Origin of the sequence: Prochlorococcus marinus str. MIT 1214, assembly GCF_027359355.1 — a bacterium.
GTDB classification, from domain to species: domain Bacteria; phylum Cyanobacteriota; class Cyanobacteriia; order PCC-6307; family Cyanobiaceae; genus Prochlorococcus_B; species Prochlorococcus_B marinus_F.
The window spans coordinates 1,765,244-1,877,426 of sequence record NZ_CP114777.1; the positions used below are offsets into that span (position 1 = coordinate 1,765,244).

Annotated in this window: 132 protein-coding genes and 2 tRNA genes (2 of these 134 cut by a window edge); 77 read left to right on the forward strand and 57 right to left on the reverse strand. The window is 36.2% G+C overall.

Going from position 1 to position 112,183, the window contains the following annotated elements; all coding sequences use genetic code 11:
• Together O5639_RS09705 and cobI are read left to right on the forward strand one after the other, a co-directional pair.
• Positions 1-495 carry the 3' portion of a tRNA-(ms[2]io[6]A)-hydroxylase gene (locus tag O5639_RS09705; RefSeq protein ID WP_269624308.1) on the forward strand. Its footprint begins 120 nt before the window's first position, so the window shows 495 of its 615 coding nt (coding positions 121-615); its start codon lies off the left edge, out of view; its stop codon occupies positions 493-495.
• A gap of 36 nt (positions 496-531) precedes the next feature.
• Complete coding sequence (cobI, locus tag O5639_RS09710) at positions 532-1,260, forward strand: precorrin-2 C(20)-methyltransferase (RefSeq protein ID WP_269624309.1); 729 nt, start codon at positions 532-534, stop codon at positions 1,258-1,260.
• 6 nt (positions 1,261-1,266) lie between these two features.
• On the opposite strand, the gene dusB is transcribed toward cobI, so the two are convergent.
• Positions 1,267-2,259 carry a tRNA dihydrouridine synthase DusB gene (gene dusB, locus O5639_RS09715; protein WP_269624310.1) on the reverse strand — a complete coding sequence of 331 codons (993 nt, stop codon included), beginning with the start codon at positions 2,257-2,259 and terminating at the stop codon, positions 1,267-1,269.
• A 325-nt stretch (positions 2,260-2,584) separates the two neighbouring features.
• Between dusB and der the strand changes: the two genes are divergently transcribed.
• The 6 genes from der (at position 2,585) to proC (ending at position 7,412) form a co-directional block, all read left to right on the forward strand.
• Entirely contained in the window at positions 2,585-3,955 is a 1,371-nt protein-coding gene (gene der / locus O5639_RS09720; protein WP_269624311.1) for a ribosome biogenesis GTPase Der, read from the forward strand.
• Between the two features lie 10 nt (positions 3,956-3,965).
• A complete protein-coding gene (locus tag O5639_RS09725) occupies positions 3,966-4,880 on the forward strand; it encodes an energy-coupling factor transporter transmembrane component T family protein (protein WP_269624312.1) in 915 nt (304 codons plus the stop codon).
• A 16-nt stretch (positions 4,881-4,896) separates the two neighbouring features.
• On the forward strand, positions 4,897-5,163 hold the full coding sequence (locus O5639_RS09730; protein ID WP_269624313.1) for a PipX family protein: 267 nt from the start codon (positions 4,897-4,899) through the stop codon (positions 5,161-5,163).
• A 20-nt stretch (positions 5,164-5,183) separates the two neighbouring features.
• Positions 5,184-5,822 (forward strand): YggS family pyridoxal phosphate-dependent enzyme, encoded by a 639-nt coding sequence (locus tag O5639_RS09735; RefSeq protein ID WP_420063676.1) that lies wholly within the window; start codon positions 5,184-5,186, stop codon positions 5,820-5,822.
• Positions 5,823-5,977: 155 nt separating this feature from the next.
• Positions 5,978-6,556 carry a cell division protein SepF gene (locus O5639_RS09740; protein WP_269624314.1) on the forward strand — a complete coding sequence of 193 codons (579 nt, stop codon included), beginning with the start codon at positions 5,978-5,980 and terminating at the stop codon, positions 6,554-6,556.
• Positions 6,557-6,569: 13 nt separating this feature from the next.
• Complete coding sequence (gene proC / locus O5639_RS09745; RefSeq protein WP_269624315.1) at positions 6,570-7,412, forward strand: pyrroline-5-carboxylate reductase; 843 nt, start codon at positions 6,570-6,572, stop codon at positions 7,410-7,412.
• On the opposite strand, the gene O5639_RS09750 is transcribed toward proC, so the two are convergent.
• From O5639_RS09750 to hpf, 4 genes are all read right to left on the reverse strand, one after another.
• Positions 7,303-8,577, reverse strand: a complete 1,275-nt coding sequence (locus tag O5639_RS09750) for a glycosyltransferase family 4 protein (protein WP_269624316.1) — start codon at positions 8,575-8,577, stop codon at positions 7,303-7,305. The two genes, proC and O5639_RS09750, sit on opposite strands and share 110 nt — an antisense overlap.
• A 122-nt stretch (positions 8,578-8,699) precedes the next feature.
• Positions 8,700-9,500, reverse strand: coding sequence for a DNA repair protein RecO (gene recO / locus O5639_RS09755; protein WP_269624317.1), 801 nt, complete (start codon positions 9,498-9,500; stop codon positions 8,700-8,702).
• Positions 9,497-10,183, reverse strand: coding sequence for a 2-deoxyribose-5-phosphate aldolase (locus O5639_RS09760; protein WP_269624318.1), 687 nt, complete (start codon positions 10,181-10,183; stop codon positions 9,497-9,499). The genes recO and O5639_RS09760 overlap by 4 nt, the downstream gene beginning before the upstream one ends.
• A 16-nt stretch (positions 10,184-10,199) precedes the next feature.
• Positions 10,200-10,784: a ribosome hibernation-promoting factor, HPF/YfiA family gene (gene hpf, locus O5639_RS09765; protein ID WP_269624319.1), complete on the reverse strand. Its 585-nt coding sequence runs from the start codon at positions 10,782-10,784 to the stop codon at positions 10,200-10,202.
• Here hpf and lipB point away from each other — a divergent pair.
• The 5 genes from lipB to queA all read left to right on the forward strand — a co-directional run bounded on the left by lipB (position 10,767) and on the right by queA (position 16,717).
• Positions 10,767-11,489, forward strand: a complete 723-nt coding sequence (gene lipB / locus O5639_RS09770; protein ID WP_269624320.1) for a lipoyl(octanoyl) transferase LipB — start codon at positions 10,767-10,769, stop codon at positions 11,487-11,489. The two genes, hpf and lipB, sit on opposite strands and share 18 nt — an antisense overlap.
• 47 nt (positions 11,490-11,536) lie before the next feature.
• The gene (locus tag O5639_RS09775) at positions 11,537-13,489 is read left to right on the forward strand and encodes an AMP-binding protein (protein ID WP_269624321.1); all 1,953 of its coding nucleotides are present in this window, start codon (positions 11,537-11,539) and stop codon (positions 13,487-13,489) included.
• A gap of 80 nt (positions 13,490-13,569) precedes the next feature.
• On the forward strand, positions 13,570-14,004 hold the full coding sequence (locus O5639_RS09780) for a YlqD family protein (RefSeq protein ID WP_420063658.1): 435 nt from the start codon (positions 13,570-13,572) through the stop codon (positions 14,002-14,004).
• A 191-nt stretch (positions 14,005-14,195) separates the two neighbouring features.
• Positions 14,196-15,566, forward strand: a complete 1,371-nt coding sequence (locus O5639_RS09785) for a dihydrolipoamide acetyltransferase family protein (RefSeq protein ID WP_269624322.1) — start codon at positions 14,196-14,198, stop codon at positions 15,564-15,566.
• A gap of 53 nt (positions 15,567-15,619) precedes the next feature.
• Positions 15,620-16,717, forward strand: coding sequence for a tRNA preQ1(34) S-adenosylmethionine ribosyltransferase-isomerase QueA (gene queA / locus O5639_RS09790; RefSeq protein WP_269624323.1), 1,098 nt, complete (start codon positions 15,620-15,622; stop codon positions 16,715-16,717).
• Positions 16,718-16,726: 9 nt separating this feature from the next.
• Here queA and cysK read toward each other — a convergent pair whose 3' ends face one another.
• The 5 genes from cysK to O5639_RS09815 form a co-directional block, all read right to left on the reverse strand.
• Complete coding sequence (gene cysK / locus O5639_RS09795; RefSeq protein ID WP_269624324.1) at positions 16,727-17,713, reverse strand: cysteine synthase A; 987 nt, start codon at positions 17,711-17,713, stop codon at positions 16,727-16,729.
• Between the two features lie 88 nt (positions 17,714-17,801).
• Positions 17,802-19,268 carry a PLP-dependent transferase gene (locus O5639_RS09800; protein WP_269624325.1) on the reverse strand — a complete coding sequence of 489 codons (1,467 nt, stop codon included), beginning with the start codon at positions 19,266-19,268 and terminating at the stop codon, positions 17,802-17,804.
• Positions 19,265-20,434 (reverse strand): trans-sulfuration enzyme family protein, encoded by a 1,170-nt coding sequence (locus O5639_RS09805; protein ID WP_269624326.1) that lies wholly within the window; start codon positions 20,432-20,434, stop codon positions 19,265-19,267. The genes O5639_RS09800 and O5639_RS09805 overlap by 4 nt, the downstream gene beginning before the upstream one ends.
• Positions 20,435-21,633: 1,199 nt before the next feature.
• Entirely contained in the window at positions 21,634-22,164 is a 531-nt protein-coding gene (locus O5639_RS09810; RefSeq protein WP_269624327.1) for a PAP/fibrillin family protein, read from the reverse strand.
• A 20-nt stretch (positions 22,165-22,184) separates the two neighbouring features.
• Entirely contained in the window at positions 22,185-22,382 is a 198-nt protein-coding gene (locus O5639_RS09815) for a hypothetical protein (protein ID WP_269624328.1), read from the reverse strand.
• An 830-nt stretch (positions 22,383-23,212) separates the two neighbouring features.
• Here O5639_RS09815 and O5639_RS09820 point away from each other — a divergent pair.
• From O5639_RS09820 to O5639_RS09835, 4 genes are all read left to right on the forward strand, one after another.
• A complete protein-coding gene (locus tag O5639_RS09820) occupies positions 23,213-23,386 on the forward strand; it encodes a hypothetical protein (RefSeq protein ID WP_269624329.1) in 174 nt (57 codons plus the stop codon).
• Between the two features lies 1 nt (position 23,387).
• Positions 23,388-23,519: a hypothetical protein gene (locus tag O5639_RS09825; protein ID WP_269624330.1), complete on the forward strand. Its 132-nt coding sequence runs from the start codon at positions 23,388-23,390 to the stop codon at positions 23,517-23,519.
• The gene (locus tag O5639_RS09830) at positions 23,512-23,652 is read left to right on the forward strand and encodes a hypothetical protein (protein WP_269604610.1); all 141 of its coding nucleotides are present in this window, start codon (positions 23,512-23,514) and stop codon (positions 23,650-23,652) included. The genes O5639_RS09825 and O5639_RS09830 overlap by 8 nt, the downstream gene beginning before the upstream one ends.
• A 261-nt stretch (positions 23,653-23,913) precedes the next feature.
• A complete protein-coding gene (locus tag O5639_RS09835) occupies positions 23,914-24,078 on the forward strand; it encodes a hypothetical protein (protein ID WP_269624331.1) in 165 nt (54 codons plus the stop codon).
• A 106-nt stretch (positions 24,079-24,184) separates the two neighbouring features.
• Here O5639_RS09835 and O5639_RS09840 read toward each other — a convergent pair whose 3' ends face one another.
• Complete coding sequence (locus O5639_RS09840; RefSeq protein WP_269624332.1) at positions 24,185-24,466, reverse strand: hypothetical protein; 282 nt, start codon at positions 24,464-24,466, stop codon at positions 24,185-24,187.
• Between the two features lie 257 nt (positions 24,467-24,723).
• Here O5639_RS09840 and O5639_RS09845 point away from each other — a divergent pair, with 257 nt between their 5' ends.
• The 9 genes from O5639_RS09845 to O5639_RS09885 all read left to right on the forward strand — a co-directional run bounded on the left by O5639_RS09845 (position 24,724) and on the right by O5639_RS09885 (position 26,638).
• Positions 24,724-24,933 (forward strand): high light inducible protein, encoded by a 210-nt coding sequence (locus tag O5639_RS09845; RefSeq protein WP_158466743.1) that lies wholly within the window; start codon positions 24,724-24,726, stop codon positions 24,931-24,933.
• Entirely contained in the window at positions 24,930-25,094 is a 165-nt protein-coding gene (locus O5639_RS09850; RefSeq protein ID WP_269624333.1) for a hypothetical protein, read from the forward strand. The genes O5639_RS09845 and O5639_RS09850 overlap by 4 nt, the downstream gene beginning before the upstream one ends.
• A gap of 11 nt (positions 25,095-25,105) precedes the next feature.
• The gene (locus O5639_RS09855; protein WP_011294968.1) at positions 25,106-25,225 is read left to right on the forward strand and encodes a high light inducible protein; all 120 of its coding nucleotides are present in this window, start codon (positions 25,106-25,108) and stop codon (positions 25,223-25,225) included.
• The gene (locus tag O5639_RS09860; protein WP_269604620.1) at positions 25,225-25,371 is read left to right on the forward strand and encodes a high light inducible protein; all 147 of its coding nucleotides are present in this window, start codon (positions 25,225-25,227) and stop codon (positions 25,369-25,371) included. Before O5639_RS09855 ends, O5639_RS09860 begins: the two co-directional genes overlap by 1 nt.
• The gene (locus O5639_RS09865; RefSeq protein WP_269624334.1) at positions 25,371-25,517 is read left to right on the forward strand and encodes a high light inducible protein; all 147 of its coding nucleotides are present in this window, start codon (positions 25,371-25,373) and stop codon (positions 25,515-25,517) included. Before O5639_RS09860 ends, O5639_RS09865 begins: the two co-directional genes overlap by 1 nt.
• The gene (locus O5639_RS09870; RefSeq protein WP_269604622.1) at positions 25,517-25,642 is read left to right on the forward strand and encodes a chlorophyll a/b-binding protein; all 126 of its coding nucleotides are present in this window, start codon (positions 25,517-25,519) and stop codon (positions 25,640-25,642) included. Before O5639_RS09865 ends, O5639_RS09870 begins: the two co-directional genes overlap by 1 nt.
• Positions 25,643-25,814: 172 nt before the next feature.
• The gene (locus O5639_RS09875) at positions 25,815-25,949 is read left to right on the forward strand and encodes a Photosystem I reaction center subunit IX (protein WP_269609720.1); all 135 of its coding nucleotides are present in this window, start codon (positions 25,815-25,817) and stop codon (positions 25,947-25,949) included.
• Between the two features lie 56 nt (positions 25,950-26,005).
• Positions 26,006-26,197, forward strand: a complete 192-nt coding sequence (locus O5639_RS09880; protein WP_269624335.1) for a hypothetical protein — start codon at positions 26,006-26,008, stop codon at positions 26,195-26,197.
• A 270-nt stretch (positions 26,198-26,467) separates the two neighbouring features.
• Complete coding sequence (locus tag O5639_RS09885) at positions 26,468-26,638, forward strand: hypothetical protein (protein WP_269624336.1); 171 nt, start codon at positions 26,468-26,470, stop codon at positions 26,636-26,638.
• Between the two features lie 96 nt (positions 26,639-26,734).
• Here the strand turns inward: O5639_RS09885 and O5639_RS09890 are convergent, their stop codons facing one another.
• The gene (locus O5639_RS09890) at positions 26,735-26,842 is read right to left on the reverse strand and encodes a high light inducible protein (RefSeq protein WP_158466094.1); all 108 of its coding nucleotides are present in this window, start codon (positions 26,840-26,842) and stop codon (positions 26,735-26,737) included.
• A gap of 351 nt (positions 26,843-27,193) precedes the next feature.
• Here O5639_RS09890 and O5639_RS09895 point away from each other — a divergent pair, with 351 nt between their 5' ends.
• Both O5639_RS09895 and O5639_RS09900 read left to right on the forward strand, forming a co-directional pair.
• The gene (locus tag O5639_RS09895; protein ID WP_269624337.1) at positions 27,194-27,616 is read left to right on the forward strand and encodes a hypothetical protein; all 423 of its coding nucleotides are present in this window, start codon (positions 27,194-27,196) and stop codon (positions 27,614-27,616) included.
• 632 nt (positions 27,617-28,248) lie between these two features.
• Entirely contained in the window at positions 28,249-28,458 is a 210-nt protein-coding gene (locus tag O5639_RS09900; RefSeq protein WP_269624338.1) for a hypothetical protein, read from the forward strand.
• Positions 28,459-28,496: 38 nt separating this feature from the next.
• On the opposite strand, the gene O5639_RS09905 is transcribed toward O5639_RS09900, so the two are convergent.
• Positions 28,497-29,303 carry a tyrosine-type recombinase/integrase gene (locus O5639_RS09905; RefSeq protein ID WP_269624339.1) on the reverse strand — a complete coding sequence of 269 codons (807 nt, stop codon included), beginning with the start codon at positions 29,301-29,303 and terminating at the stop codon, positions 28,497-28,499.
• Between the two features lie 458 nt (positions 29,304-29,761).
• Between O5639_RS09905 and O5639_RS09910 the strand changes: the two genes are divergently transcribed.
• Entirely contained in the window at positions 29,762-29,971 is a 210-nt protein-coding gene (locus O5639_RS09910; protein ID WP_269624340.1) for a hypothetical protein, read from the forward strand.
• A gap of 40 nt (positions 29,972-30,011) precedes the next feature.
• On the opposite strand, the gene rpsD is transcribed toward O5639_RS09910, so the two are convergent.
• Entirely contained in the window at positions 30,012-30,620 is a 609-nt protein-coding gene (gene rpsD, locus O5639_RS09915) for a 30S ribosomal protein S4 (RefSeq protein WP_269624341.1), read from the reverse strand.
• A 92-nt stretch (positions 30,621-30,712) separates the two neighbouring features.
• On the opposite strand from rpsD, the gene yidD reads away from it, so the two are divergent.
• The 3 genes from yidD (at position 30,713) to O5639_RS09930 (ending at position 32,985) form a co-directional block, all read left to right on the forward strand.
• Positions 30,713-30,952 carry a membrane protein insertion efficiency factor YidD gene (gene yidD, locus O5639_RS09920; protein WP_269624342.1) on the forward strand — a complete coding sequence of 80 codons (240 nt, stop codon included), beginning with the start codon at positions 30,713-30,715 and terminating at the stop codon, positions 30,950-30,952.
• The gene (locus O5639_RS09925; protein WP_269624343.1) at positions 30,949-31,260 is read left to right on the forward strand and encodes a glutaredoxin family protein; all 312 of its coding nucleotides are present in this window, start codon (positions 30,949-30,951) and stop codon (positions 31,258-31,260) included. The genes yidD and O5639_RS09925 overlap by 4 nt, the downstream gene beginning before the upstream one ends.
• 195 nt (positions 31,261-31,455) lie before the next feature.
• The gene (locus O5639_RS09930) at positions 31,456-32,985 is read left to right on the forward strand and encodes a UDP-N-acetylmuramoyl-L-alanyl-D-glutamate--2,6-diaminopimelate ligase (RefSeq protein WP_269624344.1); all 1,530 of its coding nucleotides are present in this window, start codon (positions 31,456-31,458) and stop codon (positions 32,983-32,985) included.
• 1 nt (position 32,986) lies between these two features.
• Here O5639_RS09930 and O5639_RS09935 read toward each other — a convergent pair whose 3' ends face one another.
• Positions 32,987-34,189, reverse strand: a complete 1,203-nt coding sequence (locus tag O5639_RS09935) for an aminotransferase class V-fold PLP-dependent enzyme (protein ID WP_269624345.1) — start codon at positions 34,187-34,189, stop codon at positions 32,987-32,989.
• A gap of 179 nt (positions 34,190-34,368) precedes the next feature.
• Here O5639_RS09935 and O5639_RS09940 point away from each other — a divergent pair, with 179 nt between their 5' ends.
• The 4 genes from O5639_RS09940 to O5639_RS09955 all read left to right on the forward strand — a co-directional run bounded on the left by O5639_RS09940 (position 34,369) and on the right by O5639_RS09955 (position 36,200).
• Positions 34,369-34,503, forward strand: a complete 135-nt coding sequence (locus O5639_RS09940; protein ID WP_269604666.1) for a hypothetical protein — start codon at positions 34,369-34,371, stop codon at positions 34,501-34,503.
• 475 nt (positions 34,504-34,978) lie between these two features.
• Positions 34,979-35,215, forward strand: coding sequence for a photosystem II reaction center protein PsbN (psbN, locus tag O5639_RS09945; protein ID WP_225866589.1), 237 nt, complete (start codon positions 34,979-34,981; stop codon positions 35,213-35,215).
• 166 nt (positions 35,216-35,381) lie between these two features.
• Complete coding sequence (locus O5639_RS09950; protein ID WP_269624346.1) at positions 35,382-36,050, forward strand: hydantoin utilization protein A; 669 nt, start codon at positions 35,382-35,384, stop codon at positions 36,048-36,050.
• A 12-nt stretch (positions 36,051-36,062) separates the two neighbouring features.
• On the forward strand, positions 36,063-36,200 hold the full coding sequence (locus O5639_RS09955) for a hypothetical protein (RefSeq protein WP_269624347.1): 138 nt from the start codon (positions 36,063-36,065) through the stop codon (positions 36,198-36,200).
• A 360-nt stretch (positions 36,201-36,560) separates the two neighbouring features.
• Here O5639_RS09955 and O5639_RS09960 read toward each other — a convergent pair whose 3' ends face one another.
• Positions 36,561-36,806, reverse strand: a complete 246-nt coding sequence (locus tag O5639_RS09960; protein ID WP_011294385.1) for a NifU family protein — start codon at positions 36,804-36,806, stop codon at positions 36,561-36,563.
• 74 nt (positions 36,807-36,880) lie between these two features.
• Between O5639_RS09960 and O5639_RS09965 the strand changes: the two genes are divergently transcribed.
• Positions 36,881-38,371 (forward strand): malate:quinone oxidoreductase, encoded by a 1,491-nt coding sequence (locus O5639_RS09965; RefSeq protein WP_420063677.1) that lies wholly within the window; start codon positions 36,881-36,883, stop codon positions 38,369-38,371.
• A gap of 84 nt (positions 38,372-38,455) precedes the next feature.
• On the forward strand, positions 38,456-40,267 hold the full coding sequence (gene lepA, locus O5639_RS09970) for a translation elongation factor 4 (RefSeq protein ID WP_269624349.1): 1,812 nt from the start codon (positions 38,456-38,458) through the stop codon (positions 40,265-40,267).
• A 16-nt stretch (positions 40,268-40,283) separates the two neighbouring features.
• Here the strand turns inward: lepA and O5639_RS09975 are convergent, their stop codons facing one another.
• Entirely contained in the window at positions 40,284-40,451 is a 168-nt protein-coding gene (locus O5639_RS09975; RefSeq protein ID WP_269624350.1) for a hypothetical protein, read from the reverse strand.
• Between the two features lie 190 nt (positions 40,452-40,641).
• On the opposite strand from O5639_RS09975, the gene O5639_RS09980 reads away from it, so the two are divergent.
• Positions 40,642-41,400 carry an ABC transporter permease gene (locus O5639_RS09980; RefSeq protein WP_269624351.1) on the forward strand — a complete coding sequence of 253 codons (759 nt, stop codon included), beginning with the start codon at positions 40,642-40,644 and terminating at the stop codon, positions 41,398-41,400.
• A gap of 21 nt (positions 41,401-41,421) precedes the next feature.
• Here O5639_RS09980 and trmH read toward each other — a convergent pair whose 3' ends face one another.
• Together trmH and O5639_RS09990 are read right to left on the reverse strand one after the other, a co-directional pair.
• Positions 41,422-42,111, reverse strand: a complete 690-nt coding sequence (trmH, locus tag O5639_RS09985) for a tRNA (guanosine(18)-2'-O)-methyltransferase TrmH (protein ID WP_269624352.1) — start codon at positions 42,109-42,111, stop codon at positions 41,422-41,424.
• Positions 42,112-42,286: 175 nt separating this feature from the next.
• Positions 42,287-43,291, reverse strand: a complete 1,005-nt coding sequence (locus tag O5639_RS09990) for a porin (RefSeq protein ID WP_269624353.1) — start codon at positions 43,289-43,291, stop codon at positions 42,287-42,289.
• 197 nt (positions 43,292-43,488) lie between these two features.
• Here O5639_RS09990 and O5639_RS09995 point away from each other — a divergent pair, with 197 nt between their 5' ends.
• Positions 43,489-44,832: a 16S rRNA (cytosine(967)-C(5))-methyltransferase gene (locus O5639_RS09995; RefSeq protein ID WP_269624354.1), complete on the forward strand. Its 1,344-nt coding sequence runs from the start codon at positions 43,489-43,491 to the stop codon at positions 44,830-44,832.
• A 64-nt stretch (positions 44,833-44,896) separates the two neighbouring features.
• On the opposite strand, the gene chlG is transcribed toward O5639_RS09995, so the two are convergent.
• Both chlG and O5639_RS10005 read right to left on the reverse strand, forming a co-directional pair.
• The gene (gene chlG, locus O5639_RS10000; RefSeq protein WP_269624355.1) at positions 44,897-45,847 is read right to left on the reverse strand and encodes a chlorophyll synthase ChlG; all 951 of its coding nucleotides are present in this window, start codon (positions 45,845-45,847) and stop codon (positions 44,897-44,899) included.
• Positions 45,848-45,862: 15 nt separating this feature from the next.
• Positions 45,863-46,084 carry a DUF2862 domain-containing protein gene (locus tag O5639_RS10005; RefSeq protein ID WP_269624356.1) on the reverse strand — a complete coding sequence of 74 codons (222 nt, stop codon included), beginning with the start codon at positions 46,082-46,084 and terminating at the stop codon, positions 45,863-45,865.
• Between the two features lie 54 nt (positions 46,085-46,138).
• On the opposite strand from O5639_RS10005, the gene hisF reads away from it, so the two are divergent.
• Both hisF and ubiE read left to right on the forward strand, forming a co-directional pair.
• Positions 46,139-46,906: an imidazole glycerol phosphate synthase subunit HisF gene (hisF, locus tag O5639_RS10010; RefSeq protein WP_269624357.1), complete on the forward strand. Its 768-nt coding sequence runs from the start codon at positions 46,139-46,141 to the stop codon at positions 46,904-46,906.
• Between the two features lie 81 nt (positions 46,907-46,987).
• Positions 46,988-47,686, forward strand: coding sequence for a bifunctional demethylmenaquinone methyltransferase/2-methoxy-6-polyprenyl-1,4-benzoquinol methylase UbiE (gene ubiE, locus O5639_RS10015; RefSeq protein WP_269624358.1), 699 nt, complete (start codon positions 46,988-46,990; stop codon positions 47,684-47,686).
• Positions 47,687-47,697: 11 nt separating this feature from the next.
• Here ubiE and O5639_RS10020 read toward each other — a convergent pair whose 3' ends face one another.
• Complete coding sequence (locus tag O5639_RS10020) at positions 47,698-48,180, reverse strand: DUF721 domain-containing protein (RefSeq protein ID WP_269624359.1); 483 nt, start codon at positions 48,178-48,180, stop codon at positions 47,698-47,700.
• Between the two features lie 74 nt (positions 48,181-48,254).
• Here O5639_RS10020 and O5639_RS10025 point away from each other — a divergent pair, with 74 nt between their 5' ends.
• Positions 48,255-49,031 (forward strand): PspA/IM30 family protein, encoded by a 777-nt coding sequence (locus tag O5639_RS10025; RefSeq protein ID WP_269624360.1) that lies wholly within the window; start codon positions 48,255-48,257, stop codon positions 49,029-49,031.
• A 29-nt stretch (positions 49,032-49,060) separates the two neighbouring features.
• Entirely contained in the window at positions 49,061-49,819 is a 759-nt protein-coding gene (locus O5639_RS10030; protein WP_269624361.1) for a biotin--[acetyl-CoA-carboxylase] ligase, read from the forward strand.
• A gap of 15 nt (positions 49,820-49,834) precedes the next feature.
• Here O5639_RS10030 and O5639_RS10035 read toward each other — a convergent pair whose 3' ends face one another.
• Positions 49,835-50,542, reverse strand: coding sequence for an ABC transporter ATP-binding protein (locus O5639_RS10035; RefSeq protein WP_269624362.1), 708 nt, complete (start codon positions 50,540-50,542; stop codon positions 49,835-49,837).
• Entirely contained in the window at positions 50,535-52,097 is a 1,563-nt protein-coding gene (locus O5639_RS10040; RefSeq protein ID WP_269624363.1) for an NAD(P)H-quinone oxidoreductase subunit N, read from the reverse strand. Before O5639_RS10040 ends, O5639_RS10035 begins: the two co-directional genes overlap by 8 nt.
• Positions 52,098-52,227: 130 nt before the next feature.
• Between O5639_RS10040 and topA the strand changes: the two genes are divergently transcribed.
• From topA to O5639_RS10070, 6 genes are all read left to right on the forward strand, one after another.
• Positions 52,228-55,134, forward strand: coding sequence for a type I DNA topoisomerase (topA, locus tag O5639_RS10045; RefSeq protein WP_269624364.1), 2,907 nt, complete (start codon positions 52,228-52,230; stop codon positions 55,132-55,134).
• A gap of 4 nt (positions 55,135-55,138) precedes the next feature.
• Positions 55,139-55,630 (forward strand): hypothetical protein, encoded by a 492-nt coding sequence (locus tag O5639_RS10050; RefSeq protein ID WP_269624365.1) that lies wholly within the window; start codon positions 55,139-55,141, stop codon positions 55,628-55,630.
• A 2-nt stretch (positions 55,631-55,632) separates the two neighbouring features.
• Complete coding sequence (locus O5639_RS10055) at positions 55,633-56,319, forward strand: DUF2232 domain-containing protein (protein WP_269624366.1); 687 nt, start codon at positions 55,633-55,635, stop codon at positions 56,317-56,319.
• 6 nt (positions 56,320-56,325) lie between these two features.
• The gene (locus O5639_RS10060) at positions 56,326-57,522 is read left to right on the forward strand and encodes a nicotinate-nucleotide--dimethylbenzimidazole phosphoribosyltransferase (RefSeq protein WP_269624367.1); all 1,197 of its coding nucleotides are present in this window, start codon (positions 56,326-56,328) and stop codon (positions 57,520-57,522) included.
• A 5-nt stretch (positions 57,523-57,527) separates the two neighbouring features.
• Complete coding sequence (locus tag O5639_RS10065; protein WP_269624368.1) at positions 57,528-58,529, forward strand: hypothetical protein; 1,002 nt, start codon at positions 57,528-57,530, stop codon at positions 58,527-58,529.
• Between the two features lie 84 nt (positions 58,530-58,613).
• Positions 58,614-59,273 carry a riboflavin synthase gene (locus O5639_RS10070; RefSeq protein WP_269624369.1) on the forward strand — a complete coding sequence of 220 codons (660 nt, stop codon included), beginning with the start codon at positions 58,614-58,616 and terminating at the stop codon, positions 59,271-59,273.
• 37 nt (positions 59,274-59,310) lie between these two features.
• On the opposite strand, the gene O5639_RS10075 is transcribed toward O5639_RS10070, so the two are convergent.
• The 4 genes from O5639_RS10075 to O5639_RS10090 form a co-directional block, all read right to left on the reverse strand.
• Positions 59,311-59,667 carry an AbrB family transcriptional regulator gene (locus O5639_RS10075; RefSeq protein ID WP_158466122.1) on the reverse strand — a complete coding sequence of 119 codons (357 nt, stop codon included), beginning with the start codon at positions 59,665-59,667 and terminating at the stop codon, positions 59,311-59,313.
• A gap of 95 nt (positions 59,668-59,762) precedes the next feature.
• Positions 59,763-60,368, reverse strand: coding sequence for a cytochrome c oxidase subunit 3 (locus O5639_RS10080; RefSeq protein WP_269624370.1), 606 nt, complete (start codon positions 60,366-60,368; stop codon positions 59,763-59,765).
• Complete coding sequence (gene ctaD / locus O5639_RS10085) at positions 60,365-62,005, reverse strand: cytochrome c oxidase subunit I (RefSeq protein ID WP_269624371.1); 1,641 nt, start codon at positions 62,003-62,005, stop codon at positions 60,365-60,367. The genes O5639_RS10080 and ctaD overlap by 4 nt, the downstream gene beginning before the upstream one ends.
• 4 nt (positions 62,006-62,009) lie before the next feature.
• The gene (locus tag O5639_RS10090) at positions 62,010-62,822 is read right to left on the reverse strand and encodes a cytochrome c oxidase subunit II (protein WP_269624372.1); all 813 of its coding nucleotides are present in this window, start codon (positions 62,820-62,822) and stop codon (positions 62,010-62,012) included.
• 227 nt (positions 62,823-63,049) lie between these two features.
• Between O5639_RS10090 and O5639_RS10095 the strand changes: the two genes are divergently transcribed.
• From O5639_RS10095 to O5639_RS10115, 5 genes are all read left to right on the forward strand, one after another.
• A complete protein-coding gene (locus tag O5639_RS10095) occupies positions 63,050-63,931 on the forward strand; it encodes a COX15/CtaA family protein (RefSeq protein WP_269624373.1) in 882 nt (293 codons plus the stop codon).
• A complete protein-coding gene (locus O5639_RS10100; protein ID WP_269624374.1) occupies positions 63,924-64,919 on the forward strand; it encodes a heme o synthase in 996 nt (331 codons plus the stop codon). Before O5639_RS10095 ends, O5639_RS10100 begins: the two co-directional genes overlap by 8 nt.
• A gap of 101 nt (positions 64,920-65,020) precedes the next feature.
• Entirely contained in the window at positions 65,021-66,034 is a 1,014-nt protein-coding gene (locus O5639_RS10105; RefSeq protein ID WP_269624375.1) for an ABC transporter ATP-binding protein, read from the forward strand.
• 31 nt (positions 66,035-66,065) lie between these two features.
• Positions 66,066-66,920 (forward strand): ABC transporter permease, encoded by an 855-nt coding sequence (locus tag O5639_RS10110; protein WP_269624376.1) that lies wholly within the window; start codon positions 66,066-66,068, stop codon positions 66,918-66,920.
• Between the two features lie 29 nt (positions 66,921-66,949).
• Positions 66,950-67,441: a hypothetical protein gene (locus O5639_RS10115; RefSeq protein ID WP_269624377.1), complete on the forward strand. Its 492-nt coding sequence runs from the start codon at positions 66,950-66,952 to the stop codon at positions 67,439-67,441.
• 58 nt (positions 67,442-67,499) lie between these two features.
• On the opposite strand, the gene groL is transcribed toward O5639_RS10115, so the two are convergent.
• A complete protein-coding gene (groL, locus tag O5639_RS10120) occupies positions 67,500-69,191 on the reverse strand; it encodes a chaperonin GroEL (protein WP_269624378.1) in 1,692 nt (563 codons plus the stop codon).
• 128 nt (positions 69,192-69,319) lie between these two features.
• Here groL and O5639_RS10125 point away from each other — a divergent pair, with 128 nt between their 5' ends.
• Positions 69,320-69,496 carry a hypothetical protein gene (locus O5639_RS10125; protein ID WP_269624379.1) on the forward strand — a complete coding sequence of 59 codons (177 nt, stop codon included), beginning with the start codon at positions 69,320-69,322 and terminating at the stop codon, positions 69,494-69,496.
• A gap of 7 nt (positions 69,497-69,503) precedes the next feature.
• Here the strand turns inward: O5639_RS10125 and fabG are convergent, their stop codons facing one another.
• Positions 69,504-70,256: a 3-oxoacyl-[acyl-carrier-protein] reductase gene (gene fabG, locus O5639_RS10130; RefSeq protein ID WP_269624380.1), complete on the reverse strand. Its 753-nt coding sequence runs from the start codon at positions 70,254-70,256 to the stop codon at positions 69,504-69,506.
• Positions 70,257-70,415: 159 nt separating this feature from the next.
• On the opposite strand from fabG, the gene ispD reads away from it, so the two are divergent.
• On the forward strand, positions 70,416-71,093 hold the full coding sequence (gene ispD, locus O5639_RS10135; protein ID WP_269624381.1) for a 2-C-methyl-D-erythritol 4-phosphate cytidylyltransferase: 678 nt from the start codon (positions 70,416-70,418) through the stop codon (positions 71,091-71,093).
• Here ispD and O5639_RS10140 read toward each other — a convergent pair.
• Positions 71,077-71,952, reverse strand: coding sequence for a S66 peptidase family protein (locus O5639_RS10140; RefSeq protein WP_269624382.1), 876 nt, complete (start codon positions 71,950-71,952; stop codon positions 71,077-71,079). The genes ispD and O5639_RS10140 overlap by 17 nt on opposite strands.
• A gap of 25 nt (positions 71,953-71,977) precedes the next feature.
• The gene (locus tag O5639_RS10145) at positions 71,978-72,868 is read right to left on the reverse strand and encodes a 4-hydroxybenzoate polyprenyltransferase (protein WP_269624383.1); all 891 of its coding nucleotides are present in this window, start codon (positions 72,866-72,868) and stop codon (positions 71,978-71,980) included.
• An 85-nt stretch (positions 72,869-72,953) separates the two neighbouring features.
• Here O5639_RS10145 and O5639_RS10150 point away from each other — a divergent pair, with 85 nt between their 5' ends.
• Complete coding sequence (locus O5639_RS10150; RefSeq protein ID WP_269624384.1) at positions 72,954-74,588, forward strand: Ppx/GppA phosphatase family protein; 1,635 nt, start codon at positions 72,954-72,956, stop codon at positions 74,586-74,588.
• Here O5639_RS10150 and O5639_RS10155 read toward each other — a convergent pair.
• From O5639_RS10155 to petC, 5 genes are all read right to left on the reverse strand, one after another.
• The gene (locus O5639_RS10155) at positions 74,585-75,082 is read right to left on the reverse strand and encodes a helix-turn-helix domain-containing protein (RefSeq protein WP_269624385.1); all 498 of its coding nucleotides are present in this window, start codon (positions 75,080-75,082) and stop codon (positions 74,585-74,587) included. The genes O5639_RS10150 and O5639_RS10155 overlap by 4 nt on opposite strands.
• 117 nt (positions 75,083-75,199) lie before the next feature.
• The gene (cobM, locus tag O5639_RS10160; protein ID WP_269624386.1) at positions 75,200-75,952 is read right to left on the reverse strand and encodes a precorrin-4 C(11)-methyltransferase; all 753 of its coding nucleotides are present in this window, start codon (positions 75,950-75,952) and stop codon (positions 75,200-75,202) included.
• Positions 75,949-76,860, reverse strand: coding sequence for a prolipoprotein diacylglyceryl transferase (gene lgt, locus O5639_RS10165; RefSeq protein ID WP_269624387.1), 912 nt, complete (start codon positions 76,858-76,860; stop codon positions 75,949-75,951). Before lgt ends, cobM begins: the two co-directional genes overlap by 4 nt.
• Before the next feature lie 13 nt (positions 76,861-76,873).
• Positions 76,874-77,806: a cytochrome f gene (gene petA / locus O5639_RS10170; RefSeq protein WP_420063678.1), complete on the reverse strand. Its 933-nt coding sequence runs from the start codon at positions 77,804-77,806 to the stop codon at positions 76,874-76,876.
• Positions 77,807-77,849: 43 nt separating this feature from the next.
• Complete coding sequence (gene petC, locus O5639_RS10175; protein WP_269624389.1) at positions 77,850-78,386, reverse strand: cytochrome b6-f complex iron-sulfur subunit; 537 nt, start codon at positions 78,384-78,386, stop codon at positions 77,850-77,852.
• An 83-nt stretch (positions 78,387-78,469) separates the two neighbouring features.
• On the opposite strand from petC, the gene O5639_RS10180 reads away from it, so the two are divergent.
• Entirely contained in the window at positions 78,470-78,832 is a 363-nt protein-coding gene (locus tag O5639_RS10180; protein ID WP_269624390.1) for a DUF3067 family protein, read from the forward strand.
• On the opposite strand, the gene tatC is transcribed toward O5639_RS10180, so the two are convergent.
• The 3 genes from tatC to O5639_RS10195 form a co-directional block, all read right to left on the reverse strand.
• Positions 78,798-79,517 carry a twin-arginine translocase subunit TatC gene (gene tatC / locus O5639_RS10185; RefSeq protein ID WP_269624391.1) on the reverse strand — a complete coding sequence of 240 codons (720 nt, stop codon included), beginning with the start codon at positions 79,515-79,517 and terminating at the stop codon, positions 78,798-78,800. The genes O5639_RS10180 and tatC overlap by 35 nt on opposite strands.
• Positions 79,518-79,749: 232 nt before the next feature.
• Positions 79,750-79,998, reverse strand: coding sequence for a hypothetical protein (locus O5639_RS10190; protein WP_269624392.1), 249 nt, complete (start codon positions 79,996-79,998; stop codon positions 79,750-79,752).
• 41 nt (positions 79,999-80,039) lie between these two features.
• Positions 80,040-81,743 (reverse strand): Rqc2 family fibronectin-binding protein, encoded by a 1,704-nt coding sequence (locus O5639_RS10195; RefSeq protein ID WP_269624393.1) that lies wholly within the window; start codon positions 81,741-81,743, stop codon positions 80,040-80,042.
• A 68-nt stretch (positions 81,744-81,811) separates the two neighbouring features.
• Between O5639_RS10195 and gmk the strand changes: the two genes are divergently transcribed.
• Positions 81,812-82,378, forward strand: a complete 567-nt coding sequence (gene gmk / locus O5639_RS10200) for a guanylate kinase (protein WP_269624394.1) — start codon at positions 81,812-81,814, stop codon at positions 82,376-82,378.
• 5 nt (positions 82,379-82,383) lie between these two features.
• Here the strand turns inward: gmk and psaJ are convergent, their stop codons facing one another.
• On the reverse strand, positions 82,384-82,521 hold the full coding sequence (psaJ, locus tag O5639_RS10205) for a photosystem I reaction center subunit IX (protein ID WP_269624395.1): 138 nt from the start codon (positions 82,519-82,521) through the stop codon (positions 82,384-82,386).
• A gap of 43 nt (positions 82,522-82,564) precedes the next feature.
• Positions 82,565-83,122, reverse strand: coding sequence for a Photosystem I reaction center subunit III (locus O5639_RS10210; RefSeq protein WP_269624396.1), 558 nt, complete (start codon positions 83,120-83,122; stop codon positions 82,565-82,567).
• A gap of 73 nt (positions 83,123-83,195) precedes the next feature.
• Here O5639_RS10210 and tsaD point away from each other — a divergent pair, with 73 nt between their 5' ends.
• The 4 genes from tsaD (at position 83,196) to O5639_RS10230 (ending at position 86,459) form a co-directional block, all read left to right on the forward strand.
• On the forward strand, positions 83,196-84,266 hold the full coding sequence (tsaD, locus tag O5639_RS10215) for a tRNA (adenosine(37)-N6)-threonylcarbamoyltransferase complex transferase subunit TsaD (protein WP_269624397.1): 1,071 nt from the start codon (positions 83,196-83,198) through the stop codon (positions 84,264-84,266).
• 27 nt (positions 84,267-84,293) lie between these two features.
• Positions 84,294-84,476, forward strand: coding sequence for a high light inducible protein (locus O5639_RS10220; RefSeq protein WP_269624398.1), 183 nt, complete (start codon positions 84,294-84,296; stop codon positions 84,474-84,476).
• A 45-nt stretch (positions 84,477-84,521) separates the two neighbouring features.
• Positions 84,522-85,043 carry a DUF1643 domain-containing protein gene (locus tag O5639_RS10225; RefSeq protein ID WP_269624399.1) on the forward strand — a complete coding sequence of 174 codons (522 nt, stop codon included), beginning with the start codon at positions 84,522-84,524 and terminating at the stop codon, positions 85,041-85,043.
• A 171-nt stretch (positions 85,044-85,214) separates the two neighbouring features.
• Positions 85,215-86,459 (forward strand): cation:proton antiporter, encoded by a 1,245-nt coding sequence (locus tag O5639_RS10230; RefSeq protein WP_269624400.1) that lies wholly within the window; start codon positions 85,215-85,217, stop codon positions 86,457-86,459.
• Here the strand turns inward: O5639_RS10230 and gltX are convergent.
• From gltX to rplS, 5 genes are all read right to left on the reverse strand, one after another.
• Positions 86,415-87,845, reverse strand: coding sequence for a glutamate--tRNA ligase (gene gltX, locus O5639_RS10235; RefSeq protein ID WP_269624401.1), 1,431 nt, complete (start codon positions 87,843-87,845; stop codon positions 86,415-86,417). The two genes, O5639_RS10230 and gltX, sit on opposite strands and share 45 nt — an antisense overlap.
• Positions 87,846-87,866: 21 nt before the next feature.
• Positions 87,867-87,940, reverse strand: a tRNA-Asp gene (locus O5639_RS10240).
• A 201-nt stretch (positions 87,941-88,141) separates the two neighbouring features.
• Positions 88,142-88,330 carry a hyperconserved protein Hcp gene (locus tag O5639_RS10245; protein WP_006043540.1) on the reverse strand — a complete coding sequence of 63 codons (189 nt, stop codon included), beginning with the start codon at positions 88,328-88,330 and terminating at the stop codon, positions 88,142-88,144.
• 35 nt (positions 88,331-88,365) lie between these two features.
• A tRNA-Trp gene (locus tag O5639_RS10250) sits at positions 88,366-88,438 on the reverse strand.
• A 60-nt stretch (positions 88,439-88,498) separates the two neighbouring features.
• Positions 88,499-88,987: a 50S ribosomal protein L19 gene (gene rplS, locus O5639_RS10255; protein ID WP_269624402.1), complete on the reverse strand. Its 489-nt coding sequence runs from the start codon at positions 88,985-88,987 to the stop codon at positions 88,499-88,501.
• A gap of 302 nt (positions 88,988-89,289) precedes the next feature.
• Between rplS and map the strand changes: the two genes are divergently transcribed.
• A complete protein-coding gene (map, locus tag O5639_RS10260) occupies positions 89,290-90,129 on the forward strand; it encodes a type I methionyl aminopeptidase (protein ID WP_269624403.1) in 840 nt (279 codons plus the stop codon).
• 6 nt (positions 90,130-90,135) lie between these two features.
• Here map and O5639_RS10265 read toward each other — a convergent pair whose 3' ends face one another.
• Positions 90,136-90,894, reverse strand: coding sequence for an SDR family oxidoreductase (locus O5639_RS10265; protein WP_269624404.1), 759 nt, complete (start codon positions 90,892-90,894; stop codon positions 90,136-90,138).
• A 149-nt stretch (positions 90,895-91,043) separates the two neighbouring features.
• On the opposite strand from O5639_RS10265, the gene O5639_RS10270 reads away from it, so the two are divergent.
• The 5 genes from O5639_RS10270 (at position 91,044) to O5639_RS10290 (ending at position 94,491) form a co-directional block, all read left to right on the forward strand.
• Complete coding sequence (locus O5639_RS10270; protein WP_269624405.1) at positions 91,044-92,135, forward strand: phosphotransacetylase family protein; 1,092 nt, start codon at positions 91,044-91,046, stop codon at positions 92,133-92,135.
• Between the two features lie 40 nt (positions 92,136-92,175).
• On the forward strand, positions 92,176-92,694 hold the full coding sequence (locus O5639_RS10275) for a DNA recombination-mediator protein A (RefSeq protein ID WP_269624406.1): 519 nt from the start codon (positions 92,176-92,178) through the stop codon (positions 92,692-92,694).
• 122 nt (positions 92,695-92,816) lie between these two features.
• On the forward strand, positions 92,817-93,314 hold the full coding sequence (locus O5639_RS10280; RefSeq protein WP_269624407.1) for a YajQ family cyclic di-GMP-binding protein: 498 nt from the start codon (positions 92,817-92,819) through the stop codon (positions 93,312-93,314).
• Positions 93,315-93,355: 41 nt separating this feature from the next.
• Positions 93,356-93,550: a hypothetical protein gene (locus O5639_RS10285; protein ID WP_269624408.1), complete on the forward strand. Its 195-nt coding sequence runs from the start codon at positions 93,356-93,358 to the stop codon at positions 93,548-93,550.
• A 137-nt stretch (positions 93,551-93,687) separates the two neighbouring features.
• Positions 93,688-94,491, forward strand: a complete 804-nt coding sequence (locus tag O5639_RS10290) for a prohibitin family protein (RefSeq protein ID WP_269609827.1) — start codon at positions 93,688-93,690, stop codon at positions 94,489-94,491.
• 58 nt (positions 94,492-94,549) lie between these two features.
• Here the strand turns inward: O5639_RS10290 and hemL are convergent, their stop codons facing one another.
• On the reverse strand, positions 94,550-95,848 hold the full coding sequence (hemL, locus tag O5639_RS10295; RefSeq protein WP_269624409.1) for a glutamate-1-semialdehyde 2,1-aminomutase: 1,299 nt from the start codon (positions 95,846-95,848) through the stop codon (positions 94,550-94,552).
• Between the two features lie 269 nt (positions 95,849-96,117).
• Entirely contained in the window at positions 96,118-96,945 is an 828-nt protein-coding gene (gene xth / locus O5639_RS10300; RefSeq protein WP_269624410.1) for an exodeoxyribonuclease III, read from the reverse strand.
• 57 nt (positions 96,946-97,002) lie between these two features.
• On the opposite strand from xth, the gene O5639_RS10305 reads away from it, so the two are divergent.
• From O5639_RS10305 to O5639_RS10320, 4 genes are all read left to right on the forward strand, one after another.
• On the forward strand, positions 97,003-97,338 hold the full coding sequence (locus O5639_RS10305) for a hypothetical protein (RefSeq protein WP_269624411.1): 336 nt from the start codon (positions 97,003-97,005) through the stop codon (positions 97,336-97,338).
• Positions 97,339-97,407: 69 nt separating this feature from the next.
• Complete coding sequence (locus O5639_RS10310; RefSeq protein ID WP_269624412.1) at positions 97,408-98,055, forward strand: hypothetical protein; 648 nt, start codon at positions 97,408-97,410, stop codon at positions 98,053-98,055.
• Between the two features lie 67 nt (positions 98,056-98,122).
• The gene (gene larC / locus O5639_RS10315; RefSeq protein ID WP_269624413.1) at positions 98,123-99,349 is read left to right on the forward strand and encodes a nickel pincer cofactor biosynthesis protein LarC; all 1,227 of its coding nucleotides are present in this window, start codon (positions 98,123-98,125) and stop codon (positions 99,347-99,349) included.
• Positions 99,350-99,411: 62 nt separating this feature from the next.
• A complete protein-coding gene (locus O5639_RS10320) occupies positions 99,412-100,308 on the forward strand; it encodes a lysylphosphatidylglycerol synthase domain-containing protein (RefSeq protein ID WP_269624414.1) in 897 nt (298 codons plus the stop codon).
• Positions 100,309-100,317: 9 nt separating this feature from the next.
• Here the strand turns inward: O5639_RS10320 and O5639_RS10325 are convergent, their stop codons facing one another.
• From O5639_RS10325 to O5639_RS10340, 4 genes are all read right to left on the reverse strand, one after another.
• Positions 100,318-101,835 carry an ABC transporter permease gene (locus O5639_RS10325; RefSeq protein ID WP_420063659.1) on the reverse strand — a complete coding sequence of 506 codons (1,518 nt, stop codon included), beginning with the start codon at positions 101,833-101,835 and terminating at the stop codon, positions 100,318-100,320.
• Positions 101,836-101,931: 96 nt separating this feature from the next.
• A complete protein-coding gene (locus tag O5639_RS10330; RefSeq protein WP_269624416.1) occupies positions 101,932-102,954 on the reverse strand; it encodes a CobW family GTP-binding protein in 1,023 nt (340 codons plus the stop codon).
• Positions 102,955-102,979: 25 nt separating this feature from the next.
• Positions 102,980-103,267: a 4a-hydroxytetrahydrobiopterin dehydratase gene (locus O5639_RS10335; protein ID WP_269624417.1), complete on the reverse strand. Its 288-nt coding sequence runs from the start codon at positions 103,265-103,267 to the stop codon at positions 102,980-102,982.
• A 19-nt stretch (positions 103,268-103,286) separates the two neighbouring features.
• On the reverse strand, positions 103,287-103,748 hold the full coding sequence (locus O5639_RS10340) for a secondary thiamine-phosphate synthase enzyme YjbQ (RefSeq protein WP_269624418.1): 462 nt from the start codon (positions 103,746-103,748) through the stop codon (positions 103,287-103,289).
• 240 nt (positions 103,749-103,988) lie between these two features.
• On the opposite strand from O5639_RS10340, the gene O5639_RS10345 reads away from it, so the two are divergent.
• Positions 103,989-105,518, forward strand: a complete 1,530-nt coding sequence (locus tag O5639_RS10345; RefSeq protein ID WP_269624419.1) for a carboxypeptidase M32 — start codon at positions 103,989-103,991, stop codon at positions 105,516-105,518.
• Between the two features lie 127 nt (positions 105,519-105,645).
• Positions 105,646-106,233: an inorganic diphosphatase gene (locus O5639_RS10350; protein ID WP_269624420.1), complete on the forward strand. Its 588-nt coding sequence runs from the start codon at positions 105,646-105,648 to the stop codon at positions 106,231-106,233.
• A gap of 14 nt (positions 106,234-106,247) precedes the next feature.
• Here the strand turns inward: O5639_RS10350 and hemC are convergent, their stop codons facing one another.
• Positions 106,248-107,195 (reverse strand): hydroxymethylbilane synthase, encoded by a 948-nt coding sequence (hemC, locus tag O5639_RS10355; protein ID WP_269624421.1) that lies wholly within the window; start codon positions 107,193-107,195, stop codon positions 106,248-106,250.
• A gap of 155 nt (positions 107,196-107,350) precedes the next feature.
• Positions 107,351-108,610, reverse strand: coding sequence for an RNA polymerase sigma factor RpoD (gene rpoD, locus O5639_RS10360; protein ID WP_269624422.1), 1,260 nt, complete (start codon positions 108,608-108,610; stop codon positions 107,351-107,353).
• A gap of 411 nt (positions 108,611-109,021) precedes the next feature.
• Between rpoD and priA the strand changes: the two genes are divergently transcribed.
• Positions 109,022-111,265 (forward strand): replication restart helicase PriA, encoded by a 2,244-nt coding sequence (gene priA, locus O5639_RS10365; RefSeq protein ID WP_269624423.1) that lies wholly within the window; start codon positions 109,022-109,024, stop codon positions 111,263-111,265.
• Positions 111,266-111,281: 16 nt separating this feature from the next.
• Here priA and O5639_RS10370 read toward each other — a convergent pair whose 3' ends face one another.
• Positions 111,282-112,183, reverse strand: partial view of a DUF3153 domain-containing protein gene (locus O5639_RS10370; protein WP_269624424.1) — the 3' portion only. The gene runs 190 nt beyond the window's last position; 902 of the gene's 1,092 nt are visible here — the last part of the coding sequence; its start codon lies beyond the right edge, outside the window; the stop codon is at positions 111,282-111,284.

Sequence of the window (112,183 nt, forward strand, 5' to 3'; positions counted from 1 at the left end):
GCCCATTGTGAAAGGAAGGCTGCTGGAGTTGCATTGCAACTTATGTTTCGCTATGTAAGTGAACCTGGTCTTTCAGAGGTTCTAAGCCCATTAGCAAGAGAGGAGCTTGAACATTTTGAGAGGGTTTTGTCTCTTTTAAATGCGCGTGGGAAAAAACTTCAAAAATTAGCCTCACCTCCCTATGGAGCAATTTTGGCAAAAAACATTTGCAAAGAAGAACCATTACGAATGTTGGATAGTTTTCTAGTTGCCGGGCTTATTGAGGCGAGGAGTCATGAAAGAATGAAATTATTGTCGATACATTCTCCTGATATGGCACTTCGTAAGTTGTATGGCGACTTGTTAAAAAGCGAGGCTAGGCATTTCGGAATTTATTGGCAATTGGCAGCTGAACGTTTTGATCGAGATCTTCTTACTTCTAGGCTAGAGGAATTAGCGAAGGTTGAGTCAGATGCTTTATTGGAAATGCATCATCTGCCAAGAATGCATAGTTAATTATCTCTTTTAAGTAGACAAAATTCACCTAATTAAATGAAAGTTTTGACTATTACTGGCGTTGGACCAGGTGATCCCTCTTTATTAACTTTGGCAGCAGTTGATGCTATTAAAGGATCAACAGTTGTTTCTTATCCAGTCTCTACAAGGGGAGGTGACAGCCTTGCTGAAAAAATTGCTTCAAAATGGATAACAAAAGATAAAAAAAAATTGCCTTTGCATTTTCCTATGGTTGACGATCAAAACACTTTAAAAAATGCATGGAGAGTTGCTGGAAATGAATTAATGAAGATGGTTGAGAAAGGTGAAAGAGTCGTTTTCCTTGCTCAAGGAGATATCTCACTTTTTTCGACTGGCTCGTATCTTTCAAAGGAGTTAGAAAAATATCGTTCAGAGTGCCTTGTTAAACTAATTCCAGGTGTTACATCTTTTTCTGCAGCTGCCGCGAAAAGTAAACTACCTCTTGCTTTTCAAGAGGAACAATTATTAATATCACCTGTTCCAGACTCATATGACGAGCTAAAGGTTATGTTGTCTGATGCTGCGTCTAAGAAAAGGGTAGTTGTTTTGCTCAAGCTTGGTAAAAAATGGGAATGGGTCAAACCTTTGCTTGAAGAACTTGATCTTATGAAAAAGTCAATATTTGCAGAAAGAATAGGATTTTCAGATCAAGAAATTCTTAGTGCATCTGATTTGTCCCCAGGTACTAGGCCATATTTTTCTTTACTTTTGATTCGACAAAGCTGGCCTTTGGTAATGCCCTAAGACTTTTTAGTTGAATTTAACAAGTTCAGATTCGAGTAGTTGTATCGCGTCTTTTGGAGTGCTTGCTCTAACTAATTTATGGCGAAGAGTAGACGCGCCTTCAAAACCTCTACAAGTCCAATTCATATGTTTCCTAGCAATCAAAAGCCCATGATTACCTTTTTTTGAAACAAGTAATTTTAGATGCTCTAAACATAAGCTGATTTTCATCTTTGCGTCAGGTGGTTTAAAAGTACTTTGCTTTTTGATTTCGTCATCAATTTGCCCAACCAACCAGGGAGCGCCCATACTTGCCCTTCCTATCATCACCCCATCGGCATTAGTAATCTTTAGGCATTCAATAGCATCTCGAGAGTTTTTAATATCACCATTAGCAATGACAGGTATATCTAATGACTTTTTGATTTTTGAAATAGCTTCCCAGTTTGCATACCCAGAGAATCCTTGCCTTCTCGTTCGCCCATGAACAGTTATGAGTTGTGCCCCAGCCTCCTGTAATCCCAACGCAAAAGATACTGGATCACTTGTGGATTCACACCACCCCAACCTTATTTTTACTGTTACTGGAATTGATATGGCTTTTGAAACCTTTTTGACGATTAATTGAGCAAGTTCTGGTTCTTTTAATAGAGCACTTCCGCCTCCTTTTTTGGCAATTTTTTTTACTGGACAACCCATATTTATATCTAAAAGAAATGCACCACATGATTCAGCTTTAATGGCTGCATCTATCATTGATTTTGGCCTATGGTCAAAAAGTTGAACACCAATTGGTCCACTCTCTTCTGAAAGCTCAATTACCTTCTCATCACCATGACCCAATTCAAGACTCTTTGCATTTACCATTTCGGTAAAAAGTAATGCTTTTGGAGCCCATCTACGAACAAATTTCCTGAATATTTGATCGCTGACGCCTGCAAGTGGGGACTGAAGAACTGGACACTCTAAAGATCTAGAAGTCCCATTGCCTGATAAAAAAATCGGTGATAACTCTTTCATATTTAAAGTAAGCTTGGATTTATATCAGTTTTTACAAAAAACAAAGTTTTATTTGTTTCGCTTGTTTCAGAAAATAAGCAAGAAATACGCAACGATGCATCTAATGAAATTGGTACTTGCAGAACAGCTAGCGAAACCAGAAGGATTGCTATTAAAGATGGCTTAATAGTTAATGAATACCTCTTTTTGGGGTCAATCTTGTTTGGGAAGTTTGATTTCTAACTTTCATTTTGGAATCAAACTCTTTCCTCGTACTAGTAGTATGAAGAATTAAACTTAATTATGACCTATAAAGGGTAAATAATCTTATGAAAGGTAGAGAAATTTGGCGCTACCAATAGTCGCAATAATTGGGCGCCCAAATGTTGGCAAATCTACACTGGTGAATCGCTTATGTCAGAGCAGAGAAGCTATTGTTCATGATGAGCCAGGGGTTACTAGAGATCGAACTTATCAAGATGGATTTTGGAGGGATAGAGATTTTAAAGTTGTAGATACTGGCGGATTGGTTTTTGATGACGATAGTGAGTTTCTTCCTGAAATAAGAGAGCAAGCTAATCTTGCGCTTGAAGAAGCAGTCGTTGCATTAGTAATTGTTGATGGTCAGGAGGGAGTTACGACAGCTGATGAATCGATAGCTGAATTTTTGAGGTCTCATTCTTGTAAAACACTTGTGGTGGTTAATAAATGTGAATCTCCCGAACTAGGGTTAGCAATGGCAGCTGAATTTTGGAAGCTTGGCCTTGGTGAGCCATATGCAATCTCTGCCATACATGGAGTAGGTACTGGCGATTTACTTGATCATGTGGTTACTTTGTTTCCTTCTAAAGATTTAGATGAAGTAAGTGACTCTCCTATTCAATTGGCAATTATTGGAAGGCCTAATGTGGGGAAGTCAAGTCTTCTTAATTCAATTTGTGGAGAGCCAAGAGCAATTGTTAGTTCTATTAGGGGTACGACTCGAGATACGATTGATACTCGAATAACTTATCAGGGCAATCAATGGAAATTAGTTGATACTGCGGGAATACGTAGACGTAGAAGTGTTAATTATGGGCCAGAGTTCTTTGGGATTAATCGTAGTTTTAAGGCAATAGAAAGAAGTGATGTCTGTGTGTTGGTTTTAGATGCTTTGGATGGTGTTACAGAACAAGATCAAAGGCTTGCAGGTAGAATTGAGCAGGAAGGAAGAGCTTGTTTAATTGTCGTTAATAAATGGGATGCTGTCGAAAAAGATAGTCACACAATGGTTGCAATGGAAAAAGATATTCGTTCAAAACTATATTTTCTCGATTGGGCAGAGATGATTTTCACATCTGCGGTCACGGGACAAAGAGTAGAAGGGATTTTTGCTTTAGCTACTTTGGCAGTTGATCAGAATAGAAGAAGGGTTAGTACCTCTGTTGTTAATGAGGTGCTAACTGAGGCATTGAGATGGAGAAGCCCTCCTACGACGAGAGGTGGAAAACAGGGGCGGCTTTATTACGGGACCCAAGTAGCTATTAATCCTCCAAGCTTTACTCTTTTTGTGAATGAACCTAAATTGTTTGGGGATACTTATCGAAGATATATTGAGAGACAAATCCGAGAGGGCTTAGGCTTTGAAGGGACTCCAATAAAATTGTTTTGGAGAGGGAAGCAGCAACGCGATGTTGAAAAAGACTTGGCACGCCAACAGAAGGGGGGCCGAAATTAGTAATTAATTTATGGATTGGCTAAAAAAGATTCCAATTGGTCAATACGTCTCTGGTAAATCAAGCTGGCTACGTGGTATCGATCCTCGAGTTAAACTCTCCTGGATTCTGTTGTTTTTGTTGACTCCCATTTTAGCTAACTCAATCTGGAGAATTTCAACAGCTTTTGTTCTTTTATTAATTACATTTCTTAGTTTTCTACCTCCACGTATTTGGTGGCGATCTCTAGTTTTTTTGTTAATTTTCTCTTTGATGATTGGACTTTTATCGATTGTTTTACCTGCGAGTGAAACATCAAGCGAATTGACTATAAGAGCACCTAATGAAATACCAGGAGCAATTGTTTTGACTCGATCATGGGAAATCTGCAGGTTGGGGCCATTTAACTTCGGGGGTATTTCATTAGGACCATTAATCGTCGATCGTCGCTCTGCAGAATTAGGTATTAAAACTTCAACCCTGATTTTTACTGTTATACACAGTGTGAATTTGATGTTAATTACAACCCCTCCTGAAGACCTTGTGTGGGCAATTAGTTGGTTTTTTGCTCCTCTAACTTTTTTAGGATTTCCTTTGGAAAAATTCTCATTTCAACTGCTTTTGGCTTTACGATTTTTACCTTTAGTTCAAGAGGAACTCCAAAATCTTTTTCGTTCAATTGGTGTTAGGGCAATAAAATATAGGAAATTGGGACTGAAAAGTGCTTTGAATTTGTTTATTTCTCTAGGAGAAAGACTTTTGTTAAACATTTTGCTGAGGGCAGAACAAGGGGCTGATTCTTTAATGTCAAGAGAGGGGCTTTGGCTATCGTCGAAAGAACTACGACCTTGCTTTATTGTTGATTCTAGATATTTATGGATTAACTTAAGTTCGATTTTTTTGCTTTTGATGGCGATCCTGTTGCGTTGTATGTATGGTACATCTTAAGTGAAAAAATTAAGATTTGAACGCTGAACGTTATCTAAATCATCCAACTTTTGGAATGCTATATCTAGTTTCACCAGCTACTAATGGTAGAGATGTATATGCAACTTTATATGCACAGAAAATGTTTTTTTTAGTTACTTTGCAACCAAGGGGGGCAGCTTTTGAAGTTATTCCATATATGGATGCTAGACATTATTCGGAGATGCATTTGTCAAAATGTAAGAGAGAAAGATCCTCTGATATAGAGCTTTGGCATGAATTGTTTAATCAAACTTTCATGTAACTTTATTTAAATAGATTTTGATTGGCTCTAACGAATTTAAAACAATAAAAGATTCTTTACCTATAGGAGTTAGTTTACTTGCTGTAAGCAAGGGCCATCATCAAGAATCCATACGTAAACTTTCTGGCTATGGTCAATTGGATTTTGGGGAAAGTCGTATACAAGAGGCAATTTCTAAAAAATACGAATTGAATGATTTAAAAGAACTCCGATGGCATTTTGTCGGTACATTGCAGAAAAATAAAGTTAGAAAAGTGATTAAAGAATTTGACTTTATTCATTCTGTTGATTCTTTATCTTTGATGGAAAGAATTTCTAGAATTTCACAAGAAGAACAAAAAATTCCGAATATATTTTTACAAGTAAAGTTTAGAGATGATCCAACAAAGGGTGGATTTTTTAAACAAGATCTTTTGAAAAGTTGGCCCAAGATTCTTTCTTTGAACAATATTAATTTGATTGGACTAATGACAATCCCACCAATAGCGCTTAATTCATATCAAAGAAAAGATTTATTTTGTGAATGTAGAAAATTTGCAAATCATCTGGGATTAAAGCATTGCTCAATGGGCATGAGCAACGACTGGCAAGAAGCTGTTGAGGGTGGTGCCACTTGGATTCGTTTAGGATCTCTATTGTTTGGCAAACGTCAGCTTTAGAGAAATTGTTGAAGATATGAAAAAACTAATAAAAAAGCTTGCCCCTTAAGATAAGGAACGTTATTTAAGTATATGGTTCATTTTCATGTTGTTGAAGATGTATCGATTGTTGGCTTATCCAACTTTTTAACAAATTATCCCGAGAGGATTAACTGGTGTCGCTAATTTCCCGTCTTCGTGCTGTCGTCGCTGGTGATGACTTTTTAGATAGTGATTTTGATGAGCTCGACGATTACGAAAGAAGTGAAGACTTTGAGAATTTCAATAGAGGCAACAAAGGAGGAAGTGGAGAGATGGCAACCATCTCTCAGGCCAATCCTTTTGATGGGAAGAGTAGTTTCACTTCTTCAAATGTTATTGGTATGCCTGGGATTTCAACAAATGATTCTGAAGTTAGTTTGATGGAGCCTCGTAGCTTTGATGAGATGCCGAGAGTGATCCAAGCTTTGCGAGAGCGTAAAACAGTTATTTTAAATCTCACAATGATGGAGCCTGATCAGGCTCAAAGAGCAGTTGATTTTGTCGCAGGCGGAACGTTTGCTATTGATGGACATCAAGAAAGAGTTGGAGAAAGTATTTTCCTTTTTGCACCTTCTTGCGTGACAGTAACTAACTCATTTCAAGAGGAAGCCTCCCCTTCAAGTATGAGTAATAAAGGTAATGATTTGATTTCCAAGGAAGGCTCTCCCGCGCCAGAGCCTGCTTGGGGTGAGACAGTAGCTACAGCTCTTTGAATCATTAAATAGATTGGAGATTTCTATTGGGATAATTGGCCTTGGCAGTATGGCTAAAGCCATTGTTTCACCTCTTTTGGAAAGAGGTGAATACCATCCTCAAAATGTTTTAGGAATTGTTGGTAGTAGCTCAAGTATTGCACCTGCATTAAATGATCTTCCAAAGAAAGTAAAAGTCGTATCTAGTGAAGATTCTTTGTCTGGAGAAGTATGGAAGGCGCCTGTAAAACTATTGGCTGTAAAGCCTCAACAATTTAGCAAAATCAGAGAATCTGTCTCATCAGTCAAATCGAAAGATCAATTATCTAAACCATTATTAATTTCAGTCTTGGCTGGAATAACATTGAAAAGCCTTAAGAAGGCTTTCCCTGGACACACATGTGTAAGAGCAGTGCCAAACACTCCTTCTCTCGTCGGGCAGGGGCTTACTGGTTTAGCTTGGGAAGATGATATTTCACTGGATCAAAAGGAAGTTGTTAGAAAGATTTTCGAACCAATTAGTGAAATTTTTGAGTTGCAGGAACAACAGCTTGATTCTTTTTTGGCTTTAACTTCTTCAGGGCCAGCATATATATCTTTAGTGGTTGAAGCAATGGCTGATGGTGCTGTGGCTGCAGGATTGCCACGACACTTATCCAATCAATTAGCTCACAAAACCCTCTCAGGTACTGCATCATTACTTAGAGAAAAGAGTTTGCATCCTGCTGAACTTAAAGATATGGTTGCTTCTCCTGCAGGTACTACAATCAGTGCTCTTCGACACCTTGAACTTGCGGGCTTGAGATCCGCCTTAATTGAAGCAGTTGTTTTGGCCGCTCAGAAGAGTCGTCAATTGGCTGAAGAGGTTTCGAGTTAGATGATCTAAGAACGTTTGCATATAGAGTTTCAAGTGAGTCAATATTTTGTTGAAGCGTATATTTTTCTTCTACTCTCAAGCGAGCACGTCTACCTAATTCGTGTGTAAGTACTGGTTGATCGCGCAGTACAGGTAAAAGGGTCCTTAATTGAGAAGTAACCCCCTCAGTATTAAGTATGACTCCTGCTCCATTCTCAAGCACTTCTCCATCTGCACCAGCATCTGTCGCGACGCATGCTGTTCCAGTTGCCATAGCTTCGAGCAAGGCTATAGATAATCCCTCTACAAGACTTGGAAGTAAAAAAACCTCAGCGATTTGAAGAAGAGCGACTCTTTTATTTTGATCGGCTTCGTATCCCCACCAAACCACATTATCTTCTTTGTTGAAGATTGAATGATTTTCAAGTGTTGGTCTTAGTGGTCCATCTCCTACTATTACTAGTCGACATCCTTTTGGCTGGACAAACCTCCATGCACGTAGTAATGCTTCAACATTTTTTTCAGAAGCTATTCTACCCATATAGATAAATATTCTCTCAGAACCGAGCCTTTCTCTTATTTCAAGTTGAAGTTTATTTTGTGAATTACTTGGTTTAATGGGGTTCCATTTTTTTATGTCAATCCCATTAGGGATTACTTCGAGTCTGCTCTCTTTTACTCCTAGTTTTGCGAGAACTTCTGCTTGCAAGTCTGAAAAAACAATTACTTTGTCATACTTAGCTAATGATGGTGCATAAAGTTGATAGGTAAGTTGCTGGGTATTGGCAGTAAGATTTCTGAGTTTTGAATCGAAAGCAGGGTGAAAAGTTGCGATTAAGGGTAAATTAAGTTGATGACAAAGCTCAGGTAGTCGAAAATCTAATGGAGAAAGAGTCAGACTTGCGTGGACTAAATCTGGTTTAAGTCTTGAGAGAGATTCTCTCAGCTCTCTTTGAGCATTTAAAGAAGGGATTGTGTAAACCTGTGATTTAATTAAATAAGGAAGACTTACATCAGGATCATTTGCCAGTAGGGAAGTTTTATTATTTCCATCTCTCGTTGGGTTATCAAAGTGAATAAAACTTGTTTGATATCCTCTTTCCTTAAGCTCTTCAGTCGTGCTAAGCCCGTAACAAACGTTCCCGCAAAAAGGTGTTTTTTTGCCTAGCCAGGCGATATGGGTCAAACTCTAAAAAAATCGGTATTTCAAACTAGCAGCTACCCTATATTTCTTTTCAAACTATTGTAATAGTTAAATAATTTATAAATAAAAACTTTTAACTAATAATTTCTCTCAAATATATTTTCCTACTTAGTATTTAGATCATTACTAATTATAACCTCTCTCATCATTTGAAGAGATGTAATTCTTCGTTGTAAATGAGTCTCAATCCAGGTTTCAACAATTTTCAGTAGTTTTAACCAGACTTTTTTAGGACCCAATAATTTTCCGTTACTGTGGAAAGGTACTTTTTCTAGTAAGAGTTTTTGAAGTAAAGCAAGCTCAGATGGATTTAGCTCAGTTCTTGCATTAGGTATTGTTCCAATTGCAAAACCTTCTTCAGGAATAAAGCTACACTTCCAGCTCCATTTCCCAAGAGGGGGTATCAGCTTGGAGCCAGAATGACAACAGTTTTGAAGTGGTAAGCAATATCCGCCTAGAGCTAATAAATGAATGCATGATTGAACACTTATTGCTAAGGCTTCTAATGAATTAAAATCTTTTTTATGTAATTCATTTAGTCTATTTAAATGGATTAAAACTAGTTTAAGTAAATCTTTTTGCGGGTCTTCACTCCCAACCATAATCATAACTAGCTCGGAAATGGCTTGTGCTGCTGAAAGTGTTTCGATGTTTTTTCCAAGGTTCCCATAACTCTTAATAATCTTTATTTGTGTTACTCGTCTAAGATTTTTTTTGCCGATTATGTGTAAATCTAAAAAATTAAAAGGTGACGTTGCCCCCAGTCTACTTTTGGGTTTTCTTGCTCCTGGTATAGCAAGACGAGATATTCCATTTTCTTCACTAAGTATGGTTAAAAGCCTGTCATTCTCACCAAGAGGACCAACTTTTAAAGACAGTCCTTTCATTCTTTGATTCAAACTCATTCTTCCTTTTTCTTCTGTTCTTCGGCAATTTCAAAACCAAAACTTGTACCAATATATGTTGATCCTGCTTCAATGATTTCTATTGCTTGATCAAAAGTTTTAATACCTCCAACAGTTTTAATTGAGCAGCGATTTTTAACAATTTTAGAGATATGATTAGTTTGATTCTTGGTGATAGATGGACCAAACCCATTACCTATTTGAATCCCAATTGCCCCCGCATCAATTAAAGCATCTATTGCTATGGAAAGTTTTGATGAATTTAAGAGTGTATTTGCATCAATGATTACTCTTACTGGAATACCAAGCTCACTTATTTGATTGATTTCCTCAGCAAAAAGTTCGACATTTCCTTCTTTTAATGCAAAATAATTTGGGACAAGATCTAACTCTTCTGCTCCTTTCTCGATAGCATACTCGGCTTCTTTTAGTTTGTTGAAAGTTGGGATAAACCCAAAAGGGAAGGCAATTACTGAGATTAATTTTGTAGTACTTTTGATCCCTAACCTTTCACGTGTAAATGGTAAATGGGAAAGGCTGGTGCATAAACCTGCAAAGCCATTTTGCTTGGATGCATCACAAATTTGAACAAGCATTTCTTTATCGATATGAGGATTTAAGACTGCTTGATAAATCACATTAGAAATATTGGCATGAGCTTCTTCCAACCTGTGTTTACTCATTTGACTTATGTAGTATTTATATTTTTTCTTGGATTACGCCATATCCTCCGTGATTTCTCTTGTATATGACTCGCAAAGCTGATCCTTTTTCCTCTCTAAATAAATAGAAGTCATGATCAATTAGGTCTAATTGTACTCTTGCTTGCTCAATGCTCATAGGATCCATATCAAAATATTTGCGTCTTACTCCTGGGCTAGGTAGATGTGGTTCTTTACCTTCAATTAGTGAATGATCTGAGGAAGAAAAATTTTGAGTTTCTTCGTTTTGGACTGATTTCGTCGACTGATTATTATGAACATTGTGACTGCTATGTCGCTCTTTGTACTTACGTAATTGTCGTGCAAGTTTATTTGCTACCAGGTCGATGCTTGCATAAAGATTTTCACTTCTTTCTTGGGCTCTTATCACTGTTCCGTTTGCAAAAACAGTCACCTCTGCTGTCTGTTGCGGCACGCGAGGATTTCGAGCGACTGAGAGGTGGACATCAGCTTCTTGAACCATTTCTTGAAAATTGTGAGTTGCTTTATCAATTTTTGTTTTGGTGTAATCACGAAGTGATGGAGTTAATTCAAGATTGCGTCCATGAATAAGAAGCTTCATTCTGTTTCGCCTGAATCAGGGCCTAATAGCAACTTAGATCTAACCCCTCAATTTGCACAATTTTCTTCCGCTTTTCTTTTTGAACCTAAAAATATTGTGCCATTTGAGACTGCCTTAGGTTGGCAGAAGAATTTTCAGAAAAGTCTTATTGAGGAACCGTTTTCACCACAAGCAGTATGGTTGCTTGAACATTTTTCTTGCTTCACTATTGGTCGGGGTAGCGACAAAAAACATTTGTTATTCGAAGAAAATAAATCTCCTTTCCCTGTTTTTAGTATTGAGAGAGGAGGTGAAGTCACGCATCACATGCCTGGTCAGATCGTTGGATACCTGGTTTTAAATTTGAGTCTTCATAAAAAAGATCTATCTTGGTATTTGAGAGAATTGGAACAAGTGCTGATTGACGTTCTTGACTTGTTGGGAATAGAGGGGAAGAGGGTAGATGGCTTAACAGGTGTTTGGTGTGAAGATAAAAAGGTTGGTTCAATAGGAATTGGTTGCAAAAGATGGGTGACTCAACATGGATTTTCCCTAAATGTAGATTGCGATCTTATTGGCTTTGAGAAGATAATTCCTTGTGGACTGGATAAAGTGAAATTAGGTAAATTGAGTGATTGGATACCTGGCATCAAAGTCTGTGACGTTAAGCCTCTTTTAAGGGAATCTGTGAAAAGACGTTTTAAATTGCACTGGGAAAACATATAAATTGACCTTTCAGCATTACTAAAAAAATAAAAAATTATTTTTTGGCTATGACAAAAACCAAACTTAAAGATGCTTTAGCTTTTTGGATTCCAAATAGTAAAGAAGAAAAAGCAATTAATAGAAGATCTCATCTTGAGAAGATCACTCAAGTCGATGAGATTTGGGAACTATTAAAAGTTCAGTTGGGCGATGTATTAGCAGTTGATTCACCGCATACTTTTCACCAAGACAGTTTTACATATGAAGAACTTGCTGAAAATATTTCTAAGGCAGCATTTGCCTTTACTCAGATCGGGGTAGGACCTGATGATGTGGTTGCTCTTTTTGCAGAAAATAGTCCAAGATGGCTTATTGCAGACCAAGGTCTTATGCGAATAGGAGCAGCAGACTCTGTAAGAGGTGCTACTGCTCCGCCAAGTGAGCTTAGATATATTCTTGAGGATTCAAATGCGATTGGATTGATCGTTCAAAACTTCGATGTATGGGAGAGACTTTCTCTTAATGATGATCAAATAAATAATTTGAAATTTGTTCTTCAACTTGAGGGTAAAGCTAGTGAAGGCGTTCTTGAATGGGAGAGTTTTTTGAAGAAAGGGTTGAATAAAGAAAATGTAAGTAACCGGGAGAAAATAATTGAGAGGAAACCAACAAGAATAGCTACCATTCTATACACTTCTGGAACGACAGGTAAACCAAAAGGCGTTCCACTAACACACTCTAATTTATTACATCAAATTAGGTCTCTTGCCTGCGTAGCAAACCCTTCTCCTGGGGCCCCAGTCTTAAGTGTTTTACCCATTTGGCATTCATATGAACGTAGTGCGGAATATTATTTTTTTTCTTGTGGTTGTACTCAAAGTTATACATCAATAAGGCATCTAAAGGAAGATTTGCCAAGGGTTAAGCCAATAGTAATGGCAACAGTTCCAAGGCTTTGGGAATCAATAAAGTTAGGTTTTGAGGACGCTGTTGAGAAAATGCCAAGGCTGAGAAAGATTTTGATAAAAGGTGCGATTTCTAATAGTAAGGCATATAAATTGGCAAGAAGAAAATTTTATTCTTTAACTATTAATAGTGTTTCTAATTTAGAACAAACCATCTCTCTTATAGAGATTCTAATACGGTATCCAATTCATAGAATTTCTTCTATTTACTTATGGCCAAAAATCCTTACCAAGATTTGTGGAGGAAGATTGAGATTCCCAATTAGTGGTGGAGGTGCAATTGCTCCGCATATTGATTCTTTCTTTGAAGCTTTAGGTGTTGAATTATTAGTTGGTTATGGTTTGACGGAGACTAGTCCAGTCCTCACTTGTAGAAGACCTTGGAGAAATATACGTGGAGGTGCAGGTCAACCATTACCAGAGACTGAGATAAAGATTGTAGATCCAGAAACTTTCCAAATAAAAAAGCTGCGTCAAAAAGGTTTGGTTCTTGCTCGTGGTCCTCAAATTATGGCTGGTTATTTAGGAAAACGATCAGAATCGAAGAAGGTTTTAGATGCTGGCGGCTGGTTTAATACTGGAGATTTAGGGATGTTGCTTGCTGATGGATCCTTAATCCTGACTGGAAGAGCAAAAGATATGATTGTGCTAAGTAGTGGAGAAAATATTGAGCCTGGTCCTTTGGAGGAATGCTTAATTGCAAGTCCATTGATTGAGCAAGCTTTGCTACTGGGTCAAGATCAAAAACATCTTGCTGCTTTGATTGTTCCAAGAATTGATTACGTCAAAGCATGGCAGGCAGAAAGAGGTGTGAAGGCACAAGTTGTTCTTGGACTATCCCCTGAAAATCATGAATTAAGACAATCTCTAAGATTGGAAATGAATAAAGTTCTTGCAAATCGTTTTGCATCTCGAAGAGAAGAGAGATTATTTGAAATTGCTTTAGTAGAGCCATTTACAATAGAAAATGGCTTGTTAACGCAAACTCTTAAGCAAAAACGTGAAAAAATTATTCAACGTGATTTAAAACTTATAAATGAAATATATGGTTTGTAATTTGTTTGTTTGGCCAATTAAATTGACCAATACTATCTTTTACTGAGAGCCTATGGATCTAATCATAATTTATTGATCAGGTGGACTCAATTTCTATAAAACGTTCAATAACGGTCAGAGCAGTTGTAACACCTTCATGGAAAGAGGAGGCTGAGCGCGAATTAAGTAATGCAATTTCAGCAATAGATCAGCAACTTGGTGAATTAGAAAAAGAAGGACAACAAATTGTTGATGGTATTAGACGTCAGAGCTCTAATCCCCTTGATCCAAGAGTTCAAGAGCAAGTGGCTCAAGTTCAGACTCAAGTTGCTTCTAAGAGATCAGAATTTGAAGAACAAAAAAGAAATCTTCTGTTACAGCAATCTCAAGTTCGTGAGTTAGAGATGGAACAAATCGTTGAGCAAGGACAAATTGACAGTTTTTGCGATTTAAAAGTTGGTGATAACTTAGTCAGAAAAATGGGTGTGAGTATTTTGGTACGAGATGGCGTAGTAGAGGCAATTGATCAAGTTTGAAATCTGGTCGAACTACATTTGATCCAATAAACAATTTTTGATATTAAGAAGAAATCCACATAAAAAAACCTATCGTTGTAAGGACACTCATGTAGAACTAACATTGGTATGTATTGATACTTGCAAAGCTTCTAGATAGAAAATTTTGAAGCCTTGCTACAAACTCTCCATAAAGGAAATAGGAACAAATTATGGCCACTCATGACATTTTTATGCCTGCTTTAAGTTCAACAATGACCGAGGGCAAAATAGTTGAGTGGCTAAAAAAACCTGGAGATAAAGTTGAGAGAGGTGAGTCAGTTTTAGTTGTTGAGTCAGATAAAGCTGATATGGATGTTGAGTCTTTCCAAGATGGCTTTCTTGCATCGATTGTGATGCCTGCTGGTAGCTCTGCACCTGTTGGAGAGACAATTGGATTGATTGTTGAGACAGCAGATGAGATCGCAGCGGCTCAAGCCAACGCACCTTCTCCTTCCCCTCAATCAGCTAGTCAAGAAAAAGAGAATTCATCGACTCAAGTTCAAGAAAAACATGCCTCTGTTGACTCTCCTAAAGCAAAAGTAATTACAGAGGAACCTCCTGCACCTCTTGTCTCAGAATCCACTGTAAATCAGGATCAGTTTTTAAATAATGGTCGCATAGTCGCTTCCCCAAGAGCTAAAAAACTTGCTTCTCAAATGGGAGTAGATTTGGCAACTGTTAGGGGCTCAGGACCTCATGGACGTATACAAGCTGAGGATATTCAAAGTGCAAAAGGGCAACCCATAAGCGTTCCTTGGATTGCTGAAAGTAATGCTCCAGCGAAAATTGTTTCTGACGTGCCTCGGATAGAAAAAAAATCTGTTGACTCTGGTAAGCCACCTGCTCCAGGAAAAAGTTTTGGATCCAGAGGGGAAACAATTGCATTCAACACTCTTCAACAAGCTGTAAATCGGAACATGGAGGAAAGTTTAAATACTCCTTGTTTCAGAGTCGGATACTCAATTCTTACTGATGAATTGGATGATCTTTATAAACAAGTTAAACCTAATGGAGTAACTATGACTGCTTTACTTGCTAAAGCAGTTGGCTTAACCCTCGCTAGGCACCCCCAGGTTAATGCAGCTTTTAGTTCTGAGGGGATTGCCTATCCTTCACAAATAAATGTAGCCGTTGCGGTTGCAATGGAGGATGGAGGCTTGATAACTCCAGTGCTGCAAAATGCTGATACGACCAGTCTTGCTGATTTATCCCTACAGTGGGCTGATCTTGTTAAGCGTGCGAGGAATAAGCAATTAGAACCTCAAGAATATAGCAGTGGTACGTTTACACTCTCGAATCTAGGTATGTTTGGTGTGGATCGTTTTGATGCGATTCTGCCCCCAGGCACTGGAGCAATTTTAGCGGTAGGAGCTTCCTTGTCTAAAGTTGTTGCTTCTAAAGATGGTTCGATTTCAATCAAGAAACAGATGCAAGTAAATCTTACCGCTGATCACAGAGTGATCTATGGAGCTGATGGAGCACTATTTCTGAAGGATTTGGCATACTTAATCGAAAAGAAACCTTATAGCCTCTCGTCTTGAGATTTAATTAGTCGAACCACAAGTGATTTTTTCTTACTTTAATCTGATTTGATGTGTTAGATCAAAAAGATAGTCTTTTAAGCTCATATAACTATGATTTACCAAATGATTTAATTGCACAATCACCTATCAAGAGTAGGCATGATGCTAAATTGATGATTGTTAAAGATGGCCTAGGTGATTCTTTAAACCTTGTGCATGCAAAGGTATGGGACATAAAGGATATCTTGAAGACTGGTGATCTTTTAGTTGTTAATAATACGCGAGTTGTTAAAGCAAGATTGAAAATTCGGTTATCAAGAGGAGGTTTAGGTGAATTATTGCTAATGGAACCGAGGGGTAATGGCCGATGGCTTTGTCTTGCTCGTCCTGCTAGACGTATGAGAGGAGGTGATCAATTATGCTTGGATACGTCACCAGATAATTCTTTAATCTTAAAAGTTATTGATAAGGATGAGAGAACAGGCGGAAGAATTATTCAATTTTCAAATGAGTTTACTAGTTGGATGGAGATGGAAAATTTACTTGATTTATGTGGAGAAGTCCCATTGCCTCCATATATAGATAAGGATAAATCTAGTGGTCATGAGGAAAGCTATCAGACTAGATTTGCTTCGAAACCAGGAGCTATCGCTGCTCCCACAGCGGGATTACATCTAAGTGATGAACTTATAGAAAATTTAAAAATCAGAGGTATTAGAATTGCACAAATTACTTTGCATGTCGGCTTAGGAACTTTTAGACCATTAGAGAAAGAAGATCTATCTCATTTGCATTTACATAGTGAGTGGATAGAGGTTACTGAAGAGGCCATCAAAGCTATAACTAATTGCAAGGAGGATGGGGGGAAAGTCTTTGCTGTTGGTACTACAAGTGTGAGAGCCCTTGAGGCTGCTTACCTCTCAGGAAGAGGAACTTTGAAGCCGTATGAGGGCAAAGTGGATTTAGTAATTAAACCAGGATTTAAATTTTCCGTCATTGATGGATTGCTCACTAATTTCCACTTACCTAAAAGTTCCCTATTACTTTTAGTTAGCGCTCTAATTGGTCGAAAACGTCTGTTGAAACTTTATAAACATGCTATTTCTAACAAATATCGATTTTTCTCTTATGGAGACGCGATGTTGATAACTCCGGAGTCAGTTATATAAACTCAAAAGTCAAGCTAATGATGGATCTTTAATAACGCCTGTAGGAACATTCTCAAACATTACGGATGAGATATATCTTTCGGCAAGGTCAGGTAGAACTACAACGATTGTCTTTCCTGAAAACTCTTCTTTTTCGGCCAGTCTTAAGGCCACAGCTGCAGCGGCACCACATGATATGCCAACTAGTAGACCTTCTTCTTGTGCTAAACGTAATGCCATTGCAATAGACTCATCATTAGAGACTTGCTCAACTTGATCGACTACGGATAAGTCAAGATTCTTAGGAATAAATCCAGCTCCAATGCCTTGAATTTTGTGAGGGCCGGGTTTTACTTCTTCTCCATTGAGAGTTTGTGTTATTACTGGGCTATGAGTGGGCTCTACGGCAACAGATAATAATGAATGATTTTTTTCTTGCTTTATGAAGCGAGAAACACCTGTTATTGTTCCACCAGTCCCGACGCCGGAGACTAAAACATCAATTTGACCATCGGTATCATCCCAAATTTCAGGACCTGTTGTTTTGAAATGTATTTCTGGATTAGCTGGATTATCAAATTGTCCTGGCATGAAGTATTTTTGAGGGTCGCTATCTGCTATTTCCTTAGCTTTCGCAATGGCGCCAGGCATTCCTTTTGCTGCTTCAGTAAGTATTAATTCAGCACCAAGAACGGCCATCATTCTCCGACGTTCAATTGACATGGACTCAGGCATTGTGAGAATTAACTTGTAACCTCGAGCAGCAGCTGTATAAGCAAGGGCTATACCAGTATTTCCAGATGTTGGTTCAATAATGACTTTATCTTTATTGAGTAAACCTTTCTTCTCAGCATCCCAGATCATATTCGCTCCAATTCTACATTTGACGCTGTAGGCAGGGTTACGGCCTTCTATTTTTGCAAGTACTGTTGCTTTTGCTTTTTTTGTAATCGAATTGAGCTTAACTAATGGTGTACGACCAATAGCAAAACTATTGTCTTCATAGATTCTGGACATTTTTTAAATGACTTAATTAACTAATACTCTAAATCTATATAAGAATTTCGGTAATTGGTTATTTAGATAATCTTTATTAGTTTTTTTTTTATATTACTGAATTAAATCTTGACCATAATTCATCTTCATTTTCTAGCCCTACTGACACTCTTAATAAGTGTTCTGAGACGCCACAGCTTTCAGCCCATTTCAATTCTTTAAAGTGAGCCAACTGAACATATGGACAAACCAATGTAAAATTTGTACCTAAACTTGGTCCTTTGTTTACTCTTAATGAATCATAAACTCTTTTTGATTCTTCAATCCCCCCTTTAAGTTCAAAAGATAATAGACATCCAAAACCTCCTCCTTTCTTTAATAATGAATTAAAATTTTTACAATGTTGAGGATGTAAAACCTTTGAAACTTCTTTTTTTGTTTCTAATTTTTCTTTCAGCTTTAAGCAAGAAGTATTTAACCTTTTTAAACGATCCTTTATGTCTCTACTAGTTAACTCCAACTCAATAGCATCTGAATCAGACAGTGTAGATAATGAAACTTTAGGAATTATCTCAGTTAATTCTTTTTTCCATTTAGAGTATGGGCTAATAACAGAGCTGCCAGCAAGAATATCTCCTCTTCCAGCAAAACTTTTTGTAAGAGAACTAAAAATTACATCTGCGTAAGGAGTTAGGTGAACATTTATAGATGATCCGATTGTATCGTCAACAATGACAGGGATATTTTTATCTTTAGCTAATTTTGAAATAGAGATGAGGTCAACACATTGCAATAAAGGGTTGCTTGGTATTTCTATGATTAACGCGGCTGGATTCTTTTTCTCGATCTCCTCTTTTATATGACTTAATTTGGTTTGTACAATGAGATCACTCCCGTGGAAAATAATCTGAGGTAGCTTGAGTACGTCAACATATGGGAAGCCTATTTGAAGTGTCGAAGAAGCTCCTTTGATACAATATATCGCTGAAAGAATAGTCGTTAAGGCAGCCATGCCTGAACGATGTAGTCGTATGAGGCTATTATCGCAATCATATATATTCGCTAAGCGTTTAATAAGTTTGCCTCGAGCGTAATGCCCATCTGAAGCGGAGGGCATTCTCTCTCTCCCAAGGGCAATTGCAGCTTCACGTGATGACAATCCAAGACCAGTGTGTTGCCAGAAGGCTTTTGCTGAAGGAGTACTTCTTTGGTCAACAATTAGGAATGAAATACCAAGAAACTCTTTTATTTTTGAAGAACAATCAGAAAATTTTCGATGACAATATTTTTGAGCACTCAAGGCAGAAGCTCTATTGGGATAGGGCCAACTACTTTGCTGTGATTCACCATGAAATCCAAGTGATTTACGAGCCACCTCCGCAACAAAAGGGTTAAAACCAAATCTAGGATAAATTGCTTTTAATGAATCTATACAGGCTGGAACCTTCTCTTCGTAGGCGATTACATCTTCCCATCTGGGTAAAGCAACAGATACGGCATGTGGCCTATTCGGTAGAGGCTCTCCTAAATCTTTAGCACTCCAGCAAGGATCAGTAAGCAAATTTCTTTCAGTCAAGAGATGTTTCCCAAGGCTTGATTTAAATCAGCACTCAAGTCCTTAATATCTTCACATCCGATGGAAAATCGAATAAGTGAATCAGTAATTCCAATCTTTAATTTGGTTTCTTTGGGAACTGATGCGTGTGTCATTGTTGCTGGGTGGCAAACAAGGCTTTCAATTCCGCCGAGACTTTCTGCCATCTTAAAGTAATGAAGACTTTTGCAAAATGAATAAGTTTGGGCTTGAGTAGCGTTAATAGTGGCAGTAACAATTGCTCCTCCCAGAGTCATTTGCCTTTGTGCTAATTTACACTGTGGATGATCACTCCTGAAGGGATATTGAACTGATTTTATTGCTGGATTGCTGGCTAATTGATTAGCTATTTTAGATGCATTATTTATTTGTTTTTCTAAGCGAAGTGGAAGAGTTTTTATCCCCCTGGTAATAAGCCAGCAATCAAAAGGTGAAGGATTTAAACCAAGAGCTTTTTGGGCGAAATTTAGTTTGTCTCTCCATACGGTACTCTCGGTGCATACCGCACCTCCAAGTGCGTCTGAGTGACCATTGATATACTTGGTCGTGCTAGTTAAAGATAAGGTCGCGCCAAGTTTAAGAGGTCTTTGTAAAAGAGGTGTTGCAAAAGTATTGTCTACAACAACAGGAATTTTCATTTTATTTGAGAAATTACAAATCGCCTCAATATCAAGAATTTTAAGCAGGGGGTTGGTCGGACTTTCGATCCAAATCATCGCAGGTTTGTGATTTGAAATGACTTTTTGAAAATTGGGCTTGGTAAAGTCTATCCATTGAGTTTTTAATCCAAAACGATTGAAAACTTGTTCAAATAATCTCACCGTACATCCATAAAGGTTCTCCTCACAAAGGATTAAGTCTCCAGCTTTAAGAGAGGAAACTATCGCTGTAATTGCTGCTACTCCAGAACTAAATACACTTGCGAACTTACATTCTTCCAGGTCAGATAAGACTGATTCAAGAATTCGAAAATTTGGATTTCCTGAACGAGTGTAGTCAAAGCCACCCTCATTGCCATGAACGAAAGTTGATGTTGGGAAGATTGGAGGCATTATTGATCCAGTCTCTTCAGAAAAATTTTCTTTTGGATGAATGACTCTTGTGTTTACGCCAGTGCTGAACTCCTGTTCTCTTTTTACTGATCCCATATCCTTTGAGTTGTTTGTCTATAGGCTATAGACAAACATGAAAAAACACCTGAAAAAAGGGGCTCAATAAAGAAATTTAATGAGAAAGAATCTATGTGTAGCTCTATACCTTTCTTGAATAAGTCAAGATTTTAGTTGTAGCAACCAATTATAAAGAAAATTAGGTTGGATCTAAGTTTGACTATTTATTCCACAGATCGCACAATAAACACGAAATCGCTCTGATTGGCTATCCGTACAAACTCGTTCTCACGATTATCTTATTCGGGCGCGAGCATTAAAGAAGGAACAAGAAATTGGATTAATTCGCGATGAATTTATTTGAAAATATCTTTCATAATCAAGTCTTGATGACTTTTCTGATTGCATCAATATGGATCGTTCCAGGTTTTGTATTTACCAGAATGACAAATAAAAAATTCAAGCGAAGAGAACTCGCAAGACAAGTTAAGAGAGTCTCAAAACTTTATCCTTCTTCTTAGTTTAGAAAGGTCAAAAATTAATAGTACAGCGTCTTAAAAAAAAGCGTGTTTAATCATTGTATAAAGGGCTCAGGATATTTAGCAAAAGCCCCTTACGAGATTTGTATAACCCAAGTATTAATCTTTCTGACTTATTAAACAAACTAATAGGTAAAAATTACCCGAACTGGTAAGCCCTACATAGACCGCCTACGAGAAAAGAGAACTAACTTCTACATTAATCTCACCCTCACATAAATAATTAGAAATCGATTGGCTATGCATGCAATAACTAAATTTACTGCTGCTAAGCTGTTGGTTCTTTTTAATTTCCCAGCGATCCTTTTGTTGGCTGGGGCTTTCGAAATTGGTTCTTCAGTACATGCATGATCATGGCTTCATTTAATGAAAGATTTAGTGAATCAAAAGTTAAAAAGTATATTCCTCTTTTTGTTGTTGGAAAGTTAGCCATATTGACAGGTTTTCTTCTCTACATGAAGCAGGGGTAAGAAATGACAGTACAAGAAAGAATTAAAGCTGCTGAACTACGAATTAAAGATCTACAAACTCAGATTCAATCTTTGAAGAACGAGAAATGAAATTTACAAAGAAGCTTTTCCAATCACTAAAAAACCTACAACTAGTTTGGAGAGAGTAATATTTAATTAGTCAAAAAACATCTGCATGTTTTTTGATTGAGGCTTATACGACAAATTTTTACGCTTAACACGACAAAGGCTAAGCATTAAAAAACTCAGTAAGTGATAAATCATTTCTTTTTAACAAAGCAAAAGTTGTACCCTTGTAACCTTTGCATATACGTAAGTCGGGAGATAATACAGTTGTATCTAGCCAACCTTTTTGAGTCTTTTTTATTTCTGATAGGAAACTAATCTTTTTATCTAGTAACTTTGGACCTATTATTCCTGCTTTTTTTAAGCTAATGTTTATACGTTTCTGATCAATAATTTCTAAGCTAGCAAGAATGTTAGTAGAAAATAGCTTTCCTGCAAAACCTTTTGGTCTTAATAAATTTAGTCCTCTACTTCTCTTTGGCTCAAGTATCTGTAAGTTATCTAATAGCGGTGAATAACTTAAAAGAGGTGAGTTAGAAGTACTCCATCTAAGTTCCCATACACCTGTGAGCAGATCAATTTGCTTTGTTATGTCTACAGAGGATTCGTTTTCAGCTAGTTTAATGAGCTCTACGATCTGATTTGATTTAGGGGTATGTATAAGAACTTCTATCAATTTTGATATCGCACTCATGATTCTTATTTGTTTAAAATCTACAGCTCTTCAATATTTATCTGGTTGGCATAAAGAACGTGTGGCTGGTCTTTACTACCCTCACTTGCTTGAATCCATTCTTTGTACTCTTCTTTAAGAGCTTTTTGATCAAGCCCATCAAGTTCCATTAGTCTCTTTGAAGCATCATTCATTGTTATTTCAAGAGTCCTTTTTAAGCTGATAGTTGGAATTTTCATACAAAGTTACCAAATAGAGAGTCAGCTAAAAAATTACAAACAACAAAAGCGAGAGTCATCGCTAGTGGTTTTTGAAATAAATCATTAGAAGAGTTCATTGGATTTTATTAGTAGTGACCAATTGAGCTAACGAAGCATGCTAAAGCTCCGCAATAGATAAAAAACAAACTCATTTCTAATGGTCTACGACTAAAGAATGAGAGGTAGAAAGTAGTTGACTTCATGTGGATCGCTAGAACAATTTAAAATGATTGTTTGATTTTTTCTTTGCTGCTTTTTGTATACGGCAAAGTTCAGTCATCTCTGGTTTAGGGATGCTGAAAGGGGTAAACAATTTCATAAAAATCTCCCTTAACTCTTATGTTTTAGGGCATTCGGAGGTTCTTTAGATGTGTAGAACCCCCTAATAGAAAGTAGTACTTGCACTACAACCTTCGATCATCAAATCTGCCTTAGATGGAATTAAGTTAGCCATAATATTTACTCCATATCACGTTATTCTATTCGGGATTTTGATAATAATTAGTTCAGCCTCAATTGTTCAAATGTCTACTGCAGAACCTAGTTAGTCATAATAAGTTTAACTAATATTATACAGATTTATTTTCATTTGCCCTTACTTATCTAGACACGAGTAGGTCAAGAAAACTAAATGCATTTAATCATTTTGTAGTTCCAATTCCGGAAGATGCGAAACAGCTTTCATATGCAGAAAGGGAATCAATGGGTAAAAGAATTCTATAATCGTCTTATGTTTATAGTTAACCGAACGATTCAATCTCACGAAACTCATTTGATTCTCTGATCATATATATATTCGATATAAATCAATGAAAAAATTAATTCCGTTATTATTCCTTTCATCTGCAACTCTTTACTCCACTATTGGTACATTGCCTATTAATGCTATGGGCTGCAGTTCATCTACCAACAAAGTCGAGGTGGTTTGTGCTGAAGGTGATATTGATTGTGAAAAGAAACTAATAGAAGATCGAATCAATTAAAATGTCAATTCACACTCCTGATTTTTACGAATCAATTGTCGAAGCCTGTGAACGTGGTGAGCTCTGGGAGGTTGAATTACCTTCTAATACTCCTACTCAGCTAGAAATTGATTTTAATCTTAATAATGCTTAGCCAATTAATTGTTATTTGTTCAGCTGGTTTGCTTGCCCTGGGTGGTATATGGGTATTGATTTCTGGTTTTGATGATGACGATAATGATGGAGATGGCATGACTTTCCCAGAGTTGCAAGGATTGGGGACTTAGTCACGAAAATAATCTTTTTAAAGGTCTATTTAATGATGCTTTTTCTCATAAAGTGAAAGCAAAGAAAAGTCTCTTATGGCTGATTTTAAATTAAACTCTGATTCAGATGATGTAGGAACCAAATTCAAGATCATTGTAATTTCAGTTACATTGGGTTTAAATGCAATTGTTTTTATTTGGTATTTTTTCTTTTCAGGTCTTACCTAAGCCTTGCCTTTAATAGATTATTTGTTTATAGATATAGAAGGGTGATTTAAAAAATTGGTCAAAGAAATTACTATTTACGAAGCTTTTGATGGCTCAAGATTTGACTCTCTTGACGAAGCCAATGACTACGAAGAATGTTTAAAGAATCAAGCTATAAGAGCGTTATGCAATCATGACTATGACGGATGGGAAGACTATATGTTTACTCGATCTAAGTAAACTAACTAAAAAAGATATTCAATTACATCATCGCTGAAAGTAGTAGGAGTTACTCCAAATATTTGAGAGATCTTTTCCCGACTCAATTAAGATTTTTTTATAGCTTTTAATTCTTGAAATCTACAAATTCGCTGATAAATGCTTTAAAACTAGAAATCCATCTACCTATTCTTGATGAAGAAGTAAGAGATTTAGCTAGTAGATCGATTTGTTCCTTTCTAACTTTGTATTTAAGTTCAAGTTCGCTTTTTGCAATAGCAAGGTTTGCTTGTTGAATAGAGAAATCATTCTTTCCTTCCCAGTCGTCGATATTTGACTTTAATTCTTCAATATCCATAGTTCTGCACTTGCTGATAAACGTCTGTAAATCATCAGGTTCGGAACGCATGAAAAATGTTTTATTTACAAGCAAAATCTAACTTGTAAATAAAATATCAAGGATGGGTAAACCCACTTGTAATTGGGCTATTTATACTTATCAGGATTATCAATATATCTAATCATTGGATGAAAATCTTTCTAATTAGTTGCGGTATTTAGGGTTTGAGGCTTAAAGCGCTTAAGGATTAGAAGAAGCCGTACCGGACCGAATCTTTACTCTAGAAGACTGGTGCTTTACATTTCTTTACATAATTATTTTTGATAATGACTTCTTCTTCTTCTTCTTCTCAGGTAATCACTGAGTACGGCAAGCAAAACATCTTTGGCCGTGAAACACAGCCCCAGCTTGTCGAAGACTACACAAGTTATCCAGAAGAAGCAGAAAAGACAAATGGTCGTTGGGCGATGATTGGCTTTTTTAGTCTTCTCGTTTCTTACTTTACAACTGGTCAAATCATTCCTGGAATCTTTTGACTTCTGAATCACCTTCAGCATCTGGCAACTACATCAACGAAGTTGAGAAGTTCAAACCAGAAGACGCCGAGAAAACAAATGGTCGCTTGGCAATGCTCGGCATGATCGCTCTACTCGGTGCCTACTCAATAACCCACCAAATCATTCCTGGAATCTTCTAAAACAATTAATCATGCAACCATCTAACAAAACAATTCTAGAAAGAAGCATCGGCAGACCAGCCATGATGGCCTTCGTTCTACTAACAGGTATTTACCTAACAACCGGTCAACTTATCCCAGGTGTCGTTTAATGACTACTCAAAATAACAACAACAGAAACATTGATCCTGAAAAGGTAACTGCAGAGAGACTTAACGGCTATGCAGCATTGTTTGGATGCATTGCTCTAGTCGGTGCCTATGCAACAACAGGTCAAATCATCCCAGGTTTCGTGTAATGAAAAATCAAACCACTGAAACGCCAAGAGTAGAAGAAAGCAAAGTGTTTGCTGAACGACTCAATGGTTTAGCTGCCTCTGTTGGATGCTTAGCTCTCATTGGTGCATACTTAACAACAGGTCAAATCATTCCAGGTTTTGTGTAATGAATAAAGAAACGAACTACTGGAAAACAGCAGAGCAAATGAACGGTCGTCTAGCGATGATGGGCTTCTTTGCTGCAGTCATTAACTATGGATTCACAGGTTGGATTGTTCCTGGAATTGTTTAGGAGTCAATTTACAATCTTTCTTTAGCCTCTCCTTTTATTGCAAGGGAGAGGCTTTTTGATTTGCCAAATTAAATATTTATTTTTAAGAGATCGATTAAGACATGATCGTCTACTTAAAACCGAACCTTCGCTTCTATTGTCGATCTCTTAGCATCTAAGAAATATTTGAACAATGTTTAAAATCTTTCGTACAAAGTGGTTTAAGTCCGCGCCAGTAGTCGCGACACTATGGCTTTCTAGTACAGCAGTCATCCTCATTGGAGTTAATTATGTTGCTCCCGACTACCTATTCATGCCAATGAGTTAACTTGTGGTCGAAGGCTTGAAGGGATGTTTATATAGATTGAACTATCTTCGACACTATTGCGTAATTTATTTTTTCTATCGTTAACGGCATTGCTAACTGCATGTACTAATCATGGAGGGGGATATGGATCCTTACCAAAAGCATTTGCGATGGGTCCAGGGGTTCCAGAGGAGCGTACTTGTGAAAACACTTCATTCCATGATAACTATTGTGCTACTGGCGAACACCCCAATCTATGTGATTGTTGAGGTTAGGTCCTACATGACCTAGGTATAAGCATTCAGTTATTGCAACCTTTGTCTAGGTTGGTTTGACCCCTATTCGTCTTGGGTTTGGCAATTCACTAGAGAAAACAATTTCAATTAAATACCCAAGATTTAAATAGGGAAGAATTAAATATTTTCGATTGTATGAGCAGAATATGAAAGGAACAAAAGTTAAATAAAAAAGTAAAACTTTCCAAACGAATCACAGTCAGAACGTTAAGTCGCTAAAACATAATTCCTAACTTTACTGATATGAGTCATTTGATTTTTGGTGGTTTGATATCAACCCCAGCTCCCACTGCTCCAATTGTAGGAATTGCTTTTATTGCTTTGTTTGCAATCGTTGGGCTTATGGTTGGACCTGACTATGACGGAATGAATGCGCCCGCATTAGGAGATTCCAAAGATACTAATCAAGGCTAAATCATTTCTTGATTAGTAACTCAAATATTGGTTGATTAAAAAATCAGTTAGTAGATTTTTAAAGTCTATTCACTGATTTTTTATTTTTAATTATTTCTAGAAAATACCTGGGATGAATTGACCAGTTGTTGCATAAGCGCCTATTCCAGCAACGATGCCTATCATCGCCATCAAACCATTAAAACGTTCAGCACCAGAATTCATGACTTTTTAGAAAAAATTAACTTTAATCATTGTGTTGAGTGTTCGAGAGCGGAATACCGAACGATCATCAATAAGATTGAATATAAAAAAGCTTAATTTCATCAAGCTCAGCTAGTCAGTTTTGACATTGTTGTTTTAGTTTCGTTTGGCTGACTGTTGAATGTAGTTTGACTTCTCTTTCAAAGGTTTGACCCCAGTCATCTTCCAAATAGGTCAAGCTAGCTAAAAGACGCACAGTGATAGGGGTATGTGTATGTTTTTGATTAATGTTTGATAGTGTTTCTATAAGTATTTATTATCTGGTTTTGTATTCACATATACGATAAACAAGCTTAGTAGAAGACATTGAAGATGCCTGTGGCCACGTATCTGAAGGATAAGCAAAAGAAAATTGAATCAAAATATCATCAAGTTGCCAAACAATTTGAATCGAAATATGAGCTAATCCATCGGAAGGTAACCTCAAGGTTTCATAGAGAAGTACCTGAAATAGAACTCGTTCGTTCAAGCCTTAATGATTTGATCGCAAAATCTACAGCATCGGTTGAAAGGAAAATAAAATCAAAAAGTAAAACATCTATCTTCTCTCAAACGTCTACTAAAAAAGGAGCTAACTCTTATCAAGAAAATATTGATTGGACACGAGGTAGATTCTCAGGACAAACAATACAAATCGTTGTAAGGGATGGCAAAATAATGGAGAAGGTTTTCTTAACTCCTAAAGGAAATAAGATTTCTGTTAAGAGAAGCGAGTTAGGACTACTGTTGAGATGAATTCTGATTTACAAAACACGGTCATATTCTTACGTCTCGGTAGGTGAGTTTTTTGGTCATAACTATCAATGTCGCCTGATAAAAGGATCTATCAAGACCCGAAACCAGGTTGTATTCAATGTATTAATTTGAACATTTTCTTTCAAAAAGGTAGTTATAGCTTGATTGTTTATCTGTGGATAGCTAGGTTGAAGCTCTATCGAATCTCTGAAGGGTTGTCTTTCTTTGTTCGTTGGTTTCTCCATATTCATTTAAGAAGCTATAACCACAGTCCTTTCAGGGTTTAAATAAGTTAGATATATGAATATAAGCCAACGTATTACTATTGCATGGGCGGCTCAGAGGGTTTCTTATCTCGATAGCCTTAAGAGGTACGAAGATGGCTACGCTGTTAGCCAAGAATTCTGTGAATGGACTACCTGTTTGAATGTCTATCCAGAAGGACTTAAAGCTGCAACGCTAAACGTTCCAGATTTCAACAAGGAAAACCGTACTAGACAAGCAACGCAATCGTAAAATCACTTAGCCAGAATATTTAAACGTTGGGATCAGCACCAACGAGAGTTAGGAAGACTGTTCTATCGGAAGCCAGTCTTCCTCTTATTGCTAATTAGTTATTGAAATTTAGAACAATGAGTCACCACAACGCTACCCTTAATTTCTCTCATGCACGATATAAGAACAAGGCTTCTTTAAGTGAATTAGATCGAGAAATAGAAATGGGAGAACTAAGACTTAGATATATACAGCTAATGAGAGATGTTCATAAGATTCTTGGAAAGGAAGATGCGATTGAATTGATTAAAGAATCAGAGGGTATCTGGGAAAAACTTACTTCTTGACTGGGTTTTAGTACAAGGAAAACACATTAGTTTATTTTTTAATCCTCTAGATAGCTATCTTTAAAAGTCCTTCTTCGTCCTTTGATTCCATATTCAATTTCTGTTAGCTCCTTCGATTCTCTACCCATATCTAGCTTTGCGTAATACCTTTCGCAGACTGCAATGCTATGACCCGCAAGCTTAGCGACGTCATAAATATCCTTGCCTTGCAAAATCAAATTGCAAATGAAAGTGCTTCTTAAGCTGTATGGGGTGTAGTTCCTATCGCTAAAGACATAGGGTTTCAATTCGTCTCCACATAGTTCGATCATCCTTATCCATATTGTATTTAACATTGAGTATGGAAATTGCTTCATCTCATTAGCTGGGTTGCCAAAGATTAAATCTGTATCTTTAATCTTTTGATCTTGATAGTATCGACTTAAGTACTCTTTTTGTTCTTTCCTCCATTCAAGTAGTTGACTATCCACTCCATTTGTGGGTACGGCTCTTTGTTTCCCAGTCTTAGTATCTTTTATATAAATAATTGCGATCCGTTTATCTTCTGTTTCCCCTTTGGACTTGCTCCATCTTCCTACGTTCTCCCTTTTGACATCACGCCATCTCAACTTATTCAGTTTAATGTTTGGACGTAAGCCACTGTTTTTACAAATTAAACACCATCGATAAAACAACTGATTGAAGTAGACACCTTTACCTTTTACTGAATACTTAGCGGGACCTCTTCCTGTCTTTCTGTTTTTAATCATCTGCTTCAAAGTCTTTACTACTAAATTCCAGTTCCCTTCTTCTATGAGAGGCGGGTTGGCGTCTATTTCGGATTCTTTAGTGACTATCTTTGGCATTAATCTTTTTCATCTAGTGAGTTGATTAATAATCCTCTTGGTTTGCAGTAGCCAATGAAAAAATCGTTAAAGTAAACCAGTTCAATTCTTCTAGTCGACTTTTTTGCTTTTCTCCAAGTTATGTACTCTTGAAAAGTGTTGTTATCTATTTGGTGGGTTTTCTCGATTCCTTTGTAGCTGAGATACTTCTCGAGCTGTTTTTAACCTTGTGCTTTATTTTGTAGAGATTTTTCTTTTAATAGAACAGCATCTACTTTTTTTTCTCTTCATCAAGGAAGTTATTGAGTCACTTTCTAATACTGACTTTCTTTGACCTAACCATATTCTCGGTAATCATTCTTGCGCGTCTTCTTGGACTATTGCTTTCGATTTCATACTGTGCTTTTCTGATCGCTAACTCTTGCGCATGCTCTAAGATTTCACTTCTTAATGCGTTATGTGCATCGAGTGACTTATCAATGGCAGCCTCTAACGTATTGGCTCCATCAATAACTTTTTATCTGTACTTCTTAGTCCCTGGGATTAGTTCACGATACAAGAAAACATCAGGAGCTCTTGTGAAAGACAAGACAACGCCTTTACCTCCGAAAACTTTTGATTTCTCTGCAATATTCGGCATGAAAAAAACTCTTGCCATACTGAAAGCAGCGCAGCAAGAGTTTGACTAAAGTTGGACTGAGGTTAAGAAAAGCCAGTAATAGACTAGTTCTAAACTTTTCTTGAGTAATACTCAACAACTAACAATTCATTGATTTCTATGGCAACCCATTCCCTATCTGTCTTTGCAGATATCTTTGCCGAAAGCTTAGTTTTATCAAGCTCAAGGTGTGGAGGAACATTCGCAAGACCTGGAAACTCTAAGTTTGCTTGAGCCAATTGCTTAGAAGCTTTGCTATCTCGGATTGCGATAACATCTCCAGCTTTGCATTGAAAACTTGCAATGTCAGTGATCCGGCCATTAACGGTGACATGTCCGTGGTTTACTAGTTGCCTTGCCCCTGGGATAGTGGGTCCAAATCCAAGTCTAAAACAAATATTATCAAGCCTATTTTCCAAAAGCTTTAAGAGATTTGTTCCAGTGGAACCCTCTTGAGCACGAGCTTTCTTTACATAGCGAACAAGCTGGCGTTCAGAGATTCCATAATTGAATCGAAGTTTTTGCTTCTCTTCGAGTCTGATCGCGTATTCAGAGCGCTTGCGACGGGCTTGGCCGTGCTGACCTGGTGGATGGGACCTTTTTGCGGCCTTCCGGGTGAGACCAGGAAGGTCTCCCAAGCGACGCGTGATCCTCAGCCGAGGTCCGCGGTATCTAGACATAGGGGTTTAATTTAGGAAATGTTTACTGGTAAAGGGTACTCTGGGCATAAATCCATAGTCCCCCTTTCAGCAGTTCATTATTCTATCTAAAGATGCTTACAAAGATCAATAGAGTTATTGCATTTCTCTTTGTTGGTTTAATTTCCTTTTATCAGAAGTGGATTTCGCCATTGTTTGGACCGAGTTGTAGATTTATCCCTAGTTGTAGTGCTTATGGGATAGAAGCTGTTAATAAGCATGGCCCTTGGAGAGGTGGTTGGCTGACTTTGAAAAGATTAAGCAAATGTCATCCTTTTACTCCTTGTGGGTGTGACCCCGTTCCTGAAAAATGAAATCAGAAGTATTGATCTTATATTCACGAGAAGGATGCTGTTTGTGTCAAACACTTGAAAAGAAATTGTCTAATATATGTCTAAAAAATTTAAAACCTTCTATGGTACTTTCCATTGTCGATATAGATAGCAAAAAAGTGCCTTTAGATATTCAAATGAAGTATACAAATCAAGTTCCAGTAATAGTTCTTGACTCAACTAGATTATTAAAAAAAATTGAATTCCCTCGTGTTTCTCCACGTTTAAAGGAAGACATGCTTTTATCTTGGATACAAAAGAAATTGAATATTTTGTACAAATTATCTTAAAAAAATAATCAATTCCTCTTTCTATTTAATTACTGTATTGATTTCAAAGAGAAAAACATAATTTATGTTTTTTTGACAACTAAAATTCTTTTTAATTTCTGAATTATAAGGAGAGTTATTTTGTGATGAAAATTATGCAGGTCTTTTTATACTTAAAATGATCCTTCATTGATTTTTCATCATCAGAGGTTTGTTTTGTCGCGTTATTTACACTCTTTATTGAAAGCAATTGATCTTCAAGTCCCTCCGGAGTTAGCGAATCCAGAAATAAAAAATCTCTCATGTGATTCTAGAGAAATAAGAAAAGGTGATTTGTTCTTAGGCTTAGAAGGTTCACAAGTTGATGGAGGGGCCTATTGGGCAAAAGCACTTAAAAGAGGTGCCTGTGCGGCCATTATTAGTAAAAATGCTTCTATTTTAAATCCACCAACTAATGAAGACCCCGTAGTTATTATCCCGGATCCTGTATCATTATTTATGGGTAGATTAGCTGCAGATTTTTGGGGTAACCCCTCTAGTGAGATTTGTTTGATAGGTGTCACTGGCACAAATGGTAAAACGACTACATCATTTTTAATTGAATATTTGACTACTTCGCTTGACCGCCCATCCGCCTTGTTTGGAACATTAATTAATCGATGGCCTAAGCATGAGGAAACTTCACAATATACAACTACTTTTGCTGTCCCTCTGCAGGCACAACTTAGTAAGGCCGTTCAGGCAGGAGTTGAATATGCAGCAATGGAAGTCAGTTCTCATGCTTTGTCTCAGAATAGAGTTGCTGGCTGTGAGTTTAGTGGGGCAATATTTACAAATCTTTCAAGAGACCATTTGGATTATCACGATTCGATGGAATCTTATTTTGAGGCTAAAGCTAGTTTATTCCGATCACATCTAATAGAAGATGATGGTCCAAGATCAGTAGTTAATATAGACGATAAATGGGGCGCGATATTAGCAAAAGAGCTAAACAAAAAATGTTGGACATGCTCATTAAAAGAGAACTCTCAAACTAGCGAGAAACCAAATTTATATATTAGTAACCTTCAAGTTTTGCAAGATGGATACAAGGGAAAAGTGCATACGCCCTTCGGGGAGGGAAAATTTTTTTCACCACTAATAGGCGATTTTAATTTAATGAATATGTTGCAAGCAGTAGGAATTCTAGTTCAAAGGGGACTCCCATTAAATGATCTTTTGGCAGCTTTGAGCAAGTTCCCTGGAGTGCCAGGGAGAATGCAATCGATAAATATGGAAGGATTTAAAGTCAAAGACGGCTATCCACTAGTTATAGTAGATTACGCGCATACACCGGATGGTTTGCAAAATGCTTTAATCGCATCGAGATCATTGACCCAAAAAAAATTAATTTGTGTTTTTGGTTGTGGTGGTAATAGAGATAAAGGTAAAAGATCTAAGATGGGAGAAGTTGCTGCTAAGCTTGCAGATTATGTAGTTGTGACATCTGATAATCCTCGGAAAGAAGACCCAAGCGAGATTATTAAAGATATTGAAAAAGGTATAACTTTTGATTCTGAAATTTTTGTTGAGCCAGAGAGATCCATAGCAATTAGACTTGCCATAGAAAAAGCCAAGAAAAACGACGTTGTTTTAATCGCAGGGAAAGGTCATGAGGATTATCAAATTCTAAAAGATCAGATAATTTATTTTGATGATCGTGAACAAGCGAGAAAAGCACTATCCTTGAAAAAATTATTTATATAGACTACTTAGACGAGATAAAATTTTTTAGACCAATAACAAGATTATCGATCTCTTTTAAATCTGTAGTGACATGAACGCAAGCACGAAGCCATTTAGGATCTTCGAGAACTCTTATCCATAAATTCTCTTGACCAAGATAGTTGACAACCTCTTCAGGGGAATCAATTCCTTTAATATTAAAACTTATAATTCCTGAAGGTGGAGGACTGTTTAAAACAAGTTCAATATTTTTGATTTGGTTTAGTTTCTCCCACAGGATAGAGCTGAGGCTTTTAATTTTAGAAAAGCGCTCGGTCTCATGACCTTCATCTTTTAACATTATTAGAGAGCTCCGGAGACCAGCTAAAAGAGGGACACAAGAAGTCGCTATCTCAAAGCGTCTGCCATCAGAATGAAAAGGAGTTTTATTATTGACATATATCCCTTCTTCAGCTTTTAAGCTTTTCCAACCAATTAATGTTGGGCTTGATTCTTTTAGAACTCTTGTTGAAAGAGCAACAGCCCCCAGTCCCTCAGGCCCGTAAGCCCATTTATGGCCTGTAAACGCATAGATGTCCGCATTGTCACAAGCATCTTTAATTGGGATATGACAAAAACTTTGAGCAGCATCAACTAATAAATAAGGTTTACTTGAATGCTCTTTAAGTCTTTTTGAAATATGTTTAATTGGCATGATTTGTCCTGTATTCCAAAGGAGATGTGAGAGAACAACGAGCTTCGTATTTTTTTGTAGATATTTATCTATTAATTTAAGTACTTCTTTATACGTCTCATCTTTCTTGTCGTTACCATTGCATAATTTTGATACGGGTAGGATGGCGATTGTTAGATTTTTTTTTCGAGCCAACTCTTTACATGCTGCGACTATCCCAGGATGTTCACAATCGCTAAGTAATAAATTATCACCATCAGAAAAAGGCAGTCCTAGTAAAGGTAAGATACAACCGGAGGTGACATTTTCAGTAAATGCAATTCTCCTAGGATGAATAGCGCAAATCTCTGCTATAAGATTTTTAGTAGTTATGACTTCTTTTGTAATGTATGGCCAAACATTATTTGTGAATGGACCTAAGTTTTGAATTGTTTGCCAGCTCGAAGTTATTGCATTTAATGATTGAGTTGGGAGTGGGCCCTGACCTCCATAATTAAAATAGTCTTTATTTTGTAGGGCGGGCATATTATCTTTGAAAAATATTGGTGACATATGTTTTATCTTTTAGTTGTAGTAACTAAGAATATCTTTTTTTTGCCAACTTACCAATTTAATTATATCTTCTAGTTATGTGAACCTTAACGTCTACCATTCATAATTATTCTCTGGAGAGATTTTAAATCATAAAGTACGTTATTAAAGTATGATTGCTTTTAATTTTTAATTGGTTTATGAATATCAAAAAAGAACAAAAAATCAAAGCTCAAGAATGGGTGGTTATGTTCGATGGGCAAATAAAAAAAAGTGAGAAAGAGATTGATGCTTATGAGCATCATTTGGAAGTTAACAATCAAAAGAGTGAATAGTGATTAGATTTTGTTCCCATCGGGCAAATTAGTGAAAATCATATTCTGTTGAACTTTTGAATTACTTTCTATTTAAGCTGCTTCACCTTCTGTGGCTTTTTATATTAAGATGCTATTCCTAATTAAGTCTTGCAATGAAAATTGATTTTGGTCCTGTAACTTTTAGCAGGATTGCTAGCATCCTTTTAATATTAGGATTTTTTGGTCTTTTAGCTTATAATTCTACTCTCTAATAATGTGCTAATTAATTCTTTAGTGATAAAACAGTTTAATTATATAAATAGGAATAAAATTACTTTATATAGTTTGTTATCAATTTATTTCTAAAGTATTTATTATTTGAAAAATCAGTTAAATATAAATACTTTTTGATTAACCAAACTAAAGATTATATTGGGCCAATTTAAGTAGTTTCCATTTTTAGCTCTCGTTGCCTTTATTCATACAGTAGAATCAGATGAATTAATTAACGCGAATGGAAACCTCAACTACTGATCCGACCTTATTGATGCTCATAGGAGGAATAGTTGTTTTACTAGCTGGCTCAGTAGCCTATGGTGTTTATTCAACATTCGGTTCAGGCTCAAAGGAGCTCAGAGATACCATTGATGAACACGCAAAAATGCATGAATTAGGTATTGCTCATGGACATGGTGGAAGTTCAGAGGCCTATGAGATGTCTGGAAAGCTTCAAAAGGATCAAATTTCGTAAAAAAAGAATCATTTCCTAAATTTTGATAAAAACTTTATTTATTAAAGAATTTCATTTAAGAAAATTAATCTAGTGGGATGTAATATTGAGTAAATAAGTTGGAAATTAACTCCTTGGATGCAGCAAATATTTGTTTTGTGAAAAAAAAATTATCTGAGCAATTCTCATGTTGATCAGTACATTAACTGGATTTGCTGCTGGGGCAGTACATGTTGTTAGTGGAGCTGATCATATGGTCGCAATGGCCCCTTCATCAATCCGAAAACCACGAGTAGCTTTGATTGATGGATTAGCATGGGGGATTGGACACTCAGCAGGGGTTTTAATACTTTCAATATTTGGGATTTTAGCTAAGGATTTTATTAGAATTGAATTAATTTCTTCTTATGCAGAGTTTCTTGTTGGTATAAGCCTTTTGATTGTGGGGTTCCTAGCTATAAGGACTTCCTTGAAAGTAAATATTCACATGCATCAGCATATGCATGGAGATGAAAAGCCTCACAAACATTTTCATTTCCATTCACCTGGAAATAAACTTAATAAAAGTCATACTCACGCCGCAACGGGATTAGGAGTTTTGCACGGGTTTGCTGGCGCTAGTCATTTGGTTGCAGTTATTCCTGCATTGGCATTACCTTTGCTTGGAGCGTTGGCTTATTTATTTGCATATTTACTTGGATCAGTCTTCGCAATGGGATGCGTTGTTTTAGGTATATCTTTTGCAACGAGTAAAGCGAATAAAATGTTTTATCCTTTCTTGATGCGATCAATAGGAGCACTATCAATAGTGACAGGAATATTTTGGCTTCAAAAGACTTCGATTCTAACTTTTTAAAAGTCTTGCTTCATGAATTACACAGCTAGCCTTCTTGCTTTAGGTGGCTTCTTTTTATGGGTTGTTATTGCGACATTGATTTGGGCAAGAAGAATGAGAAAACTTAAAAAAGAATATTCTCTAAATAAAAAAAATTCAAAAATTAATTGATACATCTTTTTCCATCTTTAGATACATATTTATCAGTGAAATTGATTAAAGATTATGTATGATCGTTCAAATATAAATAAGATTGATGAAAGGTGTTTTGTTTTTCTTAGGTTCCATCTTTAGATGGCCTGTCCAGAAAAGTAAAGAGTTTTTGATTCTGCATGTTTACCTTTTAGGAGTATATGGAGTAACTTTTTTGCTAAGAAACATAGGTTTAGAATTGTCTAACCTTATTTTTACAGTTGGTCTATTAGCTCCAATCAGTTATCTCATTTATAACGGACTCCCTTTAGATTGTCTTAACTATAAATCAGCAATAAAAAGGGAATTAAGTTCTTTAATGGAATAACAAAGGTTAATTTATAAAACTTGTATTACTTCGCTAACCTCTGGAATCATTTCCCTTAGCTTTCTTTCAATACCCATTTTGAGAGTCATTGTGCTACTCGGGCAACTTCCGCAGGCACCTTGAAGTCTAACTTTGACGATTGGCCCATCTATTTCAGCTATCTCTACATTTCCTCCATCAGCCATGAGAAATGGTCTTAATTCATCAAGAACCTTTTCAACGTTTTCTGTGGTCAGTGCAAGAGTTTCGTCGCTCATTTCGGCTTTCTTAATTTAATTTTGCTTAGCTTAGTTAATTGCAGGATAGTCTGTATGTAATCTTGATAAAGATTTTGTTTAATACCAGTGCCTCAGAGTCTGAAAATACTTATGACGCAATATTAGTCGGAGCAGGAATTATGAGCTCAACTCTTGCAGTACTTCTGCATGAGCTTGAACCAGATTTACGATTGCTGCTTGTTGAAAGATTATCTTCTGCTGGTTTGGAAAGTAGTTGCGCCAAGAATAATGCTGGAACAGGACATGCTGCTAACTGTGAGCTTAATTACACTCCAATTCAAGAGGATGGCTCTCTAAGTACCATCAAAGCTTTTGAAATAAATAAATCATTTGAGCAAAGTTTAGAATTTTGGGCATCCTTGGCAGAAAAAGGGAAATTGATACCAAAAATGTTTTTAAATAAGTTGCCACACATCAGCCTTGTTTTTGGAGATAAAGATATTTCTTTGCTTAAAAAAAGGTTTTCTGAACTTAGTTCTCATGCCGCTTTTGCTCAAATGGAATTTACCAAAGATCCTGGAGAATTAAAAGATTGGATTCCATTGATTATGGATGGGAGGAAACAGAGTGAAAAGATTGCTGCGACGAGAATTCAAAGAGGAACTGATATTGATTTTGGGAATTTAACTCGCTCATATATCAATCAACTTGAGGGGGTAAATTCTATTGAGATTAACTTTTCTACTAATGTTGAAAATCTTGAACAAGATAGAGAAGGAGATTGGTATTTATCTTTAAAAGGAGCAAAAAAAAATAGAGTGGTTAGATCAAAGTTTGTTTTCCTTGGGGCAGGAGGAGGAGCTTTATCTCTTTTGCAAAAATCGGGAATTCCAGAAGGCTTGTCATATGCAGGGTTTCCTGTCAGCGGCAAATGGTTGATTTGTGATGAGGAGAAATCAACAAAAACACATAATGCAAAGGTTTATGGAAACGCAGCAGTTGGAGCACCACCAATGTCTGTACCGCATTTAGACACAAGATGGATAGAGGGAAAAAGATCTCTTTTGTTTGGTCCTTTTGCAGGATTTAGTTCGAATTTCTTAAAATATGGATCAAAATTGGATTTGTTTAGATCGATCAAAACAACTAATCTTTTCTCTATGTTGCAAGCAGGATTAGACAATATAGATCTAGGGAAATACTTACTAAATCAATTAATACAAACAAATGAGGATCGAATAGAAACTTTAAAAAGATTTCTTCCTATGGTTTCACCTGATGATTGGAAGCTTTCAATTGCAGGGCAACGGGTTCAAATCATTAAACAAACCTCTAAAGGGGGTGTTTTGAAAATGGGGACAGAAGTTGTTACTTCATCAGATGGATCTTTAGCTGCTCTGCTTGGAGCTTCTCCTGGTGCAAGCACAGCAGTAACAATCATGATTGAAGTTTTAAACCGGTGCTGGCCGGAAAAAATGAAATCAAGTAAATGGAGAAATAAAATCTTAGAGCTTTTTCCCAGTTTTGGGACAGATATTAATTCAAATCAAGAAGCACTTTTGGCAATTCGCAAAAGAAACGATTTCTTACTTAAATTAATTTAAAACTTTAATACTGGTGAGCTATATTTAATCTTTATTCAGAGTCGAAGTGATAAATGAATATCTTGCTCCTTTGATTGCTTTCGTATGACTAATGTGCCCATTTCTCGTCTGAGGAACTTCTGCATAATTGCTCATATTGACCATGGTAAATCAACCTTGGCAGACAGGCTTCTTCAGGACACTGGTACTGTCTCCTCTAGAGACATGCAAGAACAATTCTTAGACAATATGGACCTTGAGAGAGAGAGAGGAATAACTATAAAATTACAGGCTGCGCGAATGAATTATAAAGCGGATGATGGAGAGGAATATGTACTGAATTTGATTGATACTCCTGGTCATGTCGACTTTTCTTATGAGGTGAGTAGATCATTGCAGGCTTGTGAGGGGGCTTTGCTAGTTGTTGATGCTAGTCAAGGAGTTGAAGCTCAAACTTTGGCCAATGTTTATCTTGCCTTGGAAAATGATTTAGAAATTATTCCTGTTCTCAATAAAGTTGATTTACCTGGAGCTGACCCTGAGAAAATCAAAACAGAAATTGAATCAATTATTGGTTTAGATACATCTAAGGCAATTTCCTGTTCTGCTAAAACAGGGGTTGGCATTCCAGAAATACTTCAAGCAGTAGTAGATAGAATACCTTCTCCGAAAGACGATGCTGATCAAGCTACAAAAGCACTTATTTTTGATTCCTATTACGACCCTTACAGGGGGGTTATTGTCTATTTCAGAATCATGAGTGGTGGCATAAGTAAGAAAGACAAGGTATTACTTATGGCTAGTAAAAAAAGTTATGAGTTAGATGAAATAGGCGTTATGGCGCCTGATCAAGTAAAAGTAAATTCTCTTCATGCAGGTGAAGTTGGATATTTAGCTGCATCAATCAAGGCCGTTGCTGATGCAAGAGTTGGGGATACAATTACGTTGCAAGATAGACCAGCTGAAGAAGCTTTACCAGGTTATACCGAAGCCAAACCAATGGTTTTTTGTGGTTTGTTTCCAACTGATGCAGATCAATATCCAGATTTAAGAGAAGCTCTAGATAAATTACAGCTATCCGATGCTGCATTGAAATATGAACCTGAAACAAGTAGTGCAATGGGATTTGGTTTCCGTTGTGGATTTTTAGGTTTATTACATATGGAAATTGTTCAAGAGCGTTTAGAACGCGAATATGATTTGGATTTAATTGTTACGGCACCCTCCGTTATTTATAAAGTGAAAATGACTGATGGAGAAGTTTTGATGATCGATAATCCCGCTACACTTCCAGATCCTCAAAAACGTGAAACCATAGAGGAACCTTACGTTCGAATGGAAATTTATGCTCCTAATGATTACAACGGAACTTTGATGGGACTTTGTCAGGACAGAAGAGGAGACTTTATTGATATGAAGTACATAACGACTGATCGAGTCACTCTCATTTATGAAATACCTTTAGCAGAGGTTGTTACCGACTTCTTTGATCAGATGAAAAGTAGAACTAAGGGATACGCTTCTATGGAATATCACTTGATTGGTTATAGAGAAAATGATTTAGTCAGATTGGACGTTTTAATCAATTCAGAGCGAGCAGATCCTTTAACGACAATCGTTCACAAAAATAATGCTTATGGTGTGGGAAAAGGACTTGTTGAGAAATTAAAAGAACTTATTCCAAAACAGCAATTTAAGATTCCTTTACAGGCTTCAATTGGGAGTCGAATTATTGCAAGTGAAGGTATTAGTGCCTTACGAAAAGATGTTTTGTCCAAATGTTACGGAGGCGATATCTCTAGAAAAAAGAAATTATTGAAGAAACAGGCAAAAGGGAAAAAACGAATGAAGTCTATGGGGAAAGTAGATGTTCCCCAAGAGGCTTTTATGGCGGTATTGAAATTAAATAATGATTAATAAATGTTTTTATGATCTATGTTTGTTTGGTATAGCTGATCTCACTTGAATTGTATATAAACATTGATACTTCCTGATCCCCTTTCTCTTTCGTTAGGTTTGCCCATATAAAACCTATAATTATTAATGCTGCGATTGTTATTGAGAGTTCCCCTACGGTGAGACCATCATTTTTTAAATGCATCTTAAATTGTATGTATTCTTTTATTTAAGCAATTTTTTTTTTAATTTCTACCTTTTACCGCTAAATTTAATTAGGTCTTATTATTTGACTATTGAATCTGAGAGGTTTTTTAACACGCAAGGATTTGTCGACACGGTTATTGTTCGCTGGACTGATAATTCTATCCGTATATATAGGCATCTCTATTTTTATGCCACTATTAATCTCTTTAAAGATTATTCCTAATGGTGAATTTGGATTAGGGAATCCGATTTTTGCAGCTCCGTCTATAGATCACTGGTGTGGAACAGATCGATTAGGAAGGGATGTTTGTGTTAGAACTTTGGCTGCGAGCGGGGTTGCGTTACAGGTCGTTTTTGTTGCCGTATCTCTTGCAGTTTTCGTAGGAATACCTTTGGGACTTTTGAGTGGCTATATTGGTGGGCTTTTAGATAGGATTTTAGTTCTTTTCATGGATACTCTTTATACCATTCCTGTCCTACTCCTTTCTGTGGTGATGGCATTTTTATTGGGGAGAGGCATATTGAATGCATCCATAGCATTGTGTGTCGTTTATATTCCTCAATATTTTCGACTTGTCAGAAACCAGACTTCACAGGTTAAATCAGAACTTTATATAGAGGCAGCAATATCAATGGGAGCTTCCCCTATTTGGGTAATAAGAAAGTACCTTCTTAAAAATGTCCTGACTTCTGTTCCTGTGGTCTTAACACTTAATGCTGCAGATGCTGTATTGGTCCTTGGGGGACTGGGATTTCTTGGATTAGGTCTTCCTGAGAATATTCCAGAGTGGGGAAGTGATTTAAATATGGCATTAGTTGCATTACCTACTGGTATTTGGTGGACAGCGATATATCCTGGCATGGCTATGTTCGTTTTAGTGTTGGGTCTGTCTTTTATTGGAGAAGGCTTAGAGAAATTTATCAGTGAAACTAGTCTGCAGGATTGAATTATCCTTGAGGGTTGGAATTTAATACCTCATTTTTTCTGTTCTTGGGAGATCATCTATAATTTCACCTTTTTCATTAATTTCTGGATATTCTCTACCTTCATTCTTACACCATTCAGCTACCTCTGGGTAAGCCCACTCAAAGATCTTTTCTTTGTATGTTTCGTCGCTCATACCTTCTCCAGATTCAGGAATTATCTTTGCTGCTTGTCGTTGTCTTAGCGCTTCAAATAATAATGCTGATGCGGCAACTGATACATTTAAAGATTCAACCATACCTCTCATTGGAATATGAATATGCTCATCCATTAGAATCGCGGCTTCTTCGCTTATACCCCATTTCTCGGCACCTAGCACAAATGCTGTTGGCCCTTTGAAATCACATTTTCTATAGTCAATTGATTTTGGATTTAAGTTCGTACCATACAACTTAAATCCTTTTTTTTTAAGGACTTTTATTGCCTCAGAGGTTTCTTTGTATTGGTTTATTTGGACCCATTTTTGACTTCCTTGAGCCGTGCTATTAAATGTTAAAAATTTATCTTTGTTGAAGATCGCATATGCCTCAAGAACACCCACTGCATCACAACTACGTATTATTGCTGAGAGGTTATGAGGCTTTTCAACATTTTCAATTAAGATAGTGAGATCTGAAATTCTTTTGTTCAGTACTGATTTTAGACGTTCAAAACGTCTAGGTAGTAGAGGCATCTCTTATGACTTATAGAACAGTTTGAGCTCTTTGATGATAGTGGTATTTATTCCATATATAAAAAATACATAGCAGTGATTTTATAAAATACTTGATAAATCGCCAAATAAAAAGCTCCTGCCCAATGAGCAGGAGCTTTTTATTTGGCTAAATGAATTTAGGTTTCTATTAAATCTAGAAGCTAAATGCAGTTTCAACAACAACGCCTGTGTCGTCATCACCAGTACTTGTATCTTCAACAGTGAAGAAACCAGGAGTAAGTGTAACGTTGTCGTTCAATGAATAAGTGTAAGAAACTTCAAATCCTGTTGAATCTAAAGAATCACTACCATCAACATCAGTTGAATTGTAAGCAGCACTTAATGTTCCTGGACCAACTTCGTAGTCAACACCAACGAACAAGTCAGTTGCATCAGCACCTGTTTCTGGATCTGTTGTGTCATAAGCAACGCTGAATGTTGCATCAATTGACTCTGGGCTGTAGTAGATACCACCACCGAATGTGTCGTATCCAGTTGTTCCGCCTTCACCGTCGTTAGAAGCGATTACAAGACCGCCACCAAAGCCGTCGCCATTATAGCCAAGAGTGAAAGTTGAAACATCATCACCATCATCAGCGCCGATTCCTACTGTAGAAGAAGCACCACCAACAGAAACGAAACTTACAGAAGCAACTACACCATTGTCATTAGAGTAAGCAACACCAACTCCAGGACCAGTTTCGTTACCAGCCAAAGAATAAGGCATGCTGCCTAGTCTGAATGCGTCTGAATAAGCAGAAGTTGTTGCAGCAACAACATCATCCTGATCAACCAGAGGTCCAACAGTTACTGAAAGATCGCCTACAGGGAAGTTATAAAATAGAGACTGAACATCTAGATCACCTGTTTCAGCACTATCCATGCTTGCAAGTGGGCCACTAGCATTACCAGCTACGATACCTGCAGAGAAAAGGTCTTCACCAGTGAAGCTAGAATTTACATCTAGAGTATATGCATACTGCATATAAAGCTCTTCTTCTGTATCAGATGTTCCGCCATCAGCAACTGAACCAGTTGTGAAAACAGCAGAACCACCAAGAGTTGTTGTTGATGAAAATGCAGTATCTGCATTAGCTGCAACAGGAGCCATAAGACCCAAAGCTGCTGGAGCTACTAATAAACGTGAAAAAAGCTTCATAGTGTCCTCACACATTAAAGAAGTTGTATCAAATTTAACGTTTAGAGGATGAGGTTAAAAGTATCTTATGTTACACCTCTTGAGTTGGCCTAGCCCCTTCTATCTTCTTGAAAGTCATTGCAGTAAGACACTTTTTGGGGATTTAGAGCTATGATTATTTAGATAACACTTTTCTGTGAACTGAATTTTTTAAATGATTGCTTTTGAGTAAAAACCTGTCATCCATAAAAGGCTTAGATGCCAGAAAAGCTGCTTGGGAGGTTATCCAAGCAGTGGGTGGAGGAGCATTTGCAGATGTGGCTTTGGAAAGGATCTTTAATCTCTATTCTTTTAAATCCTTAGATAAAGCACTGATAACTGAACTTTCTTATGGAGCAATTCGTCAAAGATATTTCTTAGATTGTTGGATTGATTCTTTAGGGAAAGTGTCGGCGCGCAAACAACCTCCTTTATTGAGATGGTTATTGCATCTTGGGCTTTATCAAATTTTGAAAATGAAGCGGATTCCTCCTGCTGCTGCTATCAACACAACTGTTGAGCTTGCGAAAACCCATCATTTAAAAAAGCTTGCCCCTGTTGTTAATGGGATCTTGCGATCTGCTCTTAGAAGCAAAGAGAAAGGTCTTTTGCTGCCTAAATCAAATAATCCGAGTTTGGAATTGGCAAAAAACGAGTCTCTTCCCATTTGGTTAGCAGAGGAATTGATTGCTTGGAAGGGAGTCGAACAGGCCGAGCAGATTGCTAAAGCATTCAACAGTGTTAGTCCTATTGACATAAGAGTGAATAAATTGCGTGCAGATTTAAAAGATGTAAAAGAACTTTTTGATTCCTGTGGTATTCAACATCAAGTAATTCCAAATTGTCCTTACGGATTGGAAGTACGAGCTGGTGTAGGTGAACCTAGGAAATGGCCTGGTTATGAAGAAGGTAAATGGAGTGTTCAAGATAGATCTTCACAGCTAATTGCCCCATCATTAGGTCCTTTGCCTGGAGAAAAAATCCTTGATGCTTGTGCTGCACCAGGTGGTAAATCAACACATATTGCTGAATTAATGAATAATGAGGGCAAAATTTGGTCGGTTGATCGATCATCCAGAAGATCGAAAAAAATCTTCACTAATTCAGAGAGGTTAGGGACTAACTGTTTGCAACTAATGGTCGCAGATTCCAATGAATTATTAGTTAAACATCCAGAATGGAAAAATTTTTTTGATCGAATATTAATAGATGCACCATGCTCAGGATTGGGTACTCTTGCTCGCCACCCTGATGCAAGATGGAGGATGAATAAGGATCATATCCAGCAGCTTGTTTTACTTCAAAGTCAGCTACTCAATTCGTTAGCCCCTTTATTGAAAAAAGGAGGCACACTGGTCTATTCCACGTGTACAATTCACCCTGATGAAAATACTAATCAGATAAAAAACTTTCTTAAATTAAAAACTGAATTTTTATTAGAATATGAGAAACAGATATGGCCTAGTGAAGAAGGTAATGGAGATGGTTTTTATATTGCTGTTTTAAATAAATTAAAAAAGTAAATTATATAGGGTGTTAATCCTTTTTGAATAGTTATGATTCTATTTTAAGAATTAAGAATTAATTTTATAAACTAATTAATGAGCTATGTCCTATAGCTATAGCAGTTACAAGCATTCCTAAAATTAGAAATGGTTGTGCACTCGCTTGGTATTTAACATCAAATTTTAATGGATCACGTAATAGCCATATGTCTTGAAATGTGATTTGAGGGACTATTAGCAAAACTAGAATGACAGATGCAAAATGTTGTCCTATCGCTATTAAAACTACTACCATTGCGAGCTGAAAGATATCTATCATGCCTGCACTGATACGACTTGCATTTTTAATACCAAAAACAACAGGAAGTGATTCAAGACCAAGGCTTTTATCCCCTTCCACGCTTTTAAAATCATTGATCACAGCAATTCCTAAGCCTGAAAAGCTATACGCAAGAGTAAGCAGAGCAGTTGTCCAGGTTAAATGTCCAAATAGAGCCTGTCCAGCCCACCAGGGAAGAGCTATATAGCTTGCACCAAGTGCATAATTCCCAAGCCAACCATTTTGTTTAAGTTTTAAAGGTGGTGCTGAGTAAATAAAACTTACAAATGAACCTCCCAATGCCAAAAGAAAGACGGAAGGAATTGTGTGATGTGCCCACAAATCTAATAAATAGGCAACTCCAAGACCGGCAATTAATAAAACCCAAATTTGAAATTTTACTTGGAAAAGTGAAATTGCTCCTGAAGGTATTGGTCTATTAGGTTCATTTATTGCATCAATTTCTCTATCAAAGTAATCATTTATTGTTTGGGTATATCCAGTTAAGAGTGGCCCGCTCATAAACATGCAACTTATCGAAGCAATAATGTTGCTTAATTCCCAGTGATAATTACCACTGGCAGCTGCTCCACATATGACTCCCCATAACAAAGGAATCCATGTGATGGGCTTCATTAATTGCAAACGAAGCTTCCAAATGTTTGTTGTTTCAGAACCTCCTTTTATTCCAAGGAGTTGTCTAGCATCGCTCACTTTGTAATCTCAGGGTTAAGAAACTTCATCTTCGAAGAACCAATGTTTGCTTCCATCATTCATTTTAAGTACCACACCAATGCCACCAATACCATCAGTCATCTTGTAATCGATTACAGTGCCTCTTGGATCCTCAGATAGTTGGTTGATCAAATAAGAAGGTATGCGATCTCTTACACGTTCGATATTGATCTTAATTTTTGAACCTATCCTTGCAAGGGAGGTTGGCTTAGCCATGGCATCAAAATGCTTAAGTTTGGGCAACCATAACAGTTCCCCTGTTTAAAAATCATGGTTGCTTTAAGATTGATCCCTTGTCTTGATGTTTCAAATGGACGAGTAGTAAAGGGAGTTAACTTTGTTGGATTGCGTGATGCAGGTGATCCAGTTGAGCTGGGATGTAGATACAGCAAGGCTGGAGCTGATGAATTGGTCTTTCTAGACATAACGGCAACTCACGAGAAAAGATCAACTTTGGTTGATATGGTTAGACGAACATCCGAGTCGGTAACCATTCCTTTCACTGTTGGAGGTGGGGTAAGTTCTATTAATGGAATAAATGAATTGTTACGAGCAGGAGCTGACAAAGTAAGTTTAAATTCCAGTGCTGTTAAAGACCCTTCGTTGATTTCTCAAGGTGCTAATCGTTTTGGATCTCAATGTATTGTGGTCGCAATAGATGCAAAAAAGAACACAAATATTCCTAATAAGTGGGACGTTTATGTGAGTGGTGGACGTAATAATACCGGTTTGGATGCGATTGAATGGGCAGAAAAAGTATTTGAGTTGGGAGCAGGAGAAATCCTATTAACTTCCATGGACGGTGATGGAACTCAAAATGGGTATGACATAGAACTGACTAAATCTATTTCTGAAAAGGTTCCAATTCCTGTAATAGCCTCAGGAGGAGCTGGTTGCTTGAGACATATTAAAGAGGCTTTTACTCTTGGGAAATCTTCAGCTGCTCTCTTGGCATCCCTTTTGCATGATGGACAATTAACTATAAGCGAAATAAAAGAATATCTAATTAAGGAAAATTTACCTATCAGACCAATTTAATGATTAATATTTGCACTTAAAGATGTAAAATAAATCTCTACACATTAAGCTTTTTGGGCGAGTAAAGATTTTTAGATTTATATGAGGCCTGGTAATACTAAAGCTATAGAGGAAATGTTTAATTCAATTTCTTCAAAATATGACTTTTTAAATGATATATTCAGCTTCGGATTGCATAGATTTTGGAAAAGACGATTGTTGGATATTCTTAATCCAATTTCAGGAGAAAAATGGGTAGACGTTTGTTGTGGAACTGGAGATATGTCAATACTTTTAGCTAGATATATGAAAAGTTCTGAAAATATTATCGGGATAGATTCAGCTTCTCAAGCATTATTAGTTGCGAGAGAAAGATCTCAGCAAAACTATTCTTCAATTGAATGGATAAATTGTGATGCTCTGGAGACAAATCTAACATCACATCAATTCGATGGACTTTTAATGGCCTATGGCTTAAGGAATCTTTCAAGCCCTTATGCAGGGCTTAGAGAGGCTTTAAGAATCTTGAAACCAGGAGGAAGAGCTGGGATTTTAGATTTTAGATCTTTTGAGGGACCTTCCATTCAAGGGCTATTTCAAAAAATTTATCTAAGTTTTTATGTTGTTCCAATTGCATCTCTTCTCGGATTGGGAAAAGAATATTCATATATAAAAAAAAGCTTACTTAACTTTCCTTCAGGTGAAAAACAAATTCATTTGGCACTTTCTGCTGGCTTTAAAAAAGCAAAATATCAAACACTAGCAAAGGGACAAATGGGGATTTTATTACTTGAAGCCTAAAGTTAAATCGTTCAATCTATTCTTAATTCTTTTCTTCTACAAAAACTACATTTACCCCATAATTTAACTTCTCCATTAGGAGAAGGAACTTTGCAAAAAGGACAATTGGTCATGCCACTCTTATCAGTTCTACTTGGATGCCTTTCCCATATTTCTTTTTCACTTTCTCTAGTCACTAAATCAATTGGATAATGTTGTCTAATCCTTATCTCTTTTATCTGATATCCATATGATTTTAAAGATTCAATCAACTCCAAACGGTTGTATTGGAGAGCCTGTCGCCATTGCGGATGGCTTGCTCCGATAGTAAGGACTTTATTTTGAATGTTAAGTGGTGTGCAATTCAATGCGAGTTGCTTCCCAGCTATTTCTTCCCAATCTTGAATAAGACCTCCCACATTTCCTTTCCATGAAGACCTGATTTCTTCCAAGCATGTATAAATTGACTGCTCTCTTTTTGCTTTTGCTGTATGTTTTAAGTCTTCTAAAATCAATTTTAATTAGACACTATTGATGAGTTAGTGCTTAAATCTAGCTAATATTTTTTAAGATTGCATAAAAGAGCTTAATGGGATTATTAGATAGGTTAAGTCGCTTGCTAAGGGCAAATCTAAATGCTTTTGTTAGTGATGCAGAAGATCCAATAAAAATACTTGATCAGTCTGTTTCTGATATGCAAGAGGACTTGGTAAAGCTTCGTCAAGCGGTTGCTATGGCTATTGCAAGTCAAAAAAGACTAGAAAATCAAGCAAATCAAGCAAAAGATCAAATAAAAAATTGGTTTTCCAGAGCTGAATTAGCCTTGAAAAAAGGGGAGGATGATCTGGCTAGAGAAGCATTGAGTAGAAAAAAAACTTTTCAAGAAACTTTTGAATCTTTAACGACTCAATTCCAAACACAAAATGGCCAAGTTGAAAAATTAAAGAAAAGCCTTTTGTTATTAGAGAGAAAGATTGCTGAGGCTCGAACTAAAAAAGATATGCTCAAAGCAAGAGCTCAGGCAGCTAAAGCTCAGCAACAAATTCAAAGCGCAGTTGGTGATTTAGGTAGTAAGTCTGCTATGGCTGCTTTTGAAAGAATGGAAGATAAAGTTGAGGCATTGGAAGCTTCTGGGCAAGCATCATTAGAGTTGGCTGGAGAAGCTTTAGAAAGTAAGTTTGCAGCATTAGAAGGAGGTGACGATATAGAGAATGAATTAGAGACATTGAGGACTCAATTAAAATCAGGTGTCGAGTCAATAGCTTTGCCTCCTTCTGATTTAGATGTGAATGAAATAAAGACAGTAGAAATCAAAGAAGTTGAGGTTGAATTAGAGGAGATGAAAAAGTCAATGGATAATTCTTGATTTTTTTAAGACCACACTACTTTTGAAATATGAATAATCAAAAATTTGATAGAGGGGTTGGGTTGATTTATAGATATCACAAATTAAATCATCCCACTTCAAGATCTTGGAGATTAATTCTTAAACCGATTTGTGCTAGTACAGAAATAGAGCTATCAAATTGGATTGCAAAGAAACCAGTAAAGCAAAACCAACCAATAGCTATATTTTCTTCTTGCCAAAGATTTGGTCAAGGTCAAGCTGGTCGAGTTTGGTATGCACCAAAAGGGGGGGTTTGGGTTAGTGCCGCTATTAGGATAGAAGATATATGTGAAAATAATTCTCAGCTTTACGGGTTAGCGGTGGCATTAGCGTTGGTTGAAAGAATTGAACGGATAGGAGTTAATGTCAAAATAAAATGGCCAAATGATCTATTGGTTGATGGCCAAAAATTAGCTGGGATCTTACCTAGATTATCTTTTAGAGGAGGAAAACTTAGATTATTAAGAGTCGGAGTAGGTTTAAATGTTTTCAATAATGTTCCTGAAGAGGGAGTTTCATTAAAACAAATTATTGGAAATAAAAAGATAAATTTGAATTTTTGGTCATCAGAAGTTTTGCTTGCAATAGAAAGATCTCTAGATTTTTTATATAATAAAAACTTTCTCTCTAGTCAGGTTGAACAAAGATTATGGTCAAAAAAATACATTGATAAAGAAACAGGATATAAATGGGATATTAAAGGATTAGATTCATCTGGAAGGTTAATTCTTTTTAAAGATGATAATGAGAAAGTCTTATCTATATAAACACGATTACCTAAATTAATTATGACTAATCTCTATTACTTTGCCATCTTTAAATCTTGCGATTGTTTTTGCTCTTTGAGCAACATTGTCTTCATGAGTAACTAAGACAATTGTGATTCCTTGATTATGAAGTTGGTCAAAAAGATTTAAAACGTCTTCAGTAGTTTTGGAATCAAGCGCACCAGTCGGTTCGTCTGCTAATAGCAGAGATGGTTGATTGATTATTGCTCTTGCTATGGCAACTCGTTGTTGTTGTCCTCCAGATAATTGATTAGGTAGATTGTTCATCCTGTTCCCAAGTCCTACTCGATCAAGAGCCTCTTTAGCGCGTTTCTCCCTTTCTAAAGAGGGGACGCATGCATAAATCATTGGAAGCATGACGTTCTCAAGTGCTGAAACTTCTTGAAGTAGATGAAATTGCTGAAAAACAAAACCAAGTTCTTTATTTCTAATATCTGCTAACAAGTCATCATCAAGTTTTTCTACTGCAGTTCCATTTAATTCATAAGTCCCATTAGTAGGACGATCAAGGCATCCAAGTATATTCATTGCAGTACTTTTACCAGATCCGCTAGCCCCCATAACGGCAAGGTACTCGCCTTGGAAAACCTCAAGGTTTAGTTCGTCAAGCGCTTTCACTTTGACTGAACCTTCTCCATAAAATTTATTTACATTCGTTAGTCGCGCTACAGATTTTTTCAATGATTTTAATTGGTTAGCCAATCGAACTTTTACTTGCAACAGTAATAGCTTCTCTAAGTAATGGTGTTCCGTTTACCGCACTATCCGCAAAGTTAAATAGAGGGTTTGAAATTATCCCACCAATAGCAGTTACGAGCACACAAAAAACCAAAGCCACTTTGAGAGATGACATCCCTGTAATTGACCATTCTATGGATGGATAGGCTTTTACAACTTCTGAAGCTTCTTTCGGTTCAGTTACGACCATCATTTTTATAACTGATATGTAATAGTAAATTGAAATAACAGAAGTAACCAGCCCAACACTGACTAGTAAATATTGCCCGTCTGCCCATCCAGCAAAAAATAAATAAATTTTCCCAAAGAATCCCAACATTGGGGGGATCCCTCCCAATGAAAGAAGGCATAAACTTAATCCCAAGGTAATCAATGGATCTTTTTGGTATAGACCTGCATAATCTGAGATTTGATCACTTCCAGTTCTGATTGAGAAAAGAATTATGCATGCAAATGCACCAAGATTCATAAATAAATAAGCTGCCATATATAAGACCATCGCGGCAAAACCATCTTCAGTTCCGCAAACCAATCCAATCATCACGAAGCCGGCTTGGCCAATTGAGCTATAAGCCAGCATCCTTTTCATTGATTTTTGCGCTAGCGCTACAACATTTCCTAGCGACATACTTAGAACAGCTAAAACAGTAAATAGCAATTTCCATTGTGTGTCAAAAGCGCTAAAACATCCGACTAGAATCCTTATAGCAAGTGCAAATCCTGCTGCTTTAGACCCTACTGATAAAAAAGCCACCACTGGTGTAGGAGAACCTTCGTACACATCAGGCGTCCATTGATGGAATGGAACTGCTGCAATTTTGAAAGCTACTGTAGATAATACAAAAACCAGAGCTAAAGCGGATAAAGGTGTGGGAGCACTTATTAGTGTTATTCCTATCTCTTTTAAATTTGTAGATCCACTTATTCCATAAAGCAGGGATGCTCCATAAAGAAATACAGCGGCTGCAGCCGAACCAACTAACAAATATTTCAAAGCTGCTTCTGAACTTCTTGCGTCCCTTTTGAGATATCCAGAAAGGAGATAGCTAGCAACGGAAAGTGTTTCTAGTGAAACAAAAACACTTACTAAATCAGTTGAGCCACATAGAAGCATTGCTCCAAGAGTGGCAGCTAATAATATTGCTGCAAATTCACCAATAGGACTTCCATTCTGTTCTGCATATCTCCAACTGATTAGCAGAGAAATAAGAGTTGATAGAGCTATAACCCCTCTGAAAGCAATAGCAAGATTGTCTGCGATAAATGCACCCAAGAAAGATTCTTGAATTTCTCCATTCCATTGCATTGTTAGCAAAAGCAAAGCAGTACCAAGACCTGCATAACAAATCGGGGGGGACCAGCGGGCTGAAATCTTTTCCCCAGCCAAATCAACCAAGAGAGTCCCCAACATTGCTATTAAGACTGCAGCCTCTGGAAGCACAGCTTTGGCATTTAAAGAGAGATTTAAAAGCTCTACAGGCTCATTTATGAATATTTGAAAAGACAAAAGTTCTCCCATTTATGTATTGTTTTTAAGCAGTGTCTGATTTTATAACTCTAGCGAAGTTATGAAATATGCCTTTTTTATCATTTTGGACTATGCATTTTACTCTTCTGTACGTTAGATAAGAAGGAGGAAAATTGAGCTGATGCCCACTGACCATACTCTGGTAATTGTTGAAAGTCCCACAAAGGCAAAGACCATAAAAGGTTTTTTGCCTAAGGATTTTCAAGTTCTTGCTTCAATGGGGCATATAAGAGACTTGCCTAACAATGCTTCTGAGATACCTGCGAAACATAAAGGAGAAAAGTGGGCAACGATTGGAGTTAATACAACTGCTGATTTTGATCCTTTGTATGTAGTACCTAAAGACAAGAAAAAAATTGTCAAGGAATTAAAACAATCTTTAAAAGGTGCTAGTGAGTTATTGCTTGCGACTGATGAAGATAGAGAAGGGGAAAGCATAAGTTGGCATTTAATGAATGTACTTGATCCCAAAATCCCTGTGAAGAGGATGGTCTTTCATGAGATAACTAAAGAAGCTATCTCCAAAGCGCTATCGAAAACAAGAGAAATTGATATGGAATTAGTTCATGCCCAAGAGACAAGGAGGATCTTGGACAGATTGGTTGGTTATACGTTGTCTCCACTTTTATGGAAAAAAGTTTCTTGGGGATTATCTGCTGGAAGAGTCCAGTCAGTTGCTGTAAGATTGCTTGTTCTGAGAGAGAGAGCAAGGAGATCTTTCAAAAGTGGAAGTTATTGGGACTTAAAAGCAAAATTAGAAAAAGAAGGTAGTCAATTTGAGGTAAAAATGACCTCGATTGGGGGGCAAAGAATTGCGAGTGGTAGTGATTTTGATGAGTCAACTGGATTATTGAAATCTGGCCGCAATGTCAAATTACTCAAGGAAGATGAATCTAAGAAACTTGCTAAAAAATTAACTACTGATACATGGAAAGTTATTAATGTCGAGGAAAAACCGTCGATTCGTAAACCAGTTCCTCCTTTTACAACAAGCACATTACAACAAGAAGCTAATAGAAAACTTCGTCTATCAGCTAGGGAGACCATGAGATGTGCTCAGGGTTTATATGAAAGAGGTTTTATTACATATATGAGAACAGATTCTGTACATCTTTCCGATCAGGCTATTAATGCCTCACGAAATTGTGTTGAATCAAAATATGGGGCTGAATATTTGAGTAAAAAGCCTCGCCAATTTTCCAATAAGACGAGAAATGCTCAAGAAGCCCATGAAGCAATTCGTCCCTCTGGTGAGAGCTTTAAAACACCCAAAGAGTCCAACTTGCAAGGGAGGGACCTTTCTTTATATGAGCTTATTTGGAAACGAACAGTTGCTAGTCAAATGGCCGATGCAAGGTTGACAATGCTTGGAGTGGAATTACAAGCATCTGATGTATCTTTTCGGGCTAGTGGTAAACGAATAGACTTCCCTGGTTTCTTTAGAGCTTATGTTGAAGGTACGGATGATCCTGATAGTGCACTTGAAGGACAAGAAGTACTCTTACCTGAATTAGTGGTAGGTGATTCTCCAATAGCTATTAATGTAGAGGCGTTGGGGCATCAGACTCAGCCTCCTGCCAGATATAGCGAAGCGTCATTAGTTAAAACACTTGAGAAAGAAGGTATAGGCCGTCCGTCAACATATGCAAGCATTATTGGAACAATTGTAGATCGAGGATATTCAGTTCTAAACAACAATTCTTTGACTCCAAGCTTTACAGCATTTGCTGTTACTGCACTTCTAGAAGAGCATTTTCCTGACCTTGTAGATACCAGTTTTACAGCTCGCATGGAATCTACACTTGATGAAATATCAACAGGGAAAGTGAGCTGGCTCCCATACCTTAAGGGTTTTTATAAAGGTGATACTGGCCTAGAGAATCAAGTTCAACAAAGAGAAGGAGATATAGATGGAGGTGAATTTCGATCTGTTTCCCTAGAAGGACTTTCATCTCTTGTTAGGTTGGGGAAATTTGGAACATATCTGGAATCAAAGCAACTTGGTGAAAATGGTAAGCCCATAACAGCTACTCTTCCACAGGAAATTACTCCTGCAGACTTGGACGAGGATATCGCAGAGATGATTTTAAAACAAAAAGCTGAGGGTCCTGAATCCCTTGGAGTTGATCCTGACAGTGGACAGAACTTATATCTATTGAATGGTAGATATGGTCATTTTGTTCAAAGGGGTTTAGTAGTCGAATTGAAAGACCTTGGAATTCCAAAAGGTAAGAAAAAACTTGGAAATCTTCGCTTGTTTAAAAGTAGTCAATATGGACTCTATCTGAAGCAGGATTCATCAAAGGTTCAGGTTTTGTTGCCAGAGAATATACAAGAGGACGATATAGATGTTGAAACAGCACTGCAATATCTAGATGATAAATCATTAAAAAAAGCTCCGAATCCCAAAAGGACTTCATTACCAAAAAATTTAAAACCAGAAAATTTGACCTTCGAGGAGGCCCTTGGATTAATTCAACTACCACGTCTACTTGGACAACATCCCGAGGGAGGTAGAGTTCAATCAAGCTTGGGTAGATTTGGACCCTATGTAGTTTGGAGTAAAGATGGGGGTGAGAAAGATTATCGTTCAATTAAGGGCGAAGATGACGTTTTGCAAGTTACTCTAGAAAGAGCTCTTGAGCTTTTATCTATCCCCAAACGAGGGAGAGGCGGAAGAACTGCTTTGAAGGAACTTGGTATACCAGAGGGAGAAAAAGAAACTATCCAATTATTTAATGGCCCTTATGGCTTGTATGTTAAACAGGGCAAAGTAAATGCTTCTCTACCAGAGGGCAAAAGCGCAGAAGATATCACTATTGAGGAAGCTATTGAATTATTAGCAGCTAAGAAATCAAGTAAAAAGACAACATCTAAGAAAAAGAGTTCTACACAAAAGGCAACAAAGTCAACAAAGAAAGATTTAAATTCATCATCATCAAAAAAAAGTAGTGATCGAAAAGCCCCTTCTATTACTAAGACAGGACGTCTAAGAGCCAGTAAAGTAAGGGTAATTAAAACAAAATAGAATTTTGAATATTTCAAGATTAGTTGAGAAAATATTTATTAGATCATTTCTAATAGTTACCCTTTTTCCACTTCAATCATGCTCAAATACTCTAATTGGCGAAAAGTTGGAAAATAGTTTTGATACTACTGAAAATTCAACAACCATAGTAAAAGCTAATAATAAGCCACAAAAACTTAATGAAAAAACAAAAATTAAATTAAGAATAAAAGATGATAAGAAAGAAAATCAAAATGATTTTGCTAAAATTACCAAAGATAATTCGATATCTAATAAAGATAGAGTTAGTCAAAAACCAACCACATCATTAAAGAAGACAATTTTTAATCCACAGCCATACAGAATTATTTTAAGATTATCAGGTGCAAACCCCTCTGCACCTGCTGAGACTGTTACTGAAGCCCTGAGAAAAGCAGGTGTTCAATTTGAGGTGGAAAAGATCGAACGTTTTGATGAGAAGAATTTCTCAAATAATACATCTCTGAAAAGAAAATAATTTTGACGTTAGATAACAAAAACTTTTTTAAAGGCCGATCTCTGTATAAAGCTCCTCTTAGTAAGAGAAAAGCCTTGAAAATCGTTGAGGCCTCTTATCTTGCTGCTGCAACAGCTTTGATTTGGATAGCTCTTTATTATTTGCCTATTGGCGGAGCTGTTTTTCGTCTTGCTTTACCATTGCCATTAGCTCTTCTTCAGATTAGGAGAGGTGTTAAAACTGGTATTGAGGGAGTAACAATATGCGTAATGTTATTAACTTCTCTGATGGGTCCGCTTAGAGGACCTTTAGTTCTTTTCCCCTATGGATTTCTTTCCTTATGGCTAGGATATAGTTGGCAAAGGGGTTGGAATTGGTGGTTAAGTTGGAGTGTTGGAGTCTCAATTGGAACGATGGGTTTTCTAGTTAGGGTCTTCGCGTTATCTGTGTTGGTTGGTGAGAATTTATGGGTTATCCTTACTCGTGCTGGAGCATCATTGCTTGAAAAAGGAATAGACATTTTCAATCTTTCTTTTACTCCGGATATGAGACAAGTTCAAATAGTTGCACTATGTTTAATTATTACTCAAGAAATCGTTTACGTTCTTTGTTTACATGCTTTGGCGTATTGGATTTTCCCTAGGCTAAAGTCATCAATACCTGAACCACCCGCTTTGCTAGAAAATTTATTATCTCTAGAATCTAACTAATTAAAAATGGTAGTAGACACCTATATTTTGTTGTCGTCAGGAGTCTTGGCTTTTGGAGAAGGCCACCAAGAGCAAAATGTTGATGAAAGAGTTCAGAGATGGCAAGAAAATATTACGAATATGGCTTTCTTTTTAATTCTTGCTGGATCTCAAACAGCAGAGATTGAGGGGATTTCTGCTGCTGGCGCAACTGCTATTTCTAGACGTTATACAGCTGTCGCAGATGCTGAACTTTTGTTAAGAGGACCTAGTTTACCAAAAAGATGGCCTTTGCCTCCTTTGCCTGCAGGTGTCTCGCCAGCATTGATCAGTTACGTTGCTTCAAGATACTTAAAAATTAAGCCAACAATCATATCTGCAGGCCTGCTACAAACGCCCCCTTTTAGTCACCTTTCTCTAGAGTCACCAGAGATAGGCCCCGCTAGATGCTTGAGTTCAGGGAATGCAATGGAGAGAACCAGGGTTGAACTTTTATTAGAAGGTGGTTTTAAGATAGGTAAGAAATTAAAAAAATCTCTTTTGCTCACGGAGTGTGTCCCAGGAGGTACATCAACAGCATTTGCTGTTCTCTCTGGTTTAGGAATAAATGTTAAAGGTCTTATAAGCGGAAGTCATAGAAATCCACCTTCAGAATTAAAAATAAAATTAGTTGAAAAAGGACTTAAGGCAGCGAAATTAAATAAGAATCCATCTTCTGTTGAGCTAATGGCTGCTGTTGGTGATCCATTTCAGCCAATTGCAGTTGGTCTTTTAATGGGAGCTAAAGAATCAAATCAAGAGATTTTATTAGGAGGAGGTTGTCAAATGTTGGCAGTATTGGCGTTGACGTTAAATGAAATTGAGCCTAAATCACGCTCTGAATTTGTTGGTAAAATTATAATAGGAACCACATCATGGTTAGTTGATGAATCACTTTCTTCTGATGAAAATAGAAATTCTTTTATTCATTTAATGAATCTTGTCGCTAACCATTTTAAAGTAAATATCCTAGGTCTTGCTAGTGGTTATAGATTTAATGACAGTAGCCAAAAAGTTCTTCGCGATTATGAGATTGGCTATGTCAAAGAGGGTGTTGGGGCTGGAGCATTATCGTTACTTGCTCAAATTAAGGGATTGACTCAGAAAGAAATGATTAAAAGGTGTGATATTGAGGTTGGTAATCTATTTAAGTCAAATAATGCAAAAACTTGTCAAGGGATATAAATAATATGAATACTGATACATTTGGAAGGAGAGAGTTCATCAAATATGGATTAATTTCTTCTTTGTTTTTATTATCTGGTTGTTCAACTGCTCAAAAAAAATTAACTTTGAGAGGAGTTCCTAATAGCTTCCCAAGTGAATTTGTTAATAGTTTATCTACAGGTTGGGAATTTCTCCCTATTAAAGATATCGAGTTGAAAAAATTTCCCTATCACTCTTCTCTTCTAGAAAAAACAGATTTAATAGTCTTAGATGACGGTTGGATTTCTGACTTGCCTATTAATTCACTTCAAGAAATCAAAGCGGATAATATTAGAAATAATTTCAGCAAGCAGACTAGTTCTTTTCTCGATGGCTTAGGCGAGGATTATGAAAAAAAGCTTTTACCATTAGCTGTTAGTCCTTGGGTGATAATTTTTAGAAATGAAGATTCTCTGGCTCTAAAAAATAAGAATTCATGGGAAGTTATTTTTTCGAGTTCACTTACTAATCAAATAGTTTTTCCTAATAGTCCTTATCTTCTTATTTCTATAGCACAAAGACTAAATATAGTTAATAATTTCTCAAAATTCAAGAGTCAAGCCAAGACATTTGATGATAGGAATGCTTTAAATTGGGTTGTTTCAGGTAGAGCTAATGCAGCAGTTTTACCATTATCTAGATGTGTTGATAGTCTTATTGAAGATCCTCGCTTGTCGGTTCTTTTACCTCAGGAGGGCAGTCCACTGAATTGGACTGTACTTGCTTCTCCTTCTCTTCCTCCTTCGTCTTTCCCTACTAATTGGTTTGATTCGTTATGGGGCGCTACTTATTTGAGTCGTGTCATAAGTAAAGGCTTTTTGCCACCAACAAACTTATCAGATTTAAGGAGAAAAAATATAAATGTTCCTCTGAAGTATCAAGCTACCTTTCTTCCAGGAGAAAGTGTTTGGAATAAATGTTGGTCATTGCCAAGGCTGAGTTTTGAGAGAAAAAAAGACTTGGCTATAAATTGGAATAATTCATGACCAAACTAAATTTGCAATTCAAAAAACTTTTCAAAGACATTTCTTAATACCATAACTAGCATTCTAAAAGTTGTAGGACCAATAATGTTTACTGGTTTAATTCAGGCTATTGGCACTATCAAGAAAAATAATTTTGGGGTAGTTGTTGATGGATGTAGACCTTTTTCTCCTCTACAACTTGGAGATAGTATTTCTGTGGATGGAGTTTGTCTAACAGTTTCTGAATTAATGAATGATTCTTTTACTGCAAACATAAGTGAAGAGACTCTCAAGAGAACAAATCTTGCAGAAAAAGCTCAGATAAATGGTTATGTGAATCTTGAGCCAGCGTTACGTTTTTCTGACCGATTAGGTGGACATATTGTTAGTGGACACATAGACGGGTTGGGTGAAGTTGTTTCAATAGAAAATTTGAAACATTCTTGGAATTTGAGAGTATCTTGGGATGATTTAAATTTCTGCAGATATATGTGTAATAAGGCGAGTATTAGCCTAAATGGTATCAGTCTTACTATTGCAGAGATATACGTTGATGGGTGTGAATTTTCAGTAGCCGTAATACCTCACACGTGGTCAAATACATGCTTACAATTTTTGAAAATTGGCGAAAAGGTGAATTTGGAAGTTGACTTAATGGCTAAGTACGCAGAAAAACTTCTAAAAGTAAATCATAATAATTCTATTTCCAAGCAAAGCCCAGTAATTAACTCTCAGTGGCTTAGCGAGCAAGGTTGGAATGATTAGCTTTATATCTGTTTATATAATTTCTTTGAGAGATTTATTATTTCTTGAGTGGTAATAAACTAATCGCACCAGACTCTTTTCGTACATCAATACGAAATTCTTGCCCAGGCTCAAGACCTAATTTTTTTGTATAGGCATGTCCTATAAGAAGATTGCCATTGCCATGAACTTTAGTACGAAATTCCGCTTGCCTGCCTCTTGAGGATCTATTTCCTGCTCTCCCTGGACCATTTGAGCGAAGTTTATAACCTTTAGCTTCAACTAGAGCACGGTAAAAACTTTTCCGTAAGACTCTCCCGCTTGGTCCTACGTAACCACATCCTTTAGCTATTTCGTCTTCTGGACGGTTGCTCAAAGATCTTGCTTTGTCTAGGAGTTCTTTTCCAACAAGCATTTCAGACTGTTTTAATTAATTTAATTCTGACTAATAAGTGGAATTGTGGCAACAATTTAATTGAAAGTTTCTTGCTTAGTATCAATATTTACCTCTCAAAGCAGGTAAAGGATGATGAATAAAACGACCCAAATCCCGTCTACAAAGTGCCAATAGAGCTCTACTGCTTCAAATGGGAACTTGTTTTCACTATTCACTCGACCAAAAGGAACACGTGTTTGCCACCAAATAATCATTATCATGATTGATCCAAGTGTTACGTGAAGCCCATGAAAGCCAGTTAATGCGTAAAAAGTACTGGCAAAAAGATTGTCAGTTAATCCAAAAGGCAAAGTAAAGTACTCAAACATTTGGCTGATTAAAAATGCCATTCCCAACAAGCCTGTTATGAGAAGCCATTTTTGACATTGTTTGGATTCATTCTTTTCTAGGAATTTTCCAGCCCGATGAAAAGTAAAGCTACTTACTAAAAGCAAGACAGTATTTAAAGTTGGTAATGGTAGTTCTAATTCGTAAATAGCATCAGGACCAATGGGATTGACTGCTTTGAAAGTTAGATATGCCGCAAAAAAACCTGCGAAGGTCATCCCGTCTGCGATTAAAAAGGCTATTAAGCCAAACAAGCGAAAATCTTCATGTTCTTCAGTTGAGAGGTCTTTCTTGTTTTCTGAGGATTGCTCCTTTGGAACTATTGATGTCATTTCATTTTCTCCTGAATTTTAGTTGTATTTTTTTCTCCATAACCATATGGTTCAAGAACGAGTGGGGCCTCTCCCTCCCAATTCTCAACAGGAGGAGGTGAACTTGTTAACCACTCAGGAGTGAGCGCATTCCATGGATTGTCACCAGCGTCATCCCCATAGAGGATGCTTTGAAGAATATTCCAAAGAAAAGGTAAAGTACTTAAAGCCATTAATAATGCACCTACGCTACTAATCTGATTGATTAATTGAAATTGTGGATCGTATTCAGCAACTCGTCGAGGCATTCCATTTAAACCTAACCAGTGTTGAGGTGCAAAACAAAGATTAAATCCTATAAAAGTAATTATGAAATGGAATCTTCCAAGATTTTCATTGAGCATTTTCCCCGTAAATTTTGGGAACCAGTGATAAATCGAGGAGAAGATAACAAAGACAGAACCTCCATAGACTATGTAATGAAAATGGGCAACAACAAAATAGGTGTCGTGTACATGAACATCAAAAGGGACTTGAGCTAGGGCTACTCCAGTAATCCCACCTAAAACAAAGTTAATAATAAATCCGCAGGAAAATAGCATGGCAGCGTTGAGTGATATTTTCCCCCCCCATAAGGTTGCAACCCAATTAAAAAATTTAATACCGGTGGGAACAGCTATGAACGCAGTAGCGATTGTAAAAAATAAGCGCATCCATGGAGGAGTACCACTTGTAAACATATGATGGGCCCAAACAACTAGCCCCAATACAACTATTCCCATAATGGAGAAGACCATTGTTGTATAGCCAAAAAGTGGTTTTCTACTGTGAATTGGAAGTATTTCACTGACCAAGCCAAAGGCAGGTAAAACCATGATGTAAACAGCAGGATGCGAGTAAAACCAAAAAAGATGTTGATAAACAATTACATTTCCACCAAGACTTGGGTTGAAGAAACCGGTATGAGCAACTATGTCAAAGCTCAAAAGTATTAAAGTACCAGCGAGAACAGGTGTTGATAGAACAACAAGAATACTTGTACCAAGCATTGCCCAGCAATACATAGGTAATTGCATCAATTTCAGACCGGGTCTCCTTAGTTTGAGGATGGTGGCGATGAAATTAATACCACCAAAGATTGAGCTTCCACCCAAAAGCAAAACACTCAATATCCAAATAATTTGACCGGCGGCGGGAGTCGTAATGCTTAAAGGCGGATAAGCTGTCCACCCAGATTGTGCGGCTCCGTTTATGAAATAGCTTGTTATGAGCATTAAACCGGAGGGAGGTATTAGCCAAAAAGCAACTGCATTCAGCCTTGGGAAGGCCATATCCCTAGCGCCAACATAAAAAGGTATTAAATAATTGCCAAAGGCACCATTTACCACAGGCACGATCCATAGGAAAATCATGATTGTGCCATGGAGCGTTAATACTTGGTTGTAAACTTCTCGGGGCATGAAATCTGAAAGGGGACTGATGAGCTCTACCCTTATTGCCCCAGCTAAAGATCCTCCAATTAAATAAAACAAGAAACCACAAACTAAATATTGAAGACCTATGACTTTGTGATCGAGACTAAAACTGAGATATTTGAGCCATCCAGTTGGTTGAAGCTTTTCTGGAGGAGTGTTACTTGGCTTGAGTGAAATAGTCATAGATTTATATTGATTCTTTAGAGTTTTCTTTTAGCCAAATATCGAAGTCTTCTTGTTCATCAACTATTACGTTTGATCTCATTCCACCATGGTAAGGGCCACACAATTCTGCGCAAACAATTGGGAAATTACCTGCTTTTGTAGGAGTAAAATTTAAAATCGTTGGTTGCCCTGGGATGACATCTTGTTTAAGTCTGAATTGAGGTACCCAAAAAGCATGTATTACATCTTTAGATTCCATTTTTAAACTAACTTCCCTTCCAACCGGAACATGAAGTTCGCCAGAAATAATATCTCCTTTTGGATAATGAAAGATAAAAGCAAATTGCATTGCAGTTAACTCAATTGGTAATGAGGATGAATTTTTTTTAGAGGAAGCCTCAATAGGCCCGGAACCTATACCCCCCCAAACTCTCTCGGCCTGATTATCCATTTGTCCACTGTGATCATGCATTAAAGGTTGCATTCCACCCATTCGATCATATATATCGTAGCTATATAGCCCTACAAACAAAACAACAATTGCAGGGACTGCTGTCCAGAATATTTCAAGAGAAATATTACCTTCTAAGTTAATACCATCACCAGTTTCGCCAGGCCTACGACGGAATTGAAAAAGACTATAAATTACTAAAGCAGTCATACCTATAAAAAGTATGGAGCCAATAATGAATAGGACTCGATAGAGTTCATCGTAAACAGGAGCATTCATGCTCGCGCTAACGGGAAGCATATCGACGTTGTATGCAATCCAAACTCCTCCAATGCCAAGTATTAAACTTGATGTGAGAGTTAAGATGGCCGACAGTTTCGGCAAGAAGATCTCCTTTCTACTTATAGGTTATGGGCAAAACTAACTAATGTATCGGCTAATTGTTAATTCAAGATGAATAATTATTTTTAAAGAGAATCTTTATGTTGCAGTCCGTTTATTCGGGTGACGTGTAAGAACTAATCGCTACGTTGAGTTAATAATGATCTTGATGAATTTTTGCATACGTGCAGGTTATTTATCCACCAAAACCACGCCTTACATTGGGGCAAATGGCTGCTCATGTGGTAGTTGCTCTTATCGCTCTTGTAGTGATTGGCGGGGCTACTAGGGTAATGGAGGCTGGTCTCGCTTGCCCAGACTGGCCTCTATGTTACGGATCGTTTTTGCCTGGTAGGCAAATGAATTTACAAGTATTCTTGGAATGGTTTCATCGTTTAGATGCCTTCTTCGTAGGGATTGCTCTAATTACTCAATTTGCCTTTTCTTTGTACTGGGTAAAAACTTTACCTAAATGGCTTCCTTGGACTTATGGCTTTTTAACTCTATTGGTTGCTTTTCAGGGCTTTTTAGGTGCATTGACAGTGCTGCAATTATTGCCATCTTTAGTTGTCATGGCTCATCTTGCAGTTGCATTTACTCTTGTTGCAATCATGAGTGGGGTGACTCAACAATTGCTTAATCCTGGTAAATCAATTTTCCCACTTTGGCTTCGTTGCTTTGGCTTCTTATCACTTTTTTCAGTAATAGCTCAGTCTTTATTAGGTAGTCGAGTGGCGACCTCGTGGGCAGCTCAAAGATGCTTGGATTTTGGAGAATCTTGCAATCTTTTGCTACTGCATCGGACAAGTGCTATCCCAGTGAGCTTTTTGGTGATTTTATTTGTAATAGTTGCATCTTTAAATAGAGATGTTTTTATCAACCAATGGCCCTATCTTTTGACGATTATTTTTTTGATTATCTTACAAATCTTTTTAGGAGTTTTTTCTATTAATATAGGCATGAGTGAACCTAGTCTTATCATTGCTCATCAATTAATCGCTTGCTTGTTAGTGGCACTAATATCAGCTTTGAATTTTAAAGGTAGAGGAATTGATAAATCTTCTCAATCACTTTTTATAACTCAATCAATTTTGGAGACATGTCATGGTTAGCTCTACATCAGATTTAATTTCAAACCCCGTTAATCGCGAGGAAATCGTTCCTTCTAGAAAGCGTATTAAATTACCAGCCTGGTTAGAGGTCGCCAAACCAAGATTAATTCCTCTTTTACTTGCCACTACTGTTGGTGGGATGGCTCTTTCGGAAGAATGGCCATTACCTTCTCCAAAATTGGTGTGCACTCTAGGTGGAGGGGCTCTTGCAGCTGCGGCTGCAGGTGCCCTTAATTGCTTGTGGGAACAAGATCTTGATAAGCGGATGAAACGCACCAGTAATAGAGCATTGCCTTCTGGTCGACTTTCTCAGACTTCTGTTTTTATTGGAGCAATTGCTTGTACTCTTGCTGCTTCAGCCCTTTTATTAAGTGGAGTTAACTGTTTAGCAGCAGGACTTACTCTTTTAGGACTTTGTAGTTATGTGCTTCTTTACACAGCGTTCTTAAAGCCGAGAACATCTCAAAATATAGTTTTTGGTGGAGTCGCTGGCGCAATCCCTCCTCTTGTTGGAGCTTCGGCAGCGGCAGGACACATTGGATTAGGTGGTTGGTGGCTATTCTCTTTGGTTATGGTTTGGACCCCAGCACATTTTTGGGCTTTGGCCATCTTGTTAAAAGAGGACTATCGATCTGTTGGGATACCTATGCTTCCAACAGTTAGTGGCCCTTTCGTTACAGCTAAAGCTATATCTGTGTATGGATATCTAACTGTATTCTTGAGTTTTTTAGGCTGCTTTGTTTTACCTGAAGGAGGTTTGTTATATGGAATGTTACTACTTCCATATAATTCACGACTTCTTCAATTGGTTTCCAGATTAAGAGATAATCCAGAGGATTTAGATCGAGCTAAGGGTTTGTTTAGGTGGTCTATTCTTTATATGTTTGGAGTTTGTTTTTTGATTGTCATTAGTAGATTACAAGTGTCAATTGTTTTTAATGATCAGTTGATAGCTTTGATTAAAGACTTCTTTATAGGGTTTTCGTAAATCTATAAAATAAAAATAAAAACTTTATGACCTTGATCTCAAATATTTATTAGAATTTGCTAGGGGAAATGAGCTTATCTTTTCAGGCGATTTGTTTTTAGATGTTTTTCATCCAACTAAGAGATTTATTTAAGTCGTATGGCTCTGTTAGAGCTCTTAATGGGCTCAACCTTCAAGTGCCAAAGGGTTCTTTGTATGGGTTGTTGGGGCCAAACGGGGCCGGTAAGAGTACTGCACTTAGAATTATCTGCACTCTTCTTTCCCCTGATTCTGGGTCTGTTGAGGTAGGAGGATTTAATGCTTTGCTTGAAGAAAAAGAAACTAGGCGAAGATTGGGTTACGTAGCTCAAGACGTTGCTATCGATAAAATCCTTACAGGTAGAGAGTTGCTACAACTTCAAGGAGATCTTTATCATCTAGATAAAAAACATAAGAAAAAAAGAATAGAAGAATTGATTCAGAGACTTGATATGCATGAATGGATTGATAGAAGATGTGGTTCCTTTTCGGGAGGTATGAAAAGAAGACTTGACCTCGCTTCAGGATTGTTGCATGAACCAGAATTATTGATTCTTGATGAACCTACTGTTGGGTTGGACATCGAAAGCCGATCAGTTATTTGGGGCTTATTGAAGGAACTAAGGAACAATGAAACTACAATTCTTTTAAGTAGTCATTATCTTGAGGAAGTAGATGAACTGGCAGATGAGATGGCTATTATTGATCAAGGAAAAGTTATTGCTAGTGGAAAACCAGATGATTTAAAAAAAGAACTAGGTGGAGACAGAGTGACACTTAGAGTGCGAGAGTTCAGTGATGAAGTAGAAGCTGAATCTGTAAGGAAATTAATTAAAAATATTAATGGTGTATCAAATGTAGTCGTGAATCAAAAGCAAGGTTACTCTTTAAACTTTTTAGTTCAAAGTAATGATGTTATATCAAACTTGTCAGGTCATCTTTCAAAAGAAAATTTTGAAGTCTTTGCACTTTCTCATAGTCGACCAAGTTTAGATGATGTTTATTTGCAGGCGACTGGCAAAACTCTTATGGATGCTGAATTAGAACTTGCCGGTAAAAGAGATATTAAGCTTGAGAATAAGAAATCAATGCGTTAATTGCTCGTATTAATCTTAAATTATTAAACACATGATTACTACAAATCCATCGCTTAATAAGGAAAAGCAATCTGTAAATGATTTGAATGAAATGTTGCAAGAGACTTCTGCCTTAACATGGAGGCTTTTTATTCAATTAATTCGACGACCTTCAACGTTATTTGCTGGAATTCTTCAGCCTTTGATATGGCTTTTGCTTTTTGCAGCGTTATTCTCTAAAGCTCCTATTGATTTTTTGCCTGGCGGTAGTAGTTATGGAGAATTCCTTGGTGCAGGATTAATAGTATTTACTGCTTTTAGTGGTGCGCTTAATGCTGGACTCCCTTTGATGTTTGATCGGGAATTTGGTTTTCTTAATAGACTATTAGTTGCACCATTGAGTAGTAGAAGTTCAATCGTAATTTCTTCAGTAATCTACATAACTTCTATTAGCCTTTTGCAGAGTTTTGCAATAATGGCTACTTCTGCTCTCTTGGGTTATGGATGGCCAAGTCTGGGAGGTTTTCTTCTCATAGCAATAACTCTCTTGTTGTTGGTTTTCGCAATAACTGGTCTAAGTCTTGGATTGGCATTTGTTTTACCAGGACATATAGAACTAATTGCAATTATATTTATCGCTAATCTACCTGTTCTTTTTGCTAGTACAGCTTTGGCCCCCATATCTTTTATGCCTGCATGGCTTGGATGGATAGCATCAATTAATCCATTAACATTTGCGATTGAACCCATACGAATGGCTTACTACAATTCTGTTGATCTGAATGCAGTTTTAATTAATGCTCCCTATGGAGAAGTAAATGGATATTCTTGCCTAGCAATTCTATTAATTCTTACAGTTGGATTGTTTTTTCTTATTAGACCTCTTTTAAATCGCAAACTTGCTTGATAATCTTAATTTAGCGATTTATAAGAACCTTGGAGTCTCGAAAGTATCAGCTACAAAAACAAATTATAGAAGCTCTACAGGCTAATGATAACGATTTATATTCTCTCCTAAAATCTCAATGGGCACACCGTTTTGGAGTAGAAAGTTTGGAAGAATTGAAAAGCATAGATTTAAATGAGTTGAATCAAAAACCAACCAATGTAGATGTTGATGTAGATAATCAAAAAATTGATCAATCTCAAGAAAAATCTTTCGAGGGTGGTAAAGCAATTTCTATAAAAGATGATGATAATCAAGAAAAAGAAATAAAAAATAAAGAAGTAGATTCATTTATAGATCTGGAACATCAAGCCTTTAAAATTAAATCTTATGAAATAGTTGATAAAGAAAAAAATAAAAATAATTATAAAAATTCAGCTCAAGAGAATAAAAATTCCTCTGAGATTAAAGCCTTGATTCCTTTACCTCCCAAACCTAAATATAGTTATCTCAATAAGTGGTTGTTAAAAAGCAAGTTCTAAATTCTTTTTATTAATTTCTATTTTTCTTGCTTTTGAAATTGTAGATCTTTTTATTTCCTTACATCATTCCTGGCATACCCATTCCGCCCATTCCGCCCATTCCGCCCATTCCGCCCATTCCGCCCATTCCGCCCATTCCGCCCATAGGGTCACCTCCTTCGGCTCCTGGTGCTGATGGAGGCTCAGGTTTGTCAGCAATAACAACTTCAGTTGTTATGAGAAGGGAAGCAATTGAAACAGCATCTTGAAGAGCAAGCCTTATTACTTTTGAAGCGTCTAAGATTCCTGCTTCAAGTAAATCCACATACTCTCCAGTTTGTGCATTGAAGCCTTTACCTAACCTTTTAATATCTGAAACAACAACATCTCCATTAAATCCAGCATTTATAGCGATCTGTTTTGTTGGCGCACTCAATGCTCTTTTTATAATTTCAACTCCGGTTCTTTGATCACCTTCTAGCTTATTAGATAAATCTTCAAGACCATCACTTAGTTCTAGAAGAGTAGTTCCTCCACCTGCAACAATACCTTCTTCAATAGCTGCACGAGTTGCGTTGAGAGCATCCTCAATTCTTAGTTTTCTGTTTTTTAACTCGGTTTCAGTTGGCGCACCAACTTTAATTACAGCTACACCGCCTGCAAGTTTAGCTATTCTCTCGTTTAACTTCTCTTGGTCATACTCAGAATCTGTTTCGTCAAGTTCTCTCTTGATTGAGGCAATGCGATTAGATAGTTCAGTGTTTTGAGTCTCGTTCGCGACAATTGTGGTGGTATCTTTTGTAATTGTTACTCTTCTGGCCTGGCCTAGATCAGAAATTTGAACTTTCTCAAGACTCATTGCTTTGTCTTCGCTTATTAATGTGCCGCCAGTTAGTACAGCAATATCTCCAAGAGCAGCTTTTCTTCTCTCGCCAAATGATGGGGCCCTAACAGCTGCTACCTGTAAAACACCACGATTTTTATTTACAACTAATGTGGCTAATGCTTCACCCTCTACTTCTTCGGCAAGAATTATTAATGGTGTTCCATTTTTTTGAACTGTCTCTAGAACAGGTATGAGATCTGCAATTGATGAAATCTTTTTGTCGGTAATTAGTATCGAAGGATTTTCAAATTCACAAATTAATCTATCTTCATCAGTAACAAAATACGGAGAGCTATACCCTCTGTCAAAGGCCATCCCTTCAGTGATATCTAGTTCAGTGGCAAGAGATTTGGATTCCTCAACTGTTATTACTCCATCAAAACTTACCTTGTCTATTGCATCTGCAATCATTGAACCTATTTCTTCGTCTCCACCAGCACTTACTGTCGCAACTTGTTTAATTGCATCGCCACTGACTGAATTACTTTTTTTCTTGAGATCATCAACTATTTGAGCTACAGCCTTTTCCATTCCCCTCCTTAATTCGATTGGGCTTGCTCCAGCTGCTGTATTCCTTAAACCCTCTTGAACCATAAATTGGGCTAAAACTGTTGCAGTAGTTGTTCCATCCCCAGCTTTTTCTTTCGTTTTTGATGCGACTTGTTCAATAAGCTTTGCTCCTATATTTTCAAATGGATCTTCAAGATCTATCTCCTTAGCAATAGTTACTCCATCATTAACAATATCTGGAGCTCCAAATTTTTTTTCAATAACAACATTTCTACCTTTAGGGCCAATTGTCACTTTAAGAGCATTGGCTAAATTGTTTACTCCTTTTTCGAGAGCACCACGAGATTCGTCTGAAAAACTTAGAAGCTTTGCCATATTTGAATTGAATTAAACTTAATCTCCCACAGGAAACACACATTAGGGGAGGCTAAATAAGTGGGGAAAGCCGAATTGTAATTCACAAATAATTCCCAATTTTGGCAGAAGGTAGTTAGTGTCAACGTATGAACGATCCTGGGGCTTTATTTTTTATTCTCATGGCTGGTTTGGCCGGGACTATGACGTTGGTTTATTTCCCTTTGAGGATATTTCTTACGGCTACGGCAAGAAGCAGAAGATTAAAACTATTGCAGCGAATTAGAAGATTGAGAGATGAATTAGGACAGCCTATTCAAAATTGATATCTGCTCAACTCATAACCATCCCACCATCAACTTGAATTGTCTGGCCAGTTATGTAAGCAGCGGAAGGATCTGCTGCTAAGAACCTCACTGCTCCGGCAACATCCTCAGGATTCCCGAATCGTCCAAGAGGGATAGCAGAAAGGATTGATTCACTGTTCAGGTCTTTTGTCATGTCAGTTGAAATGAAACCTGGGGCAACTGCATTCACAGTAATCCCTCTGCTTGCAAATTCTTTTGCAGCGCTTTGTGTAAGGCCTACTACTCCTGCCTTGGCTGCAGAATAATTTGCTTGTCCTGGGTTTCCCATCAATCCAACCACAGAAGTAATATTGATAATTCTTCCTTTTTTTTGCTTCAACATCTGCCTGGATACCGCTCTTGTGCAATAAAAAACACCACTCAAATTAAGGTCTAAAACTTTCTGCCAATCGTCCGTTTTCATTCTCATTAAAAGGCCATCTTTAGTTATCCCTGCGTTATTGACTAGAACATCAATTTTATTATTTTTCTCCAATACTGTTTTTATTAATTCATTTACTGAGTTTTCATTAGAAATATCAGCTTGAAGAGGGTATGCCTTCCCTCCAAAGGAGTTTATTTCTGATACGACTTTATTTGCATTCTCCAAAGATGAAGAATAATTGATGATTACTTCTGCTCCTTCCTTCGCTAGAAAAATTGCAATAGCCTTACCAATTCCCCTGCTTGCGCCAGTTACAATTGCAGTCTGACCTTCAAGTAATTTTGATAATGTCATAATCTTATGATTTTAAAATCGTTAGAATCGGATGATTATTTTATTTAACTTACTATTGAGTTACTTGCTTTTTATAAAGACTTTAAGCTCAGCCAGTAAAAATTATTAATTTTACTGGTCGAATATATTGAATAAATAATCAATGAAGAGGGATCAGTTTTGCATTTGTTAATTGCGGCGGCAGGAAGTGGAAGTCGAATGGGTGCTGATAAAAACAAGCTTCTTTTGAAGGTTGCAGGTAAGACGGTTTTAGAATGGACTTTGAAAGCGGCTTTCGAGGCTAAAACAATCTCTTGGATTGGAATTATTGGACAACCCAAAGATAAAAATCCCATTTGTTCAATTCTTGATAACTCAGTAAAGGCAGTTCAATGGATCAATGGAGGATCAACAAGACAGCAGTCAGTTCAACTGGGATTAGCGGCCCTTCCAAATGATGCTGAGTCTGTGCTGATTCATGATGGAGCAAGATGCTTGGTGAGATCATTCGTTTTTGATGAAATCTCAAAGATTGTTTCCAAGGGACAATCTGTTATTGCTGCTTCACAAGTCACTGACACCATAAAAAAGGTTGATAAAGATGGTGAGATTATTGAGAGCCCTCCTCGCTCAGATTTATGGGCGGCACAGACACCTCAGGGTTTTCCAGTAAATAAACTGAAGCATGCTCATAGTGAAGCAATCTCCAAAGGATGGAATGTAACTGATGATGCATCCTTGTTTGAACGTTTGGGATTGCCAGTGAAAATATATGATGCAGGACCTTCAAATATTAAAGTAACCACTCCATTTGATCTTGTGATTGCAGAGTCTTTATTGTCTACTTTAAAAGACTAAGGCTCCCTTTGTCGCCATTTAAGATGGCTTGACTGCCTAGTGGAAGTGATGCATTCCCACAGCAGTGTCCAATAGGCAGACTTGAAACGATTGGGATTTTAAGGTCTTGTGTTCGATCTTTGAAAATATCAAGAAGCTTAAACGTCTTTGATTTGTCGACGTTCTTCTCATTATCACAACCTGTAAACGAACCAAAACCTAGTCCAGATAGCTGTTGTAGAACTCCAGCCAATCTTAAGTGAGTTAGCATTCTGTCAATTCTGTAGGGAGCTTCTCCAATATCTTCGATGATTAAAATTGATTTTTTGAAACTTGGTAGATGTTCAGTCCCAATTAAGTGAGTCAGGACAGTAAGGTTGCCAACTATCAGACGCCCCTTTGAAATCCCTCCTCCCCACGGTTCCCCATAAATATCTGGTACGCAATTGCCAAACAAAATTGATTTAAGCCTGTCTTTACTCCAATCGGGTTCGGAACCTAAAGTTGTAATTAGTGGACCATGAATGCCTCCTTGAAATCCACTGGCTAGCCGTGCAAGAAGTATTGAAGTCAAATCAGAAAAGCCTATCATCCAACCTTCTTTCCATGGTTGTTTTTTTTCTAGCAATCTTGCTGATCCCCACCCACCTCTTGCAAAAGCTAAGAGAGGGTAATGATAGTTTGGGTGTAATTCATTAAATCTAACTTCATCATTACCTGCTAAATAACCCCATGACCTATCTATTTCATCGAAATGGTTACATATTAATCCCCATCCCTGAAGGACTTTGATCCCAGAGTGAAGATCTTCTTTTTTAGTTATTGGCGAACTTGCCGCTACTATGTGGAAAAGATCTCCTTTTTTTATAGGTTCAGTCATTTGCGAATCTTGGTCAGTACATTAATTAAATAATCTTGCTGAAGATCATGCCAAGAAGTAATAAACTGCCAAGTCTCACTTGATTGCTGAAATGCAAACCTGAAGTCTTAATACCTTTTGATTTTGAATTTAATAAGAAAACCTCTCTTTGCATTCCTAAAGTAGTTATCAACCAAAAAGGCCAATATATTAATCCTAAATTTGCTTTGACAGCAGCAAGAGCTAGAAAAACACAAGTTAAAAAGTAGCAAAAAGAAACTGTTTTTAATGACTTTCCCCCGAGACTGATCGCACTGCTATTTAGACCAATTACTTTGTCTTCACTTTCATCTGCCATTGCATAAACAGTATCAAAACCGAAAGTCCAAAAAATAGTTGCAAGCCAACAAAATATTAATGTTACTCCTCCTGCTAAAGAAGATTCACTTGCTGCCCAAGGGATTAAAACTGAAAAACCCCAGCAAATAGAAAGAATAAGTTGGGGATATTGAAACCATCTTTTTGCTGATGGATATAAAAGAATAAAAGGTAATGATAGGGATGAAAGTAGAAGGCATAAATTTCTACTTTCTTGTGGGATTGAAAGAACTATAAATAGACTAAAAAATAACATTAAAATTAGTAATATCCATGCTGCCTTTAGAGATACTTTTCCATTGGCCAATGGTCTCTCTTTTGTTCTTATTACCTTCTTGTCAAACTTTCTGTCCCAAATATCATTAGCGATACATCCAGCACCGCTTACAAATAATCCACCTAAAATTATTATTCCTAAAACTAGTAGAGAAGGAGGGGCTGCAGGAGTTAACCAAAGAGACCAGCCAGCGGGAATGAGAAGTATCAATCTTCCGCTGGGTTTGTTCCATCTAAGAAGTTGAAAATAATATCCCATTTTTTGGGTAAGAAGATTATTCACGAAAATTCAAATTGATAATGATTTATAAGGTCTTCTCAATGGGGTGCTGAGGGTGTCAGAGTATTGAGGTTAAACCTACTTATTTATGCTAGGTGAGTCAATAAATAATTCCTCTGAAAGGAATTCTATTGAATTAGATCTTGGCGAAAAGCAAGATGCTGAATTATGCCGTGTGGGAACAATTGATATTGGCACCAACTCAACGCATTTATTAATTGCAAAGATTGAGCGAAAATTAAATACTTTTAGTATTGAACTTGCAGAGAAATCGACAACACGACTAGGAGAAAGAGATCCTCAGACAGGAGAACTTACATCCCTTGCTATGAATAGGGCTTTTTCAACATTAAAGAGGTTTAAGGATTTATCAGAAAGTTATAAAGTTGAGAGTCTTATTATTGCCGCTACAAGTGCAGTTAGAGAAGCACCAAATGGAAAAACCTTTATTGCTGAAATTAAAAATAAGTTAGGCTTAGATGTTGAATTGATAAGCGGAGCAGAAGAAGCAAGATTGATTTATCTAGGTGTCCTTTCAGGGATGCAATTTGGAAATAAACCTCATCTGGTCCTAGACATTGGTGGAGGTTCGACAGAATTAATCCTTGCTGATAGCTCTGAGGCTCGAGCTTTAACAAGTACAAAGATTGGAGCAGTAAGATTACAAAGAGAATTTATTAAAAAAGATCCAATATCCTCTCAAAATGAATTGTTTTTAAGGTCATTTATCAGAGGCTCTATGGAGTCTGCAATTGATAAAGTATCTAAGAGGATTGAAGCGGGAGAAATACCAGTTTTAGTAGCAACTAGTGGAACTGCTATGGCTATTGGGTCGTTAATATCTAATAGAGAAAATCATATTCAATCAAAATTACAAGGATATAAAATCACAAAAAATAATTTAGATATAATTGTTAGTCAGTTAATTAAAATGACACCTTCTGAACGGAGTCAATTATCCTCTTTAAGTGAAAGAAGATCTGAGATTATTGTTCCAGGTGCTTTGATTTTGCAAACCATAATGAATATGGTCGATGTTAATGAAATTATTTTAAGTGAAAGAGCTCTTCGAGAAGGATTAGTTGTTGATTGGATGTGTCGAAATAATTATTTAAAAGATCAGCTGAGCTTTCAAGGATCAATTAGAGAAAGAACAGTTATTCATCAAGCGAAAAGATTTGGTGTTAATTCAAAACGATCAAAAAGTGTATCAGAATTTGCACTTACTTTTTATGATCAGACTAAGGGGATTTTGCACAATGATAATGGTGGAGGTAGAGATCTTTTGTGGGCAGCAGCTAAGCTTCACGCATGTGGTAAGCAAATTAATATAAGTGCCTATCACAAGCATTCGTGGTATTTAATCAAAAATGGAGAGCTCTTAGGTTATTCCCAAAGTGAGCATTTAATGGTAGCTGCTATCGCAAGATACCACAGGAAAAGTTTTCCAAAGAAAAGACATGAATCTTGGCAATTATTGGTTGATGAAAGTCAAAGAAGTTTGGTAGGTGATATGTCTTTACTTCTTAGACTTTCATGTTCTTTGGATAAAAGACCAGAACCTTTGGTATCCAAAATAATTATTGAAGCTAATAACAAGAAAGTTGATATAGAGCTAATTCCTAATAACTTAGGCCAAAATCTAGATCTTGAGAAATGGAGCTTAACTAAGGCAATTTCACTTATTAAAAAGATTAGAGATGTTGATATAAATATACTTTAGGAAGGTATCTTTTTGTCTAATAAAAAGATATCACTTCGCTGTGGATTAACAGAATCATTTTGGCCTTTTTGAATATAATTTAATAGCATAATTGAAGTAAATAAACCTAAAGCACCCGATAAAATTACAATGATAAATGGATTAAAACTTTTGTTTTTTTTAGTATTTTTCTTTTTAATCACAGGGCTAGGTTTAGGTTCATTTTTTTTCTTTTCATTAAGTTCTTCAAGAATAAAACTTGTATCTAAGTTTAATTTCTCTGCAATTCTTCGAACCATTGCTCTAATAAAAACTTTTTCAGGAAGAGCACTTTCATCCCCTGACTCAAGTGCAATCAATTGTTCTTTCCCAATTCTGAGTGAGGAAGATAGATCCTCTACTGAAAGATTTCTGCCTTGTCGTGCTTCCCTGAGAAACTCACCAACAGTTCGTAATGAGGATTTTTTATTTGCGACATTAGAACTACCGCTTTTTCTTTCTTCACTTTTTTCCAATTAAAAACCTTTTTGGTATATAAATTATTCTAAAGGCTCTGTAAAGTCGTTTGTCTCTAAAAGATAATTTATCTTTGGCTCTAGTAATTGTTAAAATATTTTCCTTAGTTTCTCTCTTTAACTAGACCTAAATAAATGTGAATGAGAACTATTATAAAGCTTTGATCTGTTTTTACCTATCTTTAATGCTGGACTAATTATATATAATGTTGTTCTGATTAAATTTTGTTCTTGAGATGTTTTTGCCATCTCACTCAAAGGTATAACTTTTATCCATTCATCTGGCCAAGTTACTCTATATGCAATTGCTACAGGAGTATTCGCAGGATAATACTCTATAAGTATCTCTTGCACTTCATCTACATGTCTTGCGCTTAGGTAAAGACATAAAGAAGATTGAATAGATGCTAGCTTTTGAAGACTCTCCTTCTCTGGTTTGCCTGTCCTGCCATCAGCTCTGCTTAGTATTATTGTTTGGGTTAAATCTGGAATTGTTAGTTCGAATCCTAAAGTTGCTGCTGTTGCTTGATAGGCACTTACTCCCGGAATCACCTCTACTTGAATTCCTTTATCGTTTAATCTACATATTTGTTCTGAGATGGCTCCATATAAGCAAGGATCACCATCATGGAGGCGAACGATTTTTTTCCCTTCCTTGTGCTTTTTAATTAAGATCAAAAGTATCTCTTCTAGAGTTAATGAACTTGTCTTGATCTTCTCACAATCATCTTTAACAAGTTTTGTTATTTGTATGGGAATGAGAGAGTCTGTCCAAACAAGAACGTCAGCTGTTTTTAGTCTTTGTTGAGCTCTTATTGTCATTAAGTCTAAAGCGCCTGGACCTGCTCCCACAATTGAAATTGGATTCATTGAGTTCTCCCATTAATTAAAGAAGGATCAGGGAGTGTTTTCTTCGAGATATAAATTCTCCATATTCCTAATAGGCCTGTACTAATTAAAAACAAACTAATTAATTGTGCGATTCTTATACCGCCATCACAAAAAGGTGGAACCCCACCCAAGCATAAAGGATCTGTTCTTAGGGCTTCTATCCATAACCTTCCTAAACTGTAAGTTATTAAATACAAGCAACTTAAGGTGCCAGATGGGAGCTTAAGTTCTCTTTTATTTGACTTTAAAAAAAGAAAAATTAGTATTCCAAAAACAAAAAAATTCCATATTGATTCATAAAGAAAAGTAGGGTGAAAATAATCTTGTTCGGTGAATATTTCTGGCCTGAATTGATAGGGTATAAATAATTTCCAGGGTAATTTTGTAGGGAGACCAAAGGCTTCATTATTAAAAAAATTTCCCCATCTACCTATTGCTTGGCCCAATGCAACTGAGGGGACCAACAAATCGATAACATCCCAAAAAGGTTCTTTTCTTCTTCGGCAAAAAAATATAATGGATAATGTACCCATTATGAGTGCTCCATGAATTGCAATTCCTCCTCCCCAAATTTCGATAGCTCTGGGAATAGGAATATTTAAGTTTAAGAAATTAATAGAACTCCAGAAGTTTTTACCAATATAGTTTCTCCATTCAAATGCAACATAATAAATTCTTGCCCCAATTACAGATGAAAAAACTAAGCCAGGAAGTAAATCGCTAATAAGGCTTTTTTTGAATCCTTTTTTTGAGGCTAATTTACCTGATAAATTTAAACCTACTAAAACTGAAACAGCTATTAGCAATCCATACCACCTTAATGAAAAAGGGCCTAGTTGAAACAACTCAGGCCCAGGTGATCTAAGGGTAAAAAAAATATATTCCATCAACTATTTGAAGTTATATTCCTTCAGCAGCTTGAACTTTTTCAACTTGTTTCTTTTTAAGAACCAGCATTATTTGGGATAAACCAACTCCTATGAAGAAAATTATCATTCCAATAACTCTTGCCTTACTTTGTAAAACGATTTCTTTGTCAAGTTGACCAAAACCTCCAACATTAGGGTCCTCAGTTAATTTTGCACCTGTCTCAATAGTGTCACCTTCTTTTACTAATAATGAAGTCCCTGCAGGAATAGTTTCAGCAAAATTTTCTCCTTCTTCATTATTTAGATTAATAATTTGTGTTCCATCTTCGTTTGTTTGGATTGAGGTTATTGTTCCAGAATTTGCTGCAGTAAACAAATTATTATTGCTCTTTTCACCAGTTGGGTAAACCTGACCTCTACCTCTATTCCCTCCTATATGAATTGAATATTTTCCAAAGTTAATATTTTTATCCTTGGTGGGATCAGGTGAGAGTACAGGGAAAACAATCTCTCTATTTTGATCTCCTGGTAAAGGGCCAACTAAAATAATATTTTCTTGCTCCTCACTGTACTGAGTGAAGTACACACCTTGTGTCTCCTCTTTTATTTCGTCAGTCCATCTTTCTTGAGGAGCTAACTTGAAACCATCTGGAAGCATAACAACTGCTCCAACTTGGAGAGGAACTTTGCTCCCATCTGCACCAATTTCTTGAAGATCCTTTTTATAAGGTATTTCTACGACTGTTTTGAAAACACTATCAGCTGCAACGGACTGAGGGACTTCAGCTCTTGTTGGCATACTTGCAACGTGGCAATTTGCACAAACAATTTTCCCAGTAGCTTCTCTAGGGTTTTCGAATTTTTGTTGAGCCCAAAAAGGGTATGCCCAGGTTGGTTGAGGAATTAGGAATATTGAACATCCAAGAAGCAATGAACAAATACAAAGTTTTAGTGATCGACTCATAATTTTTTTTTGGGTGTGGAAGTTTTTTATGTTCATTTTTTAATCATCCCCACCAAGGAGCGGTGCCAGTTCTGAAATCAGTCTCTGTCCACTGACTTACTAGAACCTGATCGTCTTCTACTGATACGTGAGCAATTGCTAATGATAAGGGAGCAGGACCTCGTACTACTTTCCCTGTTGAGTCATATTGACTTCCATGGCATGGACACATGTACTTATTAGCTCCACTATTCCATGGAACTACACAACCCAGGTGAGTACAAATCGCGTTAATTCCATAACTGGTGATTGCATCATCACCTTCAACTATTAGATAGGTAGGGTCACCTTTAAGACCTTGCACTAAACTTCTGTCACCAACAGGGTGAGTAGATAACCAGGCACTTGCCTTTACTGGATTGCCCAGCTCATCTTTAGCATTTGTTCCGCCGCCACCTCCTCCAGCTCTATAGGGAGTGAAGTATTGAGCTACTGGATATAACGCTCCTAAGGCAACTCCTGTAACGGTTCCAAAGGTTAGCAAGTTCATGAACTGCCTTCTGCCCATTGAGGGCACATCTGCAGCATTCATTTGTGTCATTACAGATGTTCACCTGAATTCAGATTCTAGACCAGAATGGACACCAAAAGGTTATTAATCTCTGCCAAGACTGGACTTTTGACATGAGTTTTAAATCTAATGAGTCAAATCCTGGTAGTTTTTCTTCTTCACTTCCATTGGAAGTAGACGAGGTGGTGGGATGCTTAAGAAGACGATGGGGTGTGACATATGATTTGAAATTGTTAATCAAAAGAGACCGAATATATTTACAAATGATGTGGGGTTTTTTAGAACAACAATCTTTCCCATTAGATGAGGAGACCTATAGAGAAAACTTGAATCGAACTTTAGAGATTATTAACCGTGCAGGTCAATCGGATTTTGTAAGACACTGGTTGGAAAATGTACAAGAAAAACCAAGACTTGGCAGAGCAATAACTTTACCTTTTCCTATAGATCAAAGGATGTCAGAATTTGTTCTTTAAAATTTGTTGTTAGGGCAACTAATCCAACTCCAACAAGAAATAAAAAAGTTATTGATGTAGAGAGAAGAAGCATAGTTATTGGGTCAGTAGATGGAGTTAAAACTGCCCCAGCAATTGCTGAAGCCATTACAACAACTCTCCATGCAGACAACATCTTCTGCCATGAAATAATTTCAAAAAATCCTAGAATTAATTGAAGGATTGGTAATTGAAAAGCTAACCCGGTAGAAAGCATTAGTAGAAGTACGAAATCTAAATACTTTTCGATTGACCAAAGTGGTTCAACCACATCTGCGCCATAACTTATAAGAAAACCCAATGCGGCAGGTATCAAAGCCTTCCATGCAAAGAAAATTCCTAAGAAAAATAAAATTGCTGAACCTGCAACTGATGGCGCTATCAAGAGCTTCTCTTTTTTAGTTAGACCTGGAAGGATGAACTTCAAAAACTGGTAAAGTATGTAAGGAAGCGAAAGAGTAAGCCCCCCATAACCTGCGACTTTGATTGAAGTAAATAAAAATTCACCAGGTGCTACTTGTAAAAATTGAATTTTTCCTGCTGGCATTTCTAATGCTTGTACAAGCTTCCTAACAAATAACAAGCAGAAACTTGATGAGATCAGAATTGCAATAAGACTCTTTAGTACTCTTTGTCGTAGCTCCTCAAGATGATCTAATAAAGGCATCTCCAAGGATTGTGATACCTCAACTGAGTCAGCTCTTTCACTGATCCTTATTGGAGGTGGAGCTTTAAAAGTATTCTCTTTTGGGTTTGGGCTGGCCAGATTAGTTTAAATTAATAATTTTATTTTAGTAGATAATTGAATTTGTAAGCTTGGTTCTATTTTCCAAAAAATGGGCAGGTAGAGTTAAATATAAATTATTTTTTCTTCTCAATATTGATAATTAGATTTTTAATTATTTTTTTGTTGGGTCAGGCAAAATGAAAGGAGGACAATCATTTAGTGAAGATTCTCCATAATTAGCATATTCTTTGTAACCTCCCATTTTTCCATTGGTTTTCATTAAAGCACTTGTAAATGCCAACAAAAGAAAAACTGTTGGAGCACCAATGATTAAAGCTGCACCAAATAAATATCCAATTAAAAACTCTGGAAAAGTGTGATTTCCAAGAAACTCATGAGTACCTAGAAAAAAGTCAATCATTTTAAACATGTCTAATGAAGCTGATAGTAAGTCATTGAAGTTCACTTCTGGTGGAAATATTTCTCGGCTCTCTCAGCTTTTCCCCAAAGGACCTTCCCACCCCTATGACTAACAGTTCCAGGTAAGGAGCCTGATATCCTTTGCAGATTTTCAATTGGGACCATAATTATTGGTGTAAGTTTGTTACCTCTACCACGGCTAAAAAAAGAAGCAAGATCAGCCGCTAATTGAATATCTTTCTCATTAATAAGTCCATTGGATGATTTAAGTACAATATGGCTTCCAGGTGTTTCTTGAGCATGAAACCACAGATCTCCTTTTTTCCCTTTTCTTAGACTAATTAATTCGTTTTGCCTATTGTTAGAACCTATTTGAATCTTAATACCACTAGGACTTTGGATCTCTTTTATAGTTGCAACCTGATCCTTCTTCCTATTTGATTTAAACCTGGATGAATTTCTTTTTATGCAAATATATTCATCCACCTCTTCTTTAAGTTCAATAATTGAATCTAGTTTATTTTTATTAGCCTCATTATCCTCATACATTAATGAATCAAGAAATAATTCACAATATTCAATTTCTGATATTTTTTTCTTGTGAAAAATGATTCTATTTAGAATTGATTCCCGAGATCTTTTTTTTCTTTTGGCTTCTTTAAAAAGACTTTGAGACTCAATTATTTGCTTCTTTGTAGGAGACTGTAAAGTTAGAATATTATTAGCCTTATTTTGCATGGTTATATATTCAGAAATATTTTTAATTAATAATTCTTGCATTTCTAGTTTTCTAATTTCATCATTTTTTGACTTTTCTAGATCATGCTTTAATTTTTCTCTAATAGAAGTAATTTCCCTATCTATAATCTTATTTGAATAGTATATGCCAAGGCTAAGACCAATTTTTGTTTTTTCAACCTTTGACTTTATTTTCCCCCAGACTACAAAATCAGTGGAGCTATTGAAATTGATAGTGTAATTACTATTCTCAATATCTGATAGCCATTCCTTCCACCTTTTATATATTGCTTCCCATTGTTTTAATTCAATACTTGTTACCGATTGATTTATTAAATTAATTGCTTCATTGTAATTATTACTCGCAATTTGTAATGTTAGAGCTGGACTTATTCCTTGATAAGTGTCTTTTAGACTATTCTTGAATGTTGATGGAACCAAGCATATATTCTCTTTCCATGAATCAAATGATTCAGATATCTTAGGAACTAATCCTTTAAGTGGTGGTGGAGCTTTGTAAAGATCTCCAGTCCCTATTGGTCTCAACCTTGAGTGTTTTTCTTTTATTTGTTTCCCAAGAGTAATTACTTTGCTTGATTTGTCTAAAAGTATAATATTGCTGTGTCTTCCCATCAATTCTACGACCATTTCTTTCTCAATTTCTTTACCAGGCCTGCTAGAAAATCTAAACCTTACTATTCTTTCAAACCCATTTTGTTGTATCTCTAGCAGAGCTAAATTGACTAATAAATGTTTTAATTGTTTTGCTAATGTGCTTTTCTCACCATGTCTTTTTGGAGGTGGTATCTGGACTATTCTTGGGGACTCGGCAAGCCAGCTAATTTCTATCCATGTAAGTTTTTCTAGTGTTCTAAATCCTAATTGAAGAGTCTGTGAATCAGTTTGTTGTGCATTCTCAAATCGACTTGGAACTATGTCCTGACTAAGTTCAAATACAACTGCTTTAAGGGTTGTTAAGTCCATTAATTGAATTGGAACTTTGTTCATTTATCATCCTTTTAAATTTATAAATAATGTAATTAACCTTTGGTAGGTAAATTAGATAGTATTTAGTTATGTCATCTATAGGAAATCTTACTGTTCTTACTGGCCCAAGTGGGGTAGGTAAGGGAACAATTGTTAGGAAAATCCTCGAAAGCCATAGTGATGTATGGCTTTCTATTTCTGCCACTACTCGTAAACCAAGGTTGGGAGAAATTGAGGGAGAACATTATTTTTTCTTAGACAATAAAAAGTTTCAAGAAATAATTGATTGTGAGGGTTTTCTTGAGTGGGCTTCATTCTCTAATAATTTTTATGGAACTCCAAAAAAAATAGTTAAAGAAAAAATAGAAAAAGGAACTAATGTTCTTCTTGAAATTGAATTAGAAGGAGCTCGACAAATTCGACAGTCTTTCCCCGAAGCATTACAAATATTTTTAGCACCACCAAATTTATATGAACTTGAAAAAAGAATTAGAGGTAGAGGTACTGAGAGCGAAGAATCTATTCGAGATCGTTTAGCAATAGCTAATAAGGAACTTATGGCCAGAAAAGAGTTTGATGCTGTAGTTATAAATGAAGATATAGAAAAAGCCTTCAAGGAAATTGAAGGCTTAATGGGATTGAAATTTAATAAATAATACTTTTAAAAAGACATTGGGTGGAAAAGTAAGTCTGGTACAAATCTATTAAATTCAACAATAATACCTGCTGTTAGAGCGATCCAAATCGTTGCCACGACTGGAGCTGATCTAAACCATTTAGTACGAAATAATTGAAACATGATTGAAAAACGAAGTGATTTTTGAAGTTAAATAGATAACTTTTTAGCCTCTTGGCCCATTAAGAGAAACATTATTGTCTTTGTCTCTAAGTTCTCCATTCTTTCCTTCTCTATTTGCATGTAGTGGCCATGCAGCTCCTCTTTTTAAGCATTGCCAAGCTAAATCGGTATCAATAATGATCTCATATTCTGCAGCATTCTTTTTACCTCTTACGGCTCTTACATATTCCCTTCCTGACCAGCCAATAATTCCTGCAATATAAATGAACATTACTCCGGGAATAAGTAAGTCTCCTTCATGTCCTCTGTTAATCCATGCACCCCATGGTTCGATGGGAGGACCAATGATCAAATGAGGAAGTCCATCATCTCCACAAAGTGCTTTGCTGTATCTCTCAAATCTTTTTATAGCTTGATCAGTTGAAGCAGTGCTAGCTCTCTCCTGGAATCGAGCATTTTCAGAACAAGTAACTAGCGCAGAAGCTGTAAAATCTGTAGGGGCTCTATCAGCGTTTAAAGCTGGGCCTGGTCTTGCGTCTGCTATTGGTGCTATTCCTAGGAAAAGGAATGCTGATAGCAGGATTGATAAAAGACGACTCATGAGTTCTGATTTCTTCCTATTGTCCTGTTTTAATAGGATTTCAATATTAAACTTAGTTGATAACTAGACAATAATGTCAATAATTTTATCCCTCGAAACAAGTTGTGACGAGTCCGCCGTGGCTCTCGTTTCAAATGAAGAAGGAAAGATTGAATTGATAGCTCATGAAATGGCATCGCAAATTGAAGAACATGCTAATTGGGGAGGAGTTGTTCCGGAAATTGCTTCAAGAAGACATTTAGAAAATCTTCCATTTTTAATTGAAGAGGTTTTTTCAAAATCAAAATTACAGATAAAAGATATAGATGCAGTAGCAGCAACTGTTACTCCAGGATTAGCAGGTTCGCTTTTGGTTGGATCAATTACGGCAAGAACCTTGGCTAATTTGAATCAAATTCCATTTTTAGGAATTCATCATTTGGAGGGACATCTGTCATCAATATATTTGTCAGAAAATCATCCTAAACCTCCTTTCTTAGTCTTATTGGTTAGTGGAGGTCATACTGAATTGATAAAAGTAGATCTTCAACATAAGTATCAACGTCTTGGTAGAAGTCATGATGATGCGGCTGGAGAAGCTTTTGATAAAGTTGCAAGACTGCTGGGACTTTCGTATCCAGGGGGGCCAGAAATTCAAAAAATAGCTAAATCTGGAGATCCCAAAAAATTCTTATTCCCAAAAGGGAGAGTTTCTAAACCTGAAGGTGGTTTTTATCCATATGACTTTTCTTTTAGTGGTTTGAAAACGGCTGTATTTCGCCAGATAGAAAAAATCAAGTCAGAAAATAAAAAATTACCAATAGCCGATATTGCTGCAAGTTTTGAACACGTAGTGGCTGAGGTTTTAGTAGACAGGAGCTTGCGATGTGTCCTTGATCAAGGTTTAAATTCTCTTGTTTTAGTTGGAGGAGTAGCTGCAAACTTGCGATTAAGGGAAATGATGCTTGCAAAAGCATCTGAAAATTCAATTAATATTTCTCTTGCGCCAATGGAATTTTGTACTGATAATGCGGCAATGATTGGGGCGGCAGCTTTGTTAAGATTATCTTCAAATAATATTAAAAGTTCAATGGAACTTGGTGTTTCCGCTCGTTGGCCTTTAGAAAAATCAGATTTACTTTATGATTGCAATCCACCTTTTTAATCAATATTTTTAAGCTTTGAATTATTTATGTCTTTAAAACAAACAGATAAAGCAAATAAATCAACTAAGCTTGCAAGCTCAAGTGAACTTAATTCATGGAAAAGAGGATTCACTCCACAAGCTGAGATATGGAATGGCAGAATAGCAATTTTAGGTTTGATTGTTTTATTAACAACCCTTTTAATATCAAATTCAATTTTTTCTGGCTAGAAAATATTATTAGTTTTATAATAATATTTAGTTCTAATTATTTGGTTGTCATTTTGCTTATTTAGTGAATGCGGATTTTATCGATGGATTTTAAAAAGAGAGTTGTTAAGTGGTAAAAAGACGGTAGTTTTTATTGGCTTGAATCCTTCAAAAGCCAATTTATCGAATAACGATAGGACTCTCACAAGGATAATTAATTTTTGTTCGAGGTGGAATTACAGAAATATCTATATTGTTAATCTATTTGGCCTGATTTCAAAGTCTCCTGTTCAACTATTAAAAAGCAATGATCCAGTGGGTCAAAATAATGATTTAATCATTTTAAAATCATTAGAATTTTGGCGGGAAAATACTAATTGCGACCTCTGGTTAGGATGGGGTGATAAAGGTCAATTAAATGGACGTGATCGTAAAGTTCTAAAACTAATTAAAAATTTTTCAAATTTCAAGTCAAAAGAAAATAATTATTCTAATCGTGTTTTAACTCTTGGGCTTAGCAAAAAAGGAAATCCTCGACACCCTCTCTATATGCCTAATCAATCTTTCCTAAGAAAATTTGATCTGTAATTTATATTTTGTTTTCTCAGTTATTTTCTAAATTAGAAATGTATAAATAATATTTGGATTGAAAGGGTTGCTATTGTATAAGAATATGTAAGTAAAATCATCTCATTAACTTATTTATTTTCTTAGGTAGATTTAATGGATACTCTCTTATGTCTACATTGCTAGTTATTCATGACTCCTGAGAGGCTGGGCTTGCTTTGGGGTATCACAGTTTTTTCTGGAGCTGGAGCAAGATTATTATCAGTACTAACAGGACTTCCTGGGGTAGTTTTATTGTTGCTATCTGGCTTGTTGATTGGGAGGTCAGGACTTGGATTGGTTGAACCTTTAGATCTAGGAAAAGGATTGGAGACAATAGTTGGTTTATTGGTAAGCCTTGTTTTATTTGATGGTGGCTTAAATCTTCGATTTCCTGGGGGGACAATTAAGTCAATAGTTCTAAGAATTTCTTCAATAAGATTAATTATTTCATTGGCAGCCGGATTTTTTGCCGCGCATTGGTTTGCAGGGCTTGGTTGGTCCGTAGCAGGTGTTTACAGCGCAATTGTTCTTGCTACTGGACCAACTGTTGTAACACCATTAGTTCGACAAATTCGACTCGCATCCCCATTAAGTGAAGTGCTTGAAGCTGAAGGTTTGATCCTAGAACCCATAGGAGCGGTGTTAGCACTTTTATTGTTAGAGCTTGTTGTAGGAGATCTGCATGGCTGGAGAGAGCTACTCCTTGGTTTACTTTCAAGGCTTGGTGGAGGCGTTCTAATTGGTTCAATAGCAGGCCTATTGTTATCAGAAGGTTTGAAGCGCTTACGATCCGAACCTTATATTGGGATCAGATTGCAACTTACTCTTGGGGTAATTTTTTTACTTTATGGAGTATGCGAATGGTTATTACCTGAATCAGGATTGCCTGCATCTGTTGCCGCAGGTTTTGTTGTCGGACAAAGACCTTCTACTCAGGCGAATGAGCTTGATAAATTAATAAGAGAATTAGCTCAGTTAGCGATAACTATGCTTTTCCCTCTTCTTGCTGCAGACGTTTCATGGGGGGAACTAAGTCCATTGGGGTGGGGAGGTATAACTTGTGTACTTTTTTTGATGATCGTAGTAAGGCCAATAGCTATTGCGATAGCAACATTTGGATTACCTCTTGAAAACAAACAAAGATTATTTCTTGGTTGGTTAGCTCCTCGTGGAATAGTCACTGCCGCAGTGGCTTCTTTATTTTCCATTAGATTGGAACAGGCAGGTGTCTTAGGAGCTGGAAAACTTCAAGGATTAGTTTTTTTAACAATATTGATGACAGTAGGTATACAAGGCTTAACAGCTCAACCTTTGGCGAAAATATTGGGTTTATTGGATGAAGATAAAGATCTAGATAAACCGACTAATTCGGGATCTATCTTTACTGAATCTTGAGAGTAAAATCCAACTTTGAATTAAATCAGGCCCATTCAGAGTTCCAAATAGCGCAGCTCTAAGACTTTTCATAACAAGACCTTTTTTTACTTCGCAGTTTTTTGTAGTTTGATTTATTAAATTAAACGCTTCCTCTTTGGAAAAGGATGCAGCATCTGAGTTTTCCAACTTTTGAAGGATAAACTTTAAAACTATTTTTGCTTCTTTTATTTCCAATTGCTTTTTGCCATCATCACTTAATTCCGGCTCTTCAAAAAAAGGCTTAGCCTGAGTAACTCCATCATTAATAAGAACCAGGGATGGTCCTATTAGCTCTAAGAGATGGATTCCCCATTCTTTACTTGGAAGATGCCATCCATTTTCTTTAAACAAAGGATCTAAATACTCTAATAAAGTTTCGACTGACATTTCATGTATTACTTGAGAGTTGAGCCAGTTCAATTTGTCCCAATCAAATTTTGCTGAAGCTTTATTAACCTTTTTAAAACTGAAAATCTTTGAAATTTCTGAAATTTTAAATCTTTCATTTATTCCTTCTGGAACAGACCAGCCAAGAAGAGTCATATAATTTGCCATTGCCTCAGATGTATACCCCATTTCTTTGAATTCAGAAATTGAAGTAACCCCATCCCTTTTTGAAAGTTTTTTACCTTCAGAATTAAGAATTAAAGGAGTATGAGCGAAAACTGGAATGTTTAGATCAAGAGCTTCGTAAAGAAGTATTTGCTTTGCGGTATTAGCAAGATGATCTTCTCCCCTTATTACATGAGAGATTTTCATTGCAGAATCATCTGCTACAACTACTAAATTGTACAATGGATCACCAATTGAATTTGCTGGTGCTCTTCTCGCGATGACCATGTCACCGCCTAAATCTTTACCACTCCAAGTCATTTTTCCTCGGATTAAGTCATTCCATGAAATTAATTTTTCATCACTGATTTTGAATCTGATAACAGGTTCTCTTCCAGCCTTTATAAATTCTGATTCTTGCTCTGGAGTTAAGTTTCTGTGCCTATTGTCGTATTTTGGAGCTAATCCATTTCGCTTTTGAGTTTCTCTCATTTCTTCTAGTTCAGCTTCTGATGCATAACACTTGTAAGCAAATCCTTTATCTATAAGAGTTTTTATAACTTGTTTATGTTCATTTACTCTTTCGCTTTGAATTGTTGGGGATTCATCCCAGTTGATTCCTAGCCACTCGAGCCCGTCATATATGTTCTTTATATATTCTTCTTTTGATCTTTCAATATCAGTATCTTCAATTCTTAAGAGAAAAGTTCCACCTTCTTTTTTTGCAAATAGCCAGTTAAATAGAGCCGTTCTTGCTGTTCCTAGATGAAGTGTTCCCGTTGGACTTGGTGCCAACCTTACCCTAACTTTCAAAGCTCTAATTCGATTTAGTTACGGGACCGACGGGATTCGAACCCGCAACTTCCGCCGTGACAGGGCGGTGCTCTAACCAGTTGAACTACGGTCCCAGTTTTAGGCCTTAAAAAGGATTTTATCTTTTATTAGAAATCCTTTGTATTGACCCAATGAGTATCATCCTAAAAATGCCCTCTAGTCAACTAAGAATTAATATTGTTGACTTGGGAAAACTAACTTTATAAGGTTTTTTTCAATCTAATTCTCTATCAAGAGAGATGCTCATGAAATAAAACTAAATAAGTAGATGACTTTTAAGGACGGAAACCTGCAGGCTCTATGAGCCTAACCTGATTCCCACGAGCTGTGAACTCGCGGCCTTGGTCGCTTTGAACTACTACACGGCCACCTGATTTTACACGAATAACTCGAGCCCTGACCCAGCCTAATGCGGCTGACTCAAGAACTTTTACGACATCGCCAGGTTGAAGATCCAACTCCATTCTTTAAAAAAGTAACTGCAGAAAGGGTTTTCGAACGCGCCGTGGAGGACTTGAACCCCCGACATCAGGTTTTGGAGACCTGCGTTCTACCAACTGAACTAACGGCGCATTTTATATACCCTTTAAGTCATTGTTGGCCAATGACTTTTGATTGAGGAGGCCGAAACCTCAGCGGTCGAAGCGCTGCTTTACGCGTGTGGCTTTGCCCACTCGCTCACGCAGATAGAAAAGCTTCGCTCTTCTTACTTTACCTCGGCGTTCAACCTTAATGGATGCAACTTGTGGACTGTGAACCAGAAAAATTCTTTCAACTCCTATTCCTTGGAAAATTCTCCTGACTGTAATTGTTTGATGAATTCCTCCATGTCTCTTTGCTATTACAACACCCTCGTAGGGCTGAACCCTCTCCTTGTTGCCTTCACTTATGCGGACACCAACACGAACTGTATCTCCTACGTAAATATCAGGGAGACCTTTTCTTTGTTGTGCGTCTTCAAAAGTCTTTATTATTTCTGCAGGAGAGAGCTTTTGAATTGGAACTTTCTTACCTTTAGATTTTGTTTCAGAAGCAATTTTTACTTCAGACTTCTCTGAGGCATTTGATTCATCTTCAACTTTTACCTCTTCTGATGAGGGTTCTTTCGAATCAACGGACATCACCAATTACTCTTGATTTGGCCAAGCTCTTATTGTAACCGCTGGTTTCTCAAATTAAAAATTTTTTATATATCTGGTCTTTTCATCCTTGTTTTACGATAATTTCCTCACTTAGCGCTATTCAGTCATTGGTTGATAACTTAAAAGAATAATTAGTTTTCTCTACCTTTTTCTTTAATATAGAAATTTTATTAAAGAAAAGAATTTTTTTAATAAAAATATCCCTGTCCATTTAATAGTTCACCTATTATTAGATTGTTAGTAAATTGCAATTTTTGAGATTTTTACTTTTTCCCTAAACAATGAAACTTTTTTCTGATCTTCTTTCTTCTGTAAATTCAAAAGTGCCTATCAATAATGGTCCTGTTATTAATCAAAGGAGAGGAGTGGAAATCAAGTCTGCAAGAGAGATAGAAATCATGCGTAAATCTAGTAAAATAGTTGCAACCGTATTGAGTGAAATAAGAGATTTAGTTAAACCCGGGATGTCTACTTTGGATCTAGATAAATATGCAGAAAAACGAATAAGAGATCATAATGCCGAACCTAGCTTCAAAGGATATCATGGTTTCCCAGGCAGTATATGTTCAAGTATAAATAACGAAGTTGTTCATGGAATCCCAAGTAAGACGAAAATTATTAATGATGGAGATTTACTTAAAGTAGATACGGGAGCTTTTTATAATGGTTACCATGGAGATAGCTGTATAACTATCTGCGTAGGTAATACATCTGATAAAGCAATTGAACTAAGTAGGGTAGCAAAAGAAGCTTTAATGCTTGGAATAAAACAAATTAAGCCACAAAATAAACTTCTTGATATAGCGGGAGCGATAGAAGATTATGTTAAAGATAATGGTTTTAGTATTGTCGAAGATTACACCGGACATGGCGTAGGTAGGAATCTTCATGAAGAGCCTTCAGTATTTAATTTTAGAACTAATGATTTGCCAAATGTTACTCTGCGAGAAGGGATGACTATTGCAGTGGAACCTATAATTAACTTTGGATCAAAGTACTGCAAGACACTTCGTGATGGATGGACGGTAATTACAAAAGATGGAAATCTATCTGCTCAATGGGAGCATACTGTCTTAGTTACGAAAAATGGGTTTGAAATACTAACTGATAGAGGAGATTGATTCCTTTTAACGGGGGGGATTTGAGTAAATACTTTTTATAAATCTTGAGTATAATATTCTAATTGATTCAGCTAATGGCATTAATAAATAAGTTATGGGATTAGGAGTTACTATGATTAAATAAGTATCATCTTCTGCTTTTTGTATTATCTTCCTTGCTACAAATTCAGGGCTCATGATTCCTTGTGGATTTAGTTTTGATTTAAAAGGACCTAAGATTAATTTTCTGATAATAAATGAATTTCTTTTTCCCATTAATAAATTACTTTTTTTTAGACTTACAAGTTCACCTATCAGTCGTTTCGTTATTTCATATACCGGACTAAAAGCTATTTGAATCTCTGCTTCAGATGTATTTACCCATACTTCCTTTGGACTGTAATTGTTTAAATTATTAGATATGTCTAAATTCTCAAAAATTTCTATTAATCTCCAATGACTAAGAGAATTTATTTCTATGGCTTTATTTATATCATTTGAATCAATCATTTGTTTTGGATTAAATCCATGATTAAGTATTAAAATATCAATATTAGCAAGGGTTTTTGAAAGGAGTTTTTCTTTCCCACATGACCAAATAATCCTTTCATCCGGAGTGCTTTCAGAAGAGTCACTATTGTTTTTTCTTTCATGAGTTAGACCAACTACATAAGCCCCTTTTTTTTTAAGTACTTCAATAAGTGACTTCCCAAGGCTTCCATTTGCACCAGTTATGGCAATTCTTAAACCTTTAAACCTTGAGTTGTTTGACAAGTTTTTGTTCATTGAGTTAAATCCATTGTATTTATTACCCAAAAATCAGGAATTACTGAAGAATATTTGTCTAACAAGAATTTTATACAGATTTAGTGTTGAGAACTTTTTCAAAAAGCCTAAACTTATAAAGATATTAACTTCACATAGATCTTTAATTAATGAGCAAGACCTTTCTAATTGGATCATGTGAACCATTTAGCGGTAAGTCAGCATTAGTTCTTGGTATTGCAAGAAATTTAATTGCTTCAAATCATTTGGTTAGATTTGGTAAACCATTAGCCACAAGCCTTGAATTGAATGTCTCTGAAAGAGGAGACATTCAAGATATGATTGATGACGATGTCAGGTTTGTTGGCGAGACATTACAATTATCTGCTGAGAACTTAATATCTTCCATTCAATTCTTAGCCGCCTCTACTGCTAGTAAAAGGATTGAAGAGAATATCTTAGATCCTGGGGTTGAATTTAACGAGTTGAAGCTATCTCTTAACTCTTCTAATGAGGCTATAAATATTCTTGAAGCAGCAGGCAGCTTGCATGAGGGACTCTTATATGGATTAAGTCTCAGTCAACTTGCTAAAGGTTTAAACGCTAAAGTTATACTTGCTCATTTTTGGCAAGATAGTAGAAGTGTTGAAGCTTTATTGGAGGCTAAAAATCAATTAGGAGATAATCTATGTGGAGTTGTCTTAAATGCTGTTAACCCTGATCAAATAAAAGATATCAAAGAAAATATAGTCCCATCTCTTAAGTCGCTAGGCTTAGATGTCTTTGGAGTAATGCCTAGGTCTCCTTTATTGAGGAGTGTCACTGTTGAAGAATTGGTGAGACGTTTGAATGCGCGAGTTATTTGTTGTTCTGACAGGCTTGAGCTGATGGTCGAGACGTTGAGTATTGGCGCGATGAGTGTTAATTCTGCAATGGAATTTTTTCGAAGAAGACGTAATATGGCAGTAGTGACTGGTGCTGATCGAACAGATATCCAATTAGCGGCTTTGGAAGCCTCTACTCAATGCTTGATACTGACAGGTGCTGGCGAGCCACTACCGCAATTAATTAATAGATCAGAAGAGTTAGATGTCCCTTTGCTAAAAGTTGATAGAGATACTCTTTCAACAGTTGAAGTTATTGAGCAAGCTTTTGGTCATGTACGTCTTCATGAGACAGTCAAAGCTACCTATGCTTTTCGATTAGTACAAGAACATTGTGATCTTGATCGAATCTTTAAAACTTTAGGAATTTCTTCTTGAGTTCATGAATAGTGGCTACCTTTAAATTATCTGAATTAGTATGTCCTTGAGTCGATCACTCGATCTTCCTACATTGGGACGAGTTGATACTCTCGCTCAGGAATTGGCCTTGTTGAAAAACGAGGGGAAAAGAAGGATTGCATTTTTAGGGAGCAGGCATGTTCCTGTTGTTTCTATACATATAGTCGAATTAATTGCACGGTCTTTGGCTCAAGAGGGACATTCGATAATAACTTCAGGTTCTCAAGGTGTAAATGCTGCAGTAATTAGAGCGGTTCTAGATGTTAATCCATCTCTCTTAACAGTTTTGTTGCCTCAGTCTCTTGATAGGCAAACCGCAGAAGTCAAGGATCTTCTTGGTAGTGTTTTACATTTAATAGAGAAAGAAGACAATAATGATTTACCTTTGCCAATGGCAAGTAGTCTTTGTAATCAAGAAATTATTAACAGATGTGATCAATTGATTTGTTTCGCATTTCATGACAGTGAAACATTATTGAGTAGTTGCCATAGTGCTGAAGATATGGGGAAAGTTGTGAGTTTGATGTTTTTTGATTAAGTTTCAATCAAAGACAACTATCTTCTTCTGGATATTTTTAAACTTAAGAAATATCTCATAAGTATATTTTTAAGCAAGTTGGCTTTTTTTTCATAAGATGGTGGAAATAAATAGAAATTTTCATGCCTTCTTCTTATTCTTTTGATGTGGTTTCAGAATTTGATCAGCAGGAATTAGTTAATGCTATTGATCAATTGAGGAGAGAAGTGGATCAAAGGTATGATCTGAAAGACTCAAAGACAAAAATAGATATTAAAGAAGATGAATTATCTATTGTCTCTCTAAGTGATATGACAATCGAATCTGTAAAAGATATTTTATTACAGAAAGCCACTAAAAGAAATTTATCATTAAAGATATTTGATTTTCAAAGAATTGAAACTATAGGAGGCAATATGGTAATGCAAATTGTTAAATTAAAGAAAGGTTTGCCTCAAGAAATTTCAAAGAAATTAAGTAAGTTAGTTCGAGATAATCTCAAGAAAGTAACTGTATCAATACAAGGTGATAGCTTGAGAATTACAGGTAAAAATAAAGATGATTTGCAATCTGCAATTAATTTAATTAAGAACCAGGAAGATGATTTAGAGATAGCTCTACAATTTCAAAATTATAGATAATAAATTAATATTTAACTATTTTGTCACTAGGATTTTTTGTTATGGATCAATTAATAGAAAAACTTTCTAAAAAAGCAGTTGTTTTATCCGGACAGTCAAAAAAAGAATTAGAAAGAACATGTTGGATGATTGTTCATGAGCATAAGCATGGGGTGATGCCAACAGAATATGATATTAGGGAGATTGATGAAGGGCTATATTTGGAGGTTTTAAAAACAGCTAGAAATATGGCTTAAGTAGAGAAGAGAGATGCTTTATATTTTATGAAAATGTTATATGGCATGTTTAAAAATAAATTTATTATTTTTTCTATCTAACAATTTTCGCATTACTTGCTAAATCAACATAAAATCGTCTTTAGAGAATCTTTTTTATGACAACTCCATTTCGTAATGTGACTCCGAATGGACCAGGTGGCACAACAACTCTTCTACTTGTCCTTTCATTTACAGGGTTTTTACTTCTTACTCAAGCATTTTTTGTTGTTCCTGCTGGACAAGTTTCAGTTGTCACAACATTAGGTAAAGTAAGTGGTGGATCGCGTAAACCTGGCTTGAATTTCAAAGTACCATTTGTTCAAAATACTTATCCTTTTAATGTTCAAACTCAAGTTAGACCTGAAAAGTTTGATTCATTAACTAAAGATTTACAAGTCATTTCTGCCACGGCCACTGTTAAATATGCTCTAAAGCCAAATGAGGCTGGAAGAGTCTTTAAAACTATTTCTTATAACGATAGAGAAATATATAACAGGATTATTCAGCCATCACTACTTAAAGCACTCAAGTCCGTTTTTTCAAAGTATGAGTTGGTAACAATAGCTAGCTCCTGGAGTGATATTTCTGAGTTGGTTGAGCAAACAGTCGCTGATGAACTTAACAAGTTTGACTACGTTGATGTTCAATCACTCGATTTGACTGGCTTGACTATTGCTGATGAATATCGAGCAGCTATCGAACAAAAACAGATTGCTGAGCAGCAATTATTGAGAGCCCAAACCGAAGTTAAAATTGCAGAGCAAGAAGCTCTTAGATATGACACATTAAATAAAAGCCTTGATGATCAAGTCCTTTTCAAATTGTTTTTAGATAAATGGAATGGTGAGACCCAAGTTGTTCCTTCATTACCAGGAAATAGTTCAGGAAATGTTCCAGTTATTGTCAGAGGAAAAAATTAATTAGCTTTAAAGATTGACTATAAAAAATCCAATTTATTAATTTAAATTGGATTTTTTATTATGAAATTTCAGAGAAACTTTCTTGAAAAGCTTTTATTGTCGAATTTATATCATCTTCAGAATGTGCAAGTGATGTAAAACCCGCCTCGAATGCACTTGGCGCTAAATAAACACCTTTTTGAAGCATCAGTCTATGCAATTTACTAAAACGATTTGTATCAGCAGATTTAGCTTCTTCAAAGTTTCTAACTGGTCCTTCACAGAGATAAAAACCGAACATTGCGCTAATGCTCTGACCATAAATGGCAACATTTGATTCTTTAGCAGATGTAATGACTCCATCGACAAGCTTTTTCGTGAGAGCTTCTAATTTTTCATAGGTACCTTGTTGCTTAAGTAGTTCAAGAGTTTTAATACCGGCTGTCATGGCAAGAGGATTACCGCTCAATGTACCGGCTTGATACATAGGACCAGAAGGCGAAACCATTGACATTATTTCTTTGCGACCTCCATAGGCTCCTACTGGAAGTCCTCCACCAATCACCTTCCCCATAGTGGTTAAATCTGGAGTTACTCCAAAGCGCTCCTGGGCGCCTCCATAGCTGATTCGAAAGCCAGTCATTACTTCATCAAAAACTAAAAGAGCACCGTTCTCCTGCGTTACCTCTCTCAACCCCTCTAAGAATCCTGGTTCAGGTGTAATGAAACCTGCATTTCCAACAACAGGCTCAAGGATGACTCCAGAAATCGCATCTGGGTTTTCAGCAAAAAGCTCTTTTACAGCTTCAAGGTCGTTATAGGGCGCAGTAAGCGTATTGGCGGTTGTACTTCTTGGAACACCTGGTGAGTCTGGTAGACCAAGTGTTGCTACTCCTGACCCTGCTTTCACTAAAAACATATCTGCATGCCCGTGATAGCACCCCTCGAACTTTATAACTTTATCCCTGCCTGTAAAGGCTCTCATTAAACGAAGAACAGCCATACAAGCTTCTGTGCCGCTGTTAACAAAGCGAACCATCTCAACGCTTGGTACGGCATCTATTACCATTTCAGCAAGCTTATTCTCGAGCACACAAGGTGCTCCGAAGCTCGTGCCTTTTTCAAGCGTTTCTTGAAGAGCTGAAATCACCTCTGGGTGTGCATGACCACAGATAGCAGGTCCCCAGCTACCTACATAGTCGATGTATCTGTTTCCATCAACATCCCAGGCATAAGGACCCTTAACTCGATCGAAAACGATTGGATCCCCTTCAACTGATTTGAAAGCTCTTACAGGTGAACTGACTCCACCAGGCATTAAATTTTTGGCAGAGCCAAAAATTTCTTCAGATCTTTTTGTGTTCAACGCGTCTGTCACAGCACCTCAGCGAATGAGCTCATAAACACAGTCAGTCATAATGGCCTAAAAGTGACTGATTCGTCTAAATTTTTGAATCTGTTCAGTATCTGGTTATTTTTTTTTAATCTTTAATAGGTCTATCTTGAAAAATGACTTTAATCCTAAAAACAAGTGGCAGATTGACTTTTTTGGAGATAATGCACCTTGAATTCAAGGTTTTTTGGATAATTGTAAATATTTGATTTGTTAATTCTGTGATGATTTGAAAATAGAAAAAACCTAATTTTTTAAAAGAAAAATTCATTTTTAACCTCTGATGGAGGCCAGCTAATGTCGACAACTACAGGCGCGTGATCACTGGGTTTCTCTTTAGATCTTGGCTCTCTGTCGATCCAACAACTATTGGCACAACTAAGAATATCCTCAGTTAAGTAAATATGATCTATGCGCCAACCCTTGTCTCTTTCCCAGGCTGAATGGCGATAATCCCACCAAGACCAATTTTTGTCACTGGGCTCAAAAATCCTGAAAACATCTTCTAATCTCTCTCCTAAAGCATCTCTAAGTAATTTCCTTTCTTTTGAAGAAGCCATAATGGATTCTTCATAATTACTTGGTGTATGTATATCTCTATCTTCAGGGGCAATATTAAAGTCTCCTAATAAACATATAGGTGTATGGTTCGAATTAATTTTCCTTAGATAAACCTGTAGACATTCTATCCATTTTTCTTTATAAATAAACTTATCTGAATTTATAGATGATCCGTTTGGAACATAAACATTTATAATTCTAATATCATTTATTTCAGCGCTTATAATTCTTTTTTGTTCACTCAATATAGATAAATCTTTGTAGTCCGATATTACTTGATCAAAACCAATCTTTATATCATTAATTGGGAATCTACTTATTATTGCTACTCCATTGTAAGACTTTTGCCCAGAGATTGAAACCTCATAGCCAAGGTTTGAAAAGATTTCGACTGGAAAAAATCGATCTTCTGTTTTGGTCTCTTGTAAGCAAAGAATGTCAATCTTGTTAGTGACTAGCCATTCTTTGACAAGATCTATTCTTGAACGAATAGAATTGACATTCCATGTTGCAACAAGCAAGACTTTAAATTTTATTCCTTAAGTTATTATCATGTAAATTCAGACGAAAGTTTAGTTTTGAGCCAAACTGCACGTTTTGTTAATGGTCAATTCTTGTTGGTTTTAACTTGTCTAACACCAATTTTAATTTCGGGAGTTCGGGTTATTTCTTCTTTAAGAACAATAAGAATATCGGAGGTGAAAAATTATTCAACTGATGAGAAAAGAGATATTTACAGTACTTTTGATACAGAAGATCAAATTGATCAAGGTTTACCAATAGATCCATTTGATTTGATGAACCGTCTAAAACAAGTAGGAGCGATGAATAATGCTACAACTCCATCAGATGCTCTGGATGAGGCTCTCAATGCATTTGATCAGTCAGAGTATGAAAATGTCCCAAATGAATAAAATCACAATAGTATTTGTAGGATTTTGGTAAATTTAAGATTGGTCACTAATGACTTATTTATTAAATAGATGCAGAACCATCCAATCCCCTCGGTCACTGATCCATTGCAATACCGAGCAATTGGATTAGTTAGAGGCATTTATGAGCCTCAAGATGACGATACCTTTACTCGTGGAGCTCTTATTGATTCGAAAGGAAATGAAATAGATTCAGTTGTCCTCGGGAGAGTCATAACATTGATTCGTAATCACGTACCGCTTGAAAAACCTCACCTTTGGGTGGTTTATCCAAGATGTAGAAACAATCAAAATCTTCATTTGCAAATCACAGGTATTTGGGAACCAAGTACTTTAAAAAAAAATCTTGTGGGGAGCGAGGGATTGAATGAAACTTCAACTTTGAAAGCTGATTCTGATGATTTATTGGAAGGTGATGATTATTTTTCAATCAGAGGCGAATTGATTTTTACTAAGCCAGAAGAAAAGGAGGTGGTTATAAAAATTCGTCAAAAGCCAAGAAATCAGCAAAAAAAAGCATTACCTTTCAAAATAAATCTTAAAGGTGAGGTACCTATTAATTACTTAAAACATTTTATTAGTTTTGATGTTCGTCGTGTTGACTATCAACTTTTGGTTGAGGATTTTCAAATAGTAGGACCTCTTACTCAACAAAAAATAAAAAATAAAAGTAAAAAAATTATAAAAAATAAAAACTAGTCTTATTCTAAAAAAAAATCATAAAAATGTATTCTATCTGTAAAACTGATTATATATTTAAGATTAAATGAAATCTATTTTTATTGATTGTAGCCTTGGAATAGCTGGAGATATGCTCGCATCTGCATTATTAGATTTGGGTGTTCCACAATCTATTTTCTTGGATAACTTAGTAAGTTTAAATATAGATAAAAATTATGATCTACAATTTAAGGAGGGAGATAGTAAAGGTATAAAAGGAATTGTCTGTAAAAAAAATAAGACTCAATTGCATGAATTACCTAGAAGTCTTAAAGAAATAAAAAATTTACTTCTTGATTCAAACCTGAATGATTATGTGAAGAAAAAATCTATAAAGGTTTTTGAAATTCTTGCGCAAGCAGAAGCAATTGTTCATGGGAATGAAATCTCAGATGTTCATTTTCATGAACTAGGTTCAATGGATTCCATACTTGATATTGTTAATGTTTGCTCCGCTATAGACTTTTTAAAGCCAGACCAGATTTATTTTTCAAATCCACCTTCCGGAAAAGGAATCGTATCCACTTCTCATGGCCCTCTGCCTGTTCCGGTACCTACAGTTCTAGAGATTGCGAGGCAAAATAAAATCCCATTAACGGTGCTTGATGATAAATATTTTGGTGAAATAACAACCCCTACTGGTATCGCATTGATAGCAAGTTTTATAGATAAGTTTGGTCAACCAGATAAAATAAATATTAAAAAGATTGGTATTGGCTTAGGAAGTAAAAATATTTCTCGACCTAATTTCTTACGAGTTCTGCTAATAGATATGAATAACGATAATAAAGAAAATAATAACAAACCTATTTATGAGACTATAATTTCCCAGGAGGCCTGGATAGACGATTCCACTCCAGAAGATATTGTAATTTTAATTGAAAGATTGAGAGATGCAGGTGCTATAGATGTGGTTTGTTATTCGGTTGATATGAAAAAAAATAGAAAAGGTATATGTATAAAAGCTATTCTCTATCCCAATCATCAAGATTTAATGAGAGAAGTTTGGTTTAATTATAGTACAACAATTGGAATTAGAGAAAATAAGATTAGCCGGTGGATACTTCCAAGAAGAACAGCGAGCCACAAAACTAAATTTGGGACAGTTAATGTTAAACAAGTAATGAGACCAAATGGTCATAGTTCAATAAAAATAGAACATAATGATTTGACTAAAATAACTTTGAATACAGGGCTTCCTATAGAAGAGATTCGTCAGAAAATATTTATAGAATTATCTGATTTTTATGAATTAGATGATTGCTCCTACTGATGCTGAATTTTAATAAGTTTAAAAGAAATAATCGTTTGTTTGAAATGGTCTCTAAAATTAACATGAAACTTGTTATCACATTAATTTGTTTTGCCTTCCTTGGGAATTCAATATATGGAAACTTTGAGTCTTTATTATCTCAGAGGATTAATACTCAAGATATATTATTACTATTATGGGGAATCATTTTTAGTTTTTTAAGTATAATTATTAATGCTTATGCATGGAAGCTTTTAATCCATAACATTGGTTGTAATGTTAATAAGTTGAATATATTAAAACTATTTTTATCTACAAATATATATAAATATTTGCCAGGAGGAATATGGCATTTTGTATCTAGATATAATACATTGCGGTTAGAGCTTTCAAATGAAAAATCAATTGAATCTATTTTATTAGAACCAATTTTAATGCTAGTTGCAGGATGTATTTTTATACCTTTTAGAGGTTTTAATGTATCTATTTATATACTTTGCTGGTCATCTACGTTAGTCTTTATACCTGTATTTAGAAATTTTCTGATCAAAAAGGTGAAGGTAATTAAGGCATCAGTTTTTACTAATAATGATAAAATTAAATATAGAGATTTATCGCATAAGACTCAAATTATTTCAATAAGTATGTTCTATCCTTATAAGCCACTATTTGTAGAGATTGTATTTGTTTACTTCCGCTTTCTGGGCTTTTTATGTTGCATAAATGCATTCTCTATTGGGTCATTAATTTCTCAAGGTGAATTAATATCTACTTTTTCCTTGGCATGGATTATTGGCCTTATAGTCCCAGCAGCACCAGGAGGTTTAGGAGTATTTGAATCTGTGATTCTATTTGGCCTTGGCTCACATTTGCCAGAGGGACCTCTTTTGGCTTCATTGCTTTGCTATCGCCTAGTTTCAACAATTTCTGATGTATTCGCAGCTTTGATTTATCCAGTTAAAAAATTACTTAAAGTTTAAATATCTATGTTAGTTATCTCTATTGTTTAAGCTTGGTATTAAGGCTAAAGATGCTATTAACCCCAGACCAATTATTATTAGTGAAGGTAATATTGATTCTGCTAATCTTTCATCTCCTGCATATTGAAATATTCGTACTGAAAGCGTATCAAAATCAAATGGTCTTAATATAAAAGTAAGTGGTAATTCCTTTATTGTGTCAACAAAAACAAGAATTATACCTACCAACATAGGCCCTTTGAGAAGTGGTAAATGTATTTTGAGAAGGACCTCTGACCAGTTCTTCCCAAGATTTATGGCTGCATTATCTATATTTGGTGAAATTCTCTCAAAGCCAGCATCAAGACCACCTTTTGAAACAGCTATGAATCGAATGCTATAACCCCAGATTAGTAAGCTTAATATGTTTATTTGCCAGATACTTCCTTTAAGGGAAAGAAGAGCAAGGGCTAAAACAGAGCCAGGTATTGCATAGCCAATACTGGACAAGAAGGTCAATATATTGAGCCATTGATTATTTTGCCATCTCTTGGAAATTGACAAAATCAATGATATAAATATCGTTATTAATGAAACAAGTAAGGCTAAACTAAAGCTTCTAATAGTTAATCCAATTAAATCTGTATTGAATCCTTGATTCATTTGATCAATATTTATTATTGCCCATACAAATGGAATGCCCAACGTAAACATTGGAGGGATAAAGGTTATAACTTGAGCAAGGCATAGATTTACACCTTTTAATTCCCATTTTGGTGAGTCTCCACTACTTATTCCGTCTGTCCATCGTTTACTTCTTTCTCTTGATTTGCGTTCAATTGCAACTAATAGAAAAACTAAAATGAGGCTAAATAAGGCAAGAGCAATTGCACCTGAAGGCTCACCTTCCTCTACCCAACTCTCAAGTATTCCAGCTGAAATACTTGGAATATTTAAAAGTTGAACGGCACCTAACTCATTTATGATTTCCATCGCCATTAAAGCTAACCCAGCAGTAATCGAGGGAAGTGCTATTGGCAGAGATATTCTAAAAAAACTTTGCCAAGGATCTATCCCAAGAGTTCTGCATGCCTCAATTTGTTTTCTACAACCTTTGTCAAAACTTTCTGAACTTAGTAGAAATACATATGGATAGGTTGTGAATGCCATTATTACGACACCCCACAACATACCGGTTACTCTGATGGAATTTATGCTGCCGAGGTCAATGAGTGTAGCTGCTAAAAGATAAGCTGGAGTTGCGAAAGGAATTAGTTGGCAAACTCTAAGAATTTTTCTCCCTTTGAAATGGCAATTGGCTAGAATCCAACCATTAGTTACTCCTAAAAATCCTCCTAGAGTTAGAGAAAGAATCAATAATATTAGCGTTCCTTTTATTTCACTAAGATTGTATGTGGTTAAATAAATAGAACCTTTTTGAATACCAGATAAACCTTCTATTACGAGAGTAAATAACGGCCATAAAATAAAAAATGTTAATAGGATTACTAAGTACTTTAATATGTAACGACTATTATTTAATACCATTAGATTATAGATGGTTTTAACATTTTTTTCTTTTTTGAAGTTCTTTATGGTGGATTTAATGTTGTTCAATTTATTCTTAAATTTTATATCTTTTGATTATTTGTCAATACATGCATTCATTTGAGAGAGTATTTTCTTTTTATCTAATTCTTTTCCAATAAAGACAAGTTGATTATTTCTTTCTTCTCCCCATTCACTATCTTCAATAGAAATTCTTTTACCAGCGAGGTGAAAGACATGTCTTCTTTCGCTTTCGCTGAACCAAAGGATCCCCTTTGCTCTGAAAACATTACTTTTTAATTGATTATCTAGAAAATATTGGAATTTTCTAAGAGAGAAAGGTTCTTTAGTTTGAAAAGATACAGAAAGAAAATCTTCAATTTTATTATCTTCTTCTGAGTCAACATGTTCATGAGAGTGATCATGAGAGTGATCATGAGAGTGATCATGAACTGCTTCTTTTTGATTTTTTAGATCAGTTTCAAATAGACCCACACTTAATAATAGATTAAGAGGAATATTTCCTTTAATACTTTTTAAAATCCTCACATCATTTTTTATTTCTTTTAACTTGCTTATGGTTTCTTCTATATTTTTATTGGTTACTAAATCACATTTGTTTAGGAGTAAAATATCACCATAGATTACCTGGGATCTTCCTATTGAACTTTCTAAAGCAACATCATTAAAGTTCTCAGCATCAATAAGAGTTATAATAGAGTCTAATCTTGTTTGATCTCTTAATTCACTTCCAAGTAATGTCATTGCAACTGGAAGAGGATCGGCTAATCCTGTCGTTTCAATAATAATATAGTCTAAGTTCTTGTTGACATTGATTAACTTTTCTATTGCTTCTACTAACTCACCATTTATAGAACAACAAATACATCCATTACTTAGTTCTATCATTTCTTCTTCAGTTTTAATTATTAAGTCATTATCAATTCCTATTTCACCAAATTCGTTAACTAATACAGCTGTCTTTATACCTTTCTGATTAGTAAGGATATGATTTAATAAAGTTGTTTTTCCTGATCCTAAAAATCCTGATATAATTGTAATAGGAATAATAGTTTTGGAAACAATATTTTCTTGAACATTAGATTCACTTGTGTCCATTTTAATCGAAGTAAGTAATGATACATTAGGTATTGATTAATTTATCAATAGACTCAGCAAGCTTGATATCGTTAGTAGTAATTCCACCTTTGTCATGAGTAGTTAGATTGATTTTAACTTTATTATATGTATTCTGCCAATCAGGATGATGATTCATCTTTTCAGATATAAGAGCGACTTTGCTCATAAAGCCAAAAGCATCAATGAAATTATCAAATTTAAATTCTCTCTTTATCGTTTTATTATCTATTATCCAAGAAGGATTCTTTTCTATAAAATAATCTAGTTGATGTTTTTCTAATAAGGATGTCATGAGTTTTTTATATTTAATTCTAATTTAAATCAAAATCACCAATAGCATGCAATTGTAATGACCTTGATTTATTTGATGTTCTATGTTCCCATATATAGATTCCTTGCCATAAGCCTATTTTTAATTCACCATCAACAACACTAAAGCTTAAATTATTTGAAGTAAGCATTGTTCTGATATGAGCAGGCATATCGTCTAACCCTTCTTGTGAATGAAGATATTCTATTTTTTTACTACTTCTGTCAATAGGATAAAATCCCTGCTCTGGGACAATAGCTTTCATGTATGCTGATAGGTCTTTTAGAACATTAATATCCGCATTTTCATTTATAATTAAACTACAGCTTGTATGCTTTAGAAAAATAAGAAGTATTCCTTTTTGAAATTTTTTATATTGGATCCAATCATTAATGTCTTTTGTAATATCAGTAAAACCTTGTCCCTTCGTTTCAAAATCTAAAGTTGATAAAATCTGTTCCATTACTAATAAACTGTTTGACCTGACTTTATTAAATACTAACAGGTTTTTTCCTTTTCTATTAAGTTAAAGTATTTTGTATCCGATCGTATGAAAAAATATATAACCTTTTTGATTTTTAAATAATGAAAAAATGAAAAATCTAATTAAGAACTTATGATTTAAATTATTTTAAATTGATCAAATATTGATCTATTTTCATCAATTGGATATTAGAATTACACAAATATCAAATGGAATACGTTGTCAAAGTCTGCTTGGCAGCTTTTGGGTGATTACCTAAAAGATACACAGTTGTTAGGATCTATACAAAGCACTCTCTACTGGGACCAAAATACATCTATGCCTATTGCCGGCTCCACTTGGAGAGGTGAGCAATTAAGTCTTTTAGCTAAGCAACTTCATGCAAGACAAAGTTCTGAAAAGTTCGAAATTTTAATAAAAGAAGCAAAATCTGAACTTCAAAGCTTAAAAGAGAAAGACGATTTTGAATCTGAACTTATGACAGATAGGTTTAAAAATATTGAGTTGCTTGAGCAAGATTTTAATAGACAAAAAAGATTGGACCCTAAATTGGTTGTTGAGCTTGCAACAGCAAAGTCTGAAGGTTATATGTGTTGGCAGGAAGCCAGGAAAAATAATGACTTCAAAAGGTTTTCTCCAGCTCTTAAGAAATTAATTTCACTACGGACAGAGCAATCTAATCAGCTTTGTGAAGAAAGAAGTTGCTGGGAGACACTTTCCCAGCCTTTTGAACCGAACTTAACGATTAATCGTGTAAGCGAACTATTTGAACCTTTAAAAAAAAGATTGCCAGAATTGATTCAGAAGGCTGCGAAAATAACTAATAAAAAGAGTAAAAAATGGGATTTAGCAAATAGAGATCAAGAAAAGCTCTGTCAAATACTTTTAAATGATTGGTCTAGGGATCCTTCTAATACAGCTATAGCTAAGTCCCCTCATCCATTCTCAATAACTTTAGGTCCGGATGATTATCGAATTACGACTCGAATAGTTAAAGGTCAGCCACTTTCTTGCTTATTAGCTACTGCACATGAGTGGGGACATTCTCTGTATGAACAAGGCTTGCCTTCTGAAAGTCACCAATGGTTTGCATGGCCATTAGGTCAAGCAACTTCTATGGCGGTTCATGAGAGTCAATCTCTATTTTGGGAAAATAGAATTGCTAGGAGCTTTTCATTTGCAAAGTCTTTTTGGCATCATTTTGAGAATGCAGGTGCTCCAATACACTCTGGAAATGATTTATGGATCAATCTAAATCCATTTACTCCAGGGTTGAATCGAGTAGAGGCCGATGAACTTAGTTATGGCTTGCACATAATGATTAGGACTGACTTGGAAATTGATCTTCTAGAGAGAGGGCTTTCTGTAGAAGATCTTCCTAATGAATGGAATAAAAGGTATTTGAATCTTCTTGGTGTTTTGCCAGAAAATGATACTGAAGGATGTTTGCAAGATGTTCACTGGAGTGAGGGGATGTTTGGTTATTTCCCTTCTTATTTGCTTGGTCATCTTATTAGCGCTCAGTTAACAAAAACTCTGGAAGAAGATTTAGGGAAAATTGAAAATATTATTGAAGCCAATGAAATCAGTAAAATTTTGGGTTGGCTTCGCAAAAATGTTCATCATCATGGGAGAAGTTTGGATTCCGAGGAACTTGTAAAGAAGGTCTCTGGAGCAACATTATCACCAAATTATTTTCTTGAATACTTAGACAATAAACTTGAAAAGCTTTCTACAATCTCTAATTAAAATATACATTTATTAGGATAAAAATTAAGTAAAGCATATCTTTTATTGAAATTTTTCTAAATTATTTGCCAGAACTTCATTTGCATTTACTGCGTTGATTTACCATGTAAGAACATAAAAAAATACTATGGCTAACCTTGACCAAGCACCTAGCAGAACAATGCCTAATCTGCTTCATGTCTTACCTGCGTTTGCCAATGAATCTGAACATAGAGTCAACACAGTCGTTGAGTTGAATTCAAATACAATAAATAAATACGAGCTTATTACTGAAACAGGGCATCTAAAGCTTGATCGAGTTGGATATTCGTCCCTCGCCTACCCATTCGCTTATGGATGTCTTCCACGTACGTGGGATGAAGACGGTGATCCATTAGATATCGAAATTGTTAATGTTACAGAGCCGTTAGTACCCGGTTCAATAGTTGAAGCAAGGATTATAGGAATAATGACCTTTGATGATGGAGGTGAAGTTGACGACAAAGTTATTGGCGTAATAGCCGATGATAAGAGGATGGATCACATAAAAAGCTTTGAACAATTAGGTAAGCATTGGATTAAGGAAACAACTTATTATTGGGAGCATTATAAAGATCTTAAAAAACCAGGAACTTGTACAGTAAATGGCTTCTTTGGTGTTGAAAAAGCAGTTGAGATTATCAAATCCTGCGAGAAGCGTTACTTATCTGAAATAGATCCTAATTTAATTAATTAAACTGTTTGAATGACTTAGGCCCTTGCAGACTTGAAAATCTCTTCTAATATTTCTCCTGCACCACGGCCTTTTAATTCATTGGCTAAGTCTATTCCTATTTCCTCTGCAGAGCTTACCGATCCTTTTTTTATATCTCTAATTAATCTTTTACCATCTAAACTTGCGACCATTCCTTCAAGAATTAATTCATCGTTGTTAATTTCAGTTCTAACGCCTATTGGAACTTGACACCCTCCTTCAAGCTCTCTGAGGAAAGACCTTTCTGCTAAACATCTTTTAGATGTTGATTCGTGTTCAAGTGTTTTTAAAATATCTAGTACCTCTTGTTGACCACTTACACATTCAATACCAAGAGCTCCCTGTCCCACAGCATGGAGTGAAATATCTGTTGGAATTAACTGATGTATTCGATTAGCAAAACCAAGCCTTTGCAATCCAGCAGCTGCCAAGATAAGACAGTCATATTCACCTGAGTCAAGTTTTTCTAATCGTGTAATAACATTTCCTCGTACATCTTTGAAAACAAGATGTGGATAATGGTATCGCAATTGCGCAAGCCTTCTCAAGGAACTAGTCCCCACTACAGAACCTTCTGGCAGAGTCTCTAGTTTGTGAATTTGATTTGTCTCATTAACGACTAACGCGTCTGAAGGATCCTCCCTTTCAGTTATGCAGCCAAGAATTAATCCCTCTGGAAGATTTGTAGGTAAATCTTTCAATGAGTGGACTGCAATTTCGGCATGCCCAATAAGCATTTGAGCTTCAAGTTCTTTAGTGAAAAGTCCTTTATCTCCTATTTTTGCTAATGCCACATCAAGTATTTTGTCACCCTGCGTAGCCATTGCTTCTATAGTGATAGCAAGATCAGGATGGGCTTTTTGTAGTTCATCTCGTACCCAGTTCGTCTGAACCATGGCCAGCTGGCTTCGGCGAGAGGCGATGCGCAGTTGGTCTAGTGTCATTAGCAAATCTTTTCTATTTCTTTACCTTAAGCAGTCAACCATACCTAATTAAAATCCTGGAAAATAATTTAATAAGGTTGATGTGAAATGAAATCTATGATCTAGCTAAATATCTCTCTTTTCATTAGGGAAATTAAAGGTTATAAGTTTAATTTCTAATTTAGCTTGATATATTCTTTAAGAACCCCATTTCTATTTGGATGACGGAGTTTTCTGAGAGCCTTAGCCTCGATTTGTCTAATTCTTTCTCTAGTTACATCAAAAATTTGTCCAATTTCTTCAAGGGTTTTCATCCTTCCATCATCTAGGCCATAACGAAGTCTTAGAACATCCCTCTCTCTGGGACTTAATGTGGCGAGAACACCCTCCAAATCTTCTCTTAATAAGGTTTTTGCTACATCTTGTTCAGGATTTTCTATATCTGCTTCAATAAAGTCACCAAGTCTAGAATCTTCTTCTTTGCCAATAGGGGTCTCAAGAGAGATGGGGAGCTGGGCACTTTTGGCTATGAATCTGAGTTTCTCAATCGTCATTTCCATACTTTCAGCGATCTCTTCCTCTGTTGGTTTCCTTCCAAACTCTTGGCTTAAAACTTTAGTGGTTTTTTTGATTCGTGAAATTGTTTCGTACAAATGTACAGGCAAACGAATTGTTCGACTTTGATCTGCAATTGCTCTGGTAATAGCCTGTCTTATCCACCAGGTAGCGTAAGTTGAGAATTTATATCCTTTCTCATGATCAAATTTCTCAGCTGCACGAATGAGTCCAAGACTTCCTTCTTGGATAAGATCTTGAAAAGACAGCCCTCTATTCATATATTTCTTGGCAATTGAAACTACTAATCGAAGATTCGATTGCACCATTTTTTCTTTTGCTCGTCTACCAAGCATCAATCGCCTGCGGAAACGAGTTAATGGCATTTCTGCAAGAACTGCCCATTCTTTCACTGATGGGAAATGGCCATTCTCACTTTCAAATTGCGCAGCTTCTTCCTCTAATTGAAGAAGATCAGCTATCTTTCTTGCCAATTCAATTTCTTCGTCTGGCCTGAGAAGCCTTATTCGTCCAATTTCTTGGAGATAAACCCTAATCGAGTCTTCGGTGTAAACACCCTTTGGTCCTATTTTTATACTTGCTAAAGCTTTAGCAGCAGCTTCTTGAGCACTAGATAGCACTGAAGCGTTATCATCATCATCCAGATCGATATCTGCGTCAGTTACTTGATTTGCTTCAGCAATTAATTTATCCGCCTCTAGATCTAAATCAATTTTTAGATCATTTGATGATTCTTGAGGAAGGGTTTGGGTTTCTTTGGTCACGTTTACATTGGCGGCTGATTTTTTAATTTTTTTGGAATTATTTTTAGTTTCCTGATTAAGAGAAATATTTTTAGATGTCATTTTTTCCTTTAACATGATTTCCCCGATGGTTTTGTGGTGTGTTGCAACTCTCCGGTTATTGCCCGAAAAATTGGTCGGAATCTCCTAGAGATAATATTTCAGGAAAAACTATTTAATTTGTAAAAATTCAACAGAAACACTTTAATTTGAGATTGTCCTTAATCGTGATAAATCTTGCGAAAAATCACATGACTTCAATATGGACTTGAAATTATGAAAGATGTTTTGTTGAGGAATGGAAATGTGTAAGCAAGGAAGTCAGGGGATTTCTCAGACCGGCTTATCTCAGAATGGGGTTTCCCTATTCTTGGTAAAGCTTCTAGTCTTCCCTCTGGGTGGAATTTTGCTAGTTCCACAACAGCTTTAAAGCTGCTAACAATTTAATGGTAGAAAAAATTTCTAAAGTCGGCAAGTATTAAAAAAGATATGAATCCTTTTGTATTCGATATTTGGTTACATATAGGTCGTGAAGGACGGTGTTTTTCTTATCAAGATGGAAATAATTTAAATATTGATTTAGGAGATGTTGTGACAGTGCGCCTGAAGGGGCAACTCATGCAAGGGTTGGTAGTTAAAAAGATAAAAAAAAATATCACTAGTTCACAGCAAAATATAAATAATTTTTCACTGAATAATGTAGAAACATTGGTACAAAAAGCAGCTATCAAAAAAGAATGGAGAGAGTGGCTAGAAGAAATTGCTCTTGATTTATATGTAAGTGATTTTCAAATGCTTAAGACCGCTCTACCTCCTGGTTGGTTAGGAAGGTCGAAACTATCGAATAGACCTAGAAGACTCTGGTGGGTAAAATTGTCTGGCAATAATAATGAGAAAAAGATATCTTCTCGACAGATTGAGTTAAAGAAAAATCTACTATTAAATGGAGGAGGGAAATGGCAAAAGGATTTGGAGGCTGAAGGATTTTCTTCTGTATTGATTAGAAACTTTGTCTCAGTTGGTTTTGGAGAAAGAGAAAAACGTCTTTTTCTTTTTAATTCCTTTGAGGATGAAGAATCTAATGATAAAAAGATTTTAAAGAGTGAGGCTCCTCAATCTTTAACGTTAGAGCAAAAATTGGCAAAAGAAAAATATGAGTCTCTTCCAAATGGATCAGCTCTTTTGCTCTGGGGTATTACTGGGTCTGGTAAGACGGAGGTATACTTACAAATTGCAGCGCTTGAGTTATCTGAAAGTAGACATTGTCTTATTCTTACACCCGAAATTGGGTTGGTACCACAATTAGTTGATCGTTTCCGAAATAGATTTGGATTAAATGTTTTTGAATATCATAGTAATTGTTCAACTAAAGAGAAAATTGATACATGGAAGAGATCTTTAAACACTACAACACCTAGTGTTTTCATTGGTACGCGCTCAGCTATTTTTCTACCATTATCCAACTTAGGATTGATAGTTCTTGATGAAGAACACGATAGCTCTTATAAACAGGAATCCCCTATGCCTTGCTATCATGCAAGAGATTTGGCAATTCATAGAGCAAAAAAAATAGGTGCTAAAGTAATACTTGGAACAGCAACTCCATCTTTAAATGTTTGGAAAAATTTAAAACCCAATGGGAATGTAGTTGTTGCGAAATTAAACCATAGGATATCAAATCGTAAATTACCATCGGTTAATGTCGTAGACATGCGAGAAGAATTAGCTAATGGAAATAGAAGCTTAATTAGTAGATATCTAAAAAAACAACTTTTGAATATAAAAGAGAGTGGTAATCAAGCTATCATTTTAGTCCCTAGACGTGGATATAGTAGTTTTTTAAGTTGCCGTAGTTGTGGAGAGGTTGTTCAATGTCCTCATTGTGATGTTGCACTTACTGTACATCGTACCAAAGAGGGTAATCAATGGTTGCGTTGTCATTGGTGTGACTTTCGTTCGAAAATTAGTGATAAATGTGGAGAATGTGGTTCAAATGCTTTTAAACCATTTGGAACTGGAACACAAAGAGTTATGGATCATTTAGAAAGAGAACTAGATGGTATAAGTTTATTAAGGTTTGATAGAGATACAACTAGAGGCCGTGATGGGCATAGATTGTTGCTAGAAAGATTTGCCGATGGTGACGCCGATATTTTAGTAGGTACTCAGATGCTTTCTAAGGGTATGGATTTACCAAAAGTAACTCTTGCCGTAATTTTAGCAGCAGATGGTTTACTGCACCGTCCTGATTTAATGGCTACTGAAGAAACTCTTCAACTCTTTATGCAATTAGCTGGTCGTGCTGGACGTGGAGAGCAACCTGGGAAAGTTGTAGTGCAAACTTATTGTCCTGATCATCCAGTTATTCTTCATTTAATTGACGGGAGGTACGAAGAATTTCTGAAAAAGGAGGAAAAGATCAGAAAAGAAGCTGGGATGGTTCCGTATAGTCGAGCTTGTTTATTAAGGTTCTCTGGAGAATCTTCAGAGTTGACATCAAATGGAGCATTTCATGTCTCATCAAAAATCCGAAATGCTTGCAGTGCGAAAGGTTGGAAATTGGTAGGTCCAGCACCTTCACTAGTTGAGAGGGTTGCAGGTAAAAGCCGTTGGCAAGTTCTTATGTATGGACCTGATTCAAGCCAAATCCCAATCCCTTACGGACCTGAATTATGGAAAAACTTACCAAAAGGAGTAAGCCTTTCAATTGATCCTGACCCTCTACAACTATGATTTGGCTTTATTCACATTAAGGTGGTAACTCAGGGAAACCGAATCCCATTTGGAGGCGAATTCTTTGAAGGGATAAGCTCAGCAAAGTTAAAGCAATTATCAAGATAATCCCAATTGAAATTTCGTTCCATTTCCAATTTGAAATCTCCAGTTGATTAATCTGTCCAATTTCTAATGGAAAGAAAGTTAAACCTTTTTTTAAAATAGGTTCTAAGGGGTTGGCTTTGAAATTATTTTTATTGCCAAGGTCATGAATAATTATGTTTATTTTTAATCCAGGAATTTTTGGAATTCCTCTCAAATCAAAATAAATTTTAAAATTTTGACTGGTGCCAATTATCCAGTTTTTATTGTTTGTAATTATTTTAGGTTTATTTATGTTGAACCCGCTAGTCTTTGAAGCTACTGAAGCTATTTGCTCAAGTAAGTTATTTGCTTCTTCAAAACGAATAGTTGGTGATTCAAAATGCTGCTTACCCTCATGATTATGGAGCCTTAAAATACTATTCTCTATAGTAAGATTATTCTCAAATTCCATCTGCCATGGAATTGATTGACCCGAATTGCTATCTATATCAAGTGAAATCTTTAGTCGATCTGGACCTGTAACACTAAAATTAGTTGATATATCAACGCAACCACTCAAGAGGAAGGTTAATAAAATAATAATTAATAAAGTTATTATTGAAAATCCAAAGTCTAGATTTTTTGTTGGGCCAGTTGGAGGATGATTTGTTTTCTTCTTCTCTTTCTTTGTTTTTTTAAATGACGATTTTAGAGATGGCTCCATCTCTAACTTTGGGATTTCTACAGACCAGTTTGAGGGTCTTGGTAAATGTGGAGCATCAAGTATTGATAAGAGTTGTTTGGCTTGTTGGCGGATTCTTTCTTTTTTGCTATGGATTAATGATTGACAAA

What these genes read in the sequence shown, in the direction of transcription:
- hemC (WP_269624421.1), bottom strand. Translation starts at nt 107,195, where the DNA reads ATGACACTAGACCAACTGCGCATCGCCTCTCGCCGAAGCCAGCTGGCC.
- O5639_RS10095 (WP_269624373.1), top strand. Translation starts at nt 63,050, where the DNA reads ATGGCTGCTCATGTGGTAGTTGCTCTTATCGCTCTTGTAGTGATTGGC.
- O5639_RS10285 (WP_269624408.1), top strand. Translation starts at nt 93,356, where the DNA reads ATGGATCAATTAATAGAAAAACTTTCTAAAAAAGCAGTTGTTTTATCC.
- O5639_RS09940 (WP_269604666.1), top strand. Translation starts at nt 34,369, where the DNA reads ATGAATATCAAAAAAGAACAAAAAATCAAAGCTCAAGAATGGGTGGTT.
- O5639_RS09815 (WP_269624328.1), bottom strand. Translation starts at nt 22,382, where the DNA reads ATGAAAATTCCAACTATCAGCTTAAAAAGGACTCTTGAAATAACAATG.
- O5639_RS09885 (WP_269624336.1), top strand. Translation starts at nt 26,468, where the DNA reads ATGAGTCATTTGATTTTTGGTGGTTTGATATCAACCCCAGCTCCCACT.
- O5639_RS10030 (WP_269624361.1), top strand. Translation starts at nt 49,061, where the DNA reads ATGAATAATCAAAAATTTGATAGAGGGGTTGGGTTGATTTATAGATAT.
- O5639_RS09785 (WP_269624322.1), top strand. Translation starts at nt 14,196, where the DNA reads ATGGCCACTCATGACATTTTTATGCCTGCTTTAAGTTCAACAATGACC.
- O5639_RS10265 (WP_269624404.1), bottom strand. Translation starts at nt 90,894, where the DNA reads ATGAACAAAAACTTGTCAAACAACTCAAGGTTTAAAGGTTTAAGAATT.
- O5639_RS10245 (WP_006043540.1), bottom strand. Translation starts at nt 88,330, where the DNA reads ATGGAGTTGGATCTTCAACCTGGCGATGTCGTAAAAGTTCTTGAGTCA.
- rpsD (WP_269624341.1), bottom strand. Translation starts at nt 30,620, where the DNA reads ATGTCTAGATACCGCGGACCTCGGCTGAGGATCACGCGTCGCTTGGGA.
- O5639_RS09845 (WP_158466743.1), top strand. Translation starts at nt 24,724, where the DNA reads ATGACTTCTTCTTCTTCTTCTTCTCAGGTAATCACTGAGTACGGCAAG.
- O5639_RS09980 (WP_269624351.1), top strand. Translation starts at nt 40,642, where the DNA reads ATGCCACTATTAATCTCTTTAAAGATTATTCCTAATGGTGAATTTGGA.
- O5639_RS10180 (WP_269624390.1), top strand. Translation starts at nt 78,470, where the DNA reads ATGAGTTTTAAATCTAATGAGTCAAATCCTGGTAGTTTTTCTTCTTCA.
- topA (WP_269624364.1), top strand. Translation starts at nt 52,228, where the DNA reads ATGCCCACTGACCATACTCTGGTAATTGTTGAAAGTCCCACAAAGGCA.
- O5639_RS09870 (WP_269604622.1), top strand. Translation starts at nt 25,517, where the DNA reads ATGAATAAAGAAACGAACTACTGGAAAACAGCAGAGCAAATGAACGGT.
- O5639_RS10005 (WP_269624356.1), bottom strand. Translation starts at nt 46,084, where the DNA reads ATGGCTAAGCCAACCTCCCTTGCAAGGATAGGTTCAAAAATTAAGATC.
- fabG (WP_269624380.1), bottom strand. Translation starts at nt 70,256, where the DNA reads ATGACATTATCAAAATTACTTGAAGGTCAGACTGCAATTGTAACTGGC.
- O5639_RS10325 (WP_420063659.1), bottom strand. Translation starts at nt 101,835, where the DNA reads ATGGTATTAAATAATAGTCGTTACATATTAAAGTACTTAGTAATCCTA.
- O5639_RS09840 (WP_269624332.1), bottom strand. Translation starts at nt 24,466, where the DNA reads ATGCGTTCCGAACCTGATGATTTACAGACGTTTATCAGCAAGTGCAGA.
- O5639_RS09975 (WP_269624350.1), bottom strand. Translation starts at nt 40,451, where the DNA reads ATGCATTTAAAAAATGATGGTCTCACCGTAGGGGAACTCTCAATAACA.
- O5639_RS09905 (WP_269624339.1), bottom strand. Translation starts at nt 29,303, where the DNA reads ATGCCAAAGATAGTCACTAAAGAATCCGAAATAGACGCCAACCCGCCT.
- O5639_RS09960 (WP_011294385.1), bottom strand. Translation starts at nt 36,806, where the DNA reads ATGAGCGACGAAACTCTTGCACTGACCACAGAAAACGTTGAAAAGGTT.
- rpoD (WP_269624422.1), bottom strand. Translation starts at nt 108,610, where the DNA reads ATGTTAAAGGAAAAAATGACATCTAAAAATATTTCTCTTAATCAGGAA.
- hpf (WP_269624319.1), bottom strand. Translation starts at nt 10,784, where the DNA reads ATGAAGCTTCTTATTCATGGACGCAATCTTGAATTAACTCCATCACTT.
- O5639_RS10100 (WP_269624374.1), top strand. Translation starts at nt 63,924, where the DNA reads ATGGTTAGCTCTACATCAGATTTAATTTCAAACCCCGTTAATCGCGAG.
- O5639_RS09725 (WP_269624312.1), top strand. Translation starts at nt 3,966, where the DNA reads ATGGATTGGCTAAAAAAGATTCCAATTGGTCAATACGTCTCTGGTAAA.
- O5639_RS09830 (WP_269604610.1), top strand. Translation starts at nt 23,512, where the DNA reads ATGCTTAGCCAATTAATTGTTATTTGTTCAGCTGGTTTGCTTGCCCTG.
- O5639_RS10270 (WP_269624405.1), top strand. Translation starts at nt 91,044, where the DNA reads ATGAGCAAGACCTTTCTAATTGGATCATGTGAACCATTTAGCGGTAAG.
- O5639_RS09900 (WP_269624338.1), top strand. Translation starts at nt 28,249, where the DNA reads ATGAGTCACCACAACGCTACCCTTAATTTCTCTCATGCACGATATAAG.
- hisF (WP_269624357.1), top strand. Translation starts at nt 46,139, where the DNA reads ATGGTTGCTTTAAGATTGATCCCTTGTCTTGATGTTTCAAATGGACGA.
- O5639_RS09895 (WP_269624337.1), top strand. Translation starts at nt 27,194, where the DNA reads ATGCCTGTGGCCACGTATCTGAAGGATAAGCAAAAGAAAATTGAATCA.
- tatC (WP_269624391.1), bottom strand. Translation starts at nt 79,517, where the DNA reads ATGCCTTTATTAGATCATCTTGAGGAGCTACGACAAAGAGTACTAAAG.
- O5639_RS10040 (WP_269624363.1), bottom strand. Translation starts at nt 52,097, where the DNA reads ATGGGAGAACTTTTGTCTTTTCAAATATTCATAAATGAGCCTGTAGAG.
- cobI (WP_269624309.1), top strand. Translation starts at nt 532, where the DNA reads ATGAAAGTTTTGACTATTACTGGCGTTGGACCAGGTGATCCCTCTTTA.
- O5639_RS10195 (WP_269624393.1), bottom strand. Translation starts at nt 81,743, where the DNA reads ATGAACAAAGTTCCAATTCAATTAATGGACTTAACAACCCTTAAAGCA.
- trmH (WP_269624352.1), bottom strand. Translation starts at nt 42,111, where the DNA reads ATGCCTCTACTACCTAGACGTTTTGAACGTCTAAAATCAGTACTGAAC.
- O5639_RS09760 (WP_269624318.1), bottom strand. Translation starts at nt 10,183, where the DNA reads ATGAGTAAACACAGGTTGGAAGAAGCTCATGCCAATATTTCTAATGTG.
- O5639_RS10190 (WP_269624392.1), bottom strand. Translation starts at nt 79,998, where the DNA reads ATGATTGACTTTTTTCTAGGTACTCATGAGTTTCTTGGAAATCACACT.
- ctaD (WP_269624371.1), bottom strand. Translation starts at nt 62,005, where the DNA reads ATGACTATTTCACTCAAGCCAAGTAACACTCCTCCAGAAAAGCTTCAA.
- rplS (WP_269624402.1), bottom strand. Translation starts at nt 88,987, where the DNA reads ATGTCCGTTGATTCGAAAGAACCCTCATCAGAAGAGGTAAAAGTTGAA.
- recO (WP_269624317.1), bottom strand. Translation starts at nt 9,500, where the DNA reads ATGAGTTTGAATCAAAGAATGAAAGGACTGTCTTTAAAAGTTGGTCCT.
- O5639_RS10025 (WP_269624360.1), top strand. Translation starts at nt 48,255, where the DNA reads ATGGGATTATTAGATAGGTTAAGTCGCTTGCTAAGGGCAAATCTAAAT.
- yidD (WP_269624342.1), top strand. Translation starts at nt 30,713, where the DNA reads ATGCTTACAAAGATCAATAGAGTTATTGCATTTCTCTTTGTTGGTTTA.
- lipB (WP_269624320.1), top strand. Translation starts at nt 10,767, where the DNA reads ATGAATAAGAAGCTTCATTCTGTTTCGCCTGAATCAGGGCCTAATAGC.
- O5639_RS09825 (WP_269624330.1), top strand. Translation starts at nt 23,388, where the DNA reads ATGTCAATTCACACTCCTGATTTTTACGAATCAATTGTCGAAGCCTGT.
- O5639_RS10220 (WP_269624398.1), top strand. Translation starts at nt 84,294, where the DNA reads ATGTCTTTAAAACAAACAGATAAAGCAAATAAATCAACTAAGCTTGCA.
- O5639_RS10110 (WP_269624376.1), top strand. Translation starts at nt 66,066, where the DNA reads ATGATTACTACAAATCCATCGCTTAATAAGGAAAAGCAATCTGTAAAT.
- O5639_RS10340 (WP_269624418.1), bottom strand. Translation starts at nt 103,748, where the DNA reads ATGGAACAGATTTTATCAACTTTAGATTTTGAAACGAAGGGACAAGGT.
- psbN (WP_225866589.1), top strand. Translation starts at nt 34,979, where the DNA reads ATGGAAACCTCAACTACTGATCCGACCTTATTGATGCTCATAGGAGGA.
- O5639_RS10350 (WP_269624420.1), top strand. Translation starts at nt 105,646, where the DNA reads ATGGCTAACCTTGACCAAGCACCTAGCAGAACAATGCCTAATCTGCTT.
- O5639_RS09865 (WP_269624334.1), top strand. Translation starts at nt 25,371, where the DNA reads ATGAAAAATCAAACCACTGAAACGCCAAGAGTAGAAGAAAGCAAAGTG.
- O5639_RS09820 (WP_269624329.1), top strand. Translation starts at nt 23,213, where the DNA reads ATGAAAAAATTAATTCCGTTATTATTCCTTTCATCTGCAACTCTTTAC.
- O5639_RS10080 (WP_269624370.1), bottom strand. Translation starts at nt 60,368, where the DNA reads ATGACATCAATAGTTCCAAAGGAGCAATCCTCAGAAAACAAGAAAGAC.
- O5639_RS10280 (WP_269624407.1), top strand. Translation starts at nt 92,817, where the DNA reads ATGCCTTCTTCTTATTCTTTTGATGTGGTTTCAGAATTTGATCAGCAG.
- O5639_RS09925 (WP_269624343.1), top strand. Translation starts at nt 30,949, where the DNA reads ATGAAATCAGAAGTATTGATCTTATATTCACGAGAAGGATGCTGTTTG.
- O5639_RS09890 (WP_158466094.1), bottom strand. Translation starts at nt 26,842, where the DNA reads ATGAATTCTGGTGCTGAACGTTTTAATGGTTTGATGGCGATGATAGGC.
- O5639_RS09955 (WP_269624347.1), top strand. Translation starts at nt 36,063, where the DNA reads ATGAATTACACAGCTAGCCTTCTTGCTTTAGGTGGCTTCTTTTTATGG.
- O5639_RS10105 (WP_269624375.1), top strand. Translation starts at nt 65,021, where the DNA reads ATGTTTTTCATCCAACTAAGAGATTTATTTAAGTCGTATGGCTCTGTT.
- O5639_RS09950 (WP_269624346.1), top strand. Translation starts at nt 35,382, where the DNA reads ATGTTGATCAGTACATTAACTGGATTTGCTGCTGGGGCAGTACATGTT.
- O5639_RS09775 (WP_269624321.1), top strand. Translation starts at nt 11,537, where the DNA reads ATGACAAAAACCAAACTTAAAGATGCTTTAGCTTTTTGGATTCCAAAT.
- groL (WP_269624378.1), bottom strand. Translation starts at nt 69,191, where the DNA reads ATGGCAAAGCTTCTAAGTTTTTCAGACGAATCTCGTGGTGCTCTCGAA.
- lgt (WP_269624387.1), bottom strand. Translation starts at nt 76,860, where the DNA reads ATGGAATATATTTTTTTTACCCTTAGATCACCTGGGCCTGAGTTGTTT.
- O5639_RS09810 (WP_269624327.1), bottom strand. Translation starts at nt 22,164, where the DNA reads ATGAGTGCGATATCAAAATTGATAGAAGTTCTTATACATACCCCTAAA.
- O5639_RS10335 (WP_269624417.1), bottom strand. Translation starts at nt 103,267, where the DNA reads ATGACATCCTTATTAGAAAAACATCAACTAGATTATTTTATAGAAAAG.
- lepA (WP_269624349.1), top strand. Translation starts at nt 38,456, where the DNA reads ATGACTAATGTGCCCATTTCTCGTCTGAGGAACTTCTGCATAATTGCT.
- O5639_RS09910 (WP_269624340.1), top strand. Translation starts at nt 29,762, where the DNA reads ATGGCAGCCTCTAACGTATTGGCTCCATCAATAACTTTTTATCTGTAC.
- O5639_RS10150 (WP_269624384.1), top strand. Translation starts at nt 72,954, where the DNA reads ATGCTAGGTGAGTCAATAAATAATTCCTCTGAAAGGAATTCTATTGAA.
- petC (WP_269624389.1), bottom strand. Translation starts at nt 78,386, where the DNA reads ATGACACAAATGAATGCTGCAGATGTGCCCTCAATGGGCAGAAGGCAG.
- cobM (WP_269624386.1), bottom strand. Translation starts at nt 75,952, where the DNA reads ATGAATCCAATTTCAATTGTGGGAGCAGGTCCAGGCGCTTTAGACTTA.
- O5639_RS10065 (WP_269624368.1), top strand. Translation starts at nt 57,528, where the DNA reads ATGAATACTGATACATTTGGAAGGAGAGAGTTCATCAAATATGGATTA.
- ubiE (WP_269624358.1), top strand. Translation starts at nt 46,988, where the DNA reads ATGAGGCCTGGTAATACTAAAGCTATAGAGGAAATGTTTAATTCAATT.
- O5639_RS09805 (WP_269624326.1), bottom strand. Translation starts at nt 20,434, where the DNA reads ATGGGATCAGTAAAAAGAGAACAGGAGTTCAGCACTGGCGTAAACACA.
- O5639_RS09875 (WP_269609720.1), top strand. Translation starts at nt 25,815, where the DNA reads ATGTTTAAAATCTTTCGTACAAAGTGGTTTAAGTCCGCGCCAGTAGTC.
- psaJ (WP_269624395.1), bottom strand. Translation starts at nt 82,521, where the DNA reads ATGTTTCAATTATTTCGTACTAAATGGTTTAGATCAGCTCCAGTCGTG.
- dusB (WP_269624310.1), bottom strand. Translation starts at nt 2,259, where the DNA reads ATGAAAGAGTTATCACCGATTTTTTTATCAGGCAATGGGACTTCTAGA.
- gmk (WP_269624394.1), top strand. Translation starts at nt 81,812, where the DNA reads ATGTCATCTATAGGAAATCTTACTGTTCTTACTGGCCCAAGTGGGGTA.
- O5639_RS10060 (WP_269624367.1), top strand. Translation starts at nt 56,326, where the DNA reads ATGGTAGTAGACACCTATATTTTGTTGTCGTCAGGAGTCTTGGCTTTT.
- O5639_RS10320 (WP_269624414.1), top strand. Translation starts at nt 99,412, where the DNA reads ATGAAACTTGTTATCACATTAATTTGTTTTGCCTTCCTTGGGAATTCA.
- map (WP_269624403.1), top strand. Translation starts at nt 89,290, where the DNA reads ATGAAACTTTTTTCTGATCTTCTTTCTTCTGTAAATTCAAAAGTGCCT.
- larC (WP_269624413.1), top strand. Translation starts at nt 98,123, where the DNA reads ATGAAATCTATTTTTATTGATTGTAGCCTTGGAATAGCTGGAGATATG.
- tsaD (WP_269624397.1), top strand. Translation starts at nt 83,196, where the DNA reads ATGTCAATAATTTTATCCCTCGAAACAAGTTGTGACGAGTCCGCCGTG.
- O5639_RS10230 (WP_269624400.1), top strand. Translation starts at nt 85,215, where the DNA reads ATGACTCCTGAGAGGCTGGGCTTGCTTTGGGGTATCACAGTTTTTTCT.
- O5639_RS10075 (WP_158466122.1), bottom strand. Translation starts at nt 59,667, where the DNA reads ATGCTTGTTGGAAAAGAACTCCTAGACAAAGCAAGATCTTTGAGCAAC.
- O5639_RS10330 (WP_269624416.1), bottom strand. Translation starts at nt 102,954, where the DNA reads ATGGACACAAGTGAATCTAATGTTCAAGAAAATATTGTTTCCAAAACT.
- O5639_RS09855 (WP_011294968.1), top strand. Translation starts at nt 25,106, where the DNA reads ATGCAACCATCTAACAAAACAATTCTAGAAAGAAGCATCGGCAGACCA.
- O5639_RS10210 (WP_269624396.1), bottom strand. Translation starts at nt 83,122, where the DNA reads ATGAGTCGTCTTTTATCAATCCTGCTATCAGCATTCCTTTTCCTAGGA.
- O5639_RS10070 (WP_269624369.1), top strand. Translation starts at nt 58,614, where the DNA reads ATGTTTACTGGTTTAATTCAGGCTATTGGCACTATCAAGAAAAATAAT.
- priA (WP_269624423.1), top strand. Translation starts at nt 109,022, where the DNA reads ATGAATCCTTTTGTATTCGATATTTGGTTACATATAGGTCGTGAAGGA.
- O5639_RS09935 (WP_269624345.1), bottom strand. Translation starts at nt 34,189, where the DNA reads ATGTCACCAATATTTTTCAAAGATAATATGCCCGCCCTACAAAATAAA.
- O5639_RS10125 (WP_269624379.1), top strand. Translation starts at nt 69,320, where the DNA reads ATGAACGATCCTGGGGCTTTATTTTTTATTCTCATGGCTGGTTTGGCC.
- O5639_RS09990 (WP_269624353.1), bottom strand. Translation starts at nt 43,291, where the DNA reads ATGAAGCTTTTTTCACGTTTATTAGTAGCTCCAGCAGCTTTGGGTCTT.
- O5639_RS10140 (WP_269624382.1), bottom strand. Translation starts at nt 71,952, where the DNA reads ATGACTGAACCTATAAAAAAAGGAGATCTTTTCCACATAGTAGCGGCA.
- O5639_RS09860 (WP_269604620.1), top strand. Translation starts at nt 25,225, where the DNA reads ATGACTACTCAAAATAACAACAACAGAAACATTGATCCTGAAAAGGTA.
- O5639_RS10310 (WP_269624412.1), top strand. Translation starts at nt 97,408, where the DNA reads ATGCAGAACCATCCAATCCCCTCGGTCACTGATCCATTGCAATACCGA.
- O5639_RS10290 (WP_269609827.1), top strand. Translation starts at nt 93,688, where the DNA reads ATGACAACTCCATTTCGTAATGTGACTCCGAATGGACCAGGTGGCACA.
- cysK (WP_269624324.1), bottom strand. Translation starts at nt 17,713, where the DNA reads ATGTCCAGAATCTATGAAGACAATAGTTTTGCTATTGGTCGTACACCA.
- petA (WP_420063678.1), bottom strand. Translation starts at nt 77,806, where the DNA reads ATGAGTCGATCACTAAAACTTTGTATTTGTTCATTGCTTCTTGGATGT.
- O5639_RS10275 (WP_269624406.1), top strand. Translation starts at nt 92,176, where the DNA reads ATGTCCTTGAGTCGATCACTCGATCTTCCTACATTGGGACGAGTTGAT.